The organism is Candidatus Phytoplasma solani (assembly GCF_041729705.1).
Classification (GTDB): Bacteria; Bacillota_I; Bacilli_A; order Acholeplasmatales; family Acholeplasmataceae; genus Phytoplasma; species Phytoplasma solani.
In genome coordinates this window covers 1-115,343 of record NZ_CP103788.1, presented here as the reverse complement: position 1 = coordinate 115,343, position 115,343 = coordinate 1, and the positions used below count along the sequence as shown (strand labels likewise).

At 27.5% G+C, this 115,343-nt stretch carries 111 protein-coding genes, 4 tRNA genes and 5 pseudogenes (1 of these 120 running past the window's edge); 47 read left to right on the top strand and 73 right to left on the bottom strand.

The features are described 5' to 3' along the window. Both psc1_RS00600 and psc1_RS00595 read right to left on the bottom strand, forming a co-directional pair. A protein-coding gene (locus psc1_RS00600) for a hypothetical protein (protein ID WP_373375665.1) crosses the window boundary here: on the bottom strand, window positions 1-651 show its 5' portion. The gene continues 540 nt to the left of window position 1, outside the view; only the first 651 of its 1,191 coding nucleotides appear in the window; the start codon lies at window positions 649-651; its stop codon lies off the left edge, out of view. 25 nt (window positions 652-676) lie between these two features. After that, window positions 677-2,218, bottom strand: coding sequence for a hypothetical protein (locus psc1_RS00595; RefSeq protein ID WP_023161221.1), 1,542 nt, complete (start codon window positions 2,216-2,218; stop codon window positions 677-679). Between the two features lie 580 nt (window positions 2,219-2,798). On the opposite strand from psc1_RS00595, the gene psc1_RS00590 reads away from it, so the two are divergent. Then, window positions 2,799-3,026 (top strand): hypothetical protein, encoded by a 228-nt coding sequence (locus psc1_RS00590; RefSeq protein WP_122225344.1) that lies wholly within the window; start codon window positions 2,799-2,801, stop codon window positions 3,024-3,026. A 402-nt stretch (window positions 3,027-3,428) separates the two neighbouring features. Then, entirely contained in the window at window positions 3,429-4,349 is a 921-nt protein-coding gene (locus tag psc1_RS00585; RefSeq protein ID WP_373375664.1) for a DUF2963 domain-containing protein, read from the top strand. A gap of 184 nt (window positions 4,350-4,533) precedes the next feature. Here the strand turns inward: psc1_RS00585 and psc1_RS00580 are convergent, their stop codons facing one another. Both psc1_RS00580 and psc1_RS00575 read right to left on the bottom strand, forming a co-directional pair. After that, window positions 4,534-5,193, bottom strand: a complete 660-nt coding sequence (locus tag psc1_RS00580; protein WP_373375663.1) for a Pr6Pr family membrane protein — start codon at window positions 5,191-5,193, stop codon at window positions 4,534-4,536. 75 nt (window positions 5,194-5,268) lie between these two features. Then, the gene (locus psc1_RS00575) at window positions 5,269-6,765 is read right to left on the bottom strand and encodes a carboxypeptidase M32 (RefSeq protein ID WP_023161618.1); all 1,497 of its coding nucleotides are present in this window, start codon (window positions 6,763-6,765) and stop codon (window positions 5,269-5,271) included. A 198-nt stretch (window positions 6,766-6,963) separates the two neighbouring features. Here psc1_RS00575 and psc1_RS00570 point away from each other — a divergent pair, with 198 nt between their 5' ends. Both psc1_RS00570 and psc1_RS00565 read left to right on the top strand, forming a co-directional pair. Next, window positions 6,964-7,326 (top strand): DUF2963 domain-containing protein, encoded by a 363-nt coding sequence (locus tag psc1_RS00570; RefSeq protein ID WP_373375764.1) that lies wholly within the window; start codon window positions 6,964-6,966, stop codon window positions 7,324-7,326. Between the two features lie 582 nt (window positions 7,327-7,908). Further along, window positions 7,909-9,654, top strand: coding sequence for a reverse transcriptase domain-containing protein (locus psc1_RS00565; RefSeq protein ID WP_373400980.1), 1,746 nt, complete (start codon window positions 7,909-7,911; stop codon window positions 9,652-9,654). Window positions 9,655-9,793: 139 nt separating this feature from the next. Here psc1_RS00565 and psc1_RS00560 read toward each other — a convergent pair whose 3' ends face one another. The 3 genes from psc1_RS00560 to psc1_RS00550 form a co-directional block, all read right to left on the bottom strand. Next, the gene (locus tag psc1_RS00560; protein ID WP_122225639.1) at window positions 9,794-9,943 is read right to left on the bottom strand and encodes a DUF2963 domain-containing protein; all 150 of its coding nucleotides are present in this window, start codon (window positions 9,941-9,943) and stop codon (window positions 9,794-9,796) included. A gap of 79 nt (window positions 9,944-10,022) precedes the next feature. Then, a complete protein-coding gene (locus tag psc1_RS00555; RefSeq protein ID WP_161954761.1) occupies window positions 10,023-10,193 on the bottom strand; it encodes a hypothetical protein in 171 nt (56 codons plus the stop codon). Between the two features lie 32 nt (window positions 10,194-10,225). Next, on the bottom strand, window positions 10,226-10,420 hold the full coding sequence (locus tag psc1_RS00550; protein ID WP_122225638.1) for a hypothetical protein: 195 nt from the start codon (window positions 10,418-10,420) through the stop codon (window positions 10,226-10,228). Window positions 10,421-10,576: 156 nt separating this feature from the next. Here psc1_RS00550 and psc1_RS00545 point away from each other — a divergent pair, with 156 nt between their 5' ends. Further along, complete coding sequence (locus psc1_RS00545; RefSeq protein ID WP_373375662.1) at window positions 10,577-10,759, top strand: restriction endonuclease subunit S; 183 nt, start codon at window positions 10,577-10,579, stop codon at window positions 10,757-10,759. Between the two features lie 544 nt (window positions 10,760-11,303). On the opposite strand, the gene psc1_RS00540 is transcribed toward psc1_RS00545, so the two are convergent. The 3 genes from psc1_RS00540 to psc1_RS00530 form a co-directional block, all read right to left on the bottom strand. Next, window positions 11,304-12,770, bottom strand: coding sequence for an MATE family efflux transporter (locus psc1_RS00540; protein WP_023161185.1), 1,467 nt, complete (start codon window positions 12,768-12,770; stop codon window positions 11,304-11,306). Between the two features lie 1,341 nt (window positions 12,771-14,111). After that, window positions 14,112-15,587: a 2-hydroxycarboxylate transporter family protein gene (locus tag psc1_RS00535; protein WP_373375661.1), complete on the bottom strand. Its 1,476-nt coding sequence runs from the start codon at window positions 15,585-15,587 to the stop codon at window positions 14,112-14,114. Continuing rightward, a complete protein-coding gene (locus psc1_RS00530; protein ID WP_373375660.1) occupies window positions 15,584-16,756 on the bottom strand; it encodes an NADP-dependent malic enzyme in 1,173 nt (390 codons plus the stop codon). The genes psc1_RS00535 and psc1_RS00530 overlap by 4 nt, the downstream gene beginning before the upstream one ends. A gap of 830 nt (window positions 16,757-17,586) precedes the next feature. Between psc1_RS00530 and psc1_RS00525 the strand changes: the two genes are divergently transcribed. From psc1_RS00525 to tsaD, 6 genes are all read left to right on the top strand, one after another. Further along, window positions 17,587-18,780: a DnaB-like helicase C-terminal domain-containing protein gene (locus psc1_RS00525; protein ID WP_023161195.1), complete on the top strand. Its 1,194-nt coding sequence runs from the start codon at window positions 17,587-17,589 to the stop codon at window positions 18,778-18,780. 919 nt (window positions 18,781-19,699) lie between these two features. Continuing rightward, window positions 19,700-20,296 carry a 30S ribosomal protein S4 gene (gene rpsD / locus psc1_RS00520; RefSeq protein ID WP_023161194.1) on the top strand — a complete coding sequence of 199 codons (597 nt, stop codon included), beginning with the start codon at window positions 19,700-19,702 and terminating at the stop codon, window positions 20,294-20,296. 213 nt (window positions 20,297-20,509) lie between these two features. Beyond that, entirely contained in the window at window positions 20,510-23,152 is a 2,643-nt protein-coding gene (mgtA, locus tag psc1_RS00515; RefSeq protein WP_373375659.1) for a magnesium-translocating P-type ATPase, read from the top strand. Window positions 23,153-23,204: 52 nt separating this feature from the next. Continuing rightward, window positions 23,205-23,975: a DNA integrity scanning protein DisA nucleotide-binding domain protein gene (locus tag psc1_RS00510; protein WP_023161192.1), complete on the top strand. Its 771-nt coding sequence runs from the start codon at window positions 23,205-23,207 to the stop codon at window positions 23,973-23,975. Between the two features lie 15 nt (window positions 23,976-23,990). Beyond that, window positions 23,991-24,857, top strand: a complete 867-nt coding sequence (locus psc1_RS00505) for a DegV family protein (protein ID WP_122225499.1) — start codon at window positions 23,991-23,993, stop codon at window positions 24,855-24,857. 726 nt (window positions 24,858-25,583) lie between these two features. Beyond that, window positions 25,584-26,570 (top strand): tRNA (adenosine(37)-N6)-threonylcarbamoyltransferase complex transferase subunit TsaD, encoded by a 987-nt coding sequence (tsaD, locus tag psc1_RS00500; protein ID WP_023161502.1) that lies wholly within the window; start codon window positions 25,584-25,586, stop codon window positions 26,568-26,570. Window positions 26,571-27,367: 797 nt separating this feature from the next. On the opposite strand, the gene psc1_RS00495 is transcribed toward tsaD, so the two are convergent. The 9 genes from psc1_RS00495 to psc1_RS00455 all read right to left on the bottom strand — a co-directional run bounded on the left by psc1_RS00495 (window position 27,368) and on the right by psc1_RS00455 (window position 37,396). After that, complete coding sequence (locus tag psc1_RS00495) at window positions 27,368-27,535, bottom strand: hypothetical protein (protein ID WP_023161501.1); 168 nt, start codon at window positions 27,533-27,535, stop codon at window positions 27,368-27,370. An 872-nt stretch (window positions 27,536-28,407) separates the two neighbouring features. Beyond that, on the bottom strand, window positions 28,408-29,757 hold the full coding sequence (gene der, locus psc1_RS00490; protein ID WP_023161343.1) for a ribosome biogenesis GTPase Der: 1,350 nt from the start codon (window positions 29,755-29,757) through the stop codon (window positions 28,408-28,410). After that, window positions 29,747-30,430 (bottom strand): (d)CMP kinase, encoded by a 684-nt coding sequence (gene cmk, locus psc1_RS00485; RefSeq protein ID WP_023161342.1) that lies wholly within the window; start codon window positions 30,428-30,430, stop codon window positions 29,747-29,749. Before cmk ends, der begins: the two co-directional genes overlap by 11 nt. A 23-nt stretch (window positions 30,431-30,453) precedes the next feature. Then, on the bottom strand, window positions 30,454-31,191 hold the full coding sequence (locus psc1_RS00480; protein WP_023161341.1) for a pseudouridine synthase: 738 nt from the start codon (window positions 31,189-31,191) through the stop codon (window positions 30,454-30,456). A gap of 53 nt (window positions 31,192-31,244) precedes the next feature. Then, window positions 31,245-32,111, bottom strand: coding sequence for a tRNA pseudouridine(55) synthase TruB (gene truB / locus psc1_RS00475; RefSeq protein ID WP_274542048.1), 867 nt, complete (start codon window positions 32,109-32,111; stop codon window positions 31,245-31,247). 17 nt (window positions 32,112-32,128) lie between these two features. Beyond that, a complete protein-coding gene (gene trxA, locus psc1_RS00470; protein ID WP_023161339.1) occupies window positions 32,129-32,452 on the bottom strand; it encodes a thioredoxin in 324 nt (107 codons plus the stop codon). A 72-nt stretch (window positions 32,453-32,524) separates the two neighbouring features. Further along, the gene (locus psc1_RS00465) at window positions 32,525-34,702 is read right to left on the bottom strand and encodes an AAA family ATPase (RefSeq protein WP_023161338.1); all 2,178 of its coding nucleotides are present in this window, start codon (window positions 34,700-34,702) and stop codon (window positions 32,525-32,527) included. A gap of 379 nt (window positions 34,703-35,081) precedes the next feature. Beyond that, a complete protein-coding gene (gene recA, locus psc1_RS00460) occupies window positions 35,082-36,077 on the bottom strand; it encodes a recombinase RecA (RefSeq protein ID WP_373375658.1) in 996 nt (331 codons plus the stop codon). Between the two features lie 650 nt (window positions 36,078-36,727). Then, entirely contained in the window at window positions 36,728-37,396 is a 669-nt protein-coding gene (locus psc1_RS00455) for a CDP-alcohol phosphatidyltransferase family protein (protein WP_023161336.1), read from the bottom strand. 566 nt (window positions 37,397-37,962) lie between these two features. On the opposite strand from psc1_RS00455, the gene psc1_RS00450 reads away from it, so the two are divergent. From psc1_RS00450 to psc1_RS00430, 5 genes are all read left to right on the top strand, one after another. Then, window positions 37,963-38,038 (top strand) — tRNA-His (locus psc1_RS00450). A gap of 20 nt (window positions 38,039-38,058) precedes the next feature. Then, window positions 38,059-38,133 (top strand) — tRNA-Gln (locus tag psc1_RS00445). Window positions 38,134-38,160: 27 nt separating this feature from the next. Further along, window positions 38,161-38,242: transfer RNA gene (locus tag psc1_RS00440), tRNA-Leu, on the top strand. Between the two features lie 17 nt (window positions 38,243-38,259). Beyond that, window positions 38,260-38,334 (top strand) — tRNA-Trp (locus tag psc1_RS00435). A 212-nt stretch (window positions 38,335-38,546) separates the two neighbouring features. Further along, a complete protein-coding gene (locus psc1_RS00430) occupies window positions 38,547-39,212 on the top strand; it encodes a hypothetical protein (RefSeq protein ID WP_238603324.1) in 666 nt (221 codons plus the stop codon). Window positions 39,213-40,514: 1,302 nt separating this feature from the next. Here psc1_RS00430 and psc1_RS00425 read toward each other — a convergent pair. The 7 genes from psc1_RS00425 to psc1_RS00395 form a co-directional block, all read right to left on the bottom strand. After that, the gene (locus psc1_RS00425; RefSeq protein WP_373375657.1) at window positions 40,515-41,942 is read right to left on the bottom strand and encodes an IS3 family transposase; all 1,428 of its coding nucleotides are present in this window, start codon (window positions 41,940-41,942) and stop codon (window positions 40,515-40,517) included. Between the two features lie 30 nt (window positions 41,943-41,972). Continuing rightward, window positions 41,973-42,167, bottom strand: a complete 195-nt coding sequence (locus psc1_RS00420; protein ID WP_122225416.1) for a hypothetical protein — start codon at window positions 42,165-42,167, stop codon at window positions 41,973-41,975. A gap of 889 nt (window positions 42,168-43,056) precedes the next feature. After that, window positions 43,057-44,814: a hypothetical protein gene (locus psc1_RS00415; RefSeq protein WP_373375655.1), complete on the bottom strand. Its 1,758-nt coding sequence runs from the start codon at window positions 44,812-44,814 to the stop codon at window positions 43,057-43,059. Between the two features lie 295 nt (window positions 44,815-45,109). After that, window positions 45,110-46,198, bottom strand: a complete 1,089-nt coding sequence (locus psc1_RS00410) for a metal ABC transporter permease (RefSeq protein ID WP_023161202.1) — start codon at window positions 46,196-46,198, stop codon at window positions 45,110-45,112. Beyond that, entirely contained in the window at window positions 46,198-47,256 is a 1,059-nt protein-coding gene (locus tag psc1_RS00405) for a metal ABC transporter permease (protein WP_023161203.1), read from the bottom strand. Before psc1_RS00405 ends, psc1_RS00410 begins: the two co-directional genes overlap by 1 nt. A 5-nt stretch (window positions 47,257-47,261) precedes the next feature. Next, window positions 47,262-48,011: a metal ABC transporter ATP-binding protein gene (locus tag psc1_RS00400; protein WP_122225492.1), complete on the bottom strand. Its 750-nt coding sequence runs from the start codon at window positions 48,009-48,011 to the stop codon at window positions 47,262-47,264. After that, on the bottom strand, window positions 48,008-49,120 hold the full coding sequence (locus tag psc1_RS00395; RefSeq protein WP_373375654.1) for a metal ABC transporter substrate-binding protein: 1,113 nt from the start codon (window positions 49,118-49,120) through the stop codon (window positions 48,008-48,010). Before psc1_RS00395 ends, psc1_RS00400 begins: the two co-directional genes overlap by 4 nt. A 2,415-nt stretch (window positions 49,121-51,535) precedes the next feature. Here psc1_RS00395 and psc1_RS00390 point away from each other — a divergent pair. Beyond that, window positions 51,536-52,144: a hypothetical protein gene (locus tag psc1_RS00390; protein ID WP_373375653.1), complete on the top strand. Its 609-nt coding sequence runs from the start codon at window positions 51,536-51,538 to the stop codon at window positions 52,142-52,144. Window positions 52,145-52,431: 287 nt separating this feature from the next. On the opposite strand, the gene psc1_RS00385 is transcribed toward psc1_RS00390, so the two are convergent. The 27 genes and pseudogenes from psc1_RS00385 to psc1_RS00255 form a co-directional block, all read right to left on the bottom strand. Continuing rightward, on the bottom strand, window positions 52,432-53,397 hold the full coding sequence (locus psc1_RS00385) for an IS3 family transposase (RefSeq protein WP_373400979.1): 966 nt from the start codon (window positions 53,395-53,397) through the stop codon (window positions 52,432-52,434). Between the two features lie 492 nt (window positions 53,398-53,889). Further along, a complete protein-coding gene (locus tag psc1_RS00380; protein ID WP_373375651.1) occupies window positions 53,890-54,522 on the bottom strand; it encodes a hypothetical protein in 633 nt (210 codons plus the stop codon). A gap of 146 nt (window positions 54,523-54,668) precedes the next feature. Beyond that, entirely contained in the window at window positions 54,669-55,994 is a 1,326-nt protein-coding gene (locus psc1_RS00375) for a toprim domain-containing protein (RefSeq protein WP_373375650.1), read from the bottom strand. A 179-nt stretch (window positions 55,995-56,173) separates the two neighbouring features. Next, on the bottom strand, window positions 56,174-56,785 hold the full coding sequence (locus psc1_RS00370) for a hypothetical protein (protein WP_208936784.1): 612 nt from the start codon (window positions 56,783-56,785) through the stop codon (window positions 56,174-56,176). Next, on the bottom strand, window positions 56,782-57,405 hold the full coding sequence (locus psc1_RS00365; RefSeq protein ID WP_193550455.1) for a Panacea domain-containing protein: 624 nt from the start codon (window positions 57,403-57,405) through the stop codon (window positions 56,782-56,784). Before psc1_RS00365 ends, psc1_RS00370 begins: the two co-directional genes overlap by 4 nt. A gap of 21 nt (window positions 57,406-57,426) precedes the next feature. Further along, window positions 57,427-58,920, bottom strand: coding sequence for a replicative DNA helicase (locus psc1_RS00360; RefSeq protein ID WP_373375649.1), 1,494 nt, complete (start codon window positions 58,918-58,920; stop codon window positions 57,427-57,429). Window positions 58,921-58,934: 14 nt separating this feature from the next. After that, window positions 58,935-59,465 (bottom strand): annotated as a pseudogene (locus psc1_RS00355) (hypothetical protein); the annotation flags it as partial. Window positions 59,466-59,622: 157 nt separating this feature from the next. Then, window positions 59,623-61,365: a group II intron reverse transcriptase/maturase gene (gene ltrA / locus psc1_RS00350; RefSeq protein WP_373400978.1), complete on the bottom strand. Its 1,743-nt coding sequence runs from the start codon at window positions 61,363-61,365 to the stop codon at window positions 59,623-59,625. An 869-nt stretch (window positions 61,366-62,234) separates the two neighbouring features. Next, a complete protein-coding gene (gene tmk, locus psc1_RS00345; RefSeq protein ID WP_373375648.1) occupies window positions 62,235-62,867 on the bottom strand; it encodes a dTMP kinase in 633 nt (210 codons plus the stop codon). A 75-nt stretch (window positions 62,868-62,942) separates the two neighbouring features. Beyond that, the gene (locus psc1_RS00340; protein WP_373375647.1) at window positions 62,943-63,497 is read right to left on the bottom strand and encodes a hypothetical protein; all 555 of its coding nucleotides are present in this window, start codon (window positions 63,495-63,497) and stop codon (window positions 62,943-62,945) included. Between the two features lie 74 nt (window positions 63,498-63,571). Further along, window positions 63,572-63,781: pseudogene (locus psc1_RS00335) on the bottom strand (endonuclease); the annotation flags it as partial. Window positions 63,782-63,966: 185 nt separating this feature from the next. Next, window positions 63,967-66,465, bottom strand: a complete 2,499-nt coding sequence (locus psc1_RS00330) for a hypothetical protein (RefSeq protein WP_373375646.1) — start codon at window positions 66,463-66,465, stop codon at window positions 63,967-63,969. A 103-nt stretch (window positions 66,466-66,568) separates the two neighbouring features. After that, window positions 66,569-67,477: a hypothetical protein gene (locus tag psc1_RS00325; RefSeq protein ID WP_373375645.1), complete on the bottom strand. Its 909-nt coding sequence runs from the start codon at window positions 67,475-67,477 to the stop codon at window positions 66,569-66,571. A gap of 56 nt (window positions 67,478-67,533) precedes the next feature. Continuing rightward, on the bottom strand, window positions 67,534-68,718 hold the full coding sequence (locus tag psc1_RS00320) for an ATP-binding protein (protein ID WP_373375644.1): 1,185 nt from the start codon (window positions 68,716-68,718) through the stop codon (window positions 67,534-67,536). A 24-nt stretch (window positions 68,719-68,742) separates the two neighbouring features. Continuing rightward, window positions 68,743-69,129: a hypothetical protein gene (locus tag psc1_RS00315; RefSeq protein ID WP_023161533.1), complete on the bottom strand. Its 387-nt coding sequence runs from the start codon at window positions 69,127-69,129 to the stop codon at window positions 68,743-68,745. A gap of 147 nt (window positions 69,130-69,276) precedes the next feature. Next, window positions 69,277-69,429, bottom strand: coding sequence for a DUF2963 domain-containing protein (locus tag psc1_RS00310; RefSeq protein WP_373375643.1), 153 nt, complete (start codon window positions 69,427-69,429; stop codon window positions 69,277-69,279). 1,196 nt (window positions 69,430-70,625) lie between these two features. Further along, window positions 70,626-71,087 carry a DUF2963 domain-containing protein gene (locus tag psc1_RS00305; protein WP_373375642.1) on the bottom strand — a complete coding sequence of 154 codons (462 nt, stop codon included), beginning with the start codon at window positions 71,085-71,087 and terminating at the stop codon, window positions 70,626-70,628. Between the two features lie 32 nt (window positions 71,088-71,119). Then, window positions 71,120-71,365: a hypothetical protein gene (locus psc1_RS00300; protein ID WP_373375641.1), complete on the bottom strand. Its 246-nt coding sequence runs from the start codon at window positions 71,363-71,365 to the stop codon at window positions 71,120-71,122. Then, a complete protein-coding gene (locus tag psc1_RS00295) occupies window positions 71,358-71,570 on the bottom strand; it encodes a hypothetical protein (RefSeq protein ID WP_122225509.1) in 213 nt (70 codons plus the stop codon). The genes psc1_RS00300 and psc1_RS00295 overlap by 8 nt, the downstream gene beginning before the upstream one ends. Window positions 71,571-71,755: 185 nt before the next feature. Then, window positions 71,756-72,046 (bottom strand): HU family DNA-binding protein, encoded by a 291-nt coding sequence (locus psc1_RS00290; RefSeq protein WP_122225508.1) that lies wholly within the window; start codon window positions 72,044-72,046, stop codon window positions 71,756-71,758. After that, window positions 72,024-72,158 (bottom strand): hypothetical protein, encoded by a 135-nt coding sequence (locus psc1_RS00285; RefSeq protein ID WP_274542049.1) that lies wholly within the window; start codon window positions 72,156-72,158, stop codon window positions 72,024-72,026. Before psc1_RS00285 ends, psc1_RS00290 begins: the two co-directional genes overlap by 23 nt. Window positions 72,159-72,166: 8 nt before the next feature. Then, entirely contained in the window at window positions 72,167-72,367 is a 201-nt protein-coding gene (locus psc1_RS00280; RefSeq protein WP_373375640.1) for a hypothetical protein, read from the bottom strand. Then, window positions 72,355-72,630, bottom strand: coding sequence for a hypothetical protein (locus psc1_RS00275; protein ID WP_122225506.1), 276 nt, complete (start codon window positions 72,628-72,630; stop codon window positions 72,355-72,357). Before psc1_RS00275 ends, psc1_RS00280 begins: the two co-directional genes overlap by 13 nt. A 515-nt stretch (window positions 72,631-73,145) precedes the next feature. Further along, window positions 73,146-73,976, bottom strand: a complete 831-nt coding sequence (locus psc1_RS00270) for a DNA adenine methylase (RefSeq protein WP_373375639.1) — start codon at window positions 73,974-73,976, stop codon at window positions 73,146-73,148. Next, entirely contained in the window at window positions 73,966-74,157 is a 192-nt protein-coding gene (locus psc1_RS00265) for a hypothetical protein (protein WP_023161295.1), read from the bottom strand. Before psc1_RS00265 ends, psc1_RS00270 begins: the two co-directional genes overlap by 11 nt. An 88-nt stretch (window positions 74,158-74,245) precedes the next feature. Beyond that, window positions 74,246-74,560: a single-stranded DNA-binding protein gene (locus psc1_RS00260; protein ID WP_373375638.1), complete on the bottom strand. Its 315-nt coding sequence runs from the start codon at window positions 74,558-74,560 to the stop codon at window positions 74,246-74,248. Next, window positions 74,550-75,191 carry a sigma-70 family RNA polymerase sigma factor gene (locus psc1_RS00255; RefSeq protein WP_373375637.1) on the bottom strand — a complete coding sequence of 214 codons (642 nt, stop codon included), beginning with the start codon at window positions 75,189-75,191 and terminating at the stop codon, window positions 74,550-74,552. Before psc1_RS00255 ends, psc1_RS00260 begins: the two co-directional genes overlap by 11 nt. A gap of 114 nt (window positions 75,192-75,305) precedes the next feature. On the opposite strand from psc1_RS00255, the gene psc1_RS00250 reads away from it, so the two are divergent. From psc1_RS00250 to psc1_RS00240, 3 genes are all read left to right on the top strand, one after another. Further along, entirely contained in the window at window positions 75,306-76,604 is a 1,299-nt protein-coding gene (locus tag psc1_RS00250; RefSeq protein ID WP_373375636.1) for a restriction endonuclease subunit S, read from the top strand. Window positions 76,605-76,706: 102 nt separating this feature from the next. After that, a complete protein-coding gene (locus psc1_RS00245; protein WP_373375635.1) occupies window positions 76,707-77,045 on the top strand; it encodes an SVM family protein in 339 nt (112 codons plus the stop codon). Window positions 77,046-77,275: 230 nt separating this feature from the next. After that, on the top strand, window positions 77,276-78,421 hold the full coding sequence (locus tag psc1_RS00240) for an IS3 family transposase (RefSeq protein ID WP_373375634.1): 1,146 nt from the start codon (window positions 77,276-77,278) through the stop codon (window positions 78,419-78,421). 124 nt (window positions 78,422-78,545) lie between these two features. On the opposite strand, the gene psc1_RS00235 is transcribed toward psc1_RS00240, so the two are convergent. The 8 genes from psc1_RS00235 to psc1_RS00200 form a co-directional block, all read right to left on the bottom strand. Next, entirely contained in the window at window positions 78,546-78,833 is a 288-nt protein-coding gene (locus psc1_RS00235) for a DUF2963 domain-containing protein (protein WP_373375633.1), read from the bottom strand. Window positions 78,834-79,084: 251 nt separating this feature from the next. Continuing rightward, window positions 79,085-79,615: a DUF2963 domain-containing protein gene (locus psc1_RS00230; protein WP_373375632.1), complete on the bottom strand. Its 531-nt coding sequence runs from the start codon at window positions 79,613-79,615 to the stop codon at window positions 79,085-79,087. Between the two features lie 88 nt (window positions 79,616-79,703). Next, on the bottom strand, window positions 79,704-79,868 hold the full coding sequence (locus psc1_RS00225) for a hypothetical protein (RefSeq protein WP_373375631.1): 165 nt from the start codon (window positions 79,866-79,868) through the stop codon (window positions 79,704-79,706). 717 nt (window positions 79,869-80,585) lie between these two features. Next, window positions 80,586-80,717, bottom strand: a complete 132-nt coding sequence (locus tag psc1_RS00220) for a hypothetical protein (RefSeq protein ID WP_373375630.1) — start codon at window positions 80,715-80,717, stop codon at window positions 80,586-80,588. Window positions 80,718-81,033: 316 nt separating this feature from the next. Then, the gene (locus tag psc1_RS00215; RefSeq protein WP_023161563.1) at window positions 81,034-82,230 is read right to left on the bottom strand and encodes an extracellular solute-binding protein; all 1,197 of its coding nucleotides are present in this window, start codon (window positions 82,228-82,230) and stop codon (window positions 81,034-81,036) included. Then, the gene (locus psc1_RS00210) at window positions 82,227-83,036 is read right to left on the bottom strand and encodes an ABC transporter permease (RefSeq protein ID WP_023161564.1); all 810 of its coding nucleotides are present in this window, start codon (window positions 83,034-83,036) and stop codon (window positions 82,227-82,229) included. The genes psc1_RS00215 and psc1_RS00210 overlap by 4 nt, the downstream gene beginning before the upstream one ends. Continuing rightward, window positions 83,026-83,874 carry an ABC transporter permease gene (locus tag psc1_RS00205; RefSeq protein ID WP_023161565.1) on the bottom strand — a complete coding sequence of 283 codons (849 nt, stop codon included), beginning with the start codon at window positions 83,872-83,874 and terminating at the stop codon, window positions 83,026-83,028. The genes psc1_RS00210 and psc1_RS00205 overlap by 11 nt, the downstream gene beginning before the upstream one ends. Then, on the bottom strand, window positions 83,871-85,127 hold the full coding sequence (locus tag psc1_RS00200) for an ABC transporter ATP-binding protein (RefSeq protein ID WP_023161566.1): 1,257 nt from the start codon (window positions 85,125-85,127) through the stop codon (window positions 83,871-83,873). The genes psc1_RS00205 and psc1_RS00200 overlap by 4 nt, the downstream gene beginning before the upstream one ends. A gap of 330 nt (window positions 85,128-85,457) precedes the next feature. Between psc1_RS00200 and psc1_RS00195 the strand changes: the two genes are divergently transcribed. From psc1_RS00195 to psc1_RS00175, 5 genes are all read left to right on the top strand, one after another. Further along, a complete protein-coding gene (locus psc1_RS00195; RefSeq protein ID WP_373375629.1) occupies window positions 85,458-85,652 on the top strand; it encodes a hypothetical protein in 195 nt (64 codons plus the stop codon). Window positions 85,653-85,698: 46 nt separating this feature from the next. Then, a complete protein-coding gene (locus psc1_RS00190) occupies window positions 85,699-86,175 on the top strand; it encodes a DUF2963 domain-containing protein (protein WP_373400998.1) in 477 nt (158 codons plus the stop codon). 114 nt (window positions 86,176-86,289) lie between these two features. Continuing rightward, a complete protein-coding gene (locus psc1_RS00185; RefSeq protein ID WP_122225445.1) occupies window positions 86,290-86,679 on the top strand; it encodes a DUF2963 domain-containing protein in 390 nt (129 codons plus the stop codon). An 18-nt stretch (window positions 86,680-86,697) separates the two neighbouring features. Then, window positions 86,698-86,934 (top strand): hypothetical protein, encoded by a 237-nt coding sequence (locus psc1_RS00180; protein WP_122225444.1) that lies wholly within the window; start codon window positions 86,698-86,700, stop codon window positions 86,932-86,934. Between the two features lie 27 nt (window positions 86,935-86,961). Beyond that, window positions 86,962-88,047, top strand: coding sequence for an IS3 family transposase (locus psc1_RS00175; protein WP_373400977.1), 1,086 nt, complete (start codon window positions 86,962-86,964; stop codon window positions 88,045-88,047). 98 nt (window positions 88,048-88,145) lie between these two features. Here psc1_RS00175 and psc1_RS00170 read toward each other — a convergent pair whose 3' ends face one another. The 3 genes and pseudogenes from psc1_RS00170 to psc1_RS00160 all read right to left on the bottom strand — a co-directional run bounded on the left by psc1_RS00170 (window position 88,146) and on the right by psc1_RS00160 (window position 89,963). Further along, window positions 88,146-88,718 (bottom strand): SVM family protein, encoded by a 573-nt coding sequence (locus psc1_RS00170; protein ID WP_023161131.1) that lies wholly within the window; start codon window positions 88,716-88,718, stop codon window positions 88,146-88,148. 34 nt (window positions 88,719-88,752) lie between these two features. Then, window positions 88,753-89,636: pseudogene (locus psc1_RS00165) on the bottom strand (hypothetical protein). A gap of 66 nt (window positions 89,637-89,702) precedes the next feature. Further along, a complete protein-coding gene (locus tag psc1_RS00160; RefSeq protein WP_373375627.1) occupies window positions 89,703-89,963 on the bottom strand; it encodes a hypothetical protein in 261 nt (86 codons plus the stop codon). Between the two features lie 113 nt (window positions 89,964-90,076). Here psc1_RS00160 and psc1_RS00155 point away from each other — a divergent pair, with 113 nt between their 5' ends. From psc1_RS00155 to psc1_RS00055, 21 genes and pseudogenes are all read left to right on the top strand, one after another. After that, window positions 90,077-90,715: a sigma-70 family RNA polymerase sigma factor gene (locus psc1_RS00155; protein ID WP_373375626.1), complete on the top strand. Its 639-nt coding sequence runs from the start codon at window positions 90,077-90,079 to the stop codon at window positions 90,713-90,715. Beyond that, window positions 90,709-90,903 (top strand): annotated as a pseudogene (locus psc1_RS00150) (single-stranded DNA-binding protein); the annotation flags it as partial. The gene psc1_RS00155 and the pseudogene psc1_RS00150, both read left to right, overlap by 7 nt. 616 nt (window positions 90,904-91,519) lie before the next feature. After that, window positions 91,520-92,170 (top strand): annotated as a pseudogene (locus tag psc1_RS00145) (reverse transcriptase domain-containing protein); the annotation flags it as partial. Further along, the gene (locus psc1_RS00140) at window positions 92,136-92,330 is read left to right on the top strand and encodes a DUF2963 domain-containing protein (protein WP_373375625.1); all 195 of its coding nucleotides are present in this window, start codon (window positions 92,136-92,138) and stop codon (window positions 92,328-92,330) included. The pseudogene psc1_RS00145 and the gene psc1_RS00140, both read left to right, overlap by 35 nt. Window positions 92,331-92,360: 30 nt before the next feature. Beyond that, window positions 92,361-92,969 (top strand): DUF2963 domain-containing protein, encoded by a 609-nt coding sequence (locus tag psc1_RS00135; protein WP_373375624.1) that lies wholly within the window; start codon window positions 92,361-92,363, stop codon window positions 92,967-92,969. A 151-nt stretch (window positions 92,970-93,120) separates the two neighbouring features. After that, the gene (locus psc1_RS00130; RefSeq protein WP_373375735.1) at window positions 93,121-93,309 is read left to right on the top strand and encodes a hypothetical protein; all 189 of its coding nucleotides are present in this window, start codon (window positions 93,121-93,123) and stop codon (window positions 93,307-93,309) included. 42 nt (window positions 93,310-93,351) lie between these two features. Next, the gene (locus psc1_RS00125; protein ID WP_373375622.1) at window positions 93,352-93,828 is read left to right on the top strand and encodes a hypothetical protein; all 477 of its coding nucleotides are present in this window, start codon (window positions 93,352-93,354) and stop codon (window positions 93,826-93,828) included. A gap of 158 nt (window positions 93,829-93,986) precedes the next feature. After that, window positions 93,987-94,373, top strand: a complete 387-nt coding sequence (locus psc1_RS00120) for a hypothetical protein (RefSeq protein ID WP_373375621.1) — start codon at window positions 93,987-93,989, stop codon at window positions 94,371-94,373. Window positions 94,374-94,375: 2 nt separating this feature from the next. After that, entirely contained in the window at window positions 94,376-94,639 is a 264-nt protein-coding gene (locus tag psc1_RS00115; protein ID WP_373375620.1) for a hypothetical protein, read from the top strand. A gap of 694 nt (window positions 94,640-95,333) precedes the next feature. Continuing rightward, window positions 95,334-95,672: a DUF2963 domain-containing protein gene (locus psc1_RS00110; protein ID WP_373375618.1), complete on the top strand. Its 339-nt coding sequence runs from the start codon at window positions 95,334-95,336 to the stop codon at window positions 95,670-95,672. A gap of 94 nt (window positions 95,673-95,766) precedes the next feature. Beyond that, window positions 95,767-95,991, top strand: coding sequence for a hypothetical protein (locus psc1_RS00105; RefSeq protein WP_122225512.1), 225 nt, complete (start codon window positions 95,767-95,769; stop codon window positions 95,989-95,991). Beyond that, entirely contained in the window at window positions 95,960-96,580 is a 621-nt protein-coding gene (locus psc1_RS00100; protein WP_373375617.1) for a hypothetical protein, read from the top strand. The genes psc1_RS00105 and psc1_RS00100 overlap by 32 nt, the downstream gene beginning before the upstream one ends. Window positions 96,581-96,653: 73 nt before the next feature. Next, complete coding sequence (locus tag psc1_RS00095; RefSeq protein WP_373375616.1) at window positions 96,654-96,944, top strand: HU family DNA-binding protein; 291 nt, start codon at window positions 96,654-96,656, stop codon at window positions 96,942-96,944. Window positions 96,945-97,085: 141 nt separating this feature from the next. Next, entirely contained in the window at window positions 97,086-97,484 is a 399-nt protein-coding gene (locus psc1_RS00090) for a hypothetical protein (protein WP_373375615.1), read from the top strand. Between the two features lie 1,723 nt (window positions 97,485-99,207). Beyond that, a complete protein-coding gene (locus tag psc1_RS00085; protein ID WP_373375763.1) occupies window positions 99,208-100,335 on the top strand; it encodes an AAA family ATPase in 1,128 nt (375 codons plus the stop codon). Next, on the top strand, window positions 100,335-101,936 hold the full coding sequence (locus tag psc1_RS00080) for a DNA double-strand break repair protein Rad50 (protein WP_373375614.1): 1,602 nt from the start codon (window positions 100,335-100,337) through the stop codon (window positions 101,934-101,936). The genes psc1_RS00085 and psc1_RS00080 overlap by 1 nt, the downstream gene beginning before the upstream one ends. A gap of 123 nt (window positions 101,937-102,059) precedes the next feature. Continuing rightward, a complete protein-coding gene (locus psc1_RS00075; protein ID WP_373375613.1) occupies window positions 102,060-102,971 on the top strand; it encodes a hypothetical protein in 912 nt (303 codons plus the stop codon). A 26-nt stretch (window positions 102,972-102,997) separates the two neighbouring features. Further along, entirely contained in the window at window positions 102,998-103,321 is a 324-nt protein-coding gene (locus tag psc1_RS00070) for a hypothetical protein (RefSeq protein ID WP_193550449.1), read from the top strand. A 21-nt stretch (window positions 103,322-103,342) separates the two neighbouring features. After that, the gene (locus tag psc1_RS00065) at window positions 103,343-103,675 is read left to right on the top strand and encodes a hypothetical protein (RefSeq protein WP_122225517.1); all 333 of its coding nucleotides are present in this window, start codon (window positions 103,343-103,345) and stop codon (window positions 103,673-103,675) included. A 90-nt stretch (window positions 103,676-103,765) separates the two neighbouring features. Further along, window positions 103,766-104,005, top strand: a complete 240-nt coding sequence (locus tag psc1_RS00060) for a hypothetical protein (protein WP_373375612.1) — start codon at window positions 103,766-103,768, stop codon at window positions 104,003-104,005. Between the two features lie 268 nt (window positions 104,006-104,273). After that, entirely contained in the window at window positions 104,274-105,338 is a 1,065-nt protein-coding gene (locus psc1_RS00055) for a hypothetical protein (protein ID WP_373375611.1), read from the top strand. Between the two features lie 808 nt (window positions 105,339-106,146). Here psc1_RS00055 and psc1_RS00050 read toward each other — a convergent pair. The 7 genes from psc1_RS00050 to psc1_RS00020 all read right to left on the bottom strand — a co-directional run bounded on the left by psc1_RS00050 (window position 106,147) and on the right by psc1_RS00020 (window position 112,350). Beyond that, on the bottom strand, window positions 106,147-106,461 hold the full coding sequence (locus psc1_RS00050; RefSeq protein ID WP_373375610.1) for a sigma-70 family RNA polymerase sigma factor: 315 nt from the start codon (window positions 106,459-106,461) through the stop codon (window positions 106,147-106,149). A 608-nt stretch (window positions 106,462-107,069) separates the two neighbouring features. Beyond that, window positions 107,070-108,719 (bottom strand): AAA family ATPase, encoded by a 1,650-nt coding sequence (locus tag psc1_RS00045; protein ID WP_373375609.1) that lies wholly within the window; start codon window positions 108,717-108,719, stop codon window positions 107,070-107,072. A gap of 697 nt (window positions 108,720-109,416) precedes the next feature. Further along, window positions 109,417-110,844 carry an IS3 family transposase gene (locus tag psc1_RS00040; protein WP_373400975.1) on the bottom strand — a complete coding sequence of 476 codons (1,428 nt, stop codon included), beginning with the start codon at window positions 110,842-110,844 and terminating at the stop codon, window positions 109,417-109,419. A gap of 27 nt (window positions 110,845-110,871) precedes the next feature. After that, on the bottom strand, window positions 110,872-111,108 hold the full coding sequence (locus tag psc1_RS00035) for a hypothetical protein (protein WP_122225444.1): 237 nt from the start codon (window positions 111,106-111,108) through the stop codon (window positions 110,872-110,874). Between the two features lie 18 nt (window positions 111,109-111,126). After that, window positions 111,127-111,516, bottom strand: a complete 390-nt coding sequence (locus tag psc1_RS00030; RefSeq protein ID WP_122225445.1) for a DUF2963 domain-containing protein — start codon at window positions 111,514-111,516, stop codon at window positions 111,127-111,129. A gap of 116 nt (window positions 111,517-111,632) precedes the next feature. Continuing rightward, window positions 111,633-112,007, bottom strand: coding sequence for a DUF2963 domain-containing protein (locus psc1_RS00025; protein ID WP_373400997.1), 375 nt, complete (start codon window positions 112,005-112,007; stop codon window positions 111,633-111,635). Between the two features lie 148 nt (window positions 112,008-112,155). Further along, window positions 112,156-112,350 carry a hypothetical protein gene (locus psc1_RS00020; RefSeq protein WP_373375629.1) on the bottom strand — a complete coding sequence of 65 codons (195 nt, stop codon included), beginning with the start codon at window positions 112,348-112,350 and terminating at the stop codon, window positions 112,156-112,158. 110 nt (window positions 112,351-112,460) lie between these two features. Between psc1_RS00020 and psc1_RS00015 the strand changes: the two genes are divergently transcribed. Beyond that, on the top strand, window positions 112,461-112,706 hold the full coding sequence (locus psc1_RS00015; RefSeq protein ID WP_373375605.1) for a hypothetical protein: 246 nt from the start codon (window positions 112,461-112,463) through the stop codon (window positions 112,704-112,706). 68 nt (window positions 112,707-112,774) lie between these two features. Here psc1_RS00015 and dnaN read toward each other — a convergent pair whose 3' ends face one another. Then, window positions 112,775-113,908, bottom strand: a complete 1,134-nt coding sequence (dnaN, locus tag psc1_RS00010) for a DNA polymerase III subunit beta (RefSeq protein WP_122225447.1) — start codon at window positions 113,906-113,908, stop codon at window positions 112,775-112,777. Window positions 113,909-113,945: 37 nt separating this feature from the next. Next, complete coding sequence (gene dnaA, locus psc1_RS00005) at window positions 113,946-115,313, bottom strand: chromosomal replication initiator protein DnaA (RefSeq protein ID WP_373375604.1); 1,368 nt, start codon at window positions 115,311-115,313, stop codon at window positions 113,946-113,948. Window positions 115,314-115,343: the final 30 nt, after the last annotated feature.

Below are 115,343 nucleotides of genomic sequence, written 5' to 3'. Positions count from 1 at the left end.
AATCAATTTTATTTTGTTTTGGTTATTTGAAACACCAAAAATAACTTTATCACTTCGATAAAAAAACTTTTCCTTGTTATTCGGAGGTTTTTGAAAAATAACCGTGCGATAAGGAGATTTAAGTTTTGTTTCAGAAGAAAAATATGTTGATTTCAACATTTGAGGTTTTGTGTTGCCAAACATATCATAAGGTTTATATTCATTAATAAGATAACCAACTATACATTCCTCAACAACTTCACCACGTATAACTGAAGTTCCAACACCGCATGCTTTAATAATTTTAAATACTTCTTCAGAATCATTAAAAAAATAAAAATCATATCGTAAATTACGATTCAACTGATAATCAAACCGCCAATAAGCTTGTTGAAGCTTCCCATTTTCTGATATTTTGAAAAAGGAACCATCATCATACACCAGTTCTTTATATGAACCATTAGGATAATATCGGCAATCCTTTTTACTTATCTTAAGTTCTGGATATACCTTTTCATGTATTGTTTTAATGTGGTCAAAAAGGCTATACTCTTTTGTTAAACATGAATCATCATTCTTTAATGGATTTTTCAAAATATAAATTACTAAAAGAAAAGTTATAATAATCAAAATAGTTATCATAAAAATATTCTTTTGTTTTTGGTTTATCATATCTTACATCTTTTCTTAAAAACTTTTAAGGAGTGGCGATAGCTGCACCTATAGAAACTCCACCAGTAGCTGGTGCACTTGCAATAGCAACACCCCACTTGAATACTTGCCAAACTCCATAACTTATAAATGCTACAGTTGCAATTTGAAAACCAGTTTCTATGGTTTGTTGACTAGGTAAAGAAATTTGCATATTTGTTTGCTGCTGCTTTTCTTCGGATTCCCTAATTCTTTGTTGTTCTATTAAATATAATCTTTGTTTTTCTTTTTCTTCTTCTTTGATTTTCTCTGTTAATTTAGCATCAACTGTACTATAAATAACGCAAGGAATCGAAGCGTGTTGACAAATAAAAAATTCATTATTTAAAATAATACCAATTTTATCAAAGAAACATTGAATGGTATCCTTAACTGTTTTAAAAGAATATGTAATAAATAAACTAGCATCGGATATCATTTGTTCTGTTTTATTCAAATCAATTGGAATTTCATCTTCAAAAACGATATTTGTTTCTGTTTGTTCTTTTGTTCCCGAAAATAAAGCTTTATTAGGGGTAAATGAATTTTTAACTAAGTTAAAAGTTAAATGATTTTCGTTATGAATATCAAATATTTCAAGCGGTTTTAAAGTTAAATTATTATTAGTTAAAATACCAAAAATTTCTATTTGATTATCATTTGGGAAATTAATTTTAAAACCTTTAATCATGTTTTCTTGTGAATCTTGAAAATGTTTAGGATTTATTAATTCTAATTCTCCAATTTTTCCAACTACTTCAATACTTTTAGGTTTATCTGGTTTTCTTAACATAATTTCTATTTTATTACGAATAGCTTCACTAAGATTCATTATATCTTTGGGAAGGTTAATTAAAACAAAAACATGTTCTAAGTTTTGCAAATCATTTAAATAACATTTTAAAATATCTTTTTCAACGATGTGTTTATGAACATCTTCTATGATAGCTTCTTCTAAGGTTTCTAAATCTTTATCTTTAAATTCAGGATAATTGCTTTTTTGCACATAACAAGAACATAAACCGAAATCTAATTGTGATACATCTAATAATTGCGCCTTCGGGTTAAAGAAAAAATAACTATCTTCAGGATATTGTTGAAGGTGTTTTTTTAAATCAGATAAATTCATCGCAATTAAATCTTGTTTTCCTGAAGCCCATAAATCAATTTCATCTTTAATTGTAGTATTTTTCATAAAGTATTTATAAATAAATTTATCATCTTTGTTGACATTTTTATCAACAAAATTATCAACATTTTTATAAACTTTAGAAATTAACATTTGATTTGTAGTAAGCCATTCTTCTTGGTTTTGGCAAGGTTGTTTTTGTACTTTTTGAGGAACATAAAAAGCTTTTTCAAAAGGAGAACCAGGAAAACATATGTATTTTATACCGCTTAGTTCATGTTTTTTATCATAATCAGGATAATTTTTTTCATCGTGAGCAAAAATACGATAATTAAAACCGATTAAAAGAATAATTGATAAAAATAATAAAATAATATTGTTTTTTATGCGAGATTTTTTATAAATAAATAATAATCTCAATTTTTTTAACCTGCTTTCTTAAAATTAAAACTTAAAAAAAAGCTAGAATTTAATTTTTTTTCACCTCCAATGTTTCCTTATGTTTAATTATATGCTTTTTGATATAACTAATTTCTTATTGTCTGTATTTTTTTCATAATCAAGCCTCATCTTTGAAAAACACATAATTACACTTTCATTATACTACTAATTTAAAAGTTGTCAAGTTTAATTTTGGAACTTTTTAATGTTTTTATTTTTAAGTAAAAATATCAGAATTAATCATTTTTCTCTTGGAGTGTTAATAATAGATAGATGAATTGCGCCTCAAATAACAAAATAAAAGATAATTGGAATAATGTAGTAATGTTGATATGTCGCGGTGAAGGTTAATGACTCTCACAAGGCGAAGACAGCTAGTCATTTACTGTTTATTCAATGTAATCGAGAAAGGAGTTGATTATAGAATCCACAATTGACCTAAAATCTAAACTCTCTTGAACATTGAATATTATTCAATACTGTTCTAAAAACAACTTAAAACTTAAAGATACACTACAACACGGGATGAACAACATCGAAAACACCTTAGAGGCATTTAATGAAATCGCCAACAACAAAGAAGCGAGTACAAACAAGTGGCATCAACGGTCAAACCATAAACGGAATGACATTGGACGATATAAAAGAAATACATCAAGAATATGTCGATGGCAAATATCAAGCATCCCCAGTTAAAAGAGTTGTCATCCCAAAAGGCAATGGTAAAACAAGACCTCTGGGAATACCTACCATCAAAAATAGAATCACCCAAAAATCACTGGAATGACTCCTTACAACCTATTTCGAGAAAAAGTTTTCACCTTTAAGTTTCGGATTCAAAAATAAAAAATCATGTAATTGAGGCGCAATTCATCTATCTACATTTAAAAAACACATTTCAATCCCGACGGAACTATTAAAGAAATATTAACATATTAATCATAATGAAAAAAAGACTATCTTAAAACGATAGTCTTTTTTTATTTTTATAAAATATTTCAAAGTTCTAAAAACTAATAATTTGAAAAATAAAAAAATATATTAAAAAAACTTATTAAATGGAGTTTTCCCAAGCGTTAAACTTGTTTTTTTTTTTTTTGATGTATAATTATAGTTAGTGGTGGTTTTATAGTTTTATTTTTATTAATTGTTACCACTGGAATATAAGAAAGGAATTTTTTTATTGATTATGATAATCATCAATAAAAAACGCAACAATTTTATTGTTGGCGCCGCAATTATACTTATAAATATTATTATCTATTATTGTACCTTTTACTTATACATTTATTGTTATTTTGCACCATTTAAAAAAATATTTTCCCAAGACGATGCACCAGTCCAAAAAGATGCAAAAGAAAATGCACCAGTTAAAAAAATATTTTACCAAGACGACGGAAAAACAATTAAAATTATAAGTGAATTTGATAAAATAACTGACAAAGAAATAAAAAAAACTTTTTATCAATCTGACGGAAAAACTATTGATGTTATATATGAATACGATAAACACTCTGGTGAATTAGTTAATAAAACTCAACACCAATATGACGGAACAAAAATTAAATCCATAATCAAATACAGTCAATATGATGACAAACTAAAAGAAGTTGAAAAAATTGATTATGATTATAATAAAGATAATGGTAAATTAATTAAAGAAACTTATAATAATGATTATATAAAGGAATATGATAAAGATAATGGTAAATTAATTAAAGAAACTTATAATAATAATAATTATATATATGATGGAGCCAATCGTAAACTAAAAAAGTGTAATAATATAAAGGAATATGATAAAGATACTGGTAAATTAGTTAAAGAAGCTTATTATAATGATTATATAAAGGAATATGATAAAGATACTGGTAAATTAGTTAAAGAAACTAAGTACCAATCCGATAGAGAAAACCTTTGGTATATACATGAATATGATAAAAAAACTTACAAATTAGTTAAAAAAACTAATTACAGAAAATATTCGTTTTTTTCTTCTGATTTTTCTTCTAAACACAACGGAACAATTGAATCTATAATTGAATTTAATAAAGACACTGGCGAAATAGTTAAAAAAACACATTTCAACCCCGATGGAACCATTAAATAAATATTAACATATTAATCATAATGAAAAAAAGACTATCTGAAAACGATAGTCTTTTTTTATTTTTATAAGATATTTCAAAAATATTTTTTTATCAACTCAAATATATTAGCACTAATTACCGTCACATTCACTATTAATCATTGATAATAAAAAACAATTTTCTATTGTTTATCAGTTTCAATCTTTAATATTTTTTCTTGATGTAAGTTAAAAGACTAGAATAAAGATAAAGGCTAATAGTTAAGACTAATACCATTAATAATAAAAACCTATAACCTTGAATCTCTTTAATCTTGAAAATACCTGGACGATAAGGATCAATAAAACCATAAGGATAGACATAACTTTTTCCCACGATCAACCCTTTAATTAAAAAAAAGCAAAAATACAATAAAGGATGAATTAATCCCATATAAACTTTTTTTAATGATAATGCGTAAATTTCTTTACTTAAAAAATAAAAAATAACATAGAACAAAGGAATGATAGTATGTCTATAATGAATAGCATCTTTGAAATTAAAGCCTTTAATTTCGTCTCGATCTAAAATAGTGTGATTAACGATGGAAGTAAACGAAATACTGATTAAAGCGATAAAAGCTAAATAAGTAAAAGAAGAACTTTTTCTCAAAGGAGTAAAAAAAGCAATCATCACTCCTAACACTAAAATATTACTTTCAGAAGTAAATTTATAAATTAAATCTGAAAAACATTTGCGGTAACTAATGATTTCATCGACATGACGGCCAAAAGTAATGAAAGCTATTGTTCCTAATATAATAGCTATCGATAACACGACGAAGTTATCTTTATAATTTTTAAAAAAAGTTTTTTTAGTATACATAACGTAATAATATAACTCCTTGTTATTTTTTTTAATTTATTAAAGTTAATGATGAGGGGTGAAAAAAGACAATAATTAATTTAAATATTTATTTTCTAAATATGTTAAAAAAGTATGAGGATTGATTTCTGATTCACCAGTTGCTTGTAATAATAAATCTTTACTGTTGTAAAAAGAACCAAAATTCCTAAAATTTTGATTTAAATAATGATTTAATTTGGTAAAATCTCCTTTTAAAAAATCATTTTTATAATCGGGGTATAAATCACTATATTTTTTCATCACCATTGCAGATATTATCATACCATTAGCATAACTTGGAAAATAACCAAAAGAGCCCGAAGGCCAATGTACATCTTGCAAACAACCTTCAGAAAAACTACTTGGAACAATTCCTAAATAATCTTTCATTTTTTGATTCCATACGTTTGGGAGTTCATCGACAGATAACTGACCATTAATTAATAACTCTTCTATTTCAAAACGTAAGATAATATGTAGACAATAAGTAACTTCATCAGCATCAACTCGAATAAAACTTGGTTGTACTTTATTAGCTTGTAAATATAAATTATCCGCTTTTAAAGTCGCATCATTTAAATTTAATTTTTGTTGTAAATAATTAGCTAAAAAAACTAAAAATTCTTTCGATTTAGCTACCTGTTTTTCCATTAATAAAGATTGACTTTCATGAAATTGCAAATCAAGCGCTTTACCTACTGGTTGATTTTTATATTTTAAAGGTAAATTTTGTTCATACAAAGCATGACCTACTTCGTGCACAGTGGCAAAAAAACTATCAAATAAATTGTTTTCATCATAACGTGTAGTTAAACGAATATCAAACGGCGTACCACCACAAAAAGGATGAGTAGATTCGTCTAAACGACCATAATTAAAATCAAAACCTATAATTGACATAATCTGATTATTTAAATCTTTTTGCTTCGCAATATTCATTTTAATACGGTTATTATGATCATTTTTAGAAAAAATTTTTTTTGTCACAATTTTTTTAATTAAAACAGGTAATTGAGTTTTTAAAAAATCAAAAATTTTTTTAATTTTAACCGTTGTCATACCACGACTAAACTGATCTAATAAAGAATCATATAAAGATAAACCAAATGCTTGACTTCTAATTTTGGCTAATTGTTGTTTGTATTCAATCACTTTAGCTAAATAAGGTTTAAATAATTCATAATCATTATTTTTACGAGCTTGACGCCAAATTATTTCTGCTTTGGTAGTGCTTAGAATTAAATTTTTTTGTAATTCTTCAGGCACTATTTCTTCATCTTTAACTTTTAAAATAATTTCTCTTAAATTAGCTTTTTGCCATGCGTCTAATTGATGCTCTTCTTGTTGGCTTAAAGTAATTAATTTTTTAATTTCATTGCTAGTTAATAATTGATGTAGAATCTTACTTAAACTCACAATTTCTTGTGAACGACTTTCTTCAGAACCACTTTTAATATTGCAAGCTATATCCCAATTTAAAATACCTAAAATATTTTCTAAATGAGCTATCTTTTCAAATTTTTGTTCTAATTGTCGATAATAAAAAGACATTTTATTATTTTCTCCTTATTAAATTTTAATGTTTAATCAATAAATCATAATCATTTAATTAGCATAACATATTTTTAAAAATACCAAAATATTTTCTTTTGTTATGAACATGTTATTTTAATAAAAATTAAAACTTTGAACTTCATAAATATGAAATCAAAACTAATTTTAACATAAATATATTGAAAAAACAAAAAAATAAAACACCGAGATGATGGAACAATTGAATCTATAAGTGAATTTGATCAAACCACTGGCAAAGAAATTAAAAAAACTATTTTCCAATCCGACGGACAAACAATTGATTCTATAATTAAAACTGAATATGATCAAGTCACTAACCAAAAAGTTAAAGAAACTCATTACCAAGATAATGGAGAAAAAATTAATTATATAAATGAATTGGATATAGAGACTGGCGGTCTAATTAGACAAAACGAATACCGATACCGAAATGATGGAACAATTGAAGCTATACTTGAATTCAAAAATTATTCTTTCATAAACAAACTAGTTAAAGAAACTAGGGCGCCAAAGAGGCCTAAATATCGAGCTATCTAACCAATAGCCAGTGCCGATAAACACTGAATGGATATGGTCGGTTTGTTAAACGAAAGAATAACAAATTACAGCAGACCATAAAAGCGGATTGAGACGAAGTAGTTAGTCAAGAGGATACCGCCACCAAATTGTCCCATGGATAAGCCTGAAATGGTCTAAGAAGGAAAGCAGATGTAATCTTAGAACCTAATACGCAAACTACTGAAGCCGTATAGTCCAGAGTCTAACAGGATATATTATTTGTCTTGGTTAGTTTATCTAATTAACAGAAAGCCTGGAATCTCACCGACAGTCAGGAAAGACGTTAAAACATAAGCGGTTACTTCACCTAAAGGACAAAGGTAGATATTTAGAGTAACTTGGAGAATCCTAAAAGCTAGTTATTTAATTAACAAGTCAAGGAATAAATGCCGAGACGCTCAAGGATAAAGAAGCTATTTAATAGTCGTGGATAATTCAAAGTTAACATTGGAATATGCTAACACAATGACCCACCAGGGCGAAGGTTAATAACCTTTACAAGGCGAAAGTAGCTAGTAATTTACTATTTATTCACTGTAATCAAGGAAGGAGTTGATAAATATGTCAACAACTGTTTCAAATGAAACTAAGCTTTCGCGAACATTGAATAAGATCCTATATTGTTCTACAAATAACTATCCTCTAAAAAGAGAATTACAGCAAGGAATGAATAATCTACATAACACGTTAATTGCATTTAACAAAATTGCAACCAACAAAGGTGCGGGTACACCTGGAATTGATGGTAATACAATTGACAGTCTCAATCTTAAAAAATTAGAAAGATATCACAAGGAATACATCAGTAACAAGTACAATCCAAAGCCTGTTAAAAGAATATTCATTCCCAAAGACAACGATAAGGTTAGACCTCTTGGAATACCTACCATAAAAGATAGAATAGTCCAAAGAAGCCTTGAACAACTCTTAACTCCTTATCTTGAAAATCAATTCTTAGAATGGAGTTTTGGAATTAGAACCAAAAAATCCTGTCTTGATGCAATCAAACGCGTCAAACAGAGATTTAAGGGAATTGATTATATCATCAAAATTGACCTTAAAGGTTATTTTGACACAATCAATCATGAAACTCTTATGAAAACCTTGACGAAGTTTATACGCAAGAATAAAACTCTTTCAACCATTAACAAGTGGTTAAAAGCTGGGTTCATGAAAGATGGCATCAAATACGAATCTTTATCTGGTTCTCCACAAGGAGGAATCATCTCCCCATTACTTGCCAATGTATATTTACATTACATTGACATCAAAATGGACGAACTAATTAAAGAAGGAACACCAATAAGGAAAGCAAACCCAGGATATGGAAAAACATACCGTCAGGGAATGCATCATAAATTGGGGATTGATAGTCAAATTAACCTAAATCCAAAAACAAGAGTTGAATATATCCGATATGCCGATGATTTTATCATAGGAATTAAAGGGAAATATGACAAAGCTGAAACTATTAAAAACCAAGTGACTCAATGGCTAGAACAAGATTTAAAACTGACAGTTAGTAAAGATAAATCAAAAATTGTAAAAGCCAATAAGGGCACAAGGTTTCTATCCTACATGATTAGGGTAAATCCAACCAGTAGTAAACTCACCGAAAAAACCCACAAAAAATCCCTAAACGGTCGGGTACAAATCCAAGTTCCCAAAGCAAAAGCCAAGGAATATGGATATGAATACAATTGGTTAAGAAGAGGAAAGGTTAAGCATGATGAAACATTAGCAAATAGGGACGAATTAGAAATAATACGCACTTATAAGACAATCGTACGTGGAATCATCCAATACTTTTGTTTAGCTAACAATCTAAATGCATTAACCCATCTAACCTATCTAGCTGAGTATAGTTGTTTGAAAACTTTGGCAAGGAAACACAAAACGGCAATTGCCAAAGTGCGAAAAAAGTTTAATCGTAGCACAACTTGGTCAATTCCTTATTTAAACAAAGGGAAAACCAGATATGAGTCATGGATTGTTTACCCTTGGGATAAGATTAAGAAAATGCGTAGTTGTAAGAAAAATCCCGATATCATCATCAATCCTTATCTATTCCAAGGTCGTACGAATCTAACAGACCGCCTTAAAGCGGAAATATGTGAGAAATGCGGCAAAACAACCCAACTTCAAATCCATCACATTGGTACGGTTCGCAATGAAAACCGCAAAAGCGTGATGAATAAGAGTACAAAAGTGTTATGCATAGATTGTCATAGAAATATTACGAACCAACAAATGCATGATATCAGATTAAATAACAAAATAAAAGAACAAAAAAGAATAAATAGCTAATCAGCCGTAAGGCAAAATTAGTTCTCGAAAGGGAGTAAATTATGGAAAGCCGTATGCTTGGAAACTTGCTCGTACGGTTTGGACGGGGGCTGATTGTAATACATACAATGGAAACGCAAATCCCATTGTTGAAACGCAATTAATCTATCCGTATAATTCCAATTCGACGAAACAGCGCATCTCTTACCAAATTAACAGTTTTACCGTCATCTTGATAATAAGTTTTTTTAATTAATTTATGTGTTATTTTGTCATATTCCTTTATAAACCAAATAGTTTTTGTATACAAATTATAAAAAGTTTCTTTAATTAGACTTTCAGTTTTTCTATCAAATTCACTTATATAATCAATATTTTTTGTATCAAAATCATAAACAGTTTTTTTTCAAAAGAGTTTCTACATTTTTAAGACGTCTTTCAATACAAAAAATAGAATCAGTTTCAAAATAATATTGTATTACCTCGTAAAAATCTTTACCTAATTTATATTTAAATCCTTTAAAACTACTAATTTTATTTTCAATATTATTTTTTTTCATTTTTTTGTTTCCCCTTTTTTGGATATTTTTATTTATTCTTGGTTTAATTGGTTTTTTAATGCTTCTATTTTAGTTTTTATTGTTTTTGCCTTGATTTTGACTTTTTGTGCCTCGAATTTATATTCTTCCGCCCAACATGCGAATTTTTTCGAATAATTTATGTTTTCGCGCTCCTTGGCTGTAAGGATTTGCAAATTTTTTTCTAATTCTTCAATTTGATTTTTCATTATTTTTTTCTCCTTTCCACAGTTTAGAAAACAAAAAAAGCTAAACTGTTTATTTTAATTTAATAAACAATTTAGCTTGTTTTTTTGTGGATTTATTTTTTGTTTTTAGGTGGTTTCGTTTTTTGGTCCGGTGGGCCTCGATATTTATTATATTTTATGTCTGGAATTATAGGTTTTCGCGAATTACATAATATGACTATCGGCACTACTGGGCAAATTCAAATTCCTATAACAACAATTGAGAATTTAACAATAAAAATTCCTAGTTTAGAAGAACAAGAAAAAATTATTAAATCATTGGATGTTGAATATGAATTAATTAAAAATCAAAAAAAATAATTCATATTTTCAACCAAAAAATCAAAGAATATTGTGAATCAATGGGATTATGTTAATAAAAAAACTTAAAAAAATATTTATCTTAAAATAAGCAAAAAAACAATTTAATGTAAATTTTTACTCTTCATAAATATTTTAATGAAGGTGGACTTCAAAAATAAACTAGCAAATACAAATCACTAAATAAAATGCAATTAATCTATTCATATACCAGGTATATATAGGTTGGGGTGTTATAAAAAAATGTAAATATTTTTATAACACTGCAAGTATGCCATCAAAAATAAAATCATTTTAAGAATTATTTTTTAAAAAACAAACTATTTATTAATTATTGCAAATTACAAAAAAGAGCAATAAGAGTTGAATAAATAAAATTATTGTCTAAGAAAAAATTTTAATTTGGTCAAAATTAGCCTATAATAAATTAGTTTGTGTGATAATAATCCACTGTTAAATAAAAATTTAATCCAAATAAAAAAAGACCCCTCGAAAAGAGTCTCTTTTTTTGCATTTCTATGTTTAACGAAAGCGCATGATAAAATTAGTCTCGTTCAAATGTTCTTTCTCGTTTTAGTTTCAGGTAAAAAGTAATGAAAATCCAAAAAGTAATTATAAAACACAATAAATTACTTAAAAAAATACTTAAACCGACTCCTGTTACGCCCCAATTTAAGCAACGGGGAGCAAAAAGGAAAATAAAAAAAACACGAAACACACTTCTTAAAAAATTTAGATAAAAAGAAGGGGCCACTTTTTTAAAAGCTAACAAAAAATTAAATAAAATGATAGAACCGCAAGATAACCATAAGCTAGTAGTTTCAAAAAACAGTAATTTACGGAAAGCTTCTTGTTCTAATGCAGGAATTTGTTCCCAAGCAGTGTTATGAAAAAAAGGTAAAAAAATTTTATAACCAAAACAATTAATTAAAGTGCCTAAAGTGGCAAAAATAAACATGCAAAAAATAATTTTTTTAAAAGCTTCAAAAACTCGATTAAGGTTATTGTGTCCCAAATTTTGAGAAATAATAGCATTTTGAGAATCAGAAAAAGAATTTAATAAATTATAAAAAATATTATTAATAGTCACTGCTAAAGCTAAATTAGCACCAATTTGAGCACTTGTCAGTTTTTCAGGGCCGCCATCATAAAAATCTCTAATGACAATACTTACAATTAGTTTACCTAATCCATAAACACTAATACTGGCGCAAACAGGAATAGCTAGTTTGGCGATTTTTTGCAAGAATTTCTTATCGAAACGCAATTTTTTTAAAATAATCTTAAAAGGGTTGTTTTGATCGAAAAATAAAAACCAAAGAGCAAATAAAGTGATAATAGCGTTAGAGATAAAGGTTGCCCATGCTAAGGAAGTGATTGAATGTAGGTCAAAAGAATAAAATAAAACTAAAGATAAAATAATTTTGACACAAGCATTTAATAAATTCAAAAGAAGAGCTACTTTATTGTTACCCTTAGCTCGTTCAAGGCTTAAAAAAACTGTATTAATGGAGATGCAAACGAAAGAAATTATAATAAGGTTATAATATTGTCTTTGTTCAATGTTAACTGAATGGGTTTTGCTGATTCCTAAAATACTTTCTAAAATAGGTTTTTGAAAGACAAAAATACATAAAACTGAAAGTATTAAACCGATTAAGATCGAAAGAATAAAAGTTTTTGCTAAATAAAGCCGCATTTTTTCGAGATTATTTTGTCCATAAGCCCGACCAACTAAAATTACACCTCCGGTAGCAATCGAAATACCAAAAGGAATCAAAATGCCTTTAAATAAATGCACCCGACTTAAAAAAGTTATTTGTGACGCCGGAAAATTGTTTCTTTTTAAAATTAAAAGATCTATTGAATCTGATATATTTTGAAAAACCCAATAAATAATAATAGGAGAAGTGAAATAAAAAATGACTTTCCATAAGTTGCCTTCTAGCAGAAATTTTCTATTTCTTTTTTCGGCAATTAAAAATTTAGTGATTCCCTCTGTTTTAACCATTGGAAACCTCCATCTAATGATTTTTTCTTGGTTATCCAATTGTTGAAAATAATTATATAAAAAAAGGAAAACACTTAATATTTTATCAAAAAAATAACTTTTTGAAAAAATAAAAACAGTCAGAAAAATATAAATTTATTTTTGAAATTATGAAATTTATCATAACATGAAAAAACTACAAGTAAAACTCAATAATTCATTAAAAAAAACAAAGATTTAGTAGATAAAATTGCTACTGGACTAAAAAAACAAAACCACCTTAAAATAAAAAATAAATCCAGAAAAAATCAAGCTAAATTATTTATTAGTTTAGCCTTTTTGTTTTCTAAACTGCGAAAAGAGGAAGGGAAAATAAAAATATTAAAAAAGAAATTGAAAAACTTGAAACAAATGCACTGTTATAAAAAAGTGTAAATGAATTAATTTTTAATACCTAAATAGGCTAGTTTTTGCAACTAGTCTTTTTAGTGTTTTTAAGAAAAAAAATGCATTTTAAATAAATGATTTTTCAACAATCATCCAAAACTCTATCAAAAATTTTTTAACACAGTTGTGTAAAAAATGAAAAAAATTTGGCAACCTTTTAGGAAATATTGTGCCTTATAATATGAAAGTAATAATTGTTTTATCTTTTTTTCGCCCCCAACTTATTGAATTTTTGTTTAAAAAAAATAAAAAATAAAAATAGCCTGTTAAAAATGCGTCTAAAACATTTACACTTTTTTATAACACCCCCAGCCTTCTTTTCTTTCCTGACTATCGGTGAGATTCCAGGTTTTTTCAACAGATAACTAACCAAGATAAAACTACAATCTTGTTAGACGCTTTTCTTTCGGGAGTTTTTTTTGGTAGCTTTACCCAGTAGGCTATATTATTTTACATATCTACTTTGTCTTCTTAGGCCATTGCAGGCTTTTATCTGTGAAACAATTTGGTCACAAAATCCTCTTGGCTAACTGATTTGGTCTTAATCTACTTTTATGAATTGCTGTAATTCGTTATTCTTTCGAGTAACTAACTGACTATATCTACTCAAAGAAAAGGGTTTGATCGGGCTTTCTGACTATTTTTTTTAGGCCTCTTTGGCACCCATTAAAAAAGGATAAAAAATTTTTAAAAAGACATTTATAGAACTGATTGTAAATATTTTTTTTAACTTTCTAATGATTATTTTAAGTATTATATTATTTTTTTGATAATTAAACATACCAAAGATTATTGCAAAAACAACTACAAAAATTAACCTAAGTATTTTATAAATGAAAAAAGCTATCCCGAAAGACAGCTTTTTTAAATAAATTGAATAAGTTATAAATGTTTTGCAAAAGATAATGTTATTAATTATTTATATATCAAAGGATAAGCAATACTTGCAACAACAACAATAAAAGCGCCTCCAATACGAGTAGCTATTTGAGCAAATGGCATTAACCCCATCAAATCAGAAGCCGATAAAATAGCAATATTACCAGCCCCTCCGATACTATTAGTACAAAGACCGGCTGTAATAGAAGCTTCCAAAGGATAATATCCTAATTTTTTACCAAAATATCCAGCTACTAAAGCAACTGATAAAACACACACTAAACAAGTAATAATGAATTTAAGATTTTGTAAATGAACCAAGGCTTTTGAAATTTCTAAAGTTGAACCTAAGATCACTAAAAGTGCTGAAGTAAAGTTGACAGTAATAAATTTTGAGGCTTGAGTAATGCAAGTAATATAATATTGTGAAATTAAATTAAATAATTTAACTAAAACCACAACAAAAACTATAAAGACAATGGTGTCAGGAAAGTATTTTGCAGCAGTAGGAAAAATAAAAGTTAATAAATCTTTAATCAAAACACTCATTATATATAAAGTAAAAATAGAAACTAAACCGGTAATAAATTGAGTATAATTTAAACTATCAGGAGTTTTTTGAGTTTTTTTTTCTTGCTGATTTGGGGATGAATGTGTTGTTTCTAACTTGCCTGAACCACTTAATTGGCTTTGCTCAAAAAGTTTTTTAATCACGCCAGATAACAAAATACTAAAGATTCCTCCCACCAATAAAGCTGGAAAAATATGACTTTTCATAGTATTTACTACTTCATGATCAAAAGAACTGCCATAGGCATTACTTAAAGGTACAATTCCTGCCGTCAGTCCACCGCTTGCCAAAGGAGCAAAAATATAAAAAATGGAATCTAAAAAAGCCCTTTTAGAAGTTATATCTGGTTCTTGAAGTCCTAATCCTTTTATAGGATTTAAAAAATAACCTAAAGTGCCTACCACAAGCATTCCTGTTATCAATGAAATAAAAATCAAAGGGATAAATTTTTTGAAAGAATTTTTTAATAACTTTGTATCCATCCCTAAAAAACTACCAATAATTAAAGCTGAGACAAAAAAGGTAGTAAAACCGATTCCCTTAGCACCACTTAAATGTTTAAAATTATTTAATGTTTCTGATTGAATAGATGCAAAAAAAGAATTATTTTTGAAAAATTGAACCGTAAATAAAATAGAAGGGACGATGATGCATAAAATAGCTCCTCCCCCGATATCTTTTAAAATAGGAGTATTTTTGCCAATAGCTTGCAAAATAGCAGCTAAAAGTATTGCAATTAATAAAGGAGTGATAAAGGGGTGTGTGGAGGCTTGAATGGTCTTTGTTGTTTTTGAGGCATAAGAAAATAACAATGGTAATCCGACTAGTTGGATTAAAACAATTGCAACAATAATACAAAAAACAGGAATACTGAAACCTAAAATAGTTTTTTTAGGGATAGTGTTTTTTTTGTTCTCCGTTAAATTAGCAGACAAATTCATTGACGGACTACTCCGGTTCTTTGAGCAGCTTCAGCTACTGCTGAAGAAATTTTTATAACTACTTCTTTATTAAAAGCACTTGGTAAAATATTTTCTTCATTTAAGTCTTTATCTTCAATGATTGCTTTAAGAGCATAAACAGCTGCTTTTTTCATTTCTTCATTAATTTGAGTTGCTTTAGCATCTAAAGCACCACGGAAAACCCCAGGAAAAGCTAAACAATTATTAACTTGATTTGGAAAATCAGATCTACCAGTTGCAACTATTCTTGCACCACCTTTTTTAGCTTCATCAGGCATAATTTCAGGAATTGGATTAGCCATAGCAAAAACAATCGCATCTTTATTCATAGTAGATACCATTTGGCTTGTTACGATACCAGGAGCAGAAACACCAATAAAAATATCTTTTCCTTTAATAATTTCTTTTAAAAGACCTTTTTCATGGTAAATATTAGTTATTTGTGCTAACTTATATTGTTCTTTATTTAACGTCACATCTTCTTTATGTAAAGCGCCTTTTTTATCAACTAAAACAATATTTTTAGGTTTTAACAAAAACAACATTTTAGCTACTGCCATACCAGCAGAACCAGCACCACTAATAACTATTTGAGCGTCTTCAATAGATTTACCAACCACTTTTAAAGCGTTTAAAATTCCTGCAGAAGCAACAATTGCAGTTCCATGTTGATCATCATGAAAAACAGGAATATCAAGTTTTGCTTTTAAAGCGTCTTCAATTTCAATGCATTCAGGAGCTTTAATATCTTCTAAATTGATAGCACCAAAAACAGGAGCAATTTTTTCCACAACATTAATAATTTCTTTAGTGTCTTTAGAATCAATACAAATTGGAAAAGCATCCACTCCAGCAAATTCTTTAAAAAGAATGGCTTTTCCTTCCATCACCGGTAAAGAAGCATGTGGGCCGATGTCGCCCAAACCTAAAACCGCAGTTCCGTTAGTAACAACACCTACCATATTGCCTTTCGTGGTATAACGATATACATTATTTTTATTTTCTTTTATTTTTAAACAAGGCTCTGCCACTCCAGGTGTATAAGCTAAAGATAAATCATTTAAATTTTCTACTTTAACTTTGCTAATAATAGCAAGTTTACCTTTGTTTTTTTCATGTAATTGTAACGCTTTTTCTTTTAAATTCATTTTTAAAAAAATTCCTTTTTTACTTTCTTTTTTGGTTGATTTTAATTCATTAAAAAATAATCATCCTTTTATATTTTATATTTTATTTTATGTTTTTATTTGCACAAATTTTCATTTTTTGGATAAATTAAAAGATTTTTTTACAAAAAATAAATTATTTGACTTTCATTTAATAAGGTTTAAAAGATAAAAATTATAATTTAGGCATCAATATTGAGTTTCTTTTTTTTGTTTTTATCATTGATGTTTATTGGATATATTCAAAGATTGATAAAAAATAATTAAAATCTTTAATGTATGAATATCTACAAAATGTTGTAATTAATAAAAATATCAATAGCAAATTATTTTTTGAACCTAAACAACTCAGTTTTTAAAATTATTTTCAAATAAACAATTTCTAAATCACACTAAAAACATAAAAAATCTTACACTCAAGAAAATAACTTTAATAGGTTTTTAATTGATGATTTTTGTGAAATTTTATTTGATGAAAATATTACTTTGAATTAAAAAGACCAACCTTTAAGCTAGTCTTTGGAATATTTAATTTTTATAATAATTAAATAATTGAAATATTAGTAATTTTGTTATCTTTTATTATCTTTAAAATCATGATTAATCCAATTTTTAATATTTTAAATATTGTTTTTATCACTTAAAAACCATAAATAAAATTGTTATTACAAACACATTCATAAGTCAAATAATTTTTTAATATCTATTTCGATGATGCAAATATTTTGACTTTTATTTAATAATATGTTATATTAAAAATATATTTTAATTATAGTAAAAAGCTAAAAAATGCTTTAGAAAAAAGGGAAATAATGATCAATCAAACAGTAGAACATATTTTATTAAAATTTTTACTTTTAAACCCCAAGGCTTTTGACCAAATAGTCAACAAAATTAATATACATGATTTTAACGATGCAAAGGTGAAATTCATTTATAATCTTTTATTGGGTTTAAAGCAACAAAAACAAATTTGGGATATCAACAAAAGTGATCTTTTTTTAACTAATATTCCTAAGTTTAAACGACCGCATATCAAAAATTACTTAATTGAAATCGTTCAAAATACCCCTTTATGCCAACTGACAGAAATTGACAGTTATATTCAACAAATCAAACAATATAGTTCCGAAAAGGAAATTGAACAAATTACTAACAAAACTCACCTTTTTACTACCCCAAAAGATCTGATGGAAATTATTTTACAAAAAACCATTTTTAATCCTAGTAAAAACGGCTTATTAGGGCTTGATACTGGTTTTAGTCAATTAAACAACGACACTTTAGGCTTCCAAAAAGGAGAGTTAATTATTTTAGGAGCTCGTCCAGGAGTTGGCAAAACTACGTTAATGATGAATTTAGCCATCAATATTATCACCAAAAACCTCAATTCAAAAGTAGTAATTTTCAGTTTAGAAATGAGTAATACTCAATTGATTTTGAAAAGTTTAAGTTCGGTTTCTAATGTCGATATGCGCCGCTTGCGTTTAGGCGAAGTTAGTGAAAAAGAAAAAGCTAATATCATTGTTTCTTCTCGTGCCTTAGAACAATTGCAATTATTTTTTGATGATGAATCATCGTTAGTGTCAGAAATTGAAATTAAATGTAATGAATTTAGACAAACTAATGGTCTAGATATTGTTTTTATTGATTATTTACAGTTATTACAAGATAAACCAGTAGATAAAATTTCGAATCAATTAAAACAATTAGCTAAAAAACTAAATATTGTCATTTTTTGTCTCGCTCAATTAAACCGTGATTCTGCCAAAGGAAATACACCCAGAAAACCAAAATTAACAGATTTAAAAGATACTGGTAACATCGAACAAGACGCTGATTTAGTGATGCTTTTATATTGTGAAACTAACATCACTATTGCGAGTTTGCCACAATCAAAATATGAACTGATTATTGCCAAAAACAGAAACGGTATTTCTAATAAATCCTATCAACTCAATTTCAACAATCAAACCCAAACTTTTACAGAAAAATTAGAAGAATAACCAATAATTACAAATAATAATTTTTCTTGCCACATTTCTTTAAATATGTTTAAAAATATCGATTTAGTTAAATAATGATTATACTTGTCAAACAAAGGTCATCTATGTGATAACTTTTTTTATTGGCGAAATATTGATTTATCATATCGTTGGATTCATAAATAAAAATGTTTGAAAATTCAAAATATAGTTAACCCAAAATAAAAAAATAATTCCTAAGTTATTAATTATAATTATACATCAAAAAAACAAATTTTACGCTTGATAAAATTAATTTAACGAGGTTTTGACTAGCGATTTTTGTTAAATTTTGATTTGGTAAAAATTACTATTTATCAAAAACTGAATTATAAAAACCAAAAAAGATCAAATGAAAAATTGGTCTAGATTATGTTTTTACATTTTTTTAATTAAATTTAGAAATAAATTATTATTATGTGTGTGTTAGTATCTATAAGATAATAATTTGAATAATATTTATTTGGATTAAAAATTTAAAATAATTGATTTTACTAACTTTTTTAATCATTTGACAAAAAATAGACTCTTGAAAAAAAGTATTTTGTGAATTGTTAAAAACTAGAATTACTAAAATAAATAGATGTATTTTTTGAGCATTTACCTATTGAATCATTGATTTTTAATGTTTGGTTTTACTCACCTTTAACTACCCACCCAAAAATAACGTTAAAACATAAATAAAATAAGAAAAATACTAAAAAACTTGACTATTGAATGATTTTATTATAAAATATTAATGATGGTAAAACAGTTGCAATTGTAATCATTAAGCTAATCTCTTGTCTTTAAGAGACTTTTCTAAGTAATTCTTTGCTGTTTGAGAAAGAAAAGAAAGTAGATGATTGTTAATGGTTCAATTGCAAAACTTATACCTTAGAAAAAAAGGAGAGTTAAAAAAATGTCAAGATATACAGGTTCGCTTTGGAAAATTTCTAGACGCCTAAATTATTCTGTTACAGAAACTAGTAAAGAATTACGCAAAAGAGCTTATGCTCCTGGTCAACACGGGCAAAAAAGAGTTAAAATAAGTGATTATGGTTTGCAATTGCGAGAAAAACAAAAATTACGTTTCACTTATGGCATGTCAGAAAAGCAATTTCGTAAAACTTTTGAAAACGCCAGCAAACTAAAAGGGATTCATGGTGAAATGTTTTTAGTTTTATTAGAGTCACGCCTTGATAATGTGGTTTATCGCTTAGGTTTTGCAACCACTAGAGCGCAAGCTAGGCAACTAGTTAATCACGGTCATATTTTAGTCGATGGTAAAAAAGTAGATATTGCATCTTATCGTCTTAAACCAGGCCAAACTGTTACTTTAAGAGAAAAATCTAAAAATCTAAAAATAGTTAAAGACGCTTTGGAAAGAAAATTTGTCCGTTCAGATTATGTTTCTTTAGATAAGCAATTAATCGGAAAATACGTGAGATATCCCCAAAGAAATGAATTTTTAGCCGAAATTAATGAACAATTAATTGTTGAATATTACAATAGATAACTAAAATACCCTTGGAAATAGGGTGTTTTTTTGTGCAAATAATAATAAAACAATGAAAAAATAAACTTTGCGGTCAAAAAAACAATCAATTATCTTTGTTATCTTTGTGACTTTTACAACGCCATTCCAAAAAAAGAGTTTTAGCGGTCAATTATGTGTTACTATTTAACTTAGACTTTGAAAAATTCTTAAAAAGGATCATTAATTTATTTTATGAAAAAAAAGAATTTGAAACAAAAAGAGACAGTTAAATTTCTTAAAAAAATAAGTATTCAAAATCATCAAGAAACTTTTCAAACTCTGGGTTCTTCTTGGAAAGGTTTAGATAAAAACAAAATAATTTTACAAAGAAATTTGCATGGCTTGAACCTTTTAACTAAAGAAAATAAAAATAATTTTTTGAAAAAAATAATAGAAATGATTATTACACCCTTTAATCTTGTTTTAATTATTTTAATGGTCGTTTCTTTGATTAATGACGTTATTATTCCACGCAATACAGGAAGTAAAGGTAATTATGTTACTATTATTACTACGTTTATAATGTTTATTAGTTCTTTTTTAGTTCAATTTACTCAAGAAAACAAATATTTAAAAATTACTTCTCAATTACAAAAACTAGTTCAAAACACTACTGCTGTTAAACGCAACAATCAAAAGCAAGAAATTCCTTTAGAAGAAGTTGTTGTAGGAGATCTTATTTTACTTGCTGCAGGAGATATTGTGCCTGCCGATCTTAAATTACTTGAAACTAAAGATTTTTTTGTTAAAACAAGTACTTTTACTGGCGAATCTGAGCCAGTTGAAAAAAAAGCAGAAGCAATTGGACAATACGACAATTTTTTAGAAGATCCAAGATTAGTTTTAACTGGTTCTACAGTTATTTCTGGTTATGCTACAGGGATTGTTGTTCTTGTTGGTAAAGATACTTATTTAGGAAAAATAAATAAAGAAATTAACCAAAAAAAAGGCATTTCTCATTTAGATTCTAATCTTAATCAAATCGCTAAATTATTATTCATATGTATTTTTATGATATTGCCTTTAGTTTTTGGTTTTAATTATTTCAAAGAAAAAAATGATTTTTTACAAACAATTTTATTTACTTTAACAATTGCCTTTGGTTTAACTCCTAAGATGCTTCCTTTGATTATTGCTACTTCTTTTTCTCAAGGAATTGTTGCTTTATCGAAAAAAAAAGTTATTGTTAAAAATTTAAATGCTATTTCTAGTTTTGGTGCTACAAATGTTCTTTTTACTGATAAAACTGGTACTTTAACCGAAGATAAAGTTTTTTTAGAAGACTTTTGTGATTTAAAAGGCAAGCAAAATATACGTGTTTTAAAACATGCTTATTTAAATAGTTTTTTTCAAACTGGATTAAAAAGTTTAATTGATGAAGCTATTATTAAAAAAGTTGATGAATTTTCTTTAGATAATATTACACAAAATTTTATCAAAATTGATGAAATTCCTTTTGATTTCAAAAGAAGAAAAATGAGTATTATCATAGAAGATAAAAACCATAAAAAACAAATGATTACTAAAGGAGCAATTGAAGAAATTTTAAATATTTGTGATTATGTTGAAATTGAAGGCAAAATAGAACCTTTGAATTTAAAAAATAAAAAACTAGTTTTAGACAAAACTGTTGTTTATAATCAAAATGGTATGCGAGTAGTTGGTGTTGCTCAAAAAAATATTTTCCAAAATCAAACACAAATTAAAGAAGAAAAAATGGTACTTATTGGATTACTTACTTTTTTAGATCCAATTAAAAAAAGTTCAATAAAAACTATTGCATCATTTCATCAAAAAGGTATTGTTGTCAAAATTTTAACAGGTGATAATGAGATATTAACTAAAACTATTGCTCAAAAATTACAAATTAATACAACTTATTGTTTGCAAGGACACGTTATTGACCAATTAAATGATGAAACTCTATATGAAGAAGCTCAAAAAACTCATTTATTTATAAAATTATCTCCTGAACAAAAAGCCCGCATTATTTCTCTTTTTAAAAAAAAAGGTAATATAGTTGCTTTTATGGGTGATGGCATTAATGATGCTTTTGCAATGCAAAAAGCTGATGTAAGTATTTGTGTAAATACTGGAGCTGAAATCACTAAAGAAATAGCTGATATTATTCTTTTAGAAAAAGAATTAAACGTTTTAGAACAAGGAATTTTAGAAGGAAGAAAAACTTATACTAACGCAATTAAATATATTAAATTCACTTTGTCTTCTAATTTTGGTAATTCTTTAAGCATTTTATTAGCTAGTTTGTTTTTGCCATTTCAACCAATGTTAGTTTTGCAAGTTTTATTTTTAGATTTAATTTATGATTTAATTTGTTTTTCTATTCCTTTTGATAATGTTGACCAAATATATTTGAAAAAACCTTGTAAGTTTGATTTTAAAAACATTAAAAATTTTATGCTTTGGTTTGGTATTCTTTCTTTTTTTATAGATTTTCTCTTTTTAGTAGGGATGTCTGTTTTAGGAAAAGTAGAAAAAAACGAATCATTATTCCAAACAAGTTGGTTTATTTTTTCAATGTGGTCGCAAACATTAACTCTTTTTTTATTAAGAACAGATAAATTTTTTAACAAAAAGAAACAAAAAAATTTCCCTTCACCATTAATTATTGTTTTTTCTATTTTAGGACTTATTGTTTCTACTTTTTCTCCTTGCATTGAATTAATTCAAAAAGCTCTTAAATTAGATTCTAATTTTTTTAAATCTACAAGCTCTTTTATTTGGTTATTGTTAATCTTTTTATTATTTTTTTATTGCTTAGTTATGACTTGGGCAAAAAAACTTTTTATTAAAAAAAATAAACAATTATTATAGCGATAATTTCATATTCATCAATGAAGTATTTATTTATTGAGAAGGGAAACTTATGAATCTTTTTCCTCTTTTCTTTTTTTTGTTTTTTACCTTAGCTTTTCTAATTTTTAGTTTTTTATTGGTTGAATATCAAATTTTAAAAATGATTTGCTTGTTGTTGTGGTGGGTTTCTTTAGCTTATTTATTACAACAACAACACACCCCCATTTATAGGTTTTTTAAAGACCAATTAAAAATAGATATTTCAGAAAATTTTTACTATTCATTTTTAAATTTTATTTTAACTAGCATTATTATTATTAAAGCCCCTTATTTACGCAATATTTCTAATAATTGGGTCAAATATTGGCACGCCAAAAGAAAAAATGTTTTTATGGGTGGCGATCTTACTCAAAAAGAAATTATTGCAACTGTAATGGAACTTTCTTCCCAAAAAATCGGGGCTTTAATTACAATTGAAAAAAATAACACTTTAGAACAATACGCCCAAAAAGCTATTTTAATTAATGGCGATGTTTCCAAAGAACTTTTATTAAATATTTTTACCCCCAACACCCCCTTGCACGATGGAGCAGTCATTATTCGCGGTGATAAAATTTTATGTGCCGGCGCTTATTTTACCTTGTCTTCGGCTGATGAAAATTTTGACAAAAAAACAGGTTCACGCCACCGCGCCGCTTTAGGCATCAGCGAGATTACTGATAGCATGACTGTTGTTGTGTCGGAAGAAACAGGCAATATTTCGATCGCTTTAGAAGGCATTATGATCAAAATTAACGAAAAAGCCAAATTGCAAGAATATCTTGCTATTTTTATGAATTAAAAAAAGAGGAACTAAATGCAAAAAAGAAAATTTGGAATTGTAGTTGATTCTACTTGTGGAAGTGATTGTGGCAAAAATATCTTTTCAGATATCTCAATAGTCCCTTTAACAATCATTGTTGATAACAAAAGTTATGTTGATGGCACAATTGATAATGAAACCTTACTGGGTTTTATTGACAACAAACAAAAAGTAACTACCAGCCAACCTAATCCGAATCTGTTTATAGAAGCTTTTGAACAACAATTTGCTTTAGGTTATGAACATGTTATTTGTTTAACTTTATCTCATAAATTAAGTGGGACTTTTAATAGTGCTCTTTTAGCCAAAAAGATGTTAAATGAAGATAGAATTACTGTGATTGATACTGAAAATATCGGTCCTGCAGTTATTTTTGCTTTAAAAAGAATTAAATCCTTGCTGATACAAAATCCTAATATAACTCATCAAGCATTAACTTTTCAAATTCAAAAAGACCAAGATCAAGGTTTTTTACTGTGTACAGTAGAAAATTTAAAAATATTAGCCAATAATGGGCGGATTAGTAAATTGAAAGTTATTATCGGCAATCTTTTCAAAATACATCCGATTTTAAAATTTCAAAAAAATGTTTTATCAATTGAGAAAAAAGTTCGCCATTTTACTAAATGTCTCGATTATTTAGTCCAAATAATTTTAAACGAAAAAACAAGCCAACATATTTTGGATATACAAATGATTTATGTCAATGATGACAGTCACGCCCAAGCACTTTTAACTAAAATTAACGCTTTAGGTGATCCACAAATTAAAACATCGCTTTATGGAAAAATTTCTCCTGTGGTAGCAGCCCACATTGGGTATAAAGGTTTTGGTTTATATCTTAATAAAATTAATATTTAACAATAAACCTTTATTTATTTGATTTTTAATGCTTTTGAAGTTACAATAAAATTATAATTATTTTTTTAGTTACATTTAAATATGAACATATTTCATGATTTTAGAAAAGAAAAGTAAATATCTATATCTATAAACTCTAAGAAAAAAAATTATATCATATGTTTTATTTTGTTACTATTTTTATTAATCGCAATCATTTCTTACGTTCTTACGTTTTAGAAAATTATTGCAAAATGTCAATGCAAAATAATTTTAAAACCAAAATAACTTCCTCACTACAATAACTTTGTCAGACAAAAGAAATACTGTTAGTAACATGCAAAAATTTTTAGTTCAAATAAATTCAACTTATTTGTTGACAGAAGAACAAATTTATAGAATTAGTTTTGAATAAGACGTTATTTTAAAAACATAAAATAATAAAACTAAATTTACAAAAGATAAAAATTCTAAATTAATAATTTAACTCTTAATTTCTTAGAAGACCTTAAATTCTCCAAGGATGATTTAAAATCAGAAGTTTAAACATCATTACAATATTAGTTGCTGCTTTTATAGAAAAAAATGTTTTTTCGTTAAACCTTAAAATAAAAAGACATTCAGATGAAATATGGATTAGAAAAAATGGTAATTGATATTAATTTTTGATCTTGCACTTTTAAGACCGTGTTACGTGGTCTTTTTGAAATAATAAACTAGCTTTATGATAGTTTAAAAAGGATTTGTATGATTATTTTATCGATTGAAACCAGTTGTGATGAAACTAGTGTAGCTATCACTCAAAATGGCAAAAAAGTGTTATCAAATGTAGTTTTTTCCCAAATTAAATATCATCAAATATTTGGTGGGGTTGTTCCTGAAATAGCTTCTCGAAAGCATATTGAATTAATGACTTTAATTTTGGAAAAAGCTTTAAAAGAAGCTCAGATTCAACCGCAAGCAATTGATTTGGTAGCAGTGACTCAAGGACCTGGTTTGATAGGTTCTTTATTGGTTGGCATTAACGCTGCAAATGTTTTCGCTTACACTCACCAATTACCCCTTTTAGGCGTTAATCATTTGTTAGGACACATTTATGCAGCCCAAATTGAGCACCAAATTAAACCGAATTCATTAGTCCTTTTAGTTTCAGGTGGGCATACCGAATTACTTTATTTCAAAGATCATTGTCAAATCAAATTATTGGGGACAACTTTAGATGATGCTGTCGGTGAAGTGTATGATAAAATCGCCAAAATACTAAACTTACCTTATCCTGGCGGATCTGTAGTTGATCATTTAGCTCAAACAGGGACAGATACTTATCATTTGGTCAGACCTTATTTGAAAAATCATAACTTAAATTTTAGTTTTTCTGGTTTAAAAAGCACTTTAGTGAATTTAGTGATGAAACAACCCTTTCAAAATCTTAATATCCCTGATATATGTGCTTCTTTTCAAGCTAGTGTAGTAGATGTTTTATTTCAAAAAACCCAACGAGCTTTAAAGCGTTACCCAGTGTCGCAATTAATTGTAACTGGCGGAGTGGCCGCTAATTTTAGTTTAAGAAAAAAATTTAAAACTGGATTTTCTGATTTAGAAGTAATTTTCCCTAGTGCTCAATATTGTACTGATCAGGCAGCCATGATAGGGATTGCTGCTTATTATCAAAATAAAATTACTAAAGCTTCAAAAAAATACGATTTAACAGCTTTAACTAATTTAACCTTTTAACTTATTTTAATTATTTTGTTGCAGATCATAAAATACTAAGGAGACTCTCTTCAAAACATGTCTTTTTAGTTTGCTACATTTTCAAATAAATTTCAGAAACTAGCCAATATTGGGGTTTATAGTGAAATTAGAAATGCATTCATTATACAAAGTAAATATTTCTAAAATCAAGACTAGTTAAAAGCTGGTCTTTTTTTTGTTTATTGAATTTATTTGAATCATGAAATTATTACAATATAACAGACTTGTTTTGAATAAAAAGTAAAAAACAAACTAATAAAAAGTTGTTAAAATGCTGTCAGAAAAGCAAACGCTATATAACCACTACAAAAACAACTCTATCAAGTAAAATTATATTATAATATACAATTCAAGATATGTCTGATAATACACTTTTTGAGTTTTGTCTTTTAAACACACCAAAGATAGTGATTACAACAAAAATATGAAAAATGGCTACAAAAAATTAAAATTAAACATTTAATAAAGTAACTTAATTTTGTTTTTAAGTTTTATTTTCTTGAAGGTTTCAACTTTTCAACTTATAAAGTTCGTCTTTGGTTAGATTAAATTATTAAGTAGTTAAAAAATCATTATCCACAAAATAAAAAATAATAAATACAAGCGATAATTTATTACATCTTTCTCAAATAAATAGGAAAAATTTTATCAAATTTATGCCAATTTTCTTTTTGGAAAAAATATTGATATATAACTTCATTAGGGGATGATGCATCGAGTTGGAAAATGATCTACAAAGAGCAAAGAGGGATTTGGCGATGATGTCGCTAAGGTAATTATTTTATTGATAATTTTGTTAAAGTTTCTGATTTTACCCAGCCGTATTTGTCAATAATGAAATTTAAAACTTTTATGCGACTATTAGTTAATGTTTGTATTTTAGTATAATCAATAGGGAAAGTAATAATTTCATCAGGATCGCTACATCTTAAAATATTACACAAATTTTTAAAGACATAACTTTTTGATCAAACTTCAACTTGGTTTGCTACTAACAATTATCCAAATTCTACTAAAATGTTTAGCGTGAGCATAATATAATAATTTATACAATTTCCAACGATTAACTTCAATTTTTTAAATCAGATAATTAGCAACAATAGTCCAGATTTTGCCGTTAGATTGGTAGATTGGGTTTCTCTGGTTTTTTTGGTCTATATTTGGGTTGATGAATTATTAGCCGAAAAAAAATTATGCCATCATTTGTTGTGTTTTGGGATGTTATAAAAAATTGTAAATGTTTTAGACGCATTTTTAATAGGCTATTTTTTTATTTTTTTATATTTTAAACAAAAATTCAATAAGTTCGGGAAAAAAAGATAAAACAATTATTACTTTCATATTATAAGACACAATATTTCCTAAAAGGTTACCAATTTTTTTCATTTTTTACACAACTGTGTTAAAAAATTTTTGATAGAGTTTTGGATGATTGTTGAAAAATCATTTATTTAAAATGCCTTTTTTTTCTTAAAAACACAAAAAGACTAGTTGCAAAAACTAGCCTATTTAAGTATTAAAAATTAATTTATTTATAATTTTTTATAATAGTGTAGACGAAAGTCTGCAAAGTTCGTTGGAAAGCGTAGTGCTTGGAAACTTGCCCGCACGGTTTGGACGGAAGCAGATTATAGTATATATAACAAAAACACAAATCCCATCATTGAGGCGTAATTTATCTATTCGTATTTGAATATGACCTATTGCATTATTATAGCATTCAAAAAAACAATTAATGGTAAAATTTTTATATTTTCCAAGTTGTTTTAATGGTTTAAAATATAAAAACACCTTAATTGTTATAGTTTTTGAATGATTATGTTTTTTTATGGAAAATAAGTTTCAAAGGGGTTCCCTCTAAAGAAAGGTTTTGACGGAATTGATTTTTTAAAAACCTTTCATAAGAAAAGTGAATATATTTTGGATCATTGACGAAACAAAGAAATTCAGGCGCCTTACTTTTGATTTGAAAAATATATTGAAATTTAGCTTTTCCTTGGTTAAAAAAAGTAGGAGGAGTCGTAAGGGTTGCTTCTTGCAAAATATTGTTCAAAAGGCCGGTGTTAAACGTTCTTTGATAATTGCTAAAAACTCTTTTTAAAATAGCAAAGATTGATTGAATACGGTTTTTCTTTAAGGCTGATAAAAAAATAACTGGAGCATATGATAAAAAAATAAATTCCTTGCGGATATTTTCTTCAAATTTCTTCATGGTGTTAGTTTGTTTGGGAATTAAATCCCATTTGTTGACAATAATAAGACATGCTTTGTGATGTTCTAAAATAAAACCAGCAATATTTTTGTCTTGCTCTAAAATGCCAGCTTGAGCATCGATTACTAAGCAAGCAATATCACACTTATCTAAAGCCCCTAAAGCTCTTAAAACACTATATTTATCTTCTTGTTCATATATTTTTCCTCTTTTTTTAATGCCGGCAGTATCAATAATTTGATACTTTTGTCCTTCGTTTTCAAAAAAAGTATCAACAGCATCGGTAGTAGTGCCTTCGATATCGGAAACAACCATTCTTTGGAAAGTTAAAAGAGAATTGGTAAGAGTTGATTTACCAACATTGGGGCGTCCCACAACACAAAATTTAATAAGGTTATTTTTTGTTTCTTCTACTGTTTTATTTGTGTTTTGGGCAATGAGGTTAGTAGTTGTATTAGGGTGATTGCGATAATGGAAAATAATTTTATCTAAAAGATCACCAATTCCGATTCCGTGATGAGCGCTGATAGGAAAAAAAGCGTCAAAACCTAGGGCATAAAATTCGTAAGTATTGGATAATAAATCATGATTATCAATTTTATTGATAGCTAAAAGGACTGGTTTTTTAGTTTTATATAAAATTTTAGATAAATAACTATCACTTTCAGTCAAGCCAATTTGTCCATCTACTACAAATATGATTACATCAGCTTCATCTAAAGCTAATTGGGCTTGTTGCTTGATTTGTTCTAAAAAAGGGATATCTTTCATTTCAATCCCGCCTGTATCAATCACATCAAAAACCTGAGTTAACCATTCGGCACGAGCATAAATCCGATCGCGAGTAATGCCTGCTTTGTGATGGGTAATCGCTTGTCTTTTGCCAACAATACGATTGAAAAGGCTTGATTTTCCGACATTAGGACGACCTAAGATAGCTATTTTAAACGACATTAGAAACTTCTTTGCAACTTCTTTGTTGAATCAAAGAGCTGATTTTTAAAACCACTTCATCAATTGATAATTCAGTAGTGTCTAACAAAACCGCATCTGTTGCTCTTGACAAAGGAGAAAGTAGACGATGATAATCTTGGTGGTCGCGTTGTTTTAATTGTTCAATGATTTCTTGTATTTCAACAACTTTACCTTTTTTGTGAGCCTCGGCTTGGTTTCTTAAAGCTCTTTTGGTGATGTTGGCGGTTAAAAAAATCTTTAAATTTGCATCAGGGATAACAACAGTGCCGATATCTCTTCCATCCATAATTAAATAAGGGAAATGTTTGCAAATTTCTTTTTGTAAAGCCAATAATTTATCTCTAACTGTTTTAATTGTGGCAACCAAAGCAACGTTTTTTTCGACAACAGAATTTTTTATTTTTAAAGAAACATCTTGTTGGTTTAAAAAAATTTTATTATCAACATAAGAAATATGAACTTTATCTAAGGTTTGACTCAAAAGATGCTCATTTTGCAACGGAATTTTGTTTTCTATTAAATATAAAGTTAAAGCACGAAACATAGCTCCTGTGTCAATATGATTCCAACCTAATTTTTGCGATAGTTTTTGACTAACAGTACTCTTTCCAGCGCCAGCAGGACCATCGATGGCTAATTTAAAATTTTGCATATGAAATATTAACTCCTTAAAAATCATTTTTGCTTTTGATTGGTTAAAGTTTTTAATTTTTTGATTTCGTTAATCTTTAATAGTCGATAATCGCCAGTTTTTAATCCTTTAATAGTTAAGAAAGAATAGCGATAACGTTTTAATTTCAAAACTTTATGTCCTAAAGCTTCCATCATTTTTCGGATTTGGCGATTTTTTCCTTCGGTGATAACTATTTTTAGCCAAGTCGAAGGTTGGGGAAGACGACGATGTTTTAAAATAAGGACTTCTTGGGGGATGGACAAATAATTTTTATCAATTAGAATACCTTTGCGAAAAACAGCAAGATCTTTGTTGGATAAAAAAGCATTAATTTTAACATGATATTCTTTTTGGACATCAAAAAAAGGATGAGTTAATTTTTGAGTTAGATCGCCATCATTTGTAATTAAAAGTAGTCCGGTGGTATTAAAATCTAAGCGTCCGACAGGATATAACCTTTGAGTTTTTGCCTCTATGATCAAATCAAGGACAGTCTGTCTAGTTTTATTATCTTTGGCGGTCGAAAGGTAGCCTTGGGGTTTGTTGAGTAAATAATAAAATAAAGGTGTTTTAGTAATCAGGGTATTATCTACAGTAATAACATCAGAAGGACTAACTTTAGTGCCTAATTCATAAACTATTTGATTGTTGACTTTAACTCTTTTTTGCAAAATTAAAGTTTCTGCTTTTCTTCTAGAAACTAGATTAGCGGCGGCTAAAACTTTTTGTAATCTTTCCATAAAAAATGTCTAAAACTTCCTTTTTTGTTTTTGCAACACCCCAACTGTCAAACTTAAAAAAAATAACGTGGATAATATTTGTTTTTTTCGAACACATCATAATAAGCAATAAAATTATGATTACTATCTTGCACAATAAAAGGTTTTTCGGTAATGCATTGTCTGTGGTCTAAATAAATGCCATTTTTAACTAATTTAATCAAATAATTATTTAAAATAATTTTATCACAAGTAGCAAAAAAAGAAATATCTTCGACTAAATCATCTAAAGTTAATGCGTCAATTGTTTTTGTTAATTGTTTTGAATAAGAGCCAATAGCAATCCGTTGTAAAGACGAAAGGGCGCCGAAAGTATTCATCTTTGAGGCTATATCTTGAGCTAAACTACGGATATAAGTTCCCTTAGAAACACGAGTTATAAAAGAAATTTGATTATCTTTTAGATTAGATTGAGCTTCTAAATGGTGAATAGTAACTTCTTTAGGGGGTAAAGTTATGGTTTGATTTTTTCTGGCTAAATGATACATTTTTTGCCCATTAACCTTAACGGCTGAAAACATCGGGGGGGTTTGCAAATATGTTTGTTGATGAAAGCAAGCAAAACTATTTTGTATTAATTGTTCGTTTAAAACTATGTTTGTAGTATCTATTAATTTTCCTGTCACATCTAAAGTGTCATATTTTTGGTTAAAAACAAAAACTCCTTGATAAGTTTTATCCAGATGATCAAACAAAAAAGCTAATTTGGTGGCTTTACCGATACAAATAATCAAAAGCCCGGAAGCTAAGGGGTCGAGTGTACCTGTGTGACCAACTTTATCGAGGTTAAATTTTTTTTTAATTTGCCATACTACATCATGCGAGGTCATGTTAGATTTTTTGTGGACGAAAAAAAAACCACTCTTTTTAGTTGGAGACAAGATATTGTCAGCAACCATTATTTATGGGCTTTTAAAAAGGACAATAATGCTGGTTTTTCTAAAAAGCCAACTTGTCTGGCTACTTCTTGTTGGTTTTTGTATAAAACAAGAGTTGGAAAATGAGTAACTTGATGATCGATAGCTAATTGTCTAAATTCATCAATATCTACTTTGGCAATAACAACACCCTGTTCTGATTGTGATAATTCATTTAAAATAGGGGCTAATTTACGACATGGACCACACCAATTGGCAAAAAAATCAACTAAAACTAACCCTTTTTGGTTAATAAAATCTTTAAAATCTTGTCCTTGGTAGTTAATAATTTTATTTGTTGACATTTAATAAACTCCTTCTTTTATTCTTACAATTTATTATAACTCAAAAAGACGATAAATGAATAAATAATTTTTTTAATCTTTTTGTTGCTGGTTATCAAAAAGATTTTCTTTTGAATTTTTCAATTGTTTTCTAAGACGTTTAATGTTTAGACAGCCATAAAGCAAAAAAACAAAGGAAGATAAAAACAAAATGAGTTTGAAAAAGAAATTTATCCAATCGAAATGTGGTTCTTCAATAAGTGTAAAATCTTTGACTTTCAGATTAGTGATTTTTTGATCAAAAGTATTTTGTGATAAAGGTTTGAGTTTGCAATAAAAAAATTGACCGTTTTTGTCAATTATTTTAACAAAATGATAAAGTCCTTCTAGCCAACTGTTTTTAACGGTATAAGAAATATTTTTAATTTCATAATTATCAATTTTATGAAATAATTCGGCAACAGGGAGGTACGTTTTGTCTGAATTGAATAAAGATAAAAGTAAGTTATGTGGTTGATAAGAAGAAGAAAACATTATTAAAGCAATTGCTAAACTTAATAAATTCAAAATTAAAAAAATTAAGTATTTGTTAGCTAATAACGAAAATATTGAAACATCTAAAAACCAATAAATAACTTTAATGATTGCTATAATTGAGGTTAAAACTAGAAAAATCAAAACAAAAGTCAGAATAAAGGTAAAAAAGTTTTTAGAATCTTGATTTTCAATCACCAACGCGTTATCTTGAATATTTTTATTTTTCAAAAAATTTCTTATGTCTTCAACTGGTATAAATTCTTGGGTTTTTAAAAACTTTGCCAAATCTTTGATTAAATCTTGGTTTAAACTCACCAAAGCCTTGGCGTCGCTATAACACTTTTTTAAAATGTCTTTTTGAAATTCTTCTTTATCTTTGGATGAAACTGCTTTGTAGGCAAAAAAATGGGTTAACTCTGCAGCAATTTTTAAAGCTTCTTTAAAATCAGAGCAAGTTTCGTTGATAGGTTTTTTACAAATAACTTCTTCGGCGGCTTTGCCTGACAAAAGTACTGTAATTCTTTGAAATAAATCATCTTGAAAGGTTAGATAAGAAGAATTTGGTTGAGGAGCTAAAAATAAAAATTTATCACTTTCACGAGGAATTAAAGAAACAGAGCTAAGAAAATGCGACTTTTTTATTTGTGTGATAATTAACTTAGCGGCTTGATGGGTTGCAATGATTTCTTTAGTTTCTAGATCATATGTTTGATCTTTTTTACGAATTCCTAACAAACAATTATCTTTTGCTTCGATGATAGTATGCATGTCAATCGGAGACTGTTGGTTATTTGGGTTTTTAGTTAAATTTAAAAAAGCAGCTTCTTCAATGATCGCTTTTAATTGGGCAGCACTCATCCCTGGGGTTTCTTGGGCTAATTGCAAAAAATCAAAATTAAAGTTTTTACCTTGAGCGTATGACTTTAAGATAGCTTGCCGCATGTTTAAATCAGGCAGATCGATTTTAACTAAATAATCAAATCTACCGGGACGAATTAAGGCAGAATCAAGGATTTCAAAACGATTAGTGGCGGCAATAATAACAACAGGAGGTTTGCCATCAATTATATTTTGCTTAGTTTTAATCCCATCTAAAGCAGCCAAAAGGGCAATTAAAATCTCTTTTTCTTTTGGATTAAATTCGTTTCTGGTAGCTCCAAAAGAATCGATTTCATCAATAAAAATCACACTTCCTTTTGGATTTTTTTCTTTGTCGGTAGCTTCATTAAATAAATCTTTAATTTTTTTTGCACTATCACCGTGAATTCTTTGTAAAAAATCAGTACCGACAAAAGAATAAAAGGGAACATTAGCTTCACCTGCAAAAGCTTGAGCTAAAAAAGTTTTTCCAGTTCCAGGAGGTCCATAAAATAAAATTCCTTTAGGAATAGAAATATTATGGGTTTTATATTTTTCAGGGTTTTTAAAAAAATCGATAAAACGTTGTAATAATTCTTTTTCGGCTTTCATCCCTGACACTTGATCAAATTTAACACTAAATTCAATACGATTATAAGTAACATCATTTTTTTTAATTGGTGGTTTTTGATTTTTTTTATCATTATTAACAAAGCAAGTTTCGGGTTGATAAAAGGAAAGAGGAAAATATGATTTAGTTTTGGAGTTATTTTTTATTTGCCAAAGAATAATTAATAAAAAACTTCCCAAAAGAAAACTAAAAAATAAGAAAAAAAAATTTCTAAAACTAATAATTTTTTTAACTTTGAAAAACATTTTTATCACCATCGCTTTTAATAAAATTACAATCAATAATAATTTTTTTTGTTAGAAAAGATGAATTTCAAAAAAAGTTAAGTTTTATAAAGAAAAGATAAAAAAATCAAAATTAAATAAAAAAATAAAAGTTAGTTAGATAAAAAAATCAGTAATAAAAGAAAGTAAGAATTAACGGTAAAATTTGTTATCGTTTTTATGGCTTTTGCAAAAAAACCAAGGAAAAAAATGACAAACAAAAAAAGTTGTTAATAAAAAAACCGAAGCTAAATTTTTTTTGTACCATTTAAAAAAATATTAAAAAAATATCATCCAAATAAGCAATTTAATTTTTTGATGTTATAAAAAACTTGTTTAGAAAGTTTTAAAAACCAAAAATTTATTTTTTAAAAATATCGTATTGTTTTTTTATTTCATTTAATAAATGATGATAGATTTTGAGATTGCTGATGAGATATTTTTTAGCGTTTTCGTTGCCTTGACCAATTTTTTCTCCTTTATAACTATACCAAGAACCTGATTTTTGGATTAAGTTTAATTGGGTAGCAATTTCTAAAATTTCTCCAGCTTTAGAAATTCCTTTACCATAAATAATATCAACTATGGCAGTTTTTAACGGAGGAGCTAATTTAGATTTAAGAACTTTAATTTTAGAACGAATGCCGATCATTTCGCCGTTTTCTTTGATAACTTCTGTTTTGCGAATATCTAACCTAACAGAGGCAAAAAATTTTAAAGCTTTTCCGCCAGGAGTAGTTTCAGGATTGCCAAAAATGACGCCGGTTTTTTCTCTTAACTGGTTAATATAAATGACAACTGTGTTGGTTTTGGAAACAATACCTGATTGTTTGCGCATTGCTTGTCCCATCATTCTAGCTTGCAAACCGATATAATTACTGCCCATATCGCCTGATAGTTCAGCTTCAGAAACTAAAGCTGCCACCGAATCGATCACTAACAAACTAATACTACCGGAAGAAATTAATTTTAAAGCAATATCTAAGGCTTGTTCGCCTGAGTTTGGTTGTGATAAGTAAAGATTATTGATATCAACTCCGATAGCTTTTGCATAAGTAGGGTCTAAGGCGTGTTCGGCATCGATGAAAGCTACGTTTCCACCAGCTTTTTGGGCTTCAGCGATAGCGTGCAAAGTTAAGGTGGTTTTACCTGAACTTTCAGGTCCAAAAAGTTCAATAATACGACCTTTAGCGTAACCACCAACTCCTAAAGCGATATCAAGTAACAAAGAGCCGGTCGAAATAACTTCAATTCCTTTGGTAGCTTCATCGTTTAACTTCATGATACTACCTTTACCAAATTTTTTTTCAATTTCTTTGATGGTTTCTTCTAAATGTTTTTTAGAATTATTTTGCATATTTTACTTTTTCCTTTGAACTTTTTTAACACTAGTAAGATAAAAAATATCAAAACTATTCATTTTTTTGAATAAAAAGAAATTATTGATGACAAAAATAAATAATATCATATATCAAAAAGATTAAAGAAGAAAATCATTATATTAAAAACAAATATTACTTTATTTAAAATTATAACATAAAAAAAGACAAATACAAACATTAAAAAAATCAAAAAGAGGGTTAAAAAATATTTTTTAGGATTTGATTTTATAAAATTTGTTTGAACCTAAAAAAATTAATTTTTGGGTTTCAAGAGTATTAGATTTTGCCTGAATATTAATTTTTTGATTTTTTTGCTAGTTTTGATAAATTTAAATTTCAACTTGTAAAAATAAAAAATAACAGGCTCAAATAAAAAAAATAGGGATAAGGGACAAAAATGTTTGCGCCACTTATTTTTTGGTTATTTTGTACGCTATTTTGAGAATTAAGTTATTTTATGAAATAAACAATTATAAAATAACTTCAAGAAGTAATATATTTTGAATAATGAGTATCTTTATGATCATTTGATTGATGATAAGTAACTTTTTTAACTAATATTTAATTTTTTCAGTTCTTAATGATGATTTTGGCAAAACCAATTAAAAAAAGATTTCGTTTTCCATCATTCAGGAGAAAAATTTTTAACAATGATTTTATAATTTTTAAAAAAATAATCAATCCCAGAGATAATGGTTAAAATAATAGCTAAAAGTAAAAAAACATTTCCGCTTGAGTTTAAAATATTAAATGTTTGTTTAATAATTGAAAGTGATTCTGAATTTAAATCTGATAAAAAAGGTAAATATAAACCAAAAAAGAGACAAAAAATAGCTAAAAAAGTAAATATTGTTTTTAATTTTCCCCAAAAAGAAGCAGCTATGACAAAACCTTTGTCAGAAGTCAATAAACGAATACCGGTTACTAAAAACTCCCTAATTACAATAATCATCACAATCATAGGGAGAAATTTTTTATCAATTGTGAATGGGAGAGGTTCTATTTTTGGTGATGGTTGCTGAGCTTTAAATTGACAAAGACAAAAATAAAAAAGAGCAATAATAACTAATAATTTATCAGCGATTGGATCAAAAAATTTACCAAAAACTGTTTGTTGTTGGTATTTTCTAGCAATATAACCATCAAAATAATCAGTAATAGCAGCTAATAAAAAAATAATTTGAAAAGCTAGAATAAAACGCCATTCATTTTTTTCTAAACACATTAAAGGCAAGAGGAAAAAAATCAAAACAATTCGAAAAACGGTAATTAAATTAGCCACCAAACGGAACACATCAAACCTACTTCCAAATATTTGTTAGAATATATAACCACTTATTTTAGTATTTTTAAACCTAAAAAATGTTTTTTTAAACGTAATTCCAAAACCGCCCTTATTGCAAAAAAACATTGAAGTTGATAAAATAAACTATAAAGCAAAAAAATATGCTATAATATTTTCCATATACTATTTTTATTATACCAATTATTAATCAATAAAAAAATAAAATCTTAATTTTTTTAATCAATAAAAAAATACACCGACGTCAAAAATGAAAAGTGTCAGTAATTATTTGAATAAAAAAATAAAAAATTAATAAATATTTTAAAAAAGCTAAAAAGCAAGTAAATTAAAGCTATTGGCAATTAAAAAAGTGAATTTTGTAGGATTCAAATTATTTATTTCAAAAAAATAATTAGAAAAATATTACAATTGCCAATTTTAAAATTAGTACCCTTATTTTAATTTTATATAAATATGAATAAAATTTTGGAAAAAAAGTTTTTCTAAAGTTCTTTTTTGTTTTACAAATTTATAATTTCAAGGTATAATATTTTATGTTGTTAAATTATTAGTTGGCGGTTGTGGCGAAGTGGTTAACGCGGCGGCTTGTGGCGCCGATATGCGTGGGTTCGATTCCCATCAGCCGCCCCAACAACAATAAATTAAAATTAAGGCCCATAGCCAAGTGGTAAGGCAACGGACTTTGACTCCGTGATTCGTTGGTTCAAATCCAGCTGGGTCTGCCATTTTTTTAATCAATAAAAAATTTAAAAGCGGGTGTGGCGGAATGGTAGACGCACTAGATTTAGGATCTAGCGCTTTAGCGTGCAGGTTCAAATCCTGTTACCCGTACCAATAAAACCATTTCATTCAGGGATATGATGTTAATGGTAGCATAACGGTCTCCAAAACCGCTCGTTCGGGTTCGAATCCTGATATCCCTGCCATTTAAATTAATCTTTTTGAAAACACAGATAAAATTTATTTTTACTAAAAGAAAGATAATTTTAAATTTGTATCAAAAAATTATTTTTGTTTTAGCAAAAAAATATTTTCGAATAAAAAAAATTCATTTAACGATTGACAATTAAACTTTTTTTTGATTAAATAAAGTTGTAGATATGATAAATTTGTATCATTAAATTTATTAGAAATTTGTGTGTCGGTTTTGCCTTTTTTAGAAGTAGTGATTTCGTTTTTTCGTGACTATCACTTAATTGCTTGTGGTACTGTTTTAATTGTTTTCCCAGTTTTTATATTTTTGTTTGTTAAAGGTTTTATTAAATTATTATTGTTTGTTTATTATATTAATTTTTGGATTGCTAATTTTTTTAGTCTTCCTAAAAAACAGTCGGTAACAAAAAACAACGATAATCAAAATCATTTGCCTAATATTTTAATCAATAATAAGGATTTAGATTCAAATTGTTTGATTAATTTAAAATTGATCGAAATGATGGAAAGGAAAAACCATCATAACTCACAAACTGACTTGTTGGAAATGAAACAAAAAATGCTTGAAACTTATTTTAATCAAAAAATTTTTGAAATAGAAATCAAACAAAAAATAAAAGACTTAGAAGAACAACAAAAACAAACCACTATTTCACAGCCAAAAGATTTTTTAGATGAAATACCTAAAACTTTAAGACAAATTTTAGAAAAATTAAGTAACGTCGAAGAAATGCAATTTGAAATTTTACAAGATTCTACAAAAAAAACTCATTACAATTTCGATAATAAAATATTATATGTCCATCCAGAAGATTTTTTACATATTAATAAAGCTTTAGTACAACAAAAAAATAAACAATTAAAAAATTAACCATCATTTTTAATAAATGATGGTTTTTTATTTTCTTGACTAATAAAATAATTATCATAAGTTTTATTAAAAAAAATTATTATATTATCTTAAAAAAATGCGATAGAAGTAATTTTTTTTAAAAACTAACTTATTTTAAAGCGATTATAACCAAATTTAATTAATAGGTTAAAATTATTTTCATAATTGATAATTTTTTAGTCCTTATTTGGTTTTTTAAAATAATGTTTAAGGGATTTTATTGATAAAGATTTTTTTAATTGTATTTTTTGATGGCTATATAATTTAAAAATAAAAGGATAAGCAAAAACTATAAAGCAAACAACAAGGTTTCATTAATGATATAAAAGATTTAAAAACAATAAAATACTAAAAAATTATTATAAACAACTGGTATTGTTTGTCGAAAAGGTAGCTTTGAAGTAAAGTTTTTTATTATTTTGAAAAATATTTTTAGTTGCCAAATGGGCTGATTGTTTTGTGACACAAGAATTATTTTGAAGTAATTTGATAATTTGAGAATTATTGTAAAAAGACAGATGAGGGGGAATTGGGCAAAATTACATGTAACAAAAATTATTTTTTTGTTGAAATAAAACTTTTCTTTCTGTTTTAGTATAATTTATTTGCGATAAGTTTTTGTTGATAAAAAGGTTTTTTTTGAAGTTGCTTGTTTTGTTAAATTGTTGTTGATTTTACTATCTGAGATTTCAATAATTCAGTTGGTATATTGAAAAAAACACTTTGGGTATTGTGTTAAACGATGATAACTAGTTTTTCTTAAGTGATTTGTTTAAAATAATCAAAAAATAATTTTACTTGTTTTTTCGTCTAAATTACCAGTTGGTTCACCAGCTAAAATCATTTTCAGTTCTTTTATTAAAGTGGGTACCGGTACGTCAAAAAACTACCACTTGGAAACAAATTTATGAGCCAAATATGTGTTTATTAAACTACCTATATTTTAACATAAAAAAAATACAAAGCAACAAAAAAAACAACAAAAAATGATTTTTTTTAAAAAAAGAAAAAAACAATACCAGAATCAAAATCAGATATTTTATAATATATTATTTTATATTAATTTTTAATAATAATATTATATAAAGATTCTGATTCTGATGTTTAATATATAATATATAGTAATACCAGAATCAAAATCAGATTATATAAAATTATAACTTAATTTTTTTTATTTGTCAAATGTTTTGCTTATTTTGTTAAATTATATATATTTTTTATCATTATAAAAAAAACCATCACAAAATGCCCTTCTAGGTTGAAGGGTTAATAATTATAGGTTTATTGGTAATAACGTCTCATTTTTTTTCGTTGGGGTTTAATAATAAATGGTTTTAAATCAGGGTTTTTTTGATAATAATTTTTATATTCAAGGGGCGCCATCCCATCTAACACTTGCATTTCACGTTCATAGTTATAAAAATGAATATATGAAGTAATAATTTCTTTCACTTTGTCAAAACTTAAATCTTTTTTCCTAATTAAATTAATAGTCTCGCGTTTAAAATTAGACCAAAAGGCCTCTATACATGCGTTATTTGATGGTGTGCCTTTTTTGGAAAAACTAGCAATCATGCCTTTATCTTTAACCGCTGTCATGTATTCTTTGGAGGTGTAAACGGTGCCCTGATCGCTGTGATGAATACAACCATTAGAAAAAGGTATTTTTGATAATGTTTGCATAACAAAATTAATGTCTTGTTTTTGAGATAAATTAAAGCTAATTATTTCTCTTGTATGTAAATCTAAAATAGCTGATAAATAAACCTTAGCGCCGTTTGGCATAATAATATAAGTAATGTCAGTACAAATCTTTTGTAAAGGTTTTGAGGCGTAAAAATTATTATTTAATTTATTTTGAAATGTGATTTTTCTTTGTTCGGCTTTGACTTGAAAATGTTTTGACTTGGTTTTTTGCATCCGTGATAACAAGTTTAATTTATTCATAATTTTTAAAACTGTTAAGCGTGATACTTTAAAGCCTGCTTTTTTCATTTTAAACCAAATACGACGGTATCCTAATCTCATAATAGGGATATGGTTTGCCACAAAAGCGTATTGATAACACATTTTATAAATGGCTTTTTCTAAGGGTTGATTAGTGGCGAATTTTTTATTTTGCAAAAGCCACCGATAATAAGTGCTTTTATGTATTTGTAGTTTTTTTAATATTTGATTAAGAGACAAAGATTGAGAGTATTTTTGAATGATTTTTAAGTAAAAATCGCGTTTTTCAAGGCGGTTTTTGAATAGTTTTGTCGTTTCTTTCTTTAAAGCTTGTAATAAGTCCTCATCTTCTTGTGATATGGCCTTTTTTTTAGGTTTTAAGTTGTCTAATTCTCCTTCAGGGTCGCTATTATACTTTCTAACCCAGTCATAAACTTGTGAAATATTTTTAATTTCTAATTTTTCAATTATTTTTTGACAATGAATTTGGTTTAATTCATTTTTTAGTTTTTCTATTTTTGCTTTTAATTCTTGCGTCTTATTTACTAACATTCTTGCCACTTTTAAATGCGCTTGTCCCCAAGTTGCGTTTTCTTCTGCTTCTTTTATGTTGGTTAAGTCTTCTTCTTCTGCCCTAGCTGTGTATTCTTGCGCCCAATACATACATGATTTCGCTTTAGTTATGCTTTCGCGTATCTCTTTGTTGGATAATTGAAATTCTTTTTTTAATTCTTTAATTTCATTTTCAATATTTGTTTTCATTGTTTGTTTCCCTTTTTTGGATATTTTTATTTATTCTTGGTTTAATTGGTTTTTTAATGCTTCTATTTTAGTTTTTATTGTTTTTGCCTTGATTTTGACTTTTTGTGCCTCGAATTTATATTCTTCCGCCCAACGTGCGAATTTTTTCGAATAATTTATGTTTTCGCGCTCCTTGGCTGTAAGGATTTGCAAATTTTTTTCTAATTCTTCAATTTGATTTTTCATTATTTTTTTCTCCTTTCCACAGTTTAGAAAACAAAAAAAGCTAAACTGTTTATTTTAATTTAATAAACAATTTAGCTTGTTTTTTTGTGGATTTATTTTTTGTTTTTAGGTGGTTTCGTTTTTTGGTCCGGTGGGGTGCGAGCGATACCGACTCTTTGTTTTTTTGTTCATCAAAGACAGTTAATAAAGGTATCTAGTGGCTAAATCTTGCAAATTAACTTCTTGTAAGATTTCATAGATATGTTCATTATTAAAATTTTTTGGCCTGGAATTCACAAGCTATTTTAATATTTTCAAAAACAATCAAATTGTTTAATAAATTATATTCTGGAAAAACAAAACCTACAAAATAGTTATAATAAGCATCTAATTGTTGTGGTTGTATGGGGTGTTATAAAAAATTATAAATGTTTTGAGACGCATTTTTAATAGGCTATTTTTTTTGTTTTTATTTATTATTTTTTTATATTTTAAACAAAAATTCAATAAGTTGGGGCAAAAAAAGATAAAACAATGATTACTTTCACATTATAAGGCACAATATTTCCTAAAAGGTTACCAATTTTTTTCATTTTTTTACGAAGCTGTGTCAAAAAAATTTTTTATAGAGTTTTAGATGATTGTTGAAAAATCATTTATTTAAAATGCTTTTTTTCTTAAAAATAAAAAAAGACTAGTTGCAAAAACTAGCCTATTTAGGTATTAAAAATTAATTCATTTACACTTTTTTATAACAGTGCAGACTTTCTTAGAACCAGATTTACCAGTTAGAAAAAATAAGCCCTTTTCGGGCAATTTAAAAGAAATGTCATTTTTAAAACAAAGATATTGGCAAAAGTTTTGAATAAATGTCTGATTTTAATCATAAAATGATTTTAACTTTTTAATATTATTTTTTAGTTTTGGTGCAATTTGTTTTAGTGATAGTTTTGATTTTCTTTTTGCGAGTGATGAGCCAAAAAAGCATTGTTACAACTAAAGTAGCGCAAGCAACAGATATAATGATGATCATTGCAACTTTCTTTTTAAAAGCTTCTTTAATTTTTTCTCGAATTCCTTTTTCCGCTTTTTCAACCTCTGATCTAACTTGACCTCCTGAAACTTCAAAAATATCTTTAGCTAGATTGTCGACTATAGTAGGTAGATCTTTTTCTTTTTCTCCCAAAACCATGGCTAAAACTTTAGTAATAAAAGGATGATTGTTGAAAAATTTTTTTAAATATGAACCTTCTTCTAATTGGTTTTTTTCTGGGATAGAAGGTGATTCTTCGATTCCTGATACAGATGGCCAAAAGTTATTGATTTTAGACCACCAGCTTTTTTTGTCTTTTGTTGATGCATTTGGTTTTTTTATTTTTAGTGTTAATTCTTTAAGTTCTTTAATTTTAGAGTTAATGTCGTCTAAAATTTTTTGATAAACTTCTTTTAAAGATGGATTAGAGGAACCAGAAATCCACTGCCACCAAGTTTGGCAAGGTTCTAGCAGTGTTAAAGCTTGTTGCAATTCTTCGTTATTTTGATGAGTTTTGATTTGTTGATATGTTTTTTCAGCTTCTTTCCACATTGTATTTTCATTTAAAAAGCAGTTTATTAATTTTTGATTATCGCTAACTTCAGTTAAACTATCAACATTCATTAATGTATTAATTTGAGTTTTAATATCATCTATTTCTTGTAATTTTTGGTTTAGAGAAGTTATTTGTGTTTTTTTTTCGTTTGCTTGTTGTTCTAAGTTTGTTTTTTCCTCTTGAACTTGGGTAAATACCTTTTGATAAACTTCTTTTAAAGATGGATTAGAGGAACCAGAAATCCACTGCCACCAAGTTTGGCAAGGTTCTAGCAGTGTTAAAGCTTGTTGCAATTCTTCGTTATTTTGATGAGTTTTGATTTGTTGATATGTTTTTTCAGCTTCTTTCCACATTGTATTTTCATTTAAAAAGCAGTTTATTAATTTTTGATTATCGCTAACTTCAGTTAAACTATCAACATTCATTAATGTATTAATTTGAGTTTTAATATCATCTATTTCTTGTAATTTTTGGTTTAGAGAAGTTATTTGTGTTTTTTTTTCGTTTGCTTGTTGTTCTAAGTTTGTTTTTTCCTCTTGAACTTTTTGGAATATAGCTTCATATTTTTGAGCTAACCCAGAGGGAACACCTGACCACCAATTCGTGATTTGATCTTTAATGTTCTGAGGGATAACAAGATTTACTGCTTTTTTACCTACTTGCCATAACGATGACAACCAACTTTGAGATTCATTGCTTTGTTTTTCTTTTAATTTATTTTCTAATTCTTTATATGAATTTTGTTGTTTTTGAAAATTATCTTCGACTGTTTGCCAATCCGTTTTTTCATTTAAAAAAGTAGTTAAACGTTGATTATCTTTGACTAATGACTCAACTTTATTTCTTGTTTCTCTGGTTTTTTCTATGTCCTCTTTGATTGCTTGTAGTTTTTGGGTTGAATTATCATCTAAGTTTTGATTATCTGATACAGCTGCAACTACTTGAAAACTAGGAGCAATTTTCTTTTTTTTCAAAGAAACCAAGCTACAATTCAAAATATAACAAGATATCCAAAAGAAAAAATGCAATAAATTTAAACTTAGTCCTAATAATAATATTTTTTTCATTTTATGATTCATAATTTTTTTTATTTTCCTATCTTTAACAATATATAAGAAGTATCTGACTAACAATGAGAATTAATAGTTTTGATTAATGAATAAATTTTTTAAATAAAAAGATATTATTAAAGTAAAGAAATCATAAAAATTAAACTTATTTTTAATTTAGAAAAGATAACTTCTTTACTTACTTATTATAATCATTTTTGATCAAAAAATCAAATATTATCACATTAAAAAAATAAAATATCGCCTTAAAGCTAGTTTTTAAGCCAAAAAAAAAGACCATCTCAAATAGATAGTCTAAAAAATGTTAAACATTCCAAGCAGTAGTTTTTTTGGTTAAGGCTTTTTTGCCTTCCTCCTTTAAAACGACTTGCTTTTTAACGATAGCAACATAGCCTAAATTTAGAGCTTTTTGGAGGCATTTTTGATAGCGAAACGAAGACCATTGTAAATCTTGTTGTAATTGTTGTAAATCATTTAAACGCTTGTGTTTTTCATTGTTGCTTAAATGCATTAAAAAAGCGATCACCATAAAATATTTTTTTTGGAGGTTATTTTTAATTATTTTGGCAATAATGCCATTTTGGGGTTCGAAAAAAAGCACTGATAAAAAGATGATCAAAATGACTACCGAAATCATTCCTGAAATCGGAAGATCAAATATAATGCCTAAAAAATAACCTAAACTAGAACTTATAAAAGCAAACCACAAAGATAAAAAAATGCAATTTAATAATTTTTTACTCAACAACAAAGCAATGGTAGCAGGTCCAATAATACAGGCAATTGTCATTACAGAACCAACTATATCAAAAGCAATTACAGCTGTTATAGAAATTAAAGTCATTAAAAGATAATTAATGATAAGCGCAGAAAAGCCTAAAATGGCTGCTAATGTTGGGTCGAAGATAAAAATCTTTAATTCCTTGTAAAAAAGCACGATAAAACCAAAGTTTATTAATAAAATAGGAATAATTTTTTTTAAAACCTTAATATTAGTTAATTCAATATTACCTAAAAAGACAGCATCAGTATCCATATGCACATTTCGAATGTGAACGCTAATAATGGTGATGGCGATGGCAAAAAAAAACGTAAAGACAATCCCAATAGCGGCATCTTTTTTAATGCGAGGATTTTTACCCATCAATTCAACTAAATAAACAGTTAAGACTCCAATTAAAGCAGCTCCAACAATTAAAAATGGCGAATTAAGGTTTTTAACTATTAAAAAAGCTAAAACAATCCCTAATAAAACGCTATGAGAAATGGCATCAATTACCATCGAAACTTTTTTTAAAACCACAAACACACCTAAGACTGATAAAGCTAGTGAACAAAAAATTAACACTGCATAAACAGAAAAATCAAATTCATTTAAAAGTTTGTTAACCATTATAACACCTTCCCATCGATTAATTTTTCTACTATTTTAATTCCTTTGGTAGTGATTACAATTTGGTCTTGCTGTCTAATTAAAAACCCTTCTTGGAATAAAAAAGGTTGGATAACTTGGGTGTCAAAATAATGATTGTTTTTATAAAAATGGATTAATTGCTTAAATTTTTGGATATTTTTTTGATAACGATAATGTTTGAGTTTGCGTTGAATAATGCCATATTTGGGAGATAATAAACACACTAAAAAAAGAATAATAGCAGTTACTACAATAACAGCAGGTCCGGTGGGCAAGTTTTCGATCAAGGTACTTGCAACAACACCAATAAAACCAGAAAGAATCATAACACCAGAAGAAAGTATAACGTTAACTGATAATTTATCGCTCATTTGACGCGAAACAATGCCAGGCATAATCAAAAAAGCGCTAGTTAAAATGATGCCTGTAATTTTTAAACTAATAACAATAACTCCAATTAATAAAGCATTAAAAATAACGGTAATGACGATATTATTAAAACCCATACTTTTGGCAAAAACTTCATCAAAGACAAAAAGTTTTAATTCTTTCCATAACAAACTTACTACCATTAACACCAGTAAAGAGCCAAGTATAATAAACCAAACATCTATGGTTTCAATCAAAGCTACTTGTCCTAAAATAAATTTTTCTAATACCGCAATAGAACTATCTTCGTTACCTTGTTGAGCATAAGTCATCAAAGCATTGCCTAAACCAAAAAAAGCTGATAAAACCAAGGATAAAGCGGCGTCTTTTTTAATTTTAGAATATCGTTTGATAGCTTCCATTAAAAACAAAGAAACAATAGCAGCTCCGACGGAACCGATCCAAATAACCCAAATATCAGTTTTACGAAAACAAAGATAAGATAAAACTATTCCTGGCAAAACAGTGTGAGAAATTGCATCCCCCAATAAAGCTTTTTGTTTCAAAATGACAAAGACCCCTAAAATACCTGCAGCAAAACCTAATAAACCGATACCTAAAAAGATCTTAATAGTGCTAAATTGAATTAATATATGTAAAAAATCCATATAATTTACTTTTTAACAGTGGTATTTTTTAATTGATAATGTTGATAGGTTTTTTTGATATTTTCGGGTGTAAAAGTGGTTTGAAGGGGGCCACTGGCGATTTTTTGGATGTTTAATAAAACGACATGATCGAAATATTGGGGTACTGTTTCTAAGTCATGATGGACGACAATAATGGTTTTTTTTTCTTTTTGTAAATCTTTTAAAACGGTGATAATTTTTTTTTCGGTTTGGATATCAACTCCTTGAAAAGGTTCATCCATTAAGTAAATATCACCTTGTTGAGCTAAAGCGCGTGCTAAAAAAATGCGTTGTTGTTGTCCGCCAGAAAGTTCAGAAATTTGACGGTCTTTTAAATCTTGCATATCAACTTTTTCCAAAGATTGCATCACTATTTGGTGATCTTTTGCCGTTGGACGGGTAAACCAACCTAAATGTCCGTATCGCCCCATTAAAACAACGTCAAAAACAGTAGTAGGAAAATCCCAATCGACTGAATTTCTTTGGGGAACATAAGCAATTTGTTTTCTAATTTTTTGATAAGTTTGCCCTTGGAATAAAACTTCGCCCGAAACCTTAGGAATTAACTCAATTAAGGTTTTGATTAAAGTAGACTTGCCAGCTCCATTCGGCCCTAAGATGCCAGTTAAAGAACTTTGATAAAAATCAAGATCAATATCCCACAAAACAGGTTTTAAATGATAACTAACTGTTAAATCTTGTATGGAAATAGCTATTTTTGATTTATTATTCATAATAAATTTTCCTTTATAATTTTGATATTGTTTAAAAAAGCACCAACATAAGTTGAGTGTTTGTAAAAAATGTCTTCAAACTTCTCTTCGTGTTTATTTGTTCCCAAAGAATCGGAATACAATTCGACATTATCAGGAATTTTTATTGTTCCAGTCATTTTTAGTTTTTGTCTTTGTTTATCAACTTCTTCTTTCAAGCTTTTTAAAGAGTTTTTAGGCATTGAGTTTTCGGTAAAAATAGCTTGGACATTGTGTTGAGCTAATTTTTTTGCTAAAGTGACTATTTTATTGTTGCTAGCTTCGGTTTGGGTTGAAATTCCTTGAATAGGTTCTAAATCAAAAGAACAATGATTCTTTTTACAAAATTGTTGCCAATAAGAAAAAGCATCATGAGCTGTTACTATAATAAATTTATTTTGTTGTTTTTCTATGTTTGTTTTCAAGTCTTTCATTTCTTTAACAATATGTGTTTTTAAATTTGTTAAAACTTCGTTATAAATCTGGAAATTTGTTTCTAATTTTGCTTTTTCTTTTACAATATTTTTTGCTATAAGAACATCTTTTAAATTTTGCAAAGTTTGGATCCATAAATCGGGCGAAAACCAAATATGAGGGTCATAATCTTCTGAATAGTCTTTTTTTAATAATTCCTCTTTGAAGTTGATATCTTCTTTTAATTTATCTCCGGCATTCCATAAACAATCTTTTTGGCTAAATTCAGCAAAGGCATCAGGCATCTTAGCTTCTAAATTTAATCCATTGACAACAACTAAATCAGCTTCTTGGATTTTGGCGCGATCAGATAACTTAGTTTTGTAATTGTGGGGGTCAATGCCTATGCCCATTAAAGTTTTAACTTCAATGTTAGAAATTTTTTGATAATTTTTTGATTGTTCGCTCTCATTTACATCACCGATTAAATGGTTGACTAAATCTTGTAACATGGTAGTAGTCACAACAATTCTTTTAGTATCATTTGATTTTGGTTTGAATTGACGGTAAAACAAAGCACAAATAGGAATTGACAAAATCAAAACCGTGATACCAATTATTAAAAGGGTGGCAATAAATGAAATTTTCTTATCTTTATTGTTTATAAGTAGTTTCATAAATTTATTCTTTCTAATTTTTCATTATTTTTAGTTTTAAGGGTTTATTGATGGGGGTTTTTTAAAATTTTTGAGTGTTTTCAAGTTTTTGTTTTCGTGGTTTAATGATTATGTTGTTTACAATAAAAACCGATCTTTTTATTTATTTTGTTTATTTGCTTATCTGTCTTATTTCATGTTTAGGTATTTTGTTAATTATTATATAGATTCAGTCAAACTTAAAAGTTATTAACTATTAAAAACATGTATTAGGAAGGTTTGATATTTGTATTTATCATCATATTTTTAAAGGTACCAAAGAGGCCTAAAAACCAAAATAGCCAGAAAACCCAATCAAACCCTTTTCTTTGAGTAGGTTATTTGAAAGAATAACGACTTACAGTAATTCATAAAAGTAGATTAAGACCAAAATAGTTAGCCAAGAGGATTTTGTGACCAAATTGTTTCACAGATAAGCCTATAATGACCTAAGAAAAAAAGCAAATGTAATAATGTAGCCTATCGGGCAAAGCTACCAAAAAAACTACCGAAAAAAAGCGTCTAACAAGATATTTATGGTGTCCTGGTTAGTTTATCAATTGAAAAAAACTAAAATCTTAACACAACCATCAGCAATTCTACACAACAGTACGAAACTTAGATGACAAGACGCAATTAGTTTGCCTGACGAACTAGATAGATATTTAGAGTAACTTAGACAATCCCAAAAGTAACTATTAAATTAGTAAAATAGAAGTTAAAAGCTTACTGCTCAAGGATAAAGAGATTTTTTTTAGTAGTCAGAAGAAATCCAAAGTATTATTGCAAACTAACCTATCAGGCAAAAAGTTAATAATTCTTACAAGGTGAAAGTAGCTAGTAATTTATTGTAAAAATAGTAAATTACGCAGGAACTAACTAACTAAAAAAATACCTAAAACTAGGTCAATACCTGATAAAGGTCAATTAAATTACAGAAAGCTGTGTGCTTAGAAACTTGTTTGCTACGTGCAGATAGAGACCAGATTGTAGTATGCCCAAAAAATCAGCGAAGCACAATTCATCTATCTGTATTTATTTAAAAATAGAAGAACTGATAAAAAAGAGCACACCAAAAAGGGATAGTAAACTTAGAATATGGTAAAGTCTATCGTAAAAGAAAACATAAAATCCGAGGTATTAATAGATATATCAACCATAACCTAAAAATCAAAATTGAATACATCTACTACGTAGATGATTTTATTACAAGTAAAAAAGGAATGTTACAAAGTTTAATATATTAAAGAATTAATAACCTAATGGTTAGAACAAGTACTTGAATTTTAAAATTAAAAAGGATAAATCAAAAATCATAAAAGACACCAAAAGCACTAAGTTCTTAGAGTAAGTCTAACTAAAAGCACTCACAAAACTAAAATAACCAAAAACTTACTAAATAGCAAGGTAAAAATCCAAACTTCAAGAGAAATACCCAAAGAATACACAAAAACCTATACTTAGTTAAAAAGAAGAAAAATTAAACATGACGAAACGTTAACAAATAAAATAATCTACTTTCATCAAAAACATATAGATAAGTTACTATTTGGGGCATTAAAATCAAATATAAAGACAAAAAGGAAAATAAGTTGAAATATGGCTGAAATATACCTAGGACTACATCAAAGAAAAGTATAAATGAAAAAGTAATTCCGATTAGGAACCGAAACTGCATAAATACCTAGGTAAAACAAGTCTAACTGATAAACTAACAGCCCGAATGCTGTGAAATCTGGGAAACGACTACTATATTTGAGATTAACTATACAAAAACCGTTTACAATGCGAAAGGTTAAAATATGGCAAATTATAAAAAACAGGTCGTGCTATGTGAAGTTTGTTATTACAAAAGAATAAATGAATAAATATAACGACGTAAGACAAAGCAATAAATTGATACTGATACGGGGCAAAACACTACTACATGAAAAGAAATTTGTAAACTAAAATGCATGTTATTAAACTACTTATAGTTTAACATAAAAAAAACAAATTGCAACAAAAAAAATTTTTAAAAAAAGAAAAAGAATAAAGAAAAAACAAATACAAAAATTAGCACCAAATCTGTTTATAACAGTGCACAAAAGAACAATGATTAAAGTATTTTTTAAAAAACTTTGATATTTTTACTTAAAATGAATAACATTAAAAAGTGCTAAAAACTCCAAATATAAAATTAACTTTAAAATAAAAATTAAACTTGACAACTTTTAAATTAGTGTTATAATAAAAGTGTAATTATGTGTTCTTCAAAGATGAGGCTTAATTATAAAAAAAAATACAACTAATGAAAAAACATATAATTATATTAAATAAAAAAATGTTAATTTTTTGAAAAGATAGTTTTTTTCTTCTCTTAAAAAAAATTAATTAGGAGATATTAAAATTTTCATAATGCAAAAACAAACTCATTTTAATAAATATTTCAAATCATTACTATTTTTTATAACTACTTTAGTTTTATTTAATTTTTATAACTTTAAAGTTTACGCTTTTAATCCTAATGACTATGAAATAAATTATAATACCAAACATTATGAACAAACTTGGAAAAATGAAGAGGGACATGCCTTTTCTGATAACGCTCGAGTATTTTATAATATTCCAGGAATTAAAATGATGCCTTGTAAATCTTATCAAGAATTTGCTAATAGAAATCAATTAACCAAAGATGTATTTACAATAGGATTAGGTTTTGTTCCTGGTATAGGGCAATTTGTTTCTGGTATTGATGCGTTTGCTGATTATACAGGTTTTTATGATCATAATATTAATTGTACTGACTCTCAAATTGCCATTTTAAATGATTTAGTTCATTATTATTTAAAAGATGAACCTGGTAAAGGAGTATTTTTATTTGATCTTAATGATTTAAACAAGATTAAAGGAGTAGATATTTCTTTTTGTGATTGTGAAATGATGTCAGCAAATGTCTTGGGTTCATTCTTAGATTCATTAGAAAAAGTGCGCTGTTTCGTTTTTTTAGACAATTTTTTATTTTAAAATGATTCTTTAAGACTTAAAAATAAGTAGATAATTTCATATCTTTTCAAACTAAGGAAATATTTTTTTAAAAATCAAAAAGTGTCTAAACTTTTTTAATAATTCGTTAGTTTCAAAAGATATTTTTTTTAATATTTTATCCTTACACTATATAGTAAGGTAAAAAAAGTTAAAATTCCGTTAAGAAAATGAAATTAAAATTATTTTTTTACACAATTATGATGTTTTTTGAAAAAAATGCGTAAAAAAGTAACCTTTTTCAAGGTTAAATATTTTAAATAAATTATTTATCTAATATTTTGTGAATATTGAGAAGGAGATGAATGATTTAATTTAGCTAAAAGCCATTTAGTATTCCAAAATTTAGGAAAATAATTGATTATTTTTTTAACTTTTTCGGTTGGTTTTTGAAATAAAAATGGATGTTGGTATTGTAATATACTTTTCATTTGGCCGAAAAAGTTTTCAATGACGGCGTTGTCGCGTGGTGTGGCTTTTCGGGACATACTAATTAAAAAACCTTTTTTAGCTAGTGTTTGTTGGACTTCTAGTGATTGATAAACTGTGCCTTGATCAGAGTGAATAATACAAGGTTTTATTAATTTAGGTAATTTTTTGATGGTATTTAAAACTAATTCTTTATTTTGGTGTTTTGAAGTCTGAGAAGCGATTATTTGATTATTAAAAGAGTCGATAATACAAGAAAAATATAAAAATCCTTGATTAGTTTTGAAATAAGTGATGTCGGTGAATAGTTTTTGAAGAGGTTTAGTAGCTATAAAATCTTGATTGATTAAATTATCTACTACTTTTAATTTAGGTTTTAAATTGTTTTTATAACTATATTTATTTTTTTTAATTCTTAAGCGACAGCAAATTCCATTTTCTTTCATAATAGTATAAACTTTTTTCTTGGTGATGAATTCGTTAAAGGTTTTTTGGTATAAATCAGTGATTTTACGATGGCCGTAAAAATATTGATTATTTATACATAAAGCATTAATTCTTTTTTGCTGTAAAAGGTTTTTTTCTTCTTTTTCTTTTAGTTTATCTTTCGTTTTCAACCAATAATAATAATAAGTACTTCTTTTGATTTTGATAGTTTTTAAAATTGTGGTTAAATTTAAACTATTTTTAAATTTTTTGACTAAATTAAAAACTGTTTTTTTATTAGTTTTTTGGGTTGTTTTCATTAGAGTTTGTAATAATTTATTTTTTTGTTTTAATATTTCTTTTGATTTTATATTTTTCATGATTAAAATACCAATTGACCTTTATATTTTTTTCATATATTAATTATTATAACTCTAAATTATTTTATTTTAAAGAAGTTTTGCTTGAAAACGTAATTCATTCTAAAAAAAAGGGGGGTCGCGCGCAACTGGGGGGGTTATTCTTATTTTTTTTCTTTGTTTGTGTGTGCTTATTAGTTTTGTTAGCGCTTCAGCGCGTTGAGGGCTTTTGGTTTGGTTTGGATTTAAAAAATCTCTCTTCAATAATGGAAAGGAAAAATAAGGGAGTTATTTATATATCGATAAATAATAATGATAAAAATAATACAACGATAATATCAAATATCGAGTATAATTATCATTATCGATATAATATATCAAATATCACTCCTTAAATGAGTTAATCTTTATATAGATTATTTTCAAAGTCAAACTGTTATAAAACTGTTAGTAAAGTGTTATAAAGTTGTTAGTAAAGTGTTATAAAACTGTTAGTGAAGTGTTATAAAGTTGTTAGTTTTCTTTTTTAATTAGATATTTATACATAGGATGTAGTTTTTTCACCCGATAACCTTGTTTGGTTTTTGTTAAAAAAGATTTAATGTATTTTAAATCTTCTTCTCGATAATAGATGATGTTTAGCCCTTTTTTATAATTTGTTTTGATGGGGTTATTGTATTTATCCAACTTTTGAGCATCTAATTGATATAATTGTAAAGTTTCTAATTTATTGACATCAATTTTCCCAATTAATTCTTTAATGTAGTCTTTTTGTTTGTTGAGATAATTAATTTGGAAGATGGGGAAATGTGTTTTAAGGGTATTATTTTGGCTTTTAAGGGGCGTTGTGGGGTTGGTGAGTGTTATATTATTATTATCGTTTTCAGGAGAACGATTTTTGATTATTTCTATTCTATACTTTTTGATTTCTTCTAAGATTTGAGGGTCGACAAAGAGAGTTTGGTTTTTGGGGCGGTAGTTTGCTTGTTGATAGGTGTTTTTCTTTTTAGAATGTGAAACAATCGTAATATTTAATAATTCTTGTTTTATTGTTTGTAAAAAGTTTTTGATTTGTTCTAAATCGTTGGGGGTTGATTTTGTTTCCCAACCCCCGATTCTAATTTCTTGGTTTGTGTCGTTGTTCATTTTTTTTCTCCTTTTTTGGTTGGTTTTTTGTTATAAAAATAAAAACCCTAAATAGTTAAATTTAGGGGGTATATACGCGTTTATAGGGGCGTGTTAATGTGGTTTATATGTGCGAGTGTAATATGTTGGTGAAAAAAAGTAATAATTTAATTAATTACTTCAACTTTGTCTTGTCCGAAAAAATGAATGGCTAAATCGACTATGATTTTCTTTTTGGCCTCTTCATAGGTGATATAGGGGTCTAAAAAACATTTTTGGTAAGCTTCTTTTCCGTATTGACGTAATAAATCATCGACATCTTTACAAGTTTTGTCGTAGGGGGGTAAAATGCGTCTAATTTCATATAAAATATTTGCTTCTTTAAGTTGTTCTCCTAAGGCTTCGCTGCGTTTTTGTCCTGTTTCATCATTATCTAAAGCGATAACTACTTTGATATTTTCTTTTTTGAGAATTTCTAGTTGAGATTGAGAAAGTAATTGAGTGACGCAAATTAGACCGACCGTGTTTTTAATATTGTTTTGCCAACAACTAATGACATCAAAAAAACCTTCATGAATGATCATGGTTTTCTTTTGTTTAATAAAAGGTAAAGCTTCAAAAAACCGATAACTGAAATGAAAAGTGTTAGTTTGACTGAAATTATTTAGGGATTTGTATTTTGGTTGGAAATAAGAAACTTCGTGAAAGTTGTTTTGATAAAAATGGAATGTTTTATTATAACCGTTTTCGATAGGGATAATTATGGAACCATGGAAAGTATCGTGATAGTATTTAGTGCCTTTTTGATTGATTTTTTCTTTAATAAAGCCATATTCAACTAGTTTTGTTGTATCAATATTTTTCTTTTTGCAATAATTTACAAATCGAAAAGATAAGGGTTTATTAGATAGTGGGGCGTAACCAAGTTTAAATTCTGTGATAGTTTGTAGGGTTAATTTTCTTTTTTGGGTTAAATATTTTAATCCTAGGTGAGATTCATTGTTGCGGTTGGTGGTTAATAAATAGTTATAATAATCTCTAATTTGGTTGAATAAAGGTGATATTTCTTTTAATAATCGTGTTTTTTTGGCATTAATTTCTTTTTCATCGATTGGATTGATGATTTTTTTAGATTGATATTGGTATTTGAAGTGGTTTGATGGTAAATTAGGGCTTGAATTTTGTTGCTCAATTAAGGTTTTAAATTCTTGGGTTTGCATAAAGTTATTAATTCTTTCGAGGGCTTTATTTAAAGTTTTAATTTCTCTTATTTCCATATAAACATCAACAATATCGTAATCTTTACAACATTTCCAACAATGAATTTTATTATCTGAAGTTAAATGACAACAAGTTGGGTTTTGGCCTTGATGGATAGGGCAGGGGAAACGATATTTGATGTTGAAGTTTGGGGGTATAATGTTTAGTTTTTTTAATAAAACTGACATGGGGAAATGAGTTTGGATGTGTTTTATTTTATCTTGATAATTCATTGATGAACTCCTTAACATGTTATTATATATAAAAAACAAAAAAACCACTTGAAAGTGGCTATGGAAAAGGGTATAAAAAAAGACTCTCTTGATGAGAGTCTTGGTAAAAATTGGTTTTTAATGAGTTATATTTTAAAAAAATATATCGAAAGAAAATTAAATAATTTTGTTTTTTGTCTTTATTTTTGACATTCAGAATAATTAACATCATAAAAAAAATAATAAATACAAATATGAATATATAATTTCAATTCAGGGTATTTTTTTATTTTTACCGTTAAAATCCAAACTTTATTTTTATATTTTTCTTGTAAATCAATTAATTTCCCTTGAATACTTTGTTCTTTAATAACTTCTTTGATTTTTTCAAAAATTGTTATTGGTTCAAATTTTTTTTTTAATACAAATAAAATTAACGAAATTTTATCATCATCATCAGTTATATTGTAAATTAATTGATTAAATTTTTTTTTAGTTCTACTTGGAATGGAATCATTATCTTTTAACACGAAACATTCTGCTACATATTTTTTATTATTTAAAAAATTTATAATAATATCGGTTTTGCCATGATTATTTTGTGCTTCAGCATTAACTAAACCTTCAAACGGCGAGGGATAACTATTTAAAATTAAAGCGATATTGTCTCTATAATTAGACTCTGTATCTAAGGAATTGCTGTTGTTTGTTTTTTTTACATTTTTAGATCTTTGAATGTTACCACAAATACTATGAATTGTTTTAATTATTTCTTCAAAATTTTTATTATTTAACTCTTTCAATTTTGTCATTTGGATTCATGTTTATTTTCTTCCTTTTGCTCTTTTGCAAAAAATTCTTTTAAAGAATGATGAGTAATAATGTTATTTTTCCATTTTTTACGCGGATTGTAAGCGTTTTTCCAAGGTTTTTCGTTATGAGTTTTTACACTTAAATCATAAGAACTTAAATTAATATAATTATTAAGCGTTTTTTTTATAAATTCTTGAGTTTCTTGATTTATTTCGTTACCAGTCTTTCCTTCACAAATATAATTGTTGGGAATTGGATTATTTACAAAATTAAAAAATTCCCCATAAATATGAGAAATAACAGGGCCAAACATCCAAGCTTCGATAGGTTCTAAAAAAAGTGGTTTATTACATTTAGCAATATAATGACCTTGAATGTAATATAACAATTTATTAATTTTCATATTAGTAATTTTATATTTGTCAGTATCAAAATGTTTTAATAAATAGTTAACAACATCAAAAACATTAACTTTTTCGTTATTATTTTTTATATTTTGATTCATTTTTATTCCCTCCCTATTCCTTATATTATATATTTTAACATGTTTTTTTAAGATTTTTAATTGTTTTTCGATTTTTTTAATGTTTTTTATAATTTGATTGAATTTGTTTGTCATTTTTTTCTCCTTTGTTGGTTTTTAATAAGTTTCTATTTGATAAGGTAAAACATAACCGATTTCTTGGAAGGTTTGGGTGGTTAGTTCGAAGTGATAAATTAAAGTTTTTTTAGTTCCGCTACGATTTTTTTTGATGCATATTTCGATTATTTTTTGATTTTCGTTGTTCTTTGATTCTAAATATAATTGATTACAATTTTGATTATAGATATTCAATGGTTTTTCTTTTTCTTTGGATAGTTTAGGTTGGAATTCAGTCATCATTAAGACAATATCGGAGTTAGTTTCGATGCCACCTGAACCTTTTAGAGCAGTTATTTCAGGTGATTTTCCTTGATAATTGTTGTATGTATCTCTTGAAAATTGAGATAAAATGATAATCACGATGTTTAATTCAATGGCTAATTGTTTGAGTTTCGTCATTATTTCGTCAATGGCTAATCGATCATTTTCTAAATGATTAGTCGATTTGGTTATTTGAAGGTGGTCAATGACGATGATTTCGATTTTTTGTTCCAAATAGAGGCGATAAACTAAATCAATGACGTAATCAATATTTTTGCCTTTATCGTAACTGAATGATAAATTTATGTTGGCGAATAATTGTTTTGCGGTCTTCATCCTTTCCGTGTAGGTGTGTTGTGTGATGTTTGAGTCTTCAAAACTTTTATCTAAAATAACATCTAAGGGAATTTGAGTTTGGTGGGCTAATAAACGACTTAAATTTTCTTCTAAGGTCATTTCATAAGAAAATACCAACATATTTGGATGTTTGTTTGTTTCTTGATGTTTGGTTTTTGAAATGTCTATTAAAAGGTTGTAGACAAAAGTGGTTTTTCCTAAACCAGTATAGCCCCCAATGGTGATAATTTGACCTTTTTTAAAGCCTTTCGTGGCTTGATTTAATCCTTTGAAAGTTTCTGATAGGCGGTAATATTCTTCTTGAATTTTTTGTTTGGCTTGTTGATTGGACTCAAAAAATTCAGGATGACAAGAAGCCATTTGATTTAAATTAAAGAGTGTTTTATCATTTTTGTGAGGAATAAAAGCCATAAATTTTCTTAATTTATCAAAGATTTCTTGATAATAAAAATGTTTGTGATAAGGATCTTTATTTTCAAAAGAAGGACTAATGATTTTTAAGAGTTGTTGGAACAGTTTTTCTTGGGTATAGGTATGTTTTAGGTTGTCTAAAAAATCAAGGTTATTTTCTTCATTAATATCATCACTTAAAAAAGATAGTGATTCTTTCGTAAAGTTATCTTGGGGAAAATGGGTTTGAAGATAGGTGATTAATTCTTGGATTATCTCCGTTTGAGATTTGATTTTATCCCAAGGATGAGATGTTTGTTTTTCTAAAAATAAATATTTTAAAGCTGTAAATATTTTTGTGTTGTTGGGGTCAAGTAGGGTTTGGGGGTTGATGATTTGGCAATAAAGGTTTGCCTTTTCCCATTGGCCTTGTTCGATATAAGATATGACTTGTTGCAAGGCGCGTTGTTCGTTGGTTAACATTTTATATTAACTCCTTATTTTTTATTTTTAATCATGTTAATATCGCTAAAAGGGAGGAATTGGTTAGTCAGTAATGTTTGTAAAAAGATGTTCGCTTGGGGTAAAAAACAATCGATCACTTGGTTAATTCCTAAGATTTTCCCTTGTTTGATTTTCTTGTTTAATCTTTGAGCTTCCACAGTGTTATTAGTTAATAAATAGAATTCAAAACGCGTATCTAGTTTTTTTAATTGTTGGGCTTCGACAATTGTTTGTTTGTATCGGTCGCGCAGGCATGTTTTGAAATTGAAGGCGATTATGCGCTTGGTTTTAGTGAATAAAACCAAATCGAATTTGTTGTCGGGGATGAAGAATAAATAAGCTTGAGGATATAAATTGATGATTCCTTTATTTTGAAAATAGAGTAAAATGAGATATTCATTGATTTTGCCGCGGATTACTTTTTTACTTTGGGAGTTGTGTTGGTTTTTATCTAGATATTCGTTTAGGAGGTTGTGGGTTTTTATCATGTATTCGTTAAATGGTTTATTGAATAAAGATGGTTGGAATACGGATAGATTAATTGCGTCTTATTCAGCGATTTGCGTTTGCTGTTTTATTTACAATCAGCCCCCGTCCAAACCGTACGAGCAAGTTTCCAAGCATACGGCTTTCCATAATTTACTCTCTTTCGAGAACTAATTTTGCCTTACGGCTGATTAGCTATTTATTCTTTTTTGTTCTTTTACTTTTGTTATTTAATCTGATATCATGCATTTGTTGGTTCGTAATATTTCTATGACAATCTATGCATAACACTTTTGTACTCTTATTCATCACGCTTTTGCGGTTTTCATTGCGAACCGTACCAATGTGATGGATTTGAAGTTGGGTTGTTTTGCCGCATTTCTCACATATTTCCGCTTTAAGGCGGTCTGTTAGATTCGTACGACCTTGGAATAGATAAGGATTGATGATGATATCGGGATTTTTCTTACAACTACGCATTTTCTTAATCTTATCCCAAGGGTAAACAATCCATGACTCATATCTGGTTTTCCCTTTGTTTAAATAAGGAATTGACCAAGTTGTGCTACGATTAAACTTTTTTCGCACTTTGGCAATTGCCGTTTTGTGTTTCCTTGCCAAAGTTTTCAAACAACTATACTCAGCTAGATAGGTTAGATGGGTTAATGCATTTAGATTGTTAGCTAAACAAAAGTATTGGATGATTCCACGTACGATTGTCTTATAAGTGCGTATTATTTCTAATTCGTCCCTATTTGCTAATGTTTCATCATGCTTAACCTTTCCTCTTCTTAACCAATTGTATTCATATCCATATTCCTTGGCTTTTGCTTTGGGAACTTGGATTTGTACCCGACCGTTTAGGGATTTTTTGTGGGTTTTTTCGGTGAGTTTACTACTGGTTGGATTTACCCTAATCATGTAGGATAGAAACCTTGTGCCCTTATTGGCTTTTACAATTTTTGATTTATCTTTACTAACTGTCAGTTTTAAATCTTGTTCTAGCCATTGAGTCACTTGGTTTTTAATAGTTTCAGCTTTGTCATATTTCCCTTTAATTCCTATGATAAAATCATCGGCATATCGGATATATTCAACTCTTGTTTTTGGATTTAGGTTAATATGACTATCAATCCCCAGTTTATGATGCATTCCTTGACGGTATGCTTTTCTATATCCTGGGTTTGCTTTCCTTATTGGTGTTCCTTCTTTAATTAGTTCATCCATTTTGATGTCAATGTAATGTAAATATACATTGGCAAGTAATGGGGAGATGATTCCTCCTTGTGGAGAACCAGATAAAGATTCGTATTTGATGCCATCTTTCATGAACCCAGCTTTTAACCACTTGTTAATGGTTGAAAGAGTTTTATTCTTGCGTATAAACTTCGTCAAGGTTTTCATAAGAGTTTCATGATTGATTGTGTCAAAATAACCTTTAAGGTCAATTTTGATGATATAATCAATTCCCTTAAATCTCTGTTTGACGCGTTTGATTGCATCAAGACAGGATTTTTTGGTTCTAAATCCAAAACTCCATTCTAAGAATTGATTTTCAAGATAAGGAGTTAAGAGTTGTTCAAGGCTTCTTTGGACTATTCTATCTTTTATGGTAGGTATTCCAAGAGGTCTAACCTTATCGTTGTCTTTGGGAATGAATATTCTTTTAACAGGCTTTGGATTGTACTTGTTACTGATGTATTCCTTGTGATATCTTTCTAATTTTTTAAGATTGAGACTGTCAATTGTATTACCATCAATTCCAGGTGTACCCGCACCTTTGTTGGTTGCAATTTTGTTAAATGCAATTAACGTGTTATGTAGATTATTCATTCCTTGCTGTAATTCTCTTTTTAGAGGATAGTTATTTGTAGAACAATATAGGATCTTATTCAATGTTCGCGAAAGCTTAGTTTCATTTGAAACAGTTGTTGACATATTTATCAACTCCTTCCTTGATTACAGTGAATAAATAGTAAATTACTAGCTACTTTCGCCTTGTAAAGGTTATTAACCTTCGCCCTGGTGGGTCATTGTGTTAGCATATTCCAATGTTAACTTTGAATTATCCACGACTATTAAATAGCTTCTTTATCCTTGAGCGTCTCGGCATTTATTCCTTGACTTGTTAATTAAATAACTAGCTTTTAGGATTCTCCAAGTTACTCTAAATATCTACCTTTGTCCTTTAGGTGAAGTAACCGCTTATGTTTTACCGTCTTTCCTGACTGTCGGTGAGATTCCAGGTTTTCTGTTAACTAGATAAACTAACCAAGACAAATAATATATCCTGTTAGACTCTGGACTATACGGCTTCAGTAGTTTGCGTATTAGGTTCTAAGATTACATCTGCTTTCCTTCTTAGACCATTTCAGGCTTATCCATGGGACAATTTGGTGGCGGTATCCTCTTGACTAACTACTTCGTCTCAATCCGCTTTTATGGTCTGCTGTAATCCATTATTCTTTCGTTTAACGGACCGACCATATCCATTCAGTGTTTATCGGCACTGGCATATTGGTTAGATAGCTCGATATTTAGGCCTCTTTGGCGCCCTTATTTGTTTAGTGATGTTAACACATGAAGTTTGGTGATTAAAAACATTAATATTTTTGAAATGTAAATTAGTTAATTGTTTCATTTGATTAATTTCCTTTCTTAATAAAAAAAGACCCTAATTAAAGAGTCTTTTTGGGGTTTTAAATTTAATTTTTTTGGTACGCCATCGGATGGTTCCATCTTTTTTAATAGTTTTTATTTTACCGTTGCTATAATGGATATATAGATTGCCGTTTTGGCATTGTTTCTTAATGACTATTGGCATTTGGTATTTCTCCTATTTTTTTGATTATTTGGTTTGTGTTGAAGTTGGAATTTTTAGCTTCCATCGCTTTTAAAACAATTTGAGGACCTAGGTTTTTTCGTTTTAAAAATGCCTGATAACCCTTTTCTACTTGACAAAAATATGACAATGGGCTTGATTCAATGACATCGAGTGTGTGATTAGTTTGATTTACTTTGCGGTTTAACCCTATTTGTGGGTCGATTTTTAAATAAACAGTCAAGTTTGGTTTGATAAAAAATTTAGTTAAATTGTTAAAAAGATAATATTTTTTATCAATTTGATTAGGATATACACGATATGCAAAATTAGAGCCTAACCAACGATCAACTAAAATAATTTTAGGGGTTTTTAAGTGGGGTTTGATGAGTTCTTCTTGGGTTTGAATCATGTTAGCAAAACTTAAAAAATATCTAGTTAAATTGTGTAATTTGTTGTGTGTTAAAAACGTTTCACGTATAGATTCGCCAATTGTTGAACTTCCTAATCCACGAATAACAATCACTTCTTTGCCTTGTTTTTTTAATTCACGTTTAACGCTTTTTATTAAACTTGTTTTTCCACTGCCGTCAAGTCCTTCAAAGATAATTAATTTCATGATTATTTCTCCTTTTAATCTTAATTTGGATATAAAAAAAGACCTTCAAATTGAAGGTCTTAATTAGGGTTTGTTTTAGTTTTTAAAAATAGGGAAATGCAAGGAATAAATTAATGTTTTAAAATTGGGGGATGAGTCATATTTTAAAATTACAGCATCACTTTCGATTGATTGAGTCAAAAGTTGTTCTCCTTTGTTTAATTCTTGAATGGTTGTATTCAAGTTTGCGTCCCAAAATTTTTCAGTTCGATCTAAAAAAATAAGTATATTAAAATCAGTAAAAAAACCAATTTCTTGTTGGCTTAATTCAATTATGGGAATAATGTCTTCTTTATCTTCTAAATAAAAAACTGCCATTTTCCCACGAATGATGAAATTATTATCGTAAATGTCAAAACTGAACGTGGAATAACTTTCGTCCCAATTTTTATAATGAAAAAATAATTGTTTTTTTGGGGTTTGAGAGTATATTAACTCTAAACTGTTAATAAATACATCAATTAAAGCTATATTTTCCATTTTTTGTAATGTTTTGGCGTTTCTATAATAATATTTCGAAATGAGGCGATTGAAAATATTATGAAAATGTTTAAAATTTTTGTTAACTATTTTTATTCTATTTTTATCCATTTTAATTCTCCTTTAATTTTATTTTGGATATAAAAAAAAGACCTTCAATTTGAAGGTCTCAAAGTATTAATTAATTATTTAATTTTACTTAATTGTTTTAAATAAGTGGTTTTTTCTAATTCTTCTTTGGCTTTGGTTAAAAGAGCTAAATATTTTTTGCTATCTTGAATCATTTTATTAATGAAATTATTGTCTTGGTAAATTCGAACTATATGATAATTTTGGTCGTTGAAATAAACCAAAAAATAGGCGAATTTTGCTTGTGCACAAAATAGTCGACATTGATAAAACTGTTTATTGGTGTATTTTGTATTAAAAAAAATCCCAGAAAGGGATTTTAATTTAGATAATTTTTTTATTAATTATCATCTACAAGGCCGTTAAAAGCCTTTTAAATGAGTTTTTGTGATATTAAAAAAGAATAGAGGTTTTAATCTAGTCTTTTTAATTACATTAAGTCGTTATCGCTTTATCCTCTTGGTGGTTTTTGTGGTTTCGCATATTCGTTTACAAAATTTCTTATTTTTCGTAAGTGTGGATTGTTGCATAAATCTAATTCGTTAATAAAGTTTACTAATTCGTCTAAATCATAACTTAATTCAAAGTAAGGGACTTGTTTAGTGGAGTTAGGTTTACTATAATCATTTACTGTTTTCTCTGTTAAGTTAATAGTAATGTTTTTAGGTTCTTTGGTTGATTGTAGTTGATTGATTGTGTATTGGGCCTTGCCTGTGCTTATTTTTGCCTTAACTGTGTTTTCTTGCGCCCAAGCTGTGTTTTTTTGCGCCCAAGCTGCGAATTCTAGCGCCCTAGCTGTGTTTTCTTGCGCCTCGGCTGGGTATTGTCGCGCAAAAGATGTGTTGCATTTCGCCCAAGGTGTGAATTCTTGCACCTTGGCTGTGTATTGTTGCGCCAAAGCTGTGTTTTCTTGCGCCTCGGCTGTGTATTGTTGCGCCCTAGCTGTGTTTTTTTGCGCCTCGGCTGTTAATGGCATAAACTCTTTAAATTCACAAACAATTAATGTCAACCAATCAAACTCTACTTCTAAGTTTTTAGTCAAAAAACGAATATAAGGAGTTTTATCATTTTCAAAATATAAAAGGTTTTTTAAATCTTTATTATCGCAACCATGCGAAAAACAAATGCTTTTATTCCAAAAACCATTTGCGCCTTCAATATCTTTTGTCATCATTCTAGGGGTGTTATTTGGTTGATTGGTTTGAATTAGATTGTAATTAGCTTTTGATACAATCCAATCGTGCTTGGGTTTTAATTTTCCGTTTTCGTATTCTAAGTTATATAAGTTCTCACGGCCATTAGTCCAACGTGTAGGAAATGAGGTAAGTTCATATTTATTCATTATTTCATCAAAGTCTTTGCGTTCAAAATAATTAGTTTGTCCAGTGTGATCTTTACCTTGGGGCTGCATCCCTTCGAAAAGTCTATATTCTCTAATAATATCTCCTTCATGTGTTTGATAAGTTAAATAAGGCTCTAATAAAAGAGATTGTTTTTGGGTTGGTGATTTTTGTAATTCATTAAAACAATGGCAGTTTTTTAAATAAGGATATTTTTGAATTAAAGTAGTAATTGTTTTAGTTTCTAATTCTTGTGTTTTAGTAGTTAATTCATTTTTGGTAGTTTCTAATTTAGTTTCAGCTGCTAGTTTGGCTGTTGTTGCATCATTGAGGGCTTTTGTTTTAGTTTCTAATTCTTGTGTTTTAGTAGTTAATTCATTTTTGGTAGTTTCTAATTTAGTTTCAGCTTCTACTTTGGCTGTTGTTGCATCATTGAGTGCTGTTGTTTTAGTTTCTAATTCACTTTGAGCTGTATTTTTTGCAGCTTCTAAGTTGTTTTTATCTTGTTCTAATTGTGTTTTTTCATTTTGTAATTTATTTAATTCACCCTCTAATTCCGTTTTTTCGTTAGATGGGGCCATTGTGGCTATTTTAGCTGTTAATTCATTTTGAGTTATTGTTTTAGTTTCTAATTCTTGTGTTTTAGTAGTTAATTCATTTTTAGTAGTTTCTAATTTAGTTTCAGCTGCTAGTTTGGCTGTTGTTGCATCATTGAGGGCTTTTGTTTTAGTTTCTAATTCTTGTGTTTTAGTAGTTAATTCATTTTTGGTAGTTTCTAATTTAGTTTCAGCTTCTACTTTGGCTGTTGTTGCATCATTGAGTGCTGTTGTTTTAGTTTCTAATTCTTGTGTTTTAGTAGTTAATTCGTTATTTTTAGCTGTTAATTCATTTTTCAAGTTTTCAATGATTGCATTACCTTGACTGATAGCTTCTGATAATTGATTGTCTTTATCTTTGTAATTTTGTAATTCAGTTTGTAATTGCGATATAGTTTGTTTAAGTTCGTTAATTTCTTTTTCTTGGTTTTTGTTTTGCTCTAACGTTTGAGTTAAACTTTGAATGGTTTCCTCTAACTGTGTAATTTTTGCTTCTTTATCTTTAAACTCATTTATTTGTTTTTGGTAGTCGTCTATTTGGTTTTGTAAATCTTTCTTATTTTGTGTTGTAGTATTCATTTTTTGTACTAATGCGGCAACAATTTGTGTGTATTGTGTTTGTTTTTGTTGCAAATATTGTTTAGCTGCTTGTGATTCTTGTAGCATAATTGTTTGTTGTTGATTTTGTTGTTTTTGTTGGGTTAATTCAGTTTCTAAGACTTTATTTGTTGCTATTAAAGCGGCGTTAGGGTTACTACTTGGTAAAACATCAACTTCAACAACACCAGAGCTACTATTGCTGTTTTGATTGGGTTTTTGTAAATTATTAGGTTTTTCAACATTATTAACATTATTAGGGAAGTCGTTTTCTGTTGAAGTTTCTGATACCTCGTTAAAAACAATGATAGTTATAATAACTAGAATAGTAAAAGTCATTGCCAAAATAGTAATTAGTTTATTTTTATTAATTAGTTTATTTAGTTTTTGCCATAAAGTTTTTGTTTCTTTTTTCAATTGAAACCCCTTTCTTTTAAAAAATGCTTATTTTTATGAATAAGCATTTTAACATATGAATATATAAAATATTATACTAAATTTTTGATAGTTTAAAGACAAATTAATTAATGTTTAAATTATTTAATTTCTTCTTCGTTGTTTGATTGTTAACAAGTTTACTTTTATTTGTTCTTACATCTTTGTTTAATGTACTTTTTTGGTTTCTCTTTTCTTGTATATGTTGCATTTGTGCTGTTAACTGTTCGGGAGTGCATGCAATACCGTTAGTTGGTCTTTTAACTGTTCCAACCCCTAAATAGTTATTAATTTCTTCCGCAAAAACACCAGCAGTAGCAAAATTAGCTATTCCTTTAAGTTGATACCTTATTAAATTGTCAAACCAAGGTCTCTGTTCTCTTTCTCTTATTTCCTCTTGACAAATTTCTAATTGTCTTAAATATGTTCGCATTTGTAAAAGGGTGTTTTCTAATTGGGTAATATAAGCTTCAAGTTCAATAATTTCCTCTTTAATCATAGCAATTTCATTTTTTAATTCATCAATACGTGCATCTATTTCAACAAGTTTTTCTGCAATTGCTCTTCTTCTTTTCGCAATAATTGCCTTTTGGTTTCTTATATCAATATTTTCATTAATTTTTTCTTCTTTTACTTTTGGTGTAGTTTTGGGGTCATCAATGATTTTCTGGTTTTTATCTAATTTTGAATCTAATTCCTTATCTTTATCTTCTAAATCTTTATCTTCTTTTTTTAAATCTTCTTTTTCTTTTTCTTTATCTTTTAGTTCTTGCTCTTTAGATGCTAATTCTTGTTTTTTGTTTTCTAACAATTCTTTAGCATCATCTTTTAATTGTTCTACTTTTGCAATATTTTTTTCGGTTTTATCTTTTTCCTCATCATACCATTTCATCTCTTTCCAAAAATCATATTTGCTCCAAAGATAGCCTCCCGCAAGCAATATAACAATCAATATAACGATAATGCTAATTATTTTACCAATAATATTTTTCATAAATTACTTTCCTTTCTTATTCTGGTTTTAAACCTTCTAATGTCTTAAAAAAAGGGTCATCTTGTGGTTGTTGTGGGGTTGGTGGATAAACCTAACTCATTGATTCTTTTTTGTTTTTTTAATGTTTCAATATTTTCTTCTTCCTCTTTTTCTTGTTCTTTTTTGATTTCTTCTTCTTTGGCTGCATCATCTTCGAATAAACGTTTTAAAATAACGTTAAAATCTTCTACTATTGCCTCTTCGCGGTTGTGTGCTTCTAAAGCGTACATTTTAACATCATTAACAAAGTTTTTCAAGCCACGAGCACTTTTAATTAAATCATTATGTTTTAAACTTTCTATTCTTTGTGCTATTTCTTTAAATTGACTTTGAACTGTTGGACACACTTTGGCTCCAAATTTAACTAATAATTGTAACATTTTAACTCTTAAATCTACATCCAAATTAGGGATTTCAATTTTAATTCCTAAACGTGATACAATGGCTTTATCTAGTTTGTCAACGTGATTAGTGGCACAAAGCACAAAAATAGGTTTTTTTGGGTCATTATCTAACGATGTCATTTCAGTTTTAAATTCATTTACAACAACTGCATTGTCAGATGATGCTTCCCCTATTTGGGAAATATCTGTAAAAATATCATCTGCTTCATCTACAAATAAAATGCATGCTCCGTGTTCTTGCGCCTCTTTTCTTAATTGTTGCCATAATAACCTTACTTTTTTAGGTGCAACCCCTTTATATTTGGCGGAAAAATCACCACCATTACATAAGAAAAAAGGAACGCCACAATCTTTTCCCAAAGATTCTACAGCAATTGTTTTACCGTTTCCAGGGGGGCCATACAAACATACTCCATTACTTTCGGACTTAATGCCTGCATTTAAAAATCTTTGTGGATCCATTATTTTACTTTGCAAGCTTTTTAAAGCTCTAATAGCTGTTGGGCCAATAATAGTATCATTTAAAGATGGTTTTTTATTTAATTTTTCTTGTGGTGTTTTCATAGCTAAAATATCTTTTAACAATTTTGTTTCATCAGTATCGTTGTTTTCTTCTTGTGCTTGTTCTTGAATTTGAGTGTTTATATTAGTTTTTGGTTCATTTTTTTGTTCTTCTTTAAAACTGATATTGTTTGGTTTGGTGGTTTTTTGCCATAACATAAACCCACATCCAAGCATTCCTAAAAGAAACAAAAAAGCAACCAATACACTAAATATATTTTGATTTGTTTTTTTCAATTTTTTTGACCTCACTTTTCATTATTATTTTTTTTCTAATTCAGCAACATTTTCAGTTTTTACAGTTGTTTCTTTGTCAAGTTTTGTGTCTTTTAACTTGCTTATACTTTCATTTCGTTTTAATAGTTGTTGTTGACAAGAAGTTAATTGTTTATCTAAATTATCTAATCGTGGATAAACATAAATTATATTTAAAGCTTGTAAAGCAAATAAACCAGTGTTAATTATAATAAAAACACTAATAGCTGTTTTTTTTACAACCCCTCTCTTAGGTTTTTTCGGTACTAAATCATCTTCTCTTCTAATTGTTGGTCTTGGTGGTAATACTTTTTTAGGAGTTATTGCTTTTGATTTTATTTTTTTAGTTATAATTATTTTTTTAGCCATAGTTTTGTTCCTTTTTTCTTTCATTTTATTTTATATTCCTTGTTAATTTTTTTAAACGGTCCTTGAAGTAAGTCCCGCGGTTAATTTCAGTCATGGCGTCGCTCATATGTTTTTTTATTCTCCTTTTATTTTGGTTTGTTTTTTTTCTAATTGGTTTGGGGTTGGTTGGGTTTAATAGTTAATGATATCACTAATTGTTCCGTCGGGTTGGTAATGAGTTGTTTTAATTTCTTTGCCAGTGGATGGGTCAAATTCAATTATATAATCAACAGTTGTTCCGTCGGATCGGTAATTAGTTGTTTGATATTCTTTTGCTTTTTGCATTTTTTTAATTCTCCTTTGTTTTGGGTATTTTTTTATAATTTACTAATTGGTTTTTTGGTTGAATTGGTCATTGTTGGTTACCTCCTAATTTAATGTGGTTTGTGAAATAGTTTCTTTCAAGACAGTTGTATTTAAAATTTTAATTAACATATTGTCTAATTTTATTTATTACCTTGCCAGTTAGTGTGTTGTTAAAATAAAAAAGACCCTTGAAAGGGTCTTTATGTAAAATTAAATTTTATATAAATTATTTTGTTATTTCTTTTCAAATTTTATTAAAATTAGTTGGTTTTTTAACTGTTATTTTGTTTTTAATTTTCTTTTTGTGGTTTTAATTTTCATATTTGTTGTAAATTATCGCTTATAAAAATGTTTAATAATTATAAGCATCTTCATTAAGATGTTTAAAAAAATCTTTTGAAGATGCAACTACACATTAGAAAGGAGATTATTATGAATTACTTAAAATTAATAATTAAATTATTAAAAAATAATTTACATTATTATAAAATAAAAATAGAATCTCCACAAAGGTTCTATTTTTTTAGAAAACAAAAAGAGTTATTTGTTACACAACATAAGCAGTTTAGCGACGTGCTTAGGTTGTTGTTGCTTGAGCGTTTGTTGTTTTTGTTTTTTAGGATTTATTGTTATTTTACTTTAATTTTATAATTTGTTGTTTTTTTAATTTTTTTAATAGTATAATCATTAGAGATAGTTATATTTTTAACTATCTTAATTAAAACACATTATACAGGAGGTAAAATAGAATGAAATTTATTTTTAAATTTTTAAAATTTACCATAATTATTACATGGTAAATTAAAAGACCGTTGCTAGAACAACGGTCTTTTTTTGTTAAAACACACTTTTACAATGAATAAAATAGAATATAGAACCACATCATCGAATACAACCCACAAACTGGTAAAACAAAATGATGTTCAATATTATTTTACAATAAAATAATTATTTTGTCAAATCTATTTAAAAGTTTATTTTCTAGGGAGTTGATGTGTTAGTAAGTTTTTGGGGGCTTTAAGGGTATTGTTTTGAGGTTTTGGGTTTTAATTTGCTGCGGTCCTTGAAGTAAGTCCCGCGGTTAATTTCAGTCATGGCGTCGCTCATATGTTTTTTTATTCTCCTTTTATTTTGGTTTGGTTGTTTGTTTGGTCTATATTTGGGTTTGGTTGGGTTTAATAGTTAATGATATCACTAATTGTTCCGTCGGATTGGTAAAATGTTGTTTTAACTAGTTCGCCAGTGGATGGGTCAAAATCACTTATAAAATCAACAGTTGTTCCGTCTTGTTGGTAATAAGTTGATTTAAATACATTGCCAGTGTTTGGGTCAGATTCAATTATATAATCAATAGTTTTTCCGTCTTGTTGAAAAATAGTGGCTTTAACTATTTTGCGAGTGGATGGGTCAAATTCAGTTATATAATCAACAGTTGTTCCGTCGGGTTGGTATATAGTTGTTTTAACTTGTTTGCCAGTGGATGGGTTAAATTCAATTATAGAATCAACAGTTGTTCCGTCTTGTTGAAAAATAGTGGCTTTAACTTGTTTGCCAGTGGATGGGTTAAATTCAATTATAGATTTAATTGTTCCATCGGATCGGTAATTAATTGTTTGATATTCTTTTGCTTTTTGCATTTTTTTAATTCTCCTTTGATTATTTATTGTTTTTAGTTTTGGGTTTTAATTTGCTGCGGTCCTTGTGGTCCTGTGTCGCCTTTTTCTGATTTGTGGGGTGAGGTGCCGTACGTGGTGGGTGTGAGAGGTGTGTTTGGGGTTGGTCTGGGTTGTTGGGTGGTTTGTGGGGTTTCGGGTTTTGGTGTTTGGTTCATCCAAAAATAAAAACCAATGCCACCACTAATTATTAAAATTAATAAAATTATAATGCTTGGTGCTGAACTTTTTTTGTTATTCATTTTTTAATTCTCCTTTTATTTGGTTTTTTTCTTTTTTGTTTAAAATAAGTAGAAAACCAACAACAAACAAAATCATTGTTAATGTGTTTGTTGTTAAAATAATAAGCATTTCTAAAGTTGGTTGGTAACACATAATTAGTCCACATGTTAGAAGTGTAATTATTGGCATTAATAAACTAAATAATGCGATTTTTAAAGTATCCATTTTTTTGGGTTCTCCTTTGGTTAATTTTGTTAATGTTGGGTATAAAAAAAGTCCCTTTTGGGGACTTAATTGTTTTAAAGTTATTTGGTTTTGATTATCTTTTTCTTTTTGGTTATTTGGGAACGGTCTTGATAGGTTCCACGATATGCTTCGGTTATTCCATCACTCATAGTTTTATTCTCCTTTTATTTTAATTTTAATTTTTTGACTTTATCTTTGATGGTTTTAGATGGTTTGAAAGTTACTACTGTTTTGGCGGGGATTTGGATTTTTTCCCCAGTTTGTGGGTTGTGGCCGATTTGGGCTTTTCTTGATTTTAAGATGAATTTGCCAATTTGAGGTGATAAAACTACTTCTTCGTTAGTAGTGATTGCTTTAATTATTGCATTCTCGAATGAGTTGTAAAATTCTTCGGTTTGGGTTATTGAGGTTTTGTTTGCCTTAGCTATTTTTTTAATTAATTCTTTTTTTGTCATATTTGGTTTTCTCCTTTTTGTTTGATTTATTATTATTTTTAGTTTTGGGTTTTAATTTGCTGCGGTCCTTGAAGTAAGTCCCGCGGTTAATTTCAGTCATGGCGTCGCTCATATGTTTTTTTATTCTCCTTTTATTTTGGTTTTTTCTTTTTTGTTTAAAATAAGTGGAAAACCAACAACAAACAAAAACATTGTTAATGTGTTTGTTGTTAAAATAATAAGCATTTCTAAAGTTGGTTGGTAACACATAATTAGTCCACATGTTAGAAATGTAATTATTTGCATTACAAAACTCAATGATGCGATTTTTAAAGTATCCATTTTTTTGGGTTCTCCTTTGATATTTTGTTTTTGAGTTGTTGGATTTTTTCTTTCATTTCTTGGACTTTTGATGTGAGTTTTTGAGCTTGGGATTCATGTTCTTGCGCTTCTACTAGGTTTGCTTGAATTACAGTTTTTAGATATTGGGCTGTTGCTTTATATCGTGGTACTGCTGATGTGCATTCTTGGGACCATTTTTCATACTCTTTGACTTTTGATTTTAATTTTTTGATTTGGTTTTCGATTTCTTTAAATTTTTTCATTTTATTTCTCCTTTGGTTAATTTTGTATATAAAGTTTTAGTTGACATTAAATTATAAGTTATTTCTTCATCAACATCCATAATAGGGATAAAATATTCATGTTGTAAAATATTGCCAATTGCTTTTAAATATTTAAAAACTTTTGGAACTAAAGTAAAAGAACAAACTTTAATTGCTTTAGGATTATTTTCATCATAAAAATCATAAGTAAAATCTTTGTTTTCAACATCTGACCTACAAGAAAAACATTGAATGCGTCTTAAATTAGCATTTGGATAAAATTCAATTTGTAAAAATTGTAAACTATCCGCATATATTCCTTTGAAATCAAAATTAATTTCTTTAATTTTACTTTCATTATTTTGAATAATTTCAATGTTTTTGCATTTTAATTTAGTTAATTTTTTTTTAACGCGTTAATTTTATTTTTCATCATTGATTTTTTCTCCTTTTTTAATCAAAATAAAGTTTCATATCCAATTTCATGATGTAAAACAATGGTAAAAATTTTAACCCTAATTATAATTTTTAATAATGATTTCTTGATTGATGTTTTTATTGGTTAAACAGTGACTGGTAGTCGTTTTCACTTTAATGATGTTGCATTCTTGGAACAAATTACAAATTGGGGTTGTTTCATAATTGGTGTATAACCATTTGACGCCCCTTTTGGTTGCTTGGTGTAATCCCAAGGCTAATTGTTGATGATCTGCAAAAGAAAATGGTTTTTGGTAAAAGTCTTTGTCTTTAATTCCTTCATAGTAATATGGCGGATCGATAAAAAGAAAATCGCCTTTTTGACTATTGGCGATAACTTGACGAAAATCCATACAATATAAAACATGTTTTTTCTTTTGGAAATGTCTTTGGAATGTAACTAATTCGTTTAAATTGATGATGGGAATTTTTTGTTTGGGCTTGTAGCCAAAATTTGTTTTTAAATTAATTTGATTATCATAACGAGTAATACCGCGAAAAGCGTATTTTTTTAAAACATAAAAGATAGCTGACCTGGTTAATTTTTTTCTTTTTTTGGTATTTTGGTTATATTGGTTTAGTAAATTTTTGTAAGCTTGTTTTTGGTTCTTTTGGTCGTGATATTGATAAATATAATTTTCCATGGCTTTGACTTTGTTAACAAAATGATGGGGATTTTGGAGACTTTGTTTCCACATAGTGATTAATTGGGAATCGTTATCATTTAAAATAGCTTTTTTAGGTTTTAAATGAAAATAAACAACACCGCTTCCTAAAAATGGTTCATAATAGGTTTTAAATTTAGAAGGTAAATGGGAAATAATTTGTGGTAAAAGTTGTTTCTTACAACCGATCCAGTTAATTTTCATTTTTTCGTTGCTCCTTTAACCAAATATAAATTAAAAAAACTATATCAGAAAAAAGGCTTATTGTTGTGTTAGCTTTGATTCCTAAATTAAAATCAAAAAATAACGTCATAAGGTTTGTAATTATAAAACCGATATATGTTAAAGTTAATATAATTAAAATATTTCTAGGTTTTAAGTTCATTTACTTACTCCTTAATTTAATTTTGATAAATGTTATGTTGAATTTAGGTATAAAAAAAGTCCCTTTTTGGGACTTAATGTTGTGAATATTATTTGGGTTTGTTGTTTAAAAAAATGACGTTTTGGATGATTACTTTGGTATTGGTTCGTGATTGTCCTTCGTTTGTAGTATATTTTTGGATCGACAGAGTTCCTTCGACATATATTTTTGAACCTTTATGTAGGTATTTGTGGCAGTTTTCGGCTTGATTACGGAATACTACACAAGGGATATACTGGACTTTATCCTTGTTGTTGATTGCTAAATTGAAATCTATTTTAGGGATTTGGTCATTGTTACTGTTGATATATTGTTTTTCTAGGTCATGGGCGATATTGCCAATTAGTTGCACTTTATTTAACATTTTTTGGTTTCTCCTTATTTTTATAATTTGGGTTTAATTTTCGGATTGCATTATCTTTTAAATCTTCAATTTGTGAGAGTTTTAATTTTAGTTTTTGGGCGATTTCTTGGTTGGATAAAGTTGGTTGGTGAGTTTCGTTGATGTCGCCCAAAGTAACTCCGAAACTTAAACAAATAATATTAAATTCGTTTTTGCTTAGTTTTTTTCTTAGTAATTTTAAGAATACTTCATGGTTTACTTGTTTTAACCATAATTGATGTGGATTAAGGATTTTATCCCAATTAGGTTGTTTGTATTTTTCTTCTTTAAAGCTGATATTATTTGGTTTGGTTGTTTTTTGGGGTATTGAAGGTGAGTGGCTTTTTCTTATTAATTCGCGGATTTCCGATTTGATGGTGGGAGTAGCGTAGGCGATAAAGTCATATCCTAAATCTTGGTAATTATTGAGGGCTTTGATTAATCCTAAAACGCCTTCTTGGTATAAATCTTCTTTGGTTAAAACTCGAGGATAATATTTAAATTGATAAGTTAGTTTTTTGACTAAAGGTAAATGAAGTTCGATTAATTGATTACGAATTTCTAAATTCTTTTTATTTTTTAAAAAATCTTTAAATAATTCTTGTCTTAACATTTAATTCCTTTCTAAAAACGTTTTTAGAAAAGATATGAAATTATTTTTTTAGTCTTTAAAACAAAAAAAGACTAACTTAATAGTTAGTCTTAAAGAATTTTTAAAAAACAAAAAGTGTCTAAACTTTTGGAACACCTCAAAGACCCTACTATGTATACTTTATCAATTTCTAATATGTTATTTCGTGGTGACGGGAAATCACAAATTTATAATTTAGATTTTTTCAGTGAGGAAGTTGATAAAAAAATAAAAGATGGAACAAAAAAACCAACCATTGGATTTATTAATCCGCCTTATGCTGGAAAAAGCACACCAACCAACCCTACTAAAAAAGAAATTGAGTTTTTAGAAAAACTGTTAACATTGGTTGATGGTCGTGTTGTGATGATTGCGCCTTTAAGTACTTACATAAATAACAATCTAATAAGAAATAGAATTTTAAAAAAACATACTTTGGAAAAAATAATTCAAATGCCAAAAAAATTATTTGAACCTAATGCTTCTACGCATACAGCAATTGCTATTTTTAAAACTAATATCCCTCACAACAATAAAGAAGTTGATTTTTATAACCTAGAAGATGATGGTTTAGTTTTATTTAAAAACAAAGGTAGAGTTGACCGTTTTCACAAATGGGGTGATATTGAAAAAGATTTTTTAAATAAATTTCATTCCAAATATTACGATGGTTATAATTATTTAAAACACCCAATTAAAGAAAACGATGAATGGATTTCATTTGCATATGTTAAAACCAATTATAATAAATTAACTGAAAAAGATTTTTTGTTAACTGTTAAAAAATATGTTGTTTTTCAAATAAAAAAAGATTTAGGAATTTTAAATAAAAACTTAGATGAAATTACTTTGTTAGAAAAACTTAACCAAAAAATTGTTTTCACACGAAAAAGAGTCGAACATAACAAAAATACTTATTTTGACATATTTAAAAATTGTAAAAGTTTTCAAATTAAAGATTTGTTTCAAGTTAAAGGAACCAAAACAACATCTAAAGAAGAAATAGAAGAATATGAAAAAGGTGAATATGCATATGTTTCTACTAGAGCGACTAACAACGGAGTTAACGGATTTTATTCTTTTTATTCGGAAGAAGGAAATGTTTTGACTGTTGATTCAGCGGTCGTAGGTTCGTGTTTTTATCAAGAAAATAAATTTACAGCTACAGACCATGTAGAACAATTAAAACCGAATTTTAAATTAAACAAATATATTGCTATGTTTTTAACCACTATTATTAACCAAGAGCAATTTCGATATTCTTATGGCAGAGGCTTCAATCAAAAACGTATCAAAGAGACAATTATTAAATTGCCGACAAATAAAGAAGGAACACCAGATTGGGAATTTATGGAAAATTATATTAAAACTTTACCTTATAGTAAAAACTTATAATATTTATTCTAGAAACAATATATTACCTTTTATACTGAAAAAATAAACACTAAAGATAGTAAACAAACAAAAAAATAATTAAAAAAAAGAAAAGAGAAAAAAATGTTAATTTTTAGATTAAAAAAACAATTATATTTATTACCAATATTTTTATTTAGTTCTTTAGGATTATTTTTAATCACGAATAATCAAGTTATGGCTATGAATAACGGTCATTCTAACGGTTATGTTCAGCAAAATAATAGAAATGTTGAGAACGAAATGACAGCATGTATAAATTTACATGATTTATTATTGGAAGAGGCAAGGTTAATGCAAGAAATATATAATGTATTGAGAAATAATGCTTCAGAAGAAACAATTAACCACTTTAAAAATCAAGCAAATCAAATTGCTATACAAGCCGAAAATATTCGTAGAAATTTATTTTTAAATCAATAATGAATATATAAAAAACTAATCGAAAACCAAAACAAACAAATTATATTTTATCAAAATTATCAAACCCCCCCCAAAAGCATGTTAAAAATAATAAATAAATATCTTTAAAACAACAATAAACCTTCTAAAAAAGATTTTATTGTTGTTTTTTTTATCAATATAAATAACAAATAAACAGTTTTTTTAACAATAGCAACTTTAAAAATTAGGGATATGTTAACAAAACGGAAATGAGCTTAGAAATGGAGAAGAAATTAAAATCATATTCTTTGGATACTAAATTAAAGGCTGTTGTTTTGAAACAGGAAGGGGAAAAATGTAAAGAAATTCAAGAAAAATTTAAAATTAAAAATCGTAGTCAAATTTATAAATGTGTTTGGTTATATGAATTATATGGAGCTTCTTATTTTAACAAAGAAACCAAAGAGAAAGAATCAGAAAATGAAATTAATTTGATTAAAAGAAAAATCAAAATAAAAGTTAATGCTAGTTTGAAAAAGAATAGAAAATTGTATTTAGAAATTATTAATGAATATAAAGATAACATTTCATTGAATCAATTAACTAAATGGTTAAGTATTTCTAAAAATAGTTATTATAAGTGGATAGAACAAAGTAATCATCCAAGACCGCACAATGACTTAGAAAAAGCCTTATTTCAAATATGTAAACAAAATTCATATATTACTACTGATGGCAAAAGAAAAAGACGCCTTGGATATCGCATAGTTCATCAAAAATTAATTGAACTTAAATTCAAAATCAATCCTAAAACCGTTTTAAAAATGATGCATAAATTTGGTTTATTATCACAAAGGATTCAACGAAAACCTCAATATTATTATGATTTATCGGTTCAAAAAGAAAATAATTTAAAAAATTTAATACAAAATAATTATCATGCAACAATACCTTTTGAAAAATTATGTACTGATATTACTTATATTACTTTTGGGCCGAAAAATAAAAAAATATTTGTTTCAGTAATTTTAGATTTATTTAACCGAGAAATTATAGGATTTAACATTTCTAAGGTTGCTGATGTTAATTTTGTGATTGATACTTTGAAATGCATACCTAAATTAACAAATCCTTGCGTTATCCATTGTGATAGAGGAAGTGTTTATACTTCTAAAAGGTATAAAGTTAGTTTAGAAGAAAATAATTTAATTGCTAGCTATTCGGCAAAAGGTATGCCAACCGATAATGCATGCATGGAATCGTTTTGGGCTAATATGAAGTATGAAACCATTCATTATGAAAAAATGCAAAAGTTAAATGAATCACAAATTGAAAAAATCATTAGTTATTATAATATTTATCGCAAAATGAAAGTATTAAATTATTTATCGCCTTTGGAATATAAAAACACTTAAATATTCAATAATTACGTAAAAAATTATTTTAGTTGTATTTTAGTCTTGACAAGTATTATTTTATAATAGTATGATATATATGAATTAAATATATAAAAAAGAATTTAAAAAAGAAATAAAACTCTTAAAAAGTTTTTTTTATTTCTTTGTCAGTTATTTTATCAAATTCACTTATAATTTTAATTGTTTTTCCGTCGTCTTGGTAAAATATTTTTTTAACTGGTGTATTGTCTTTTGCATCTTTTTGGACTGGTGCATCGTCTTGGGAAAATATTTTTTTAAATGGTGCAAAATAACAATAACTGTACCAGTACAAGGTACAATAATAGATAATAAAAACAATAAAAATTACAAACATAATTGCGGCGCCAATAATAATATTTTTGGGTTTTTTATTGATTATGATAATCATCAATAAAAAAACTCCTTTCTTATATTCCAATGATAGCAATTAATCAAAATAAAATTATAAAACCACCATTAATTATAATTATACCTCAAAAAAACAAGTTTAACGCTTGTCAACCCCTCCATTTAATAAGTTTTTTACTTGTTTTTTATTATATTTTTTTATTTTTCAAATTATTAGTTTTTAGAACTTTGAAATATCTTATAAAAATAAAAAAGACTATCGTTTTCAGATAGTCTTTTTTTTCATTATGATTAATATGTTAATATTTCTTTAATAGTTCCGTCGGGGTTAAAATAAGTTTCTTTAACTAATTCGCCAGTTTCTTTATCAAATTCCTCGATAAAATTAATAGTTCCATTGGGGTGGTGTTTAGTTGTTTTAACTTCTTCGCCTGTGTCTTTATCAAATTCACTTATATAATCAATATTTCCGTTAGATCGGCAATCAATGTATTTAATTTGTTTTCCAGTATCTTTATCAAATTCTTCTATACAATCGATAGTTCCATTGGATCGGTAATCAATATATTTAATTTGTTTGCCAGTATCTTTATCAAATTCTTCTATATAATGAATTGTTTCGTTATGTTGGAAAAAAGATTTTTTGTAATAAATTTTTTTAATTTGTTTTCCAGTGTCTTGATCAAATTCACTTATATAATCAATAGTTTTTCCGTTGGATCGGTAAAAAGTGTTTTTAACTGTTTTGCCAGTGTATTCATCATATTCAATAATGACTCTTTCGCCAAAGCGACCTTTAGTTTCTTCAATATGGTTTGCCATTTTTTAATTCTCTTTTTTTTGATTTTTAGTTATTTTAATTTTTCTTTTAATTCTCTTGATGATTTTTTTTAAAGCGTTTAATTTTGTCTTAGTGTTTTTTTAAACATAATTTTAAATTTCTTTTTTTTGGTTTTTCGATTAATTTAGTTTTATGGTGTTGTTGTTTTGTTGCTAGTTTAGTGTTTTTAACTGTTTTTTCGGTGGTTTTATTAGTAGCATTGTTGATTTTATGATAGATAATAAAACCAATCAAAAAATTAAAAATATAAAGGAAGCACCAATAATCTTTTTTCGATTTTTATCATTTATCGTTTTTTGTAATACTTTTTTATTGATAATCGCCATAATCAATAATTAAAAACTCCTTTATCGTATTTCTAGTAGTAATCATTGCCAAAAATAAAACTACTATTAATTATAATTATATACCAAAAAAACAAGTTTAACGCTTGAAAAATCATTTTAATAAAATTTTAACTCGCTATTTTTGTTAATTTTTTTAATAAAATATTGCCATCTATTAAAAATGGAGTCAAAAAAACAAAAAAGACCAACCGAAAAGTTGGTTATATTATTATTTTTTACTTTTATTTAAATTTTAAAATAGTTTCATGATTTCATCAAGTACTTATATTTTAATTATTCATATAGTTAGTGATGAAACTATCTAAATTTAGATCACTTAAAAAAAGAAGACAGCAAAAAACTTCTTTTTAAATTTATTAAATTACAAAATAAATACTAAACTATTTTTTTATTTCTTCACTGGCAATAGTTTCTTACTCCAACAATAAATCAGCGATTTGATCAAGTAAAGTTTTGTTTTATTGCATAATTTTTTGACATGTTTAATAGTATGAATCAATTATTTTATTAATTTCTCAGTAAATTAATTTTTTTTGTCCGAAAACTCCCAATCTTGCACTACTGTCAAATAATTGTTTATCTTAAAACGTGCGATTTTGCTAACTTATTTAATCATCGCAAACTCCACTTTAAAAGCATCATCAAAAAATAATTCTTCGGTCACTTTACCGCTCAAAAAAGAAATAATATTAGCAAGCATTCTTTTTTTTAGGGGAGAAAAAATCTCTTTTTTCAAACAACATTAAATTATAACTGCCAGTATTTCACCATAGAATAATCATAATTTTTTTGCACTTTTAAAACATGTTTTTAATTTTAACTTAATAATTACATGAGCAACTTAATATAAAGATAAAATATAAAAATTAATTTCATACTTACATTATAATGTTTTTTTGTAAAGAAAATGTTTTTAAATCAAAAGAATTAATAAAGATTTTTTTATCTTATGCTAAAAATATTTTTTTGATTCAATTTTTATTTCCAGATGATCTAGTTTTGCATATTCGAACTTATCTTTCCTCTAACCTTAAACATTTCCCAAAGCAAAATCATATTCTAATGTAATTATTTGACAATTTATTAATCACATACCATACAAAAATACTTATCACAATCAAAGTACTTAACACAAACAGCCAATAATCTTTTTTACTTGGATAAGCAATGATGTCATTCCAATAAGTATTAATTAATTTTTGATTATTTTCGTCATATTTATAAACTTGATCTTCTTTTTCTTTAATTTCTATTTCATTATTTTCATTATTTTTGTAAGGTGAATCATATTTTACATATTTTAAATTTTTGTTATAATTATTTTTTTCTCTTAAAAAAGTAATAAATTGATAAGCTAAATCTTTTTTGCTTTCTTTAGGCATTACTAAAGCATCAACCCAAATATTAGTTCCTTCTTTGGGTGATATAAAATCTAAGTTATCATTTTTTTCTTTTAAAAATTTAGCGTCTCCAGAATAAGCAACAGCAACATCATAATATTCTTGATTTTTTTGCAACATTCGATCAATTAATTGATCGTTAATAAAAGCAACATCAGATTTTTCTTTTTTAAGGTCTAAAATCCAATTTTTTGCTTTTTTCAAATCTTCTGGTGTTAGATTATCGATCGATAATCCATTTGCTTTTAAACCTATCATTAAACTATCACGAGAATTATTACATAAAGCCACTTTTAATTTAGCGTCTTTTAAAATTTTAAAACCTTTGTCTTCTATTTCCTCCTTTTTTATTTTCTTTTTGTTATAAACAAGAACTACTTTGCCCCAAAAATAAGGAACTGCGTAATCAGCAAAATTGTTAGGTAATTTTTTGTTGATTTCTTTATATTTGTCATTATATTGAGAATCAGAATAATATTCTTTTTCTTTTTCTTCTTTTTCTTTTAATTTATCTTTATCTATTTTTTCTAAAAAATCAGCTTGAATTAATTGATCAATTGCATATTCACTTAAAATAGCTAAATCATATTTATTGTGACTTTTAATTTTAGTCACTGCTAGTTCGTTAGAAGAAAAAAGAACTTGTTTAACTTTAATTTTTGTTTCTTTTTCAAAATCAATAATTGTTTGAGGGTCTAAATATTCACCCCAATTAAACAAAGTTAAAACTTGTTGCGATTTATTATCTTCACTTTCACTTTTATTAAATTTTATCAGCAAAATTACAACCAAAACAAATACTATACCAAAACCAAAATAAGATAAGATTTTTTTTATGTTTAATTTCATTTTCGTTGATCCGCTGTATTTTTTTTATGTTGCAAAAAATCAAAAATAACTTTCGAACTCGCAACTACAATTAAAATGGTTGATAAAGCATTAACAGTTGGATTAATCGTACCTCTCAAACTGTAAATATAAGCCGAAATATTTTGACATTTCGCTCCACCAACGAAATAAGAAATAATGAAATCATCAAAAGACAAAGTAAAAGCTAAGGCGGCTCCGACCAACATTGCTCCCTTTAATTGCGGTAAAATAATTTTTGTTAAAGCTTTTAGAGGGGTTGCTCCCAAATCATAAGCAGCTTCCAAAGAATAAGGGTCAAGACTAATTACTTTAGGATAGACAGCGATCACAACAAAAGGGGTACAAAAAGAAATGTGAGCTAAAATCATTTTGATAAAAGGCGAATCCAAACGTAAGCAACCAAAAACCACAAACAAAGATAAAGCAGTAATAATTTCAGGAATTACGATCGAAAAATTGCTAACATTTAAAATCAGGTTCCGCCATTTTTTTTTCAAACCTTGAGCTAAACTAATTGCTGCAAAAGTACCTAAAAAAGTAGATATAATAGTAGTAAAAAAAGCAATTTGTAAAGTAATTATAATAGTTGATTTAATGGTTGGATCGGTAAAAAGTTTTTGATACCATTGCAAACTAAAACCTTGCCAGTTCACCAAAGAAGCAATTCTACTGTCACTTTTATTAAAAGAAAAGACAATCAAAGAGACAATCGGAAGATAAATAAAAATCAAAATAATTATAATATATAACAAATTAATTAATTTTGATCGAGCGTTAAGCGTCATCACGCACCCCTTCAAAACTTATTTTTTTAAATAAATGAAATAACAAAAACATAGTTAAAGATAAGTAAATGGCAATAGCGCAAGCTTGTTTAATTTCGCCACTTAACAAAGTTTTATTTTCAATTAATTCAGCAATCGTTATTTGGGTAGTTGGTCCTAAATAACGTGGGGCTACAATGTTAGTTGCAGTTTGCAAAAAGACCAACGAAACAGCTCCAACCACCCCAGGCAAAGATAAAGGCCAAATAATTTTTTTAAAGACTTGCCAATCATTTGCTCCTAAATCTTTGGCAGCTTGTATGTATTGGGGATTGATTTTGATAATGGCAGTGTAAATCGGTAAAAGCATGAAAGGTAAAAATAAATAAATCAACCCTAAAATCATTGCAAAATTAGTTTCTAATAAAGAAATTTGAAATCTATTTTTTAAAAATTGCAAAATTTGAACTAAAGCTTGAGTTTTGATAATCATATTAATCCACATTGTGCCATTAATTAAGATAACTAAAAAAGTTTGCCAAACTAAACTAAGTTTTGAAATAGCATAAGCCAAAGGATAGACGATCAACAGAAGAAAAAAAGTAACAATAATTGAAATTGCAATCGAACGCATCAAGATATATAAAAAATTAAAATTAGTTAAAAACTCTTTGTGATAATCAAAAGTAAAGGAATTAGAAAAAAGAGAACCGCTTACATTATTATCTTGCAAAGAATCAATAAAAATAAAACCCATTGGTAAAAAAATTAACCCTATTAAAAGTAAATAATAAGGTATGATTAAAAAACGATATAGTTTTTGGTTATCTTTGGAAGTATAAATATGTATTTTTTTCATTGCCAAATCTCCATCACATGAATATCTTCGGGATTAAAAGTAATATCTACTTCTTTATCGACTTTAACATGGTCTGTAGTTTGAATAGTATACGTTCTTAGGGCAGTTTTGACATCGATTTCCCAATAAACTCCTTTAAAAACAACAGATTCAACTATTCCTGCAATTAAACCTTGACCTTTTGGAACGATATCAATATCTTCAGGACGGATAACAATATCAACTTTTTCGTTTTTGCGAAAACCCTTATCAACGCAAGTAAAATTTTGTTGGTCAAAATAAACTAAATTATCATCTTTCATAATGCCTTGAATTAAATTAGATTCTCCAACAAATTGAGCAACAAACCGATTAGCTGGTTCGTTATAAATTTCTTGCGGACTGCCAACTTGCTGGATTTCTCCGTGATTCATAACAACGACTTTATCGCTGACAGTAAAAGCTTCTTCTTGGTCGTGGGTAACAAATAAAAAAGTGATGCCAGCGTTTTTTTGGATTTCTTTTAATTCATATTGCATCTCTTGTTTTAATTTCAAATCCAAATTAGATAAGGGCTCATCTAACAATAAGACTTGCGGTTTGTTAATTAAAGCGCGCGCCATGGCAACCCGTTGTTGTTGTCCGCCTGATAATTGTTCGATCGTTCTTTTTTCTAACCCTTGCAAACCCATGATTTTAAGATATTTTAATACTTCTTTATGTATTTCTATTTCTTGACTGTTTTTATCGATAAAACTTTTTTTAATTAAGTTAGTTTGTTTGATAAATTGTACCTTTAAAAGTTTTTTTTGGGCTTGAAATTTTTGTTTTAATATTTTAATTTCTGCCACAGTTAAAGTAGAGGTTAATTCTTGGTTTTGCAATTGGGCTAAACGCTTTTGATCATCTGAAAATTTAATTTCTAATTGTTTTAATTTATCTTTATAATTAGCGTTAAAATCTTTTAAACGTAACCCAAAAGCCACATTTTCAAAAACATTTAAATGAGGAAATAAAGCGTACTTTTGAAAAACGGTATTAATCGGTCTTTTGTGGGCGGCAACATTTAAAATACTTTTTTGTTGAAACAAAACTTCACCACTGCTAGGATTTTCAAATCCACCAATAATACGCAAAATAGTAGTTTTGCCACAACCAGAAGGACCTAATAAAGTCACAAATTCATTTTGTTTGATTTCTAAATTAATCCCTCGCAAAATTAATTGATTATCAAAAACTTTAGTTAAGTTTTTTAAAGTGATTAATGTTTTCATATTCAAATACCTATTCTAATGTTTAGAAAATTTTTAAATTATGATGCAATTTGAACTATGCAACAAAAGCTAAAATACACCAGCATTTCGGTAGCCTAAAAAATAATTAGTCAACAATTTTTTTATTACTAATTTTAGCATATCATAAAAGAATGAATTTGCTATCATAAAAAAATATTTTATTTGTTAGATATCCCACCGGACCAAAAAACGAAACCACCTAAAAACAAAAAATAAATCCACAAAAAAACAAGCTAAATTGTTTATTAAATTAAAATAAACAGTTTAGCTTTTTTTTGTTTTCTAAACTGCGAAAAGGAGAAAAAAATAATGAAAAATCAAATTGAAGAATTAGAAAAAAATTTGCAAATCCTTACAGCCAAGGAGCGCGAAAACATAAATTATTCGAAAAAATTCGCACGTTGGGTGGAAGAATATAAATTCGAGGCACAAAAAGTCAAAATCAAGGCAAAAACAATAAAAACTAAAATAGAAGCATTAAAAAACCAATTAAACCAAGAATAAATAAAAATATCCAAAAAAGGGGAAACAAAAAAATGAAAAAAATAATATTGAAAATAAAATTAGTAGTTTTAAAGGATTTAAATATAAATTAGGTAAAGATTTTTACGAGGTAATACAATATTATTTTGAAACTGATTCTATTTTTTGTATTGAAAGACGTCTTAAAAATGTAGAAACTCTTTTGAAAAAAACTGTTTATGATTTTGATACAAAAAATATTGATTATATAAGTGAATTTGATAGAAAAACTGAAAGTCTAATTAAAGAAACTTTTTATAATTTGTATACAAAAACTATTTGGTTTATAAAGGAATATGACAAAATAACACATAAATTAATTAAAAAAACTTATTATCAAGATGACGGTAAAACTGTTAATTTGGTAAGAGAATATGATAAAAACACAGGTGAATTAAAAGAAAAATGGAAATCTATGGAGTTTGAAAAACCTGTTATTATAAATTATAATTATTTAAAAAATTACAAGATAATAAAAAATAATACATTTCATCTATCCTTTTAAAAGGATAGATGAAACAAAAAGAAAAGGAATATTTAAAAATGAATAATTCTATACTTGATTATTCAGAATCTTTTTAAAAAAACCATTAAACAAAAATAGGAGAAAATAAAAAAAATGAAAAATGAAATTAAATTAGTTAAAAGAAACGGTTGGCCAATTATTGAAGAATACAATCAAGAAACAAACAAACTAGTTAAAGAAACAGCATTTAACAACGATAATAAAGCAATTTGGTTTATTCGTGAATACGAACAATATAAAAACACAGGTAAAGAAATCAAAGAAATTAATTACGGATGTGGTGGCGGAAAAAATGTTCGTGATATAAGCGAATATGATAAAAACACTAGCGAATTAACGAAACAAACATTTTTACAATCCGACGGGACAATTGATTGTATGTATGAATTCAAACAAACCGCTCGCAAACTAGCTATTAAAGAAACTTATTTTCACAACAACGGTCAAATTAAAGAAGTAAAACATATAAATAAAACATGTTAAATAGCGATAACAAATTAAATGAAAAATGAAATTAAAGAAGTAGAAAAAACATTTCAACTTTTCAAAGAAGAGGCACAATATTACACAACCAAGGCAAAAGAATACATAGCCAAGATACAAGCAAAAACAGCAATGACACAAGAAGAAACAGTTGAGGCACAATATTTCACAGCTAAGGCGCTAATATACTTTAACCAATTAAAAAAACTAGGCGATGAATTAGAACAATTAAAAGCTGAATCCAAGAATAAATAAAAATATCCAAAAAAGGGGAAACAAACAATGAAAACAAATATTGAAAACGAAATTAAAGAATTAAAAAAAGAATTTCAATTATCCAACAAAGAGATACGCGAAAGCATAACTAAAGCGAAATCATGTATGTATTGGGCGCAAGAATACACAGCTAGGGCAGAAGAAGAAGACTTAACCAACATAAAAGAAGCAGAAGAAAACGCAACTTGGGGACAAGCGCATTTAAAAGTGGCAAGAATGTTAGTAAATAAGACGCAAGAATTAAAAGCAAAAATAGAAAAACTAAAAAATGAATTAAACCAAATTCATTGTCAAAAAATAATTGAAAAATTAGAAATTAAAAATATTTCACAAGTTTATGACTGGGTTAGAAAGTATAATAGCGACCCTGAAGGAGAATTAGACAACTTAAAACCTAAAAAAAAGGCCATATCACAAGAAGATGAGGACTTATTACAAGCTTTAACGAAAGAAACGACAAAACTATTCAAAAACCGCCTTGAAAAACGCGATTTTTACTTAAAAATTATTCAAAAATACTCTCAATCTTTGTCTCTTAATCAAATATTAAAAAAACTACAAATACATAAAAGCACTTATTATCGGTGGCTTTTGCAAAATAAAAAATTCGCCACTAATCAACCCTTAGAAAAAGCCATTTATAAAATGTGTTATCAATACGCTTTTGTGGCAAACCATATCCCTATTATGAGATTAGGATACCGTCGTATTTGGTTTAAAATGAAAAAAGCAGGCTTTAAAGTATCACGCTTAACAGTTTTAAAAATTATGAATAAATTAAACTTGTTATCACGGATGCAAAAAACCAAGTCAAAACATTTTCAAGTCAAAGCCGAACAAAGAAAAATCACATTTCAAAATAAATTAAATAATAATTTTTACGCCTCAAAACCTTTACAAAAGATTTGTACTGACATTACTTATATTATTATGCCAAACGGCGCTAAGGTTTATTTATCAGCTATTTTAGATTTACATACAAGAGAAATAATTAGCTTTAATTTATCTCAAAAACAAGACATTAATTTTGTTATGCAAACATTATCAAAAATACCTTTTTCTAATGGTTGTATTCATCACAGATTTTTTTAATTAACATGGTTTTTTGTTTCCTTTCCAAGTGTGTGTGTTGTGAAATAAAAAAAGACCCTGAAAAGGGTCTTGGTTTGTGATTAAAAAAATTAATTATTTTAACGTCTTCTATTATTATTTTTTGGTCGATTTTGGTTATTTTGTATTTGATTTCTAATGATATTTATTTGTCTTTGATTTTGATCTATTCTTGTTTGAATATTTCTTAAAGTATTTATTTGTTCTTCCGAAGCATAAAGTAGTGTATTATTAATGGCTGAAATCATCTCTTGTGTTAACAATAAATATTCCCTTTCTAATTGAACTCTTGTCATATTATTATCAAAATTTCTTAACATTCGTTCTTGATTATTTAGTTGTCTTTGTTGATAAGTTATTATTTGTTGGTGTATTTGTTGTAGTTGATTCGAAAAAAAATTAATTTCCGTTTCTGAGCTATGATTAAAAAGAGCATTAATCAATTGTTGAGATATTCTACCTTGGGTTAATAATAAGTTTCTAAAAATATTATATTCATCTATATGATTATCAACAACGGAATTATTTTCAGATATGCCATCGTTATTATTATCCATTCCCATTGCTTGTTGATTATTAGTAATGAAAATTAAACCTAAACCAATAAATAAAATAATATTAAATAATAGTAAATGTTTTTGTAATTTAAACATTAATTAATTCTCCTTTTATTTTTATTCTTTTTTATCACCAGTCATCGCTGGTTCTTTTGTTATTTTCGGCTTCCTGGGCTTTATCGTTATTGTGTTTATCTTGATAAAGAGATAAAGTTTTGCGGACAGGGTTAAAGTGGAGGTTGAAATATTCGTTTTTAAATTCTGAATTTTTCACCCATGCGCGGCCAAGGTAATAGTCTTTGTCGTCGTCTAAGAAGTGTTTAGGGCCTTTGTAGTCGAGGATTAAACAATTACCACTTGAGTATTTATTGATTTTTTGTCTAATTCTTACATATAAATATAATTGACTATCAAGTTCTTTATCGAAATGAGAAAATTTAAATCCATTGTCTGTGGTCATATCATAAGTATCACCATCTTTATTCCAACAGTCGAAAGGATAACGGTCTTTGATGTAGTTGGCGAGGTTTGAAGGTTCTTTTTGGGTTTCGAGGCGATATAATATTAATTTTTGATTTATTTTGATTAGTTCATTGTGATTTTTCATGATTTTTTCTGATAAATTATCTAATTCAGGATTATTAGGTGAACGATTCATATCTATGGCTTTTTCATTTAAATAAATTTGTAGGTTTTTTTCTTTAGCTTGTTTTTCTAATGATTCTCGTTCGCGAAATAATTGTTCTGCCTTAAGTTTTTGCTGTTCATAATAACCTATTCCATTAAGGCCATCAAAAGTATATTTGGCTTTGATCATTGTACATTTTTGTTTGTCGTCATACCATTCTTCGATGTTTTCGAATGCGGTTTCTTTTAAATTAGGAATTTTTTCTTTTGGTAATTTATTGATTTTTTTTCGGTTAAAACAATAAAACCAATAAAACCGATAATTAAAAAAAGAAATACCCCTAAAATAATAAAAAACCATTTAATGATTTTTTTAATATTAAACATAATTAATTCCTTTCGGGTAATTTTGAATATACTAACATTTTAACACATTTGACTTCTGAATTTTAATTAAAACCAATTAAACCAAGAAGTTACTTGTTTAGCTATACCTTTAGTTATTTTAACTGCGTCGTGGTGTGTTTTTAAAGCCAAAGTTTGAAGGGGGCCACTATAGGTGTTTGTTTGTTTTTCTAGTTCTAATTCGATGTTTGTTAATTCTACTTCTTTTTCGAATAATTCATCACTTTTTTCTTTTAATTTCACTTTAGTTTCTTCATGGGCTTTTTGTTCGTCTTTTAGTTGTTTGAGGTGTTCCAAAAGTTTAGACACTTTTTGCTTTTTAAAAATTCTTTAAGACTAACTATTAAGTTAGTCTTTTTTTCTTTTCCAAGACTAAAATAATTTTCATATCTTTTCTAAAAACGTTTTTAGAAAGGATTCTAATGTTAAGACAAAAATTATTTAAAGATTTTTTAAAAAATAAAAAGAATTTAGAGGCCCGCAATCAATTAATTGAACTTCATTATCCGTTAGCAAAAAAATTATCAAACAAATTTAATTTCTATCCGCGAGTTTTGACTAAAGAGGATTTATACCAGGAAGGGATTTTAGGTTTAATCAAAGCCCTCAATAATTACCAAGATTTAGGTTACGACTTTATCGCCTACGCTACTCCCACCATCAAATCGGAAATCAGAGAACTAATAAGAAAAAGCCACTCACCTTCAATACCCCAAAAAACAACCAAACCAAGAAATATCAGTTTTAACGAAAACCAACACTCACAACAAACAATTTACGACAAAATCCCCAATCCGCATCAATTATGGCTAAAACAAGTAAAACATGAATTATTGATAAAAAAACTAAAAACTAAATTAAGTAAAAATGAATTCAATGTTATTTGTTTAAGTTTTGGCATCTCATTAGAAAACAATAACGAACCAAATCACCAACCCCTATCCAACCAAGACATCGCCCAAAAACTAAATTTAACTTTAAGACAAGTAGAAACAACAAAAAACATAGCAATTCAAAAATTAAACCCAAATAATAAAAAAAGGAGAAATAAAATATGTTAAACAAAGTTCAACTAATTGGCAATATCGCCCATGACCTAGAAAAACAATATATCAACAGTAACAACGAACAAATCCCTAAAATAGATTTCAATTTAGCAATCAACAACAAGGATAAAGTCCAATACATCCCTTGTGTAGTATTCCGTAATCAAGCCGAAAATTGCAATAAATACCTACATAAAGGTTCGGGCGCCAAAGAGGCCTAAATATCGAGCTATCTAACCAATAGCCAGTGCCGATAAACACTGAATGGATATGGTCGGTCCGTTAAGCGAAAGAATAATGGATTACAGCAGACCATAAAAGCGGGTTGAGACGAAGTAGTTAGTCAAGATGATACCGCCACCAAATTGTCCCATGGATAAGCCTGAAATGGTCTAAGAAGGAAAGCAGATGTAATCTTAGAACCTAATACGCAAACTACTGAAGCCGTATAGTCCAGAGTCTAACAGGATATATTATTTGTCTTGGTTAGTTTATCTAATTAACAGAAAGCCTGGAATCTCACCGACAGTCAGGAAAGACGTTAAAACATAAGCGGTTACTTCACCTAAAGGACAAAGGTAGATATTTAGAGTAACTTGGAGAATCCTAAAAGCTAGTTATTTAATTAACAAGTCAAGGAATAAATGCCGAGACGCTCAAGGATAAAGAAGCTATTTAATAGTCGTGGATAATTCAAAGTTAACATTGGAATATGCTAACACAATGACCCACCAGGGCGAAGGTTAATAACCTTTACAAGGCGAAAGTAGCTAGTAATTTACTATTTATTCACTGTAATCAAGGAAGGAGTTGATAAATATGTCAACAACTGTTTCAAATGAAACTAAGCTTTCGCGAACATTGAATAAGATCCTATATTGTTCTACAAATAACTATCCTCTAAAAAGAGAATTACAACAAGGAATGAATAATCTACATAACACGTTAATTGCATTTAACAAAATTGCAACCAACAAAGGTGCGGGTACACCTGGAATTGATGGTAATACAATTGACAGTCTCAATCTTAAAAAATTAGAAAGATATCACAAGGAATACATCAGTAACAAGTACAATCCAAAGCCTGTTAAAAGAATATTCATTCCCAAAGACAACGATAAGGTTAGACCTCTTGGAATACCTACCATAAAAGATAGAATAGTCCAAAGAAGCCTTGAACAACTCTTAACTCCTTATCTTGAAAATCAATTCTTAGAATGGAGTTTTGGATTTAGAACCAAAAAATCCTGTCTTGATGCAATCAAACGCGTCAAACAGAGATTTAAGGGAATTGATTATATCATCAAAATTGACCTTAAAGGTTATTTTGACACAATCAATCATGAAACTCTTATGAAAACCTTGACGAAGTTTATACGCAAGAATAAAACTCTTTCAACCATTAACAAGTGGTTAAAAGCTGGGTTCATGAAAGATGGCATCAAATACGAATCTTTATCTGGTTCTCCACACTGACCCAAACACTGGCAATATATTTAAAACAACTATATACCAACCCGACGGAACAACTGTTGATTATATAAGTGAATTTGACCCAAACACTGGCGAACTAGTTAAAGAAACTAATTACCACCCCGACGGAACAATTAGTGATATCTTTAACTTTTAAACCCAACAAAAATCATAAAAAGGAGAAAAAATGCAAAAAGCAAAAGAATATCAAACAATTAATTACCGCTCCGACGGAACAATTAAATCTATAATTGAATTTGACCCATCCACTGGTAAAACAATTAAACAAACTTTTTACCAACCCGACGGAACAACTGTTGATTCTATAATTGAATTTAACCCATCCACTGGCGAACCAGTTAAAACAATTAATTACCGATCCGACGGAACAATTAAATCTATAATTGAATTTGACCCATCCACTGGCAAACAAGTTAAAGCAACTAAATGCCGATCCGATGGAACTATTTATTCTATAACTGAATTTAACCCATCCACTGGCAAACTAGTTAAAGCCACTATTTTTCAACAAGACGGAACAACTGTTGATTATATAAGTGAATTTAACCCATCCACTGGCGAACCAGTTAAAACAATTAATTACCGATCCGATGGAACAATTTATTCTATAATTGAGTTTGACCCATCCACTGGCGAACTAGTTAAAACAACTATATACCAACCCGACGGAACAACTGTTGATTATATAAGTGAATTTGACCCAAACACTGGCGAACTAGTTAAAGAAACTAATTACCACCCCGACGGAACAATTAGTGATATCTTTAACTTTTAAACCCAACCAAACCCCATACCTAGACTCCCTCACACGGTCGGAATGGGGTTAACCGTAAATAAAAAAATGACACAAAAAAACCAAAAATATTGACCTAAACAAGTCACAAAACTGTTTCAACTAAATAAATCATCAGAAAGGAGAATAAAAAATGCCAAAAAACCAGATATACGCCTTCACAGCGGTTGTTGTCGTTTCAGTAATCATAGCTGCTTCAATTTGGTTCTTCCAACCATTCAAATCAAAAGAAGCATCACAAACCAATTCAACTCCAACAGTTGAAAAATCAGACTCAACTAAAAAAGATGAAAAATCTAACGAAAACAATCAAAACAAATAAAAATAGCATCACCTAAACCAAACCAAGAAAGGAGGCGACTTGGTGCAAACTCAAGAAACCCAACCAACCAAACCCCACTTTACATTTATTTCTAATTTTATAGAAACAATTTATCTAATTTCAATCCAAGTTTTTATAATTTATTTAATCAAAATAACTTACCCAAATTTCAAAATAGAGGAATTAAAAAATTTAAAATTAGAAATAATCCCTTTTGTTTCAATTATCGCAATCGTTTATTTCCAATTAAATGTTGTTTTTAAACTTACTAAATTATTCCAAGTTTCAAAAACCAAATCAGAAGCATTCAAAGAAATAAGAAAACAATATTTCCAACAATTAATTAAAAATTTTGAAAATAACGAAGCTCATAAAAATCAAATAGCAAGTGAAGAAATGAAAAAAGTTAATAAAATATTATTACAAAAAAACAACGAACTAAATGAAAATTATAAAAAAATAACTAAATTAAACGAAGAAATAGCAAAATCAAAACTTCAATTAGAAACCAAAAAGTAAGAAAACAAAAAATGAAAACAACCAACTAACCAAAGAAACCTAATACTACCCCTACAGCAAAACAATCGACTATATCTACGAATATAGCCCACAACCAGAAGGACCTAATAAAGTCACAAAACTATTTTATAAAATCAAATTGATGAAAGGAAATAAAAATGTTTCAATTAATTAAAAGGTTTTTTATGATAATTTTTTTAGTCACATCAATTATCGGCCAAGTTTTATTGTTCAATTTATATCAAAAATTTAAAATCAATAATCCTGAAATCGAAATTCAAGCAATTAAATTTTTTGGGTTGGTAGTTGGCGAAATTATGCTTTTTTGGATTTGTTTTTATAGTTTTAAACATGTTCTTGACATTTTTAAAGCACAATCAACAACTGAAAAAGATTTATTCGCATTTGAAAAACAATATCAATTACAAGCAAAATCAATTGAGTTGCAAAGTAGATTAAATAATCAAGTACACCAACTAAATATTGAAGAAAAAAAGCAAAAGCAATTGGAAGAAAAAAACCAAAAAGAATCGAAAACTAAGTAAAAATGACCAAACAACAAGAAACAATTATTGTAAAAAAAAGTTTATCAATTATGTTTTTACTTGCTGAAATAGCTGGATTAGTTTTTTTAATATTTTTCAAATCAGATTTTTTAGAAAAACATTTTAAAGATTTTTTACTTACTTTTTCAAAATATTTTTTAGCAACATTAATTATTTTTTTAGGTCTTTATTTCACAGGAATTAGCTTAAAACAACTATTTACTTCCAATGTATTCCAAATTACAAATACCCAACTAACTAAATAATTTTTAAACCAAAAAAGAAAGGCAAAATTAAAAAAAATGAATAAACAAGACTTAAAAAATTCAAAAGAAAGAAATAAAATAAAATGCCAAAAACACAATTCAAAAACTTAAGTCAATTTCTTTTTAAATGGATTTTTTTCATAACAATCCTATCAATTCCAATTGTTATATTTTTTTCAACAAAATTTGCACTAAAACGAATAAAGAATTTAAAAACAATTGAGTTTTTTAATCCCCGAAAAGTGATAAAAAATGTTTAATTGGTTGATCGAATTTATAAATTATATTGAGACAATATTAAAATTAATTGTTGAATTTTGGCATCGTGAATCAAATTTCATAATTAGATTTATTTTAATTTATGTCATTATTTTACCAGTATTATGGTCTATTCCAATTTTTGATGTAATTATAAATTTTTGTTTAAGTTTTTTTGAAATATTTTTTAATTGTTTCACCTTTATTTTGAAAGGAATATCAAATTTCATTAAATTCATTTTTGGAATCAAACCAAAAACATTTTATTTAAAGCAAGGAAACATAAAAATTATTTTCGAAAGTGATATAAACGGAAAACTAAAAATCATAAAAAAAGAAATACTCCCAATAAATCAAACCAATCAAGTAAATGAATATGAAGAAATCACATTAAATTAACCAATGAACCAAACCAAATAAAAAGGAGAACCAAATAATGAAAAATATAATCAAAGAAACTACTGACAAATACGGATATAGAGTTGTTGTTGAACTTAACCAAAACAACCAACTAATCAAAGAAACCCATTTCAACCCCGACGGCAAAACAATTTGGTACATCAACGAATACGACCCACAAACAGGACACCCAATCAAACAAACCGAATTCAAATTCGACGGCGAAACAATTGATTACATCGAAGAATTCAACCCCGAAACTGGCAAAATTATCAAAGACATCTTTTACAACCCCGATGGCTCAATTAGATCTATTGAAGAATATGATGAAGATGATGACGACCACGAATGCAATTGTGAATATTGCGATCAATAATAATATCACACTTAAAAAAACCAACTAAAAATCCAAAAACTAACAAAAAAACACCAAACAATTACAAATCAAACCTATCAAGGAGGAACAAATTATGACAACTCAAAAATTGCACCCTTTACAAATAACTGCATATATATCAATCATTTTACATTTTATTTTTATTGTAGCAATAAATTACCACAATAATCAAATACCTTTTTTGCCAAAAACAGCAAAACAACCTGAACAAACTCAAGAAACCCAGCCAACCAACCCCCCAAACCAAATAAAAGGAGAAATAAACAATGAAAAACAAGAAACAAAAAATTCAAACTAAAAATAAAATTTTTACCACTTTAGTGGTTTTTATCTGTTCGTTGTTTGTACTTGGTTCTTTGGTTGCGATTACAAATTATTTTTCTAAAAGAAAAACAGAACCAATCCAATTAGCAAACGAAATACCAACTTTCGAAGTTGAACGTACGGGTGGCAACAACACCGAAAAAACCCTTTTGCCAATCCCAATCCCTAATTTAAATAAAAACAAATATGCACATTTAATCACCATCGACCACAAAGCAACTTTTAACCCAAACGGAATTGAACTCGGTGATCCGTTATATTTAAAAATAGCAACACGTTATGACACACATAACACATTCGCAAAACCAGAACAATTTTTTAATTTATCAATAAAAGTAGCAGGGGTTGAATACAATGATGCAACCCGCCCTAAAATGACTGAAAAAGGTGAAACAAAAGAAACACAACGCAACATCAAAATTAGTATCGAACAAAGAGATTTAATTACTAACAAAAATCCAAAATTAGATTTAATCATTGATTATGAATTAGTTGATTCAAAAGGAAACGGTTTCGGCGGTGGAAGTCAAACTATCGAAAACAAAATCGCCCAAACTGCTTAATTTTAGAAAATAGCACCCTTAAAAAAGGTGTTATTTTTTCCCCAACAAACACCGAAAGGAGGTAAAAAACAAAATGTCAAAAAACGAATTAATTAGACAAATCGCACTCAACAACGGAACAACCATCAAAGAAGCCAAAGAATTTTTTGATATTTTTGAAGAGGTTTTAACTAACGCCATCACTTCAAACGAAGAAGTAGTTTTATCACCAAAAGTTGGTAGATTCATTTTAAAAAAACGCGAAGCACGCGAAGGACACAACCCACAAACTGGGGAAAAAATCCAAATCCCAGCAAAAACAGTAGCCACTTTTAAATTATCTAAAACAATCAAAGACCAAGTTTCAACAATTGAACTTGAATAATTACAACTCATTAGCCACTTTCCAAAGTGGCTTTTTAATTTAAAACAATCAAAACAATACACACACACCCCCCACGCACGGCACATAGCCAAACAACGCGGAAAACAAACAAACAAAAAACAAAAAGAAAGGAGTCAAGTTATGTCAACACCAATCAAAAAACCAACCCAAAAAACAATCAAAACAACCAAAAAAACAACCAAAGAAACAATCAAAACACCTCTCACACCCACCACGTACGGCACCTCAGCCCCTCAACCAGAACAACAAAAAGAAATTTTACAACCAACAAAAGAGGTTAAAAAATTTCCAACCTTGTTAATGATTACAATTGTGTTGTTGTTTTGCCAAATATTAGTAGGTACATACGTTTGGATTCATCATCAAACAATAACAGAAATTGAAGAAAAAACTGATAAAAACCAAAACCAAAACCAAGCAACAATAACACCTAAACAAATTGAAGAATTGGAAAACAAATTAAAAGAAAAAATAAACCAAACGCAAAACAACAAAATGTTTTTAAAATTAAAACCCTAAAATACCTTTAAAACGTATTATTTTAACCCATAATGGCGTTTTAATAAGTTCTTTGAACACTAAATCAAATTGTATTTTAAAACGTTTTAAAGGCCAATATTTTGATTAAAAAAATAACTAAAACCAAGCAATAAAACAATCAACTCAAAACAATACCCTTAAAGCCCCCAAAAACTTACTAACACATCAACTCCCTAGAAAATAAACTTTTAAATAGATTTGACAAAATAATTATTTTATTGTAAAATAATATTGAACATCATTTTGTTTTACCAGTTTGTGGGTTGTATTCGATGATGTGGTTCTATATTCTATTTTATTCATTGTAAAAGTGTGTTTTAACAAAAAAAGACCGTTGTTCTAGCAACGGTCTTTTAATTTACCATGTAATAATTATGGTAAATTTTAAAAATTTAAAAATAAATTTCATTCTATTTTACCTCCTGTATAATGTGTTTTAATTAAGATAGTTAAAAATATAACTATCTCTAATGATTGTACTATTAAAAAAATTAAAAAAACAACAAATTATAAAATTAAAGTAAAATAACAATAAATCCTAAAAAACAAAAACAACAAACGCTCAAGCAACAACAACCTAAGCACGTCGCTAAACTGCTTATGTTGTGTAACAAATAACTCTTTTTGTTTTCTAAAAAATAGAACCTTTGTGGAGATTCTATTTTTATTTTATAATAATGTAAATTATTTTTTAATAATTTAATTATTAATTTTAAGTAATTCATAATAATCTCCTTTCTAATGTGTAGTTGCATCTTCAAAAGATTTTTTTAAACATCTTAATGAAGATGCTTATAATTATTAAACATTTTTATAAGCGATAATTTACAACAAATATGAAAATTAAAACCACAAAAAGAAAATTAAAAACAAAATAACAGTTAAAAAACCAACTAATTTTAATAAAATTTGAAAAGAAATAACAAAATAATTTATATAAAATTTAATTTTACATAAAGACCCTTTCAAGGGTCTTTTTTATTTTAACAACACACTAACTGGCAAGGTAATAAATAAAATTAGACAATATGTTAATTAAAATTTTAAATACAACTGTCTTGAAAGAAACTATTTCACAAACCACATTAAATTAGGAGGTAACCAACAATGACCAATTCAACCAAAAAACCAATTAGTAAATTATAAAAAAATACCCAAAACAAAGGAGAATTAAAAAAATGCAAAAAGCAAAACACGATTACAAACCGAAATTGATGTTTTAAATCAACAAACATCAGAACTAGCTAAACAAATTGGTAATGTTAAATTAGAAATCAAAAAACTAGAATACAATAAAAAAATGTATGAAAATATGTTGATTAATGCTAATAAATTAATAAAATCCAATAAAAGAAACCTTAAATATTTTGAAAAAGATTGCAATGAACAAATTATTTCTATGCTTGATTCGTTTTTCAACATAATACCATAAAAAAAAGATACATAAAAGACCCATTTAGGGTCTTTTTTTTATATTGATAACAAACAAACAAAAAAACAAAAAGAAAGGAGCCAAGTTATGTCAACACCAATCAAAAAACCAACCCAAAAAACAATCAAAACAACCAAAAAAACACCCAAAGAAACAATCAAAACACCTCTCACACCCACCACGTACGGCACCTCAGCCCCTCAACCAGAACAACAAAAAGAAATTTTACAACCAACAAAAGAGGTTAAAAAATTTCCAACCTTGTTAATGATTACAATTGTGTTGTTGTTTTCCCAAATATTAGTAGGTACATACGTTTGGATTCATCATCAAACAATAACAGAAATTGAAGAAAAAACTGATAAAAACCAAAACCAAGCAACAATAACACCTAAACAAATTGAAGAATTGGAAAACAAATTAAAAGAAAAAATAAACCAAATGCAAAACAATTCCCAAGAGGAATTATTATCAAACCCAACCCAATCAACTGATGACGAAAATTCTATGTTTCAACCAGCTAATCCAGAAAAATTTTTATCATTTGATAAACTAATCGGTTTTAAAAATGAGTTAAAAGCAGTTGAAGGATTTTTAGATTATCTTAAAAATAAAGATAACTACCAAGGAATTGGCGAAGTAGAACCGCCATTGGGTATTTTAATGTACGGTTGCCCTGGTACTGGTAAAACAACCCTTGCAAGAGCATTAGCCAAAGAAACCAATTTGCCATTTTTTGAGGTTTCAAGTTCATTATTCTCACAAAAATTCAAAGGTATAGCACCTCAAATGGTAAAAGATTTATTTGAAATTGCAAGAAACGTAGCAGAAGAAAACAATGGTGCAATTATCTTTTTAGATGAATGTGAAACTATTTTTACTGATTTAAGTTCATTAGAGGCAGGTTCAGAAATTGCCAATGTGGTTAATCAATTCAAAACTGAAATGACATCAATGGAAAACAACCCAGAAAAACTAATTTTCATTATCGGTGCCACAAACCATGAAGAACAAATTGATGAAGCTATCAAATCAAGATTCACATTCAACATTGAAGTAAAACCAGGTACTAAATCCGAAAGAAAACAGTTTTTAGAATTCATGATTAAAAGACGTAAAAACCCATATTCCGACGAAGCCAAAACATATTTGTTAGAGGTTATCAACGAATCATTGGAATTTTTACCAGAACACCAACAATTTTTAAGAGCAAATCGTACCTTAGAAAACCTATTGAAAGCAACAGTTAACAACTTTGCTAAAAACCGAGGACAAGGTGAAACTAGAAGAAATGAAATCAATAAAGAAGACTTAAAACAAGCCTACAAAATGATAATTTCACAAGACACAGAAGTATTAGATAAAATTGAAAACCATAATAAAGGAGGTGATAAATAATGTTATCGCCCTTAGACTTATTTAAAAGTTATTTTTCTTTTAAATCTTATTTCACTTGGTTTTTGTTAGCTAGTATTCTTTTTGGTGGTTTTCTTTTCATCAAAAGGAAAAATTATCACACAAATAACAACACTTGGAAAGGCTATTTAATTTATTTTTTAATTATTATGAGTATTTTAGGTTTTGGTTACTTATGTTTCTTTTATAAACCAAAAGCCCCATCATCTAAATATTACGGCCAATTAATTGGTGAAATCGATAAAGCTATTGACAAATACGATCAAACCATCAACGATTATAAAGGACTCAAATCCGATTGGGAAGGCGAATTAAAGAAATGTGAAGAAGAATTAAAAACATTATACGAAAAACAAGAAATCAACCAAAACCAAAAAGAAAAAATCAAAAAACTTTTAGATCAAACCGAATTAAAAATAACTGATATCAAAACTCAACAACAAGAAAATGAAAAAAATATTTCTGAACTAAAAGAACAACTAAAAGAAAAAGAACAAGAAAAAACCAAAAAAGACAAAGAAATTGCCAAAAAACAAGAACAAGAAAAACTAGCTTCACCCGACGACAAAATCAGACTAAGAGCCGAAATCTCCAAACTCCAAGACGAACGACTTGAAGTAGTTGGCGAAATTGACGACATTAAAGTTAAAATCGGAAAATTAGAATCCAAACAAGAAATGTACGAAGATATGTTATCAAGCGCCAAAAGTTACAAAAAAATATTAGAAGACCGATTTAAATTTTTTACAGCTGGTGAAAAAGCATTATTCAACCAAATCACATCCGCTGAAGAACGCAAAGCCGAAATTCAAAAAAACATTGACGAAATGGATGTCAAAATGATAACTATCGGTGCAGAAAGAAAACAATTAGAAATTTTACGCCAAGCAGCAGATGCATCCAAAACTGCTTTAGATGACTGGGATAAAAAACATGAATTTAGTTTTGGTAACCTCCGCGATGCGCTTTTTCAAGGTGCAGAACTTTATATGGATGCTTTTGGAGGACGTAGTTTCTTGAAAGCCATAGGTGGTGGGTTGACCAAAGAAGTAGCTGGAACCATTGCCAAAGCAGGATTAGCAATTCACGAAATTCATCGAGTAGTTAATTTAGGTAAAGAATTATTTTTTAACGAAGATAACACCCCTAAAATGATGTCAAAAGAAACTTATGACTCTATTTGCGCTCGTATTAAACGTGATAAAGACAAACTAGATGCTGACTACAAAGACTACGAACGCAAAAAAGAAGAATATCGAAATAGAGATTTAATTAAAGAATTCAAAACCCAAACCAACCAATTAGTTGAATTTGAAAAACAAGATCAATCCGTAATCGCTGAATACAAAAAAATCATCGACGAATTAGATGAAAAAAGAAAAGAAGTTTCAGTTACTGGGAAATTGTGTCTAAAAAAATCTGAATTAGAAGAAAAACTCAAAGATTTAAACGTAGAAATCGAAAACACAAAAGAAGAATTAAAAAATAAATCTCCAAACTACAATCGCGCTCAACAAAGATTAAAAGAAAAACAAACTCAAACCCAACATGCTAAATTTTTTCAACCGATTACCAAAAAATAATTTTTAACAAAAAAAGCAAGTTAATGTCTTAGAAAAAGACAATTAAAAAACCATTTTTAAGCATAAAACTTGTTTTTTTTTGAGGTATAATAACAATATAATTAAAAAAAGGAGAATTAAAAAATGAATAACAAAAAAAGTTCAGCACCAATCATTATAATTTTATTAATTTTAATAATTAGTAGTGGCGTTGGTTTTTATTTTTGGATGAACCAAACACCAAAACCCGAAACCCCACAAACCACCCAGCAACCCAGACCAAACCCAAACACACCTCACACACACCCCACGCACGGCACCTCAGCCCACAAACCAGAAAAAGGTGAAGAAGAATTAGACGAAACTAAAAAAGAAGAAACCCAAGACCAATCAACCCAACCAAAATTCACAATCACACAAGCTAATTTTGACAAAGTAAAAGAATATATATTTTCAGAAACCGATGACAAATCTTTATTACCCAATGATCTTTCTGAACAAGAAAAAAATAAAATTGAAGAAATAAAAAACAGTTGGAAATCATCGTTAAAAGAAGAACAAAATCCAATTGATGAAGAAAATAACAAATGCGATGATTATAATCGCCAAATCCAAGAAATAAAATCGCAATACCCATCATTAAAATCTCAAAAAGAACAATTAGAACAACAAGAAAAAACCAAAACAGCCGAACTTAATAAATTAAAATATCAACGGGGAGAAATTAGTCCTATTTATGCAAAAACAATTAAAAAACTCTCAAATATTGAAATCATAAACCCTAAAACCCCCAATCCAGAACTAGAAACCAAACTAAAAGCCGAAATCAAAATATTACAAGACGAACGACTTGAAGTAGTTGGCGAAATTGACGACATTAAAGTTAAAATCGGAAAATTAGAATCCAAACAAGAAATGTACGAAGATATGTTATCAAGCGCCAAAAGTTACAAAAAAATATTAGAAGACCGATTTAAAAATACTAAAAAAGATTTTCAAAACCAAATTATAACTTCACTTAACGCCCTCTACCAAATCACCTCAACTGAGGGATAAAAATAAAAAAAAGGAGAATCCAAAAAATGCAAGAATTAAAACAATATTCAAAAATATGTATCTTTTTTATTGGTATTATTATTTCCGTGGTTGTTACTTTTTATTTTAATAATCATAATAATTTAAAAGAATATAATAATTTAAACACTCAAACACTAAAAGAAAACATTGATTTAAAAAGTCAAACACTAAAAGAAAATATTAATAAAGTTGAGCAGAAAGTAGATGAATTTAGACAAGAAACTAATAACAATTTCAAAGAAGTTAATTCCAATTTCAATAAATTAGAAAATAAAATTGATAATAAAATTGATAGATTAACAGAAACATTTATTAATATGAAAAAATAATAATAAAAATAGGTTACAAAAATGAATTTAATAAAAAAAATATCTAAATATATCCCTTATATTTTTTATATTTCGATGATGATTTCGTTTAACGTTATCATTGTTAAAACTTTTTTATTTTATCAAACCCGAAAACAAATTGAAGATCTAAATCAAAAACATTATAACGAACTGGAAAAACAAATTAAAAATTTAGAATTAAACCTTACTAATTTAAAAACATCAATAAATGAATTTTTAATAAAAAAACAACAACAAATAGAAAATTTAGAATCTCCAAAAGAAATTCAAAAACAAAAAAACATTATAAAACCAACTAATTTTAATAAAAATTTCAAAGAAATAACAAAATAATTTATATAAAATTTAATTTTACATAAAGACCCTTTCAAGGGTCTTTTTTTTATATTGATAACAAACAAACCAAAAGAAAGGAGACAAAACATGTTAAAAAAATTATCTAAAAAACTAAGCAAAAACGAAGTAGATCTTTTTGGATTTCTACTTTTAGGAATGTTTACAATCACTACTTTGTTTTTAGGAATTATAGATATGATTAAATCTAGTTCATTTTTTAACCCATTTACCCAAAAAGATGTTATAATTTTGCTTTTAATTACAATCATATTTAGAGAATTATCTAATCATATAGATCGTGAAAAAAACCAGTTGTCATTTAAATAAACCACTAAAACCCAAAAGAAAGGAGGTACTTTCATGACAAAAAAAACTAAAATTCCCTTTATCTAAATATTTAATCATTATTTTTACATCTTTTATTTTTATTTTTTCTTCTCATTCAATCTCAGCTCATTCTTACTTTCATCGTCAAACCAAATCAACCATTAAATTAGCAGACAACGAGGAACTCCAACAAGAATGGTTAAATACCCAGCTGAAATTAAAAAGATACGATCTTAACATTCTTTCAAAAAAAGATATCCCAAAGTTAATGGAATTATTTAATGTTAATGGAGTTTGGTTGTACGACCCAGGCGGAACACCCCCAGGTTATAATTCACATACTTACAAGCAAGTAGGTTATTGGTACTTTAAAAACCCGCCAAAAGGTTTGTTAGGTGTTTATTTCAAACCTAGAATCAATCCCTTTAACTCAAAACATCCTCATGAAGACTATAAATACACCCTTGACGACCTTTTAAAATACGAAACCGCTATTGAAGAAGCATTTGTATTTTGGGATGCCAATGTCATCACACCAACCAACCCCCCCAAAATCCATTTATTACAACAAGATATTTATGTAGGCCAATCTAAAGAAGAAGCTATTAACAAATATTTAATATCAAATCAAATAACCAATCACACAAAAGTAATTAGGCCATCTTGTTATAACGTCACTCCTCATACTGGTTTGGTTTTACCTTTACCATCAAAAACTTTCCATGAAATTGATATTGACGCCATTTATTTTGATGCTGGTATAAGAATCATGCCAGAAAACACCCCTAATAAAACCTACACAATCAATGACCTATTAAAACTATCAAACGGCGCAAAAAACATTTATCTTTTTGCATTCAACACCAAAAAATACATAAAAACAATCACCTTACCAGACAATATAGACCCATACACTGCCATTCGCGATTGGAAAAGAGTCAACAATTTATATGCTTATGAAGGAGAATATAACAGACATTCTAAAAGCATCAATAGTCCTATAAAAATAACAACACCCAATAATTATCACGAAATTAATATTTCATTTACTGTTAATTTATTAGAAAATACTTTTGAAACTGAAGATAAAATATATTATATTACTTGTCAAGATATACAACCAAAACAAACTATTTTAAAAGACTATCACAAAGATTATATAACTTGGCTAAATCAATGTTACATCAAAAATGGCGCTTATTATACAGGTGGACAAGTCCGCAAAATGATCGGCCGTTCTAGCAAAACCCTTTATGATGAAAACGGAAATACTCATTTTTATAAATACACCCCTGTGCGCTGTTTCGTTTTTTTAGACAATTTTTTATTTTAAAATTACTCTTTAAGAATACGGATAGATTAATTGCGTTTCAACAATGGGATTTGCGTTTCCATTGTATGTATTACAATCAGCCCCCGTCCAAACCGTACGAGCAAGTTTCCAAGCATACGGCTTTCCATAATTTACTCTCTTTCGAGAACTAATTTTGCCTTACGGCTGATTAGCTATAGGATCTTATTCAATGTTCGCGAAAGCTTAGTTTCATCTGAAACAGTTGTTGACATATTTATCAACTCCTTCCTTGATTACAGTGAATAAATAGTAAATTACTAGCTATTTTCGCCTTGTAAAGGTTATTAGCCTTCGCTCTGGTGGGTCATTGTGTTAGCATATTCCAATGCTAACTTTGAATTATCCACGACTATTAAATAGCTTCTTTATCCTTGAGCGTCTTGGCATTTATTCCTTGACTTGTTAATTAAATAACTAGCTTTTAGGATTCTCCAAGTTACTCTAAATATCTACCTTTGTCCTTTAGGTGAAGTAACCACTTATGTTTTAACGTCTTTCCTGACTGTCGGTGAGATTCCAGGTTTTCTGTTAACTAGATAAACTAACCAAGACAAACTAAATATCTTGTTAGATTCTGGACTATACGGCTTCAGTAGTTTGCATATTAGGTTATAAGATTACATCTGCTTTCCTTCTTAGACCATTTCAGGCTTATCCATGGGACAATTTGGTGGCGGTATCATCTTGACTAACTACTTCGTCTCAACCCGCTTTTATGGTCTGCTGTAGTCCCTTATTCTTTCGTTTAACGGACCGACCATATCCATTCAGTGTTTATCGGCACTGGCTATTGGTTAGATAGCTCGATATTTAGGCCTCTTTGGCGCCCGCTTTTTCTTATTAATTCGCGGATTTCCGATTTTATCGTTGGAGTTGCGTAGGCGATAAAGTCATATCCTAAATCTTGGTAATTATCGAGGGCTTTGATTAATCCTAAAACGCCTTCTTGGTATAAATCCTCTTTAGTCAAAACTCGCGGATAGAAATTAAATTTGTTTGATAATTTTTTTGCTAACGGATAATGCAGTTCAATTAATTGATTACGAATTTCTAAATTCTTTTTATTTTTTAAAAAATCTTTAAATAATTCTTGTCTTAACATTTAATTCCTTTCTAAAAACGTTTTTAGAAAAGATATGAAATTATTTTTTTAGTCTTTAAAACAAAAAAAGACTAACTTAATAGTTAGTCTTAAAGAATTTTTAAAAAGCAAAAAGTGTCTAAACTTTTGGAACACCTCACATGTTTAAGTTAAAGATTATATAAACAATTAAGCTTATTTTTTATTAATTTTGTATTTTTATTGTGGTTAAATTTTTACTTTTATTCGGCTTTTTTGGATTTTGAAGTTGTATTTTTTTGTTTAAAGGATATAACTTCTAAATTACTTTTTTAAAAATTTAATAAATAATCGATTTTTTTTAGATCACTTTTTTGTCGTGATGCAGTTCTTTTTTGATGGAATAATTATCTAATAAAAAAAACCACCCGTTAAGATGGATGTAAAAGATTTTAAAAATTAGGATAAATATTAATTGTTTTTTTAAGGAGTAGTAAAGGCAATTGTTATTATTTTGCCTACAAAGTTCGGCGAAAAAATGGTGATAGCATTTGAATTTAAATCTGTATTTAATTTTTAAGTTGTTTTGTTGTTTGGTAGTTAATATATTACTTATATTTAGTTTTTGCATTTATTTTTCTAAAGTTTTTTTAATTTACAGTAATATTATTGTTTTCTATTTTTATTTGTTCTGCAGGAATGTTTTCAAAATTATTTTGATTTAAAGTTCCTTTACTTAAGTCAGTAAGAGTGTTTTGTAATTCTTGCCATTTGGATTTTGAATCTTCGTTTTTATATTTTTCCAAAATTTTTTTAGCTATTTCATATGATTCTGTGATGATATCATTTATTTTGTTTTTTGCTTCATCATCGATAGTATTTTTTAAAGGGCTTAATCCCTTCATATCATCTTTTAAAGACATTCCGTAGTTAACTACCATTTGGGTGGCGATATTGTCAGCTTTTTCTAAATCGTTACCACAACCAAGACTAATATTATCTTTGTTATAAAATATCTCTTCAGCAGCTCTTCCACCTAAAGCAATTATAATTTGTTTGATTAAATCTATTTTAATTGGTAATTTGGTGTCAGTATGAGGGAAAAAGATAGTATAACCGCCTGCCTTTCCTCTCGCTTTGGTAGTGACACGATGAACGTCAAAACCTAGTGTTTTTGCTAAGATAGCATGACCTAATTCGTGTATCGCCACTCTTTTTATTTCTTCTTCGTTTCTATTTGATGTTTTTTCTTGACCCATCAAAACTCTTTCCATCGCTTCATAAATATATTCTGCGGTGATGTTTTGAGTATTATTTTTTTTAGCCACTTCTTTTGTTTCATTAGCTAAAGCCATAATTTTAGCAGGTGAAAGGTGGACTCCATGAATCACTTTTGCAATTGTGTCAAAGTCAAGAGTGTTTCCTTGTGGAACAACAATAGTTTCTTGCAGTAATTTTTTGGTTGATTCAAGATCTGGTAAATCAAGCAAAATATGATTTCCTAAACGTCCTTCTCTGACTAAAGCGTTATCTAACATATCCATTCTGTTAGTTGCAGCAATAAGGATTGCTTGTGGAGTTTGGTCAGAAGAAACAAAACCATCTATTTCTGCCAATAAAGCTGTGAGAGTGTTTGTTTGCTCTTGGTTTTTGTTTTCATCGTTTAACCTTTTTTGCCCGACAGCATCAATTTCATCGATAAAAATAAAAAAATATTTTTGCCCTTTATTTTGTGCAGTTATTTTGGCAGTATTGAATAAAGATCTTACACGACTTGCTCCTACACCGACATATTTTTCAACAAAATCAGAACCAGTGGTGATAAAAAAAGGAGCATGTTGATAAACAGAGCCAGCTAAACATTTAGCTAAATGAGTTTTACCAGTTCCAGGTGGTCCATGTAATAAAATTCCTCTCGGTAAATTGGGATTAATTGGATTATTAGGATTGACTGCCTCAACATATTTTTGTAATTCATTTTTAATATCTTGATAACCTAAAAAATCTTTTAGTTTTTTTGGGTTTTTGTTAGGGTCAACTTTAAATTGTTTATCAGCGGCCCAAGAGATCTCGTTTACTTCTTTTTTTTCTAAAGATTGTTCGAATACTTGAATACCACTCATCAACATTAAAATAAAAATAATTATTAAAATATTGACAATAATGTTTAAAACACGAGCTATGATAGCTAAATAATCAGTTTTTGGTGGTGGAAAAAACGGCAAACTAGGACCGTGCGGTGCTTTTGGTTTTGGTGGTGTATTAGGTTCATCATCAAATCTTTGGGGTTCCCATTTCATAAATTAACATCCTTTTTGTTTTGACTTTTATATTTTGTTTTTTTGACAAAATAGCTTGTAAGACTATTAAACAATTAACAAACTTTGCAAAGTTAATAATAAATAATTTTATTGATTTGAACAACTGATAATCAATACTTAACATTTAATATTTTAACAAAATTTAAAAATAGGTACCGGTACGTCAAAACACTACCACTTGGAAACAAATTTATGAGCCAAATATGTGTTTATTAAACTACCTATATTTTAACATAAAAAAAAATACAAAGCAACAAAAAAAACAACAAAAAATGATTTTTTTTAAAAAAAGAAAAAAACAATACCAGAATCAAAATCAGATATTTTATAATATATTATTTTATATTAATTTTTAATAATAATATTATATAAAGATTCTGATTCTGATGTTTAATATATAATATATAGTAATACCAGAATCAAAATCAGATATTTTATAATATATTATTTTATATTAATTTTTAATAATAATATTATATAAAGATTCTGATTCTGATGTTTAATATATAATATATAGTAATACCAGAATCAAAATCAGATTATGTAAAATTATAACTTAATTTTTTTTATTTGTCAAATGTTTTGCTTATTTTGTTAAATTATATATATTTTTTATCATTATAAAAAAAACCAGCACAAAATGCCCTTCTAGGTTGAAGGGTTAATAATTATAGGTTTATTGGTAATAACGTCTCATTTTTTTTCGTTGGGGTTTAATAATAAATGGTTTTAAATCAGGGTTTTTTTGATAATAATTTTTATATTCAAGGGGCACCATCCCATCTAACACTTGCATTTCACGTTCATAGTTATAAAAATGAATATATGAAGTAATAATTTCTTTCACTTTGTCAAAACTTAAATCTTTTTTCCTAATTAAATTAATAGTCTCGCGTTTAAAATTAGACCAAAAGGCCTCTATACATGCGTTATTTGATGGTGTGCCTTTTTTGGAAAAACTAGCAATCATGCCTTTATCTTTAACCGCTGTCATGTATTCTTTGGAGGTGTAAACGGTGCCCTGATCGCTGTGATGAATACAACCATTAGAAAAAGGTATTTTTGATAATGTTTGCATAACAAAATTAATGTCTTGTTTTTGAGATAAATTAAAGCTAATTATTTCTCTTGTATGTAAATCTAAAATAGCTGATAAATAAACCTTAGCGCCGTTTGGCATAATAATATAAGTAATGTCAGTACAAATCTTTTGTAAAGGTTTTGAGGCGTAAAAATTATTATTTAATTTATTTTGAAATGTGATTTTTCTTTGTTCGGCTTTGACTTGAAAATGTTTTGACTTGGTTTTTTGCATCCGTGATAACAAGTTTAATTTATTCATAATTTTTAAAACTGTTAAGCGTGATACTTTAAAGCCTGCTTTTTTCATTTTAAACCAAATACGACGGTATCCTAATCTCATAATAGGGATATGGTTTGCCACAAAAGCGTATTGATAACACATTTTATAAATGGCTTTTTCTAAGGGTTGATTAGTGGCGAATTTTTTATTTTGCAAAAGCCACCGATAATAAGTGCTTTTATGTATTTGTAGTTTTTTTAATATTTGATTAAGAGACAAAGATTGAGAGTATTTTTGAATGATTTTTAAGTAAAAATCGCGTTTTTCAAGGCGGTTTTTGAATAGTTTTGTCGTTTCTTTCGTTAAAGCTTGTAATAAGTCCTCATCTTCTTGTGATATGGCCTTTTTTTTAGGTTTTAAGTTGTCTAATTCTCCTTCAGGGTCGCTATTATACTTTCTAACCCAGTCATAAACTTGTGAAATATTTTTAATTTCTAATTTTTCAATTATTTTTTGACAATGAATTTGGTTTAATTCATTTTTTAGTTTTTCTATTTTTGCTTTTAATTCTTGCGTCTTATTTACTAACATTCTTGCCACTTTTAAATGCGCTTGTCCCCAAGTTGCGTTTTCTTCTGCTTCTTTTATGTTGGTTAAGTCTTCTTCTTCTGCCCTAGCTGTGTATTCTTGCGCCCAATACATACATGATTTCGCTTTAGTTATGCTTTCGCGTATCTCTTTGTTGGATAATTGAAATTCTTTTTTTAATTCTTTAATTTCGTTTTCAATATTTGTTTTCATTGTTTGTTTCCCCTTTTTTGGATATTTTTATTTATTCTTGGATTCAGCTTTTAATTGTTCTAATTCATCGCCTAGTTTTTTTAATTGGTTAAAGTATATTAGCGCCTTAGCTGTGAAATATTGTGCCTCAACTGTTTCTTCTTGTGTCATTGCTGTTTTTGCTTGTATCTTGGCTATGTATTCTTTTGCCTTGGTTGTGTAATATTGTGCCTCTTCTTTGAAAAGTTGAAATGTTTTTTCTACTTCTTTAATTTCATTTTTCATTTAATTTGTTATCGCTATTTAACATGTTTTATTTATATGTTTTACTTCTTTAATTTGACCGTTGTTGTGAAAATAAGTTTCTTTAATAGCTAGTTTGCGAGCGGTTTGTTTGAATTCATACATACAATCAATTGTCCCGTCGGATTGTAAAAATGTTTGTTTCGTTAATTCGCTAGTGTTTTTATCATATTCGCTTATATCACGAACATTTTTTCCGCCACCACATCCGTAATTAATTTCTTTGATTTCTTTACCTGTGTTTTTATATTGTTCGTATTCACGAATAAACCAAATTGCTTTATTATCGTTGTTAAATGCTGTTTCTTTAACTAGTTTGTTTGTTTCTTGATTGTATTCTTCAATAATTGGCCAACCGTTTCTTTTAACTAATTTAATTTCATTTTTCATTTTTTTTATTTTCTCCTATTTTTGTTTAATGGTTTTTTTAAAAAGATTCTGAATAATCAAGTATAGAATTATTCATTTTTAAATATTCCTTTTCTTTTTTTGTTTCATCTATCCTTTTAAAAGGATAGATGAAATGTATTATTTTTTATTATCTTGTAATTTTTTAAATAATTATAATTTATAATAACAGGTTTTTCAAACTCCATAGATTTCCATTTTTCTTTTAATTCACCTGTGTTTTTATCATATTCTCTTACCAAATTAACAGTTTTACCGTCATCTTGATAATAAGTTTTTTTAATTAATTTATGTGTTATTTTGTCATATTCCTTTATAAACCAAATAGTTTTTGTATACAAATTATAAAAAGTTTCTTTAATTAGACTTTCAGTTTTTCTATCAAATTCACTTATATAATCAATATTTTTTGTATCAAAATCATAAACAGTTTTTTTCAAAAGAGTTTCTACATTTTTAAGACGTCTTTCAATACAAAAAATAGAATCAGTTTCAAAATAATATTGTATTACCTCGTAAAAATCTTTACCTAATTTATATTTAAATCCTTTAAAACTACTAATTTTATTTTCAATATTATTTTTTTCATTTTTTTGTTTCCCCTTTTTTGGATATTTTTATTTATTCTTGGTTTAATTGGTTTTTTAATGCTTCTATTTTAGTTTTTATTGTTTTTGCCTTGATTTTGACTTTTTGTGCCTCGAATTTATATTCTTCCACCCAACGTGCGAATTTTTTCGAATAATTTATGTTTTCGCGCTCCTTGGCTGTAAGGATTTGCAAATTTTTTTCTAATTCTTCAATTTGATTTTTCATTATTTTTTTCTCCTTTTCGCAGTTTAGAAAACAAAAAAAAGCTAAACTGTTTATTTTAATTTAATAAACAATTTAGCTTGTTTTTTTGTGGATTTATTTTTTGTTTTTAGGTGATTTCGTTTTTTGGTCCGGTGGGAATTAAAAGAACTTTCCCTGCAGTCGGTCAACAACTAATTACTAATATCAAAGATACTTCTTTATTCCAAATTATCGGTTTATCAAGTCTTTTTTTAACTGCTCAAAGTAACATTACAAAAGATCCAGATATTTGGACTCCTTATATTATAGTTTGTTCGATTTATTTAATCATCATTTTTATTAGTAATTTTATTTTTAAATTATTACAAAAAAAATAAATTCTACTTTATAATAAAAAAAAACTAACTTTTTTAAAAGTTGGTTTTTTTTATTATTTAAAAATTAATTAATAATTGTCTTTTGGAATAGGTAAAATCAAATGAGTAGAAGCTTCTTTTCCTAAAGTAGTTACGATAAAAGGTTTTAAAGGGGTTTCAAAGTAAAAAACAATTTCTCGTGCAGTTAAAACTTTTAAAATATCTTCTAAATATTTAGCATTAAAAGCGATTGAAAAATTTTTAGTATTTTCTTTCAAAGGGACAATTTTTTCTAAAGCTGTACCTAAATTTTCGTTTGAAATTGAAATTTCAATTATTTTTTCTTCTGTTAAATGAAATAAAATCACATTATTAGTTTCTTCTTTGAAAAAAAATAAAGAAATTCTTTCTAAGGCTTTAGTTAAATCTTCTTTATTCAAATGAATGATAAAAGGAAAAGATTGCAAATTAACAGCTTGTATTTTAGGATAATCACCTTCTAAAAGAGTAGTTTGAAACCATAAATCATCAATTTCTAAAAAGATTTTTCTATTATCTGAATAAAATTTTAATGTTTTATCTTCATAATAATCTAAGATTTTAATCAATTCTTCCAAACTTTTATTTGGAATAACTATATCAAAATTACGATAAGAAACATTTAATTCAATATTTTTACGACTCATTCTAAAAGAATCAGTGGCTAACGCTTGCAAAATGTTTTTTTCATAAATTAAATTGGAACTCATCAAAATAGGTCTTTTTTCACTCTTAGAACTGGCAAAATTAACTTCTTTAAGCATTTTTTTAAAATTAGAAACTTCAATCTCAAAAAAATCTGTCTCTTGAAAACTGAATTCAAGAAGCAAAAAGTCTAAAACATCCATCAATTTTAATTTATATTCACAAAAACTAGTTTGAATTACTAAAAAATTATTTTCCGTAACGGTAATTTCAACTAAAGGGTCATTAATTTTTTTAATTATTTCGATAAAATATTTTCCTAAACAAGCAATTTGACCTTCTTTTTTAATTTTTAAACTTTGATCTTGAATTGCTATTTTAACCGCAATATTACCATTATTAACTTCTAAAATTAAAGTATTTTTTTGAGTTGTAATTTTTAAAGCATTAAAAATAGGGAAAAAACTTTTTTGGGGCAAAATTTTTTGTATTTTTAAAAGTTGTTGCAACAATATATCTTTATTAATTTCTAAATACATATTTTTTTCCTTCTTATTTTGTTTTTTTAATTAATTTTTAAGAGTTAATTTTTTTTAAAATAAGATCAATTGAATTTTTCAATTTACAATCAGTTTCATAATTTTTTTTAATTTTTTGATAAGCTTTAAAAACGGCTGAATGATTTCTTTTAAAAAAACTACCAACAATATTATAAGGAATTCCTTTTAATTCTTTGATTAAATATATAGCAACATGCCTTGGTAAAGTATATTTATGTTGTTTTTTTTTTCCCATTAAGTCACGAACGCTGATGTTAAAAAATTTACTAACTGTTAATTTAATTTTTTCTAAAACATCTTCATCGTAAGAAATATTTTTTTTACTTTTAATTAAAGGGTCTAAAGCCTCATTGGCAACTTTCAAATCGATTTGATATCCAAATGTTTGAGCATAATTTAAAAGTCTTAATAAAGCCCCTTCCATCTCTCTGATATTATTAACAAAAGAAAAAGCAATTAATTCTAAAATTTCTTTTTTAATTTTTAAAGGGTCGTTATTTTGAAATTCTAATACTTTCTTTTTTAAAATATTAATCCGGTGGGCAAAATCAGGACTTTGAATATCAACCATTAAACCAGATTCAAATCGAGAAGTTAATCTAGACATAATATTTTTTAGTTCTGAAGCTGCTTTATCACTTGTAATAATAATTTGTTTTTGATTTAAATAAAGATAATCAAAAAGTTTAAAAAATTCCATTTGAGTTCTGGTGGCTCCTGCCATAATTTGAATATCATCAACTAATAAAACATCAATATCACGATATTTTTCATTAAAATCTTCCATTTTGGCTTTTCGTAATTGATTAGTAAATTCTTCAATAAAGCCATCAGCTTTGACATATAAAACTTTTTTATTTTTCTTTTCTATTATATAATTACCAATTCCTTGGATAAGATGTGTTTTACCGATACCAGTTTTACCAAAGATATAAAAAGGATTAATTGTAACTTTTTCTTCTTCTATTATTTTTTTAGCTATTTTGAAGGCAAATTTGTTACTTTTACCAACAACAAAATTATCTAAATGATATTTAGAATTAATATTGCCAGAATTATATTTATTAAAATTTATTTTTTTTTCTTCAATTTTAATGTTTTCATTATTAATATTTTTAAAATCTATTTTTTCATTTTTTTCTTTAGAAACAAATTCGATTTCTAAATGTTTTTTTATTTTAATTTTAATTAATTCTTGAATTTTTTTAAAATACATTTTATAAATTTTATTTTTAATAAATTCTGTTTCTACTAAAATAATTATTTTTTCTTCTTTATTATAAATTTTATTAATATTAGAAAATGTTTCTTTAAAAACTTCATCGCTATAAATTTTAGATAAATCTTTTAAAATTAAATTCCAGATTTCAATATAAGAATTCATTTTCAAACCTTTCAAAAATTTATTTTATAT

Bases quoted from the DNA above. Each gene is read 5' to 3' on its own strand.
- psc1_RS00425 (WP_373375657.1), bottom strand. From the start codon at position 41,942: ATGAAAACAAATATTGAAAATGAAATTAAAGAATTAAAAAAAGAATTT.
- psc1_RS00575 (WP_023161618.1), bottom strand. From the start codon at position 6,765: ATGTCTTTTTATTATCGACAATTAGAACAAAAATTTGAAAAGATAGCT.
- psc1_RS00385 (WP_373400979.1), bottom strand. From the start codon at position 53,397: ATGAAAAATATAAAATCAAAAGAAATATTAAAACAAAAAAATAAATTA.
- psc1_RS00565 (WP_373400980.1), top strand. From the start codon at position 7,909: ATGTCAACAACTGTTTCAAATGAAACTAAGCTTTCGCGAACATTGAAT.
- psc1_RS00060 (WP_373375612.1), top strand. From the start codon at position 103,766: ATGTTAAAAAAATTATCTAAAAAACTAAGCAAAAACGAAGTAGATCTT.
- psc1_RS00175 (WP_373400977.1), top strand. From the start codon at position 86,962: ATGAAAACAAATATTGAAAACGAAATTAAAGAATTAAAAAAAGAATTT.
- dnaN (WP_122225447.1), bottom strand. From the start codon at position 113,908: ATGTATTTAGAAATTAATAAAGATATATTGTTGCAACAACTTTTAAAA.
- psc1_RS00260 (WP_373375638.1), bottom strand. From the start codon at position 74,560: ATGTTAAATAAAGTGCAACTAATTGGCAATATCGCCCATGACCTAGAA.
- psc1_RS00245 (WP_373375635.1), top strand. From the start codon at position 76,707: ATGTTAATTTTTAGATTAAAAAAACAATTATATTTATTACCAATATTT.
- psc1_RS00405 (WP_023161203.1), bottom strand. From the start codon at position 47,256: ATGGATTTTTTACATATATTAATTCAATTTAGCACTATTAAGATCTTT.
- psc1_RS00555 (WP_161954761.1), bottom strand. From the start codon at position 10,193: ATGAAAAAAAATAATATTGAAAATAAAATTAGTAGTTTTAAAGGATTT.
- psc1_RS00505 (WP_122225499.1), top strand. From the start codon at position 23,991: ATGCAAAAAAGAAAATTTGGAATTGTAGTTGATTCTACTTGTGGAAGT.
- psc1_RS00415 (WP_373375655.1), bottom strand. From the start codon at position 44,814: ATGAATCATAAAATGAAAAAAATATTATTATTAGGACTAAGTTTAAAT.
- psc1_RS00095 (WP_373375616.1), top strand. From the start codon at position 96,654: ATGTCAAAAAACGAATTAATTAGACAAATCGCACTCAACAACGGAACA.
- psc1_RS00270 (WP_373375639.1), bottom strand. From the start codon at position 73,976: ATGAAAATTAACTGGATCGGTTGTAAGAAACAACTTTTACCACAAATT.
- psc1_RS00410 (WP_023161202.1), bottom strand. From the start codon at position 46,198: ATGGTTAACAAACTTTTAAATGAATTTGATTTTTCTGTTTATGCAGTG.
- psc1_RS00375 (WP_373375650.1), bottom strand. From the start codon at position 55,994: ATGAATTATCAAGATAAAATAAAACACATCCAAACTCATTTCCCCATG.
- psc1_RS00370 (WP_208936784.1), bottom strand. From the start codon at position 56,785: ATGACAAAATTGAAAGAGTTAAATAATAAAAATTTTGAAGAAATAATT.
- tsaD (WP_023161502.1), top strand. From the start codon at position 25,584: ATGATTATTTTATCGATTGAAACCAGTTGTGATGAAACTAGTGTAGCT.
- psc1_RS00200 (WP_023161566.1), bottom strand. From the start codon at position 85,127: ATGAAAACATTAATCACTTTAAAAAACTTAACTAAAGTTTTTGATAAT.
- psc1_RS00365 (WP_193550455.1), bottom strand. From the start codon at position 57,405: ATGACAAACAAATTCAATCAAATTATAAAAAACATTAAAAAAATCGAA.
- psc1_RS00050 (WP_373375610.1), bottom strand. From the start codon at position 106,461: ATGTTAAGACAAGAATTATTTAAAGATTTTTTAAAAAATAAAAAGAAT.
- psc1_RS00070 (WP_193550449.1), top strand. From the start codon at position 102,998: ATGCAAGAATTAAAACAATATTCAAAAATATGTATCTTTTTTATTGGT.
- psc1_RS00280 (WP_373375640.1), bottom strand. From the start codon at position 72,367: ATGGATACTTTAAAAATCGCATCATTGAGTTTTGTAATGCAAATAATT.
- psc1_RS00135 (WP_373375624.1), top strand. From the start codon at position 92,361: ATGCAAAAAGCAAAAGAATATCAAACAATTAATTACCGCTCCGACGGA.
- psc1_RS00285 (WP_274542049.1), bottom strand. From the start codon at position 72,158: ATGAGCGACGCCATGACTGAAATTAACCGCGGGACTTACTTCAAGGAC.
- psc1_RS00525 (WP_023161195.1), top strand. From the start codon at position 17,587: ATGATCAATCAAACAGTAGAACATATTTTATTAAAATTTTTACTTTTA.
- psc1_RS00210 (WP_023161564.1), bottom strand. From the start codon at position 83,036: ATGACGCTTAACGCTCGATCAAAATTAATTAATTTGTTATATATTATA.
- psc1_RS00395 (WP_373375654.1), bottom strand. From the start codon at position 49,120: ATGAAACTACTTATAAACAATAAAGATAAGAAAATTTCATTTATTGCC.
- psc1_RS00275 (WP_122225506.1), bottom strand. From the start codon at position 72,630: ATGAAAAAATTTAAAGAAATCGAAAACCAAATCAAAAAATTAAAATCA.
- psc1_RS00325 (WP_373375645.1), bottom strand. From the start codon at position 67,477: ATGAAAAATATTATTGGTAAAATAATTAGCATTATCGTTATATTGATT.
- psc1_RS00315 (WP_023161533.1), bottom strand. From the start codon at position 69,129: ATGAAAGAAAAAAGGAACAAAACTATGGCTAAAAAAATAATTATAACT.
- psc1_RS00545 (WP_373375662.1), top strand. From the start codon at position 10,577: ATGTCTGGAATTATAGGTTTTCGCGAATTACATAATATGACTATCGGC.
- tmk (WP_373375648.1), bottom strand. From the start codon at position 62,867: ATGAAATTAATTATCTTTGAAGGACTTGACGGCAGTGGAAAAACAAGT.
- psc1_RS00115 (WP_373375620.1), top strand. From the start codon at position 94,376: ATGACCAAACAACAAGAAACAATTATTGTAAAAAAAAGTTTATCAATT.
- psc1_RS00035 (WP_122225444.1), bottom strand. From the start codon at position 111,108: ATGAAAAATGAAATTAAAGAAGTAGAAAAAACATTTCAACTTTTCAAA.
- psc1_RS00020 (WP_373375629.1), bottom strand. From the start codon at position 112,350: ATGAAAAATCAAATTGAAGAATTAGAAAAAAATTTGCAAATCCTTACA.
- psc1_RS00300 (WP_373375641.1), bottom strand. From the start codon at position 71,365: ATGAATAACAAAAAAAGTTCAGCACCAAGCATTATAATTTTATTAATT.
- psc1_RS00310 (WP_373375643.1), bottom strand. From the start codon at position 69,429: ATGCAAAAAGCAAAAGAATATCAAACAACTAATTACCGATCCGACGGA.
- psc1_RS00205 (WP_023161565.1), bottom strand. From the start codon at position 83,874: ATGAAAAAAATACATATTTATACTTCCAAAGATAACCAAAAACTATAT.
- psc1_RS00480 (WP_023161341.1), bottom strand. From the start codon at position 31,191: ATGGAAAGATTACAAAAAGTTTTAGCCGCCGCTAATCTAGTTTCTAGA.
- cmk (WP_023161342.1), bottom strand. From the start codon at position 30,430: ATGCAAAATTTTAAATTAGCCATCGATGGTCCTGCTGGCGCTGGAAAG.
- psc1_RS00090 (WP_373375615.1), top strand. From the start codon at position 97,086: ATGTCAACACCAATCAAAAAACCAACCCAAAAAACAATCAAAACAACC.
- psc1_RS00180 (WP_122225444.1), top strand. From the start codon at position 86,698: ATGAAAAATGAAATTAAAGAAGTAGAAAAAACATTTCAACTTTTCAAA.
- ltrA (WP_373400978.1), bottom strand. From the start codon at position 61,365: ATGTCAACAACTGTTTCAAATGAAACTAAGCTTTCGCGAACATTGAAT.
- psc1_RS00340 (WP_373375647.1), bottom strand. From the start codon at position 63,497: ATGGATAAAAATAGAATAAAAATAGTTAACAAAAATTTTAAACATTTT.
- psc1_RS00040 (WP_373400975.1), bottom strand. From the start codon at position 110,844: ATGAAAACAAATATTGAAAACGAAATTAAAGAATTAAAAAAAGAATTT.
- psc1_RS00465 (WP_023161338.1), bottom strand. From the start codon at position 34,702: ATGTTTTTCAAAGTTAAAAAAATTATTAGTTTTAGAAATTTTTTTTTC.
- psc1_RS00530 (WP_373375660.1), bottom strand. From the start codon at position 16,756: ATGAATTTAAAAGAAAAAGCGTTACAATTACATGAAAAAAACAAAGGT.
- psc1_RS00065 (WP_122225517.1), top strand. From the start codon at position 103,343: ATGAATTTAATAAAAAAAATATCTAAATATATCCCTTATATTTTTTAT.
- trxA (WP_023161339.1), bottom strand. From the start codon at position 32,452: ATGTCAACAAATAAAATTATTAACTACCAAGGACAAGATTTTAAAGAT.
- psc1_RS00550 (WP_122225638.1), bottom strand. From the start codon at position 10,420: ATGAAAAATCAAATTGAAGAATTAGAAAAAAATTTGCAAATCCTTACA.
- psc1_RS00590 (WP_122225344.1), top strand. From the start codon at position 2,799: ATGAAATCGCCAACAACAAAGAAGCGAGTACAAACAAGTGGCATCAAC.
- mgtA (WP_373375659.1), top strand. From the start codon at position 20,510: ATGAAAAAAAAGAATTTGAAACAAAAAGAGACAGTTAAATTTCTTAAA.
- psc1_RS00290 (WP_122225508.1), bottom strand. From the start codon at position 72,046: ATGACAAAAAAAGAATTAATTAAAAAAATAGCTAAGGCAAACAAAACC.
- psc1_RS00130 (WP_373375735.1), top strand. From the start codon at position 93,121: ATGCCAAAAAACCAGATATACGCCTTCACAGCGGTTGTTGTCGTTTCA.
- psc1_RS00255 (WP_373375637.1), bottom strand. From the start codon at position 75,191: ATGTTAAGACAAGAATTATTTAAAGATTTTTTAAAAAATAAAAAGAAT.
- psc1_RS00235 (WP_373375633.1), bottom strand. From the start codon at position 78,833: ATGATTATCATAATCAATAAAAAACCCAAAAATATTATTATTGGCGCC.
- psc1_RS00030 (WP_122225445.1), bottom strand. From the start codon at position 111,516: ATGAAAAATGAAATTAAATTAGTTAAAAGAAACGGTTGGCCAATTATT.
- psc1_RS00380 (WP_373375651.1), bottom strand. From the start codon at position 54,522: ATGAACAACGACACAAACCAAGAAATTAGAATCGGGGGTTGGGAAACA.
- psc1_RS00390 (WP_373375653.1), top strand. From the start codon at position 51,536: ATGCAAAAACAAACTCATTTTAATAAATATTTCAAATCATTACTATTT.
- psc1_RS00155 (WP_373375626.1), top strand. From the start codon at position 90,077: ATGTTAAGACAAAAATTATTTAAAGATTTTTTAAAAAATAAAAAGAAT.
- psc1_RS00535 (WP_373375661.1), bottom strand. From the start codon at position 15,587: ATGAATTTGTCTGCTAATTTAACGGAGAACAAAAAAAACACTATCCCT.
- psc1_RS00185 (WP_122225445.1), top strand. From the start codon at position 86,290: ATGAAAAATGAAATTAAATTAGTTAAAAGAAACGGTTGGCCAATTATT.
- psc1_RS00120 (WP_373375621.1), top strand. From the start codon at position 93,987: ATGTTTCAATTAATTAAAAGGTTTTTTATGATAATTTTTTTAGTCACA.
- der (WP_023161343.1), bottom strand. From the start codon at position 29,757: ATGTCGTTTAAAATAGCTATCTTAGGTCGTCCTAATGTCGGAAAATCA.
- psc1_RS00105 (WP_122225512.1), top strand. From the start codon at position 95,767: ATGACAACTCAAAAATTGCACCCTTTACAAATAACTGCATATATATCA.
- psc1_RS00240 (WP_373375634.1), top strand. From the start codon at position 77,276: ATGAGCTTAGAAATGGAGAAGAAATTAAAATCATATTCTTTGGATACT.
- psc1_RS00305 (WP_373375642.1), bottom strand. From the start codon at position 71,087: ATGCAAAAAGCAAAAGAATATCAAACAATTAATTACCGATCCGATGGA.
- dnaA (WP_373375604.1), bottom strand. From the start codon at position 115,313: ATGAATTCTTATATTGAAATCTGGAATTTAATTTTAAAAGATTTATCT.
- psc1_RS00580 (WP_373375663.1), bottom strand. From the start codon at position 5,193: ATGTATACTAAAAAAACTTTTTTTAAAAATTATAAAGATAACTTCGTC.
- psc1_RS00215 (WP_023161563.1), bottom strand. From the start codon at position 82,230: ATGAAATTAAACATAAAAAAAATCTTATCTTATTTTGGTTTTGGTATA.
- psc1_RS00080 (WP_373375614.1), top strand. From the start codon at position 100,335: ATGTTATCGCCCTTAGACTTATTTAAAAGTTATTTTTCTTTTAAATCT.
- psc1_RS00400 (WP_122225492.1), bottom strand. From the start codon at position 48,011: ATGAATAATAAATCAAAAATAGCTATTTCCATACAAGATTTAACAGTT.
- psc1_RS00295 (WP_122225509.1), bottom strand. From the start codon at position 71,570: ATGGATACTTTAAAAATCGCATTATTTAGTTTATTAATGCCAATAATT.
- psc1_RS00170 (WP_023161131.1), bottom strand. From the start codon at position 88,718: ATGTTTAAATTACAAAAACATTTACTATTATTTAATATTATTTTATTT.
- psc1_RS00100 (WP_373375617.1), top strand. From the start codon at position 95,960: ATGAAAAACAAGAAACAAAAAATTCAAACTAAAAATAAAATTTTTACC.
- psc1_RS00055 (WP_373375611.1), top strand. From the start codon at position 104,274: ATGGAATTATTTAATGTTAATGGAGTTTGGTTGTACGACCCAGGCGGA.
- psc1_RS00585 (WP_373375664.1), top strand. From the start codon at position 3,429: ATGATAATCATCAATAAAAAACGCAACAATTTTATTGTTGGCGCCGCA.
- psc1_RS00360 (WP_373375649.1), bottom strand. From the start codon at position 58,920: ATGTTAACCAACGAACAACGCGCCTTGCAACAAGTCATATCTTATATC.
- psc1_RS00110 (WP_373375618.1), top strand. From the start codon at position 95,334: ATGAAAAATATAATCAAAGAAACTACTGACAAATACGGATATAGAGTT.
- psc1_RS00265 (WP_023161295.1), bottom strand. From the start codon at position 74,157: ATGAACTTAAAACCTAGAAATATTTTAATTATATTAACTTTAACATAT.
- recA (WP_373375658.1), bottom strand. From the start codon at position 36,077: ATGCAAAATAATTCTAAAAAACATTTAGAAGAAACCATCAAAGAAATT.
- rpsD (WP_023161194.1), top strand. From the start codon at position 19,700: ATGTCAAGATATACAGGTTCGCTTTGGAAAATTTCTAGACGCCTAAAT.
- psc1_RS00540 (WP_023161185.1), bottom strand. From the start codon at position 12,770: ATGGTTAAAACAGAGGGAATCACTAAATTTTTAATTGCCGAAAAAAGA.
- psc1_RS00045 (WP_373375609.1), bottom strand. From the start codon at position 108,719: ATGAAATGGGAACCCCAAAGATTTGATGATGAACCTAATACACCACCA.
- psc1_RS00420 (WP_122225416.1), bottom strand. From the start codon at position 42,167: ATGAAAAATCAAATTGAAGAATTAGAAAAAAATTTGCAAATCCTTACA.
- psc1_RS00195 (WP_373375629.1), top strand. From the start codon at position 85,458: ATGAAAAATCAAATTGAAGAATTAGAAAAAAATTTGCAAATCCTTACA.
- psc1_RS00510 (WP_023161192.1), top strand. From the start codon at position 23,205: ATGAATCTTTTTCCTCTTTTCTTTTTTTTGTTTTTTACCTTAGCTTTT.
- psc1_RS00140 (WP_373375625.1), top strand. From the start codon at position 92,136: ATGGCATCAAATACGAATCTTTATCTGGTTCTCCACACTGACCCAAAC.
- psc1_RS00075 (WP_373375613.1), top strand. From the start codon at position 102,060: ATGAATAACAAAAAAAGTTCAGCACCAATCATTATAATTTTATTAATT.
- psc1_RS00230 (WP_373375632.1), bottom strand. From the start codon at position 79,615: ATGGCAAACCATATTGAAGAAACTAAAGGTCGCTTTGGCGAAAGAGTC.